The following is an 87,930-nucleotide window of genomic DNA, read 5'->3' as shown; positions in this document are numbered from 1 at the left end:
GCATCGCCGATGGTAGTGTGGGGTTTCCCCATGTGAGAGTAGGTCATCGTCAAGATTAAATTCCGAAACCCCAATTGCGAAAGCAGTTGGGGTTTTGTTTTGGGCGCGAGAAAATGCCCTCAGCTCCTGGTCCTCCCCCCATTAAATAACCTGCCGTTGAGGGAAATCGATGCAAAGTGTTTCTGCATTTTTGGTATGGTGCAGCACATTTTCACAAGGATTGATCTTTATCCGCAGGAGGCGGCGTCGACCTTTTTCAACGAGATGCTGTAGAAATGCCTGAACCGATACCTATCAAAGATCACGAAAAAGAAAATCGCTTGGTCAACAAGCGCTTGCTCGCCTGTGCGCTGTTGGTGATCGGCATCACCTGTGCCCTGGTAGGGCGCATGTATTTCCTGCAGGTGGTGCAGTACGACTATCACTCCACGATTTCCGAAAACAACCGGGTCCACGTACTGCCCATCACGCCGACTCGCGGCTTGATCTATGACCGCAATGGCGTAGTGCTGGCCGACAACCGTCCGAGTTACAACCTGACTATCACCCGCGAGCGCACCACCGATCTCAAGGGCGAGCTGGACGCAATCGTCAATCTGCTGCACCTGCCTGCCGAAGACCGTGCGGTGTTCGATAAGGCGCTCAAGCAGGCTCGTCACCCGTTTGTTCCCGTCACCTTGTTCTATGAGTTGACCGAAGAACAAATCGCCGTGTTGGCCGTCAACGAGTTCCGTCTACCTGGCGTGGACGTCGAGCCCCAATTCGTCCGCCACTACCCACTGGGTGCGCACTTTGCGCACTCTATTGGCTACGTCGGTCGCATTAACGAAAAAGAATCCAAGACCCTCGATTCCGTGGAGTATCGAGGTACCCAATCCATCGGCAAGACCGGGATCGAGCGTTTCTACGAGTCCGAACTGCACGGCCACGTCGGTTACGAAGAGGTCGAGACCAATGCCCAGGGACGCGTATTGCGGGTGCTCAAGCACACTGACCCAATCCCTGGTAAAAACATCGTCCTTAGCCTCGACGTCAAGCTACAGGAAGCCGCCGAAGAGGCCTTGGGCGACCGTCGTGGTTCGGTGGTGGCCCTGGATCCGCAAACCGGTGAAGTACTGGCGATGGTCAGCAAGCCGAGTTTCGACCCTAACCTGTTCGTCACTGGCATCAGCTTCAAAGAATACGCTGCGCTGCACGATTCCATCGACCGCCCACTGTTCAACCGCGTACTGCGTGGGCTCTATGCGCCGGGTTCCACCATCAAGCCGGAAGTGGCCATCGCCGGCCTCGACAGTGGCGTTGTCACCCCGCAAACCCGGGTGTTCGATCCCGGTTACTACCAGCTGCCGGACTTCGATCACAAATACCGCAACTGGAATCACAGCGGCGATGGCTGGGTGGACATGGACGCGGCCATCATGCGTTCCAATGACACTTACTTCTATGACCTGGCCCACAAGCTGGGCATCGACCGCCTACACGACTATCTCGCCGAGTTCGGCCTCGGTCAGAAAGTATCCCTGGACATGTTCGAAGAGTCTGCCGGCCTGATGCCGTCCCAGGCCTGGAAGCGTGCCACCCGTCGCCAGCCATGGTTCCCAGGCGAAACCGTGATCCTCGGTATCGGCCAGGGCTATATGCAGGTGACGCCGCTGCAACTGGCCCAGGCCACCGCATTGATCGCCAACAAGGGTGTTTGGAACCGGCCACATCTGGCCAAGACCATCAATGGCGTCCCACCCGTGGATGAAAACCCGATGCCCAACGTGGTCCTCAAGGATCCGCGTGATTGGGAGCAGGTCAACCACGGCATGCAATTGGTGATGCACGATCCACGCGGCATCGCCCGGGCCGCAGCTCAAGGCGCGCAATACCGGATTGCCGGCAAGAGTGGTACCGCCCAGGTGGTGGCGATCAAGCAGGGTGAGCGCTACAACCGCAACAAGACGTTGGAGCGCCATCGCGATAACGCCTTGTTCGTCGGCTTCGCGCCGGCCGAACATCCAAAAATCGTGATTTCAGTCATGATCGAAAACGGTGAGGCCGGCGGCCGTGTGGCCGGGCCCGTGGTGCGACAGATCATGGACGCTTGGCTGCTCGACCAGGAAGGTCATCTCAAACCGCAATATGCGACACCCGCCAAGGCGCCAGGCGACCCACGCGTCTGACTCAGGCCTTCCATTCGTCCCAGCGCTCAACGCCGTCATAAGCAAGCCAGGGTACCTCATGGGACGTCCAGATATGCGCGGTGGGCCGGGTGCCTGGGTCATCATCCAGCGTCGCCACCCGCACAATCACGTGAGGCTGATGGCCACGTTCGGCGATCAGATGTGAGCCGCAGCGTGAGCAGAAATGCCGGCGTTTGCCCGGTGAAGACTCAAAGGACGACAGCAGCTGTTCACCGTCGGTCCAGCGAAAGTGTTCGCGCATTACCCCGGCCGTGGCGACAAACGCGGCCGCGTGCGCCTTGCGACAGCTTTGGCAATGGCAGTGGCTGATGGGCATGTCCAGGCTGTCCACCTGGTAGCGCACCGCTTTGCACAAGCAACTTCCATTCAATGGGTCAGTCATAACCTATGGCCAGGTCAAGGATGGGGTCATCATCATCGCGCACAACTGAAGGTTGCGCATTGGTCGATGTCGCCTACTGTTCAATGGAGGAGGTGACGCATGCACGTATTAGATCGCATCGAACGAAAAGTCCTGCTCAACGCATCACGCAAGCAGGTTTGGGAGGCACTGACGCAGGCCGAGCAATTTGGTGATTGGTTCGGTATCGCGCTCAAGGGCAAAACCTTTGTTGCCGGGGAAACCCTCGAAGCGCCGATTACCTATCCAGGCTACGAACATGTGGTGTGGAAGGTCAGGATCGAACGCATCCTGCCGCAAACGCTGTTTTCTTTCTGGTGGCACCCTTACGCGGTAGAAGCGGGCGTCGATTACGATGAGGAGACACCGACTCTTGTTGAGTTCACCATTGAGGATCGTGCGCCGGGTATCCTGCTGCGGGTCGTTGAATCTGGTTTTGACAAAGTGCCCGAGGCCCGGCGCCAGAAAGCGTTCAAGATGAACTCCCGTGGTTGGGATGAGCAGATGGGCAATATCGAAGCCTATCTGGGCAAAAAACCAGCCAAGTGATGAGATGCAAAGGGGAAGTTCAGCCCCCATATTTTCAAGCGTTTAGAAATCAATCGTCGCCGACAACTTCGCCACTCGCGGATCACCCTGGCTCAGGAACCCACCTTGGGCCGACTCCCAGTACTTCTGGTTGGCGACGTTCTCCACCGTTGCGCCCACTGTCACCTCGCGCTCATCCAGGGTGAAGGTGTAGCGCGCACCCACGTCGAAGCGGTTCCAGGCCGGCAGGCTCAGGTTGTTGGCTGCATCGGCGTACTGGCCGCCGGTGCGTAGCATGCGGCCGCTGAGGGTCACGCCTTGCAGGCCGGGTACATCCCAATCCACACCGGCGTTGAGCTGGAATGAAGGAACGCCGATGGCACGGTTGCCGTCATTGGCGCCGTTGAGGGTGCCCTTGAGTTCGGTCTTCATCAGCGTCACCCCGCCCAGCAAGCGCAGGCCGCTGACCGGTTCGCCGAAGACGTTCAGCTCGACGCCCTTGTTGATCTGCTCACCTTCACGCACATAGCGCGCCGTGGTGGCGTCGATGGCCTCGGCATAACCTGCGCCGGGCTGCTCGATACGGTAGACGCCCAGTGTCGCGCCATAGGTACCCATGTCCACCTTGACGCCTGCTTCGATCTGCTTGGAGCGCGCGGGCGCATAGGCTTGCCCGCCGCCGATGACCGTCAGTTCGCCTGATTTGAGCGGCGATGTCGGGCCCTGTGCCAGGCCTTCGATGCGGTTGGCGTACAACGACACATGCTCCCATGGCTTGAACACGATGCCGTACACCGGCGTGGTGATCGATTCGTCATAGTTGGCGGTACGGCTGCCGCTCATGTAGTTGTAACTCTGTACCACCATCTGTTGGCGGCGTGCGCCCAGGGTCACCAGCAGGCGGTCATCGAAGAAGCCCAGAGTGTCAGAGACTGCTGCGCTGCGCACGAAAGTCTTGCCGGTGATGGTTGGATCGCTGAAATCGGTGCCCGGCGTGTTACGCGGGCTGTTCAACGTCGGCGGCGCGCCGGTCACCGGGTTGTAGATATTGGTTGGGGTAGACGTTGCTGCGGCGTTGAACACATAGGCATTGCGCGCTTCTGTCCAAATACCGGCCAGGCCGAAGTTGAGTCGGTGACTGATGGCCCCGGTCTGGAATTTGCCGTTCAGGCCGCTCATTGCGCTGCGATTGTTCTCTTCATGGGCGATGGTCGAGCGGCTCGCCAGGGCATTACCGAAATTGTCGCTCAAGGTCACCGACGAGTAGCGCCCCATTTCGCGGCTGTGCTTGGCGCCGGCTGCTGCATAGGCGGTCCAGTTCTCGTTCAGGTCGTACTCGGCGCGCAGCATCCCCAAGGTATCTTCAAGGTTGGTACTGCTCCAGTTCGGCGCATAGTTGGTATCTGCCGAGGGCGCATCCGGCACGTGGGTGATCTTGCCGAGGAATACCGAGTTGCGTCCGCCGTTGATACGTTGCTTCTGATACACAAAATCACCCGACAGGCGCAGCGCATCGCCGCGGTAATCAAGGCCGATGGCAAACAGCTTCGAACGCTGGTTTTCATCGTCAATGCCGGTATCGCCTTCGCGCTGGGACAGGTTGACCCGTGCGCCAAACTGGTTGTCTTCACCGAAACGCTGGCCGATATCCAAGTGCTCGCCAATCCGGCCATCGCTGCTGATGTCGGTGCTGAACCGCCGCAGCGGTACATCATCGGCGCGCTTGGGTTGCAGGTTGACACCGCCGCCGATCCCCGAGCCAGTGGGGGTGACACCGTTGATAAAGGCGTTGGGGCCTTTGAACACTTCTACGCGCTCCAGGGCGCCGGTGGAGATGATCTGGCGCGGCAGGATGCCATACAAGCCGTTATAGGAAATGTCGTCGCCATTCAACGGCAGGCCACGGATCATGAAAGTCTGTGACTGGTTCGCATACCCCGAGGCCTGACGCACGGAAGAGTCATTGAGCAACACGTCGCCGACGGTTTCCGCCTGCTGGTCGCGAATCAGTTTCTCGGTGTAGGAGGACATGCTGAAGGGCACGTCCATGATGTCCTGGTTGCCCAGTACACCCAATTGGCCACCGCGTGCCACCTGGCCACCTGCAAACTCGGGTGGCAATGCGGTGGGCGCGGGCGCTTCGGCATTAATGCTGGTAGCGCCTAGCTCCAGTGCGTTATCCGCACCCGCTGGCGATGCCGCCTGTGCAGCAAAACTCAGGGAACAGCAAAGGGCGAGCAGGGTAGGGCGAAACGGCACAGCGGGAGCGTTACAGATGGGCATGATCGATCCTGACGGCGAACCGTCAACGGTGAGGGAGTGGACAACGATGTTGCGCTTCCTCACTGCGCGAATACGACTCCGGCGCAGATGATAGTAATTACTATTAACAACCTGCAACAAATTTGTGAGATTGCGGTCTGCGTGCGCGTTAACCTGCCGCGTTTGCACGGATGCCGAGTAGAATCTCGCCCTTAACGCAATTCCTGAGGTGCGGTACGGTGGATTTACAGCAGGGTTTTGTTTTGACCCGGCATTGGCGCGACACCCCGGCGGGCACGGAGGTCAGTTTCTGGCTGGCCACCGACCATGGGCCTCGCTGCATTCGCCTGCCCGCGCAGACCTCGGTGGTGTTCATCCCCGAGGCGTACCGCAAGCCGCTCGATTGGCTGCTCAAGGGCGAGCGCGATCTTGAGCTGCGCCCGCTGCAACTGTGCGACTTCCACCATCGCCCGGTCTTGGGCCTTTATGCCCGCCAGCACCGCCAATTGATGGACATCGAAAAGCGCCTGCGCACTGCAGGGGTCGATGTCTACGAAGGTGACGTACGCCCACCCGAGCGTTACATGATGGAGCGCTTTATCACTGCCCCCGTGTGGTTCGGCGGCACGCCCGACGCGAACGGCGCCTTGCTCGACGCGCAGATGAAGCCCGCTCCCGACTACCGTCCGCAATTGAAGCTGGTGTCCCTGGACATCGAGACCACCGCCCAGGGCGATCTGTATTCCATCGCCCTCGAGGGTTGCGGCGAGCGCCAGGTATACATGCTCGGCCCGCCGAACAAACCCGACGCGGTGGACTTCAAGCTCGACTATTGCGACACCCGTACCCAACTGCTTGAACGCCTCAATCAATGGCTGCTCACCTTCGACCCCGACGCGATCATCGGCTGGAATGTGGTGCAGTTCGACCTGCGCGTGCTCCACGAACACGCCCAGCGCCTGAACGTGCCCTTGCTGCTGGGGCGTGGCGGTGAGCCCATGACCTGGCGCGAACACGGCAGTCGCAACCATTACTTCGCCGCGGCGGCGGGACGGCTGATCATCGACGGCATCGAAGCCTTGCGTTCGGCCACCTGGAGCTTCGAATCCTTCAGCCTGGAAAACGTCGCGCAAACCCTGCTCGGCGAAGGCAAAGACATCTCCACGCCCTACCAGCGCATGGACGAAATCAACCGCATGTTCGCCGAGGACAAGCCGGCCCTGGCGCGTTACAACCTCAAGGACTGCGAGCTGGTCACGCGGATTTTCGCGAAGACCGAGCTGCTCAAGTTCCTGCTGGAGCGGGCCAGTGTCACCGGATTGCCTGCTGACCGCAGCGGCGGTTCGGTGGCCGCGTTCACCCACCTGTACATGCCGTTGATGCACCGCCAGGGCTTCGTCGCGCCGAACCTGGGTGACAAACCGCCCCAAGCCAGCCCCGGCGGGTTTGTCATGGACTCACGCCCGGGCCTCTACGAGTCGGTGTTGGTGCTGGACTATAAAAGTCTCTATCCGTCGATCATCCGCAGCTTCCTGATCGACCCCGTGGGCTTGATCGAAGGCCTCAAGTACCCCGACGACAGTGAATCGGTGGAAGGTTTTCGCGGCGCGCGTTTTTCCCGCACCCGTCATTGTTTGCCGTCGATCGTCACCCGCGTTTCCGAGGGCCGCGAAGTGGCTAAGCGCGAACATAACGCGCCGCTGTCCCAAGCCCTGAAGATCATCATGAACGCTTTCTATGGCGTGCTCGGCTCCAGTGGCTGTCGGTTCTTCGACACGCGGCTGGCATCCTCGATCACCCTGCGTGGGCACCAGATCATGCGCCAGACCCGCGAGCTGGTGGAGGCCCAGGGTTACGAAGTGATCTACGGCGACACCGACTCCACCTTCGTCTGGCTCGGCGGCGCCCATTCACCGCAGGACGCCAATCGCATCGGCCTGGCGCTGGTGCAGCACGTCAACGACTGGTGGCGCACCCACCTGAGCAACGAATACGGCCTGCAAAGCGCCTTGGAGCTGCAATACGAAACCCACTTCAGCCGCTTCCTTATGCCGACCATCCGTGGCGCGGAGGAGGGCAGCAAAAAGCGCTACGCCGGTTTGGTCGTGCGCGACGATGGCAGCGAAGAGATGGTGTACAAGGGCCTGGAAACCGTGCGCAGCGACTGGTCGCCCCTGGCCCGGCAATTTCAGCAGGAGCTCTACCAGCGCATCTTCCATCGCCTGCCCCATCAGGATTACATCCGCGACTACGTGCGGCGTACGTTGAGCGGCGAATTCGATGAGCTGCTGATCTACCGCAAGCGCCTGCGCCGGCCTTTGCACGACTACGAGCGCAACGTCCCGCCCCATGTACGTGCCGCGCGCCTGGCCGACGAGTACAACGACCGCCTGGGGCGCCCGCGCCAGTACCAGCGCGGTGGCTGGATCAGCTATGTGATCAGCGTCAACGGCCCGGAGCCGCTGGAAGTACGGCAGGCACCTATCGATTATGACCACTACGTCACCCGTCAATTGCAGCCAGTGGCCGATGCGATCCTGCCGTTTGTGAATGACGATTTCGGCACCCTGGTGGGCGGGCAGATGGGCTTGTTCTAAACTCGATTCGGGATGGCCGCTAGCCAGGCCTGGCTAGCACAAATCAAAATGCTGCGATAAGGAGTAAAGGCCCATGTACACACTCTACGGCACCGACGAGTCCGGTTCCTGCATGATCGAAATTGCCCTGCAGCGTTGCGCGGTGCCGTGGCATCGCGTGGACGCCAGTTCCTGGCAGGAAGGCGAGGGCAGCGACGCGCTCGCGCGCATCAATCCGCTGAAACAGATCCCCACCCTGGTCACTCCCGACGGCCAGGTGCTGACCGAAAGCGCCGCTATCCTGATCCACCTGGGCCTGGAATATCCCGAAGCCGAGCTGCTGGCCGGCAATCGCACGCAGATCTTGCGCGGCCTGCTGTACATCGCCGCCAATTGCTATTCGGCAATCGGCATCATCGACTACCCGCAACGCTGGTTGGGCAACGCGGATGAGGCGCTGCAAGCACAATTGATTGCGGGTACTCGGCGCTATCTGCATCAGGCGTGGGTGGTGTTCGCCGAGCAGTTTGCCGACCAGTTGTTCACGCCCACCGGTGTGCCGAATGCACTGGGTATCATGGCGGCGGCAGTGTCACGTTGGGATGAGGCGCGTGAGGAGCTCGCAAGACTGGCGCCGGGGTTTGCGCAGACCCTGGAACGAGTGGACGCCGACCCTGTTGTCGCGCCCGTTTTTGCCCGGCATTGGCCGCAGTGGAAGGTCTCGTAACCAGAAGAAACAATGGCCCTGGTCAGCCCCCAACCCTTGCGTAGCGGGTGTCCTGACCTACGCTTCTCATGGTGGTGTAGGAATCATCCTTGAATTTGGCTGTCGCAGACATGAAACTCAAGAACCCTGCATGGAATTCAAAGGAGGTGCGCATGCTCATCCGGTCGCTGACCCTGGCTACCTTGATGGCTTTTACGGGGCCGTTGCTGGCCGCTGATGATATCGATCCGCTCAAGCAGGACCTGGGCAAGGCCCGGCCGCTGGTGGTGGTGGAGCTGGATTCCGGCAACGACACCTTGGCGACTATCAGGAAACAGCTGGACGAACCTGCCACCAAGCAGTCCTTTGAAGAGCGCAACATGGTGTTCTATACCGTGAAGTTCGGCAGCATCGGCGCCGAAGGTGAGAAGTTCGCCAAGGAAGCCAAGGACAACAAGAAACTCACGCCACCGGAAACCAACGCACTGATCCGCGCCCTCAAGCTGGGTGCCGGCAGTGGCACCAAGGTGATCCTGATCGGCAAGGACGGTGAGAAGAAACTCGAGAAGACCGTGCCGCCGGACACCCTCGACCTCAAGGAGTTTTTCAGCGCTATCGACCAGATGCCAATGGCCGAGAAAGAAGCGGCTGCGCCGACCGCGCCAGCAGCGCCAGAACCTGCACCTGGCAAGAACGCTCCCAAAACGGGTAAGGCAGCCAAGCAGGCTGCTCCTCAACAGCTGGATGACTGAGTCCGCGCAGGAGCTGGCTTACCAGCTCCTGCGCAGGCAGTTGCAGCGGTGGTTCTACTTCACGCTTTCCATGGTTTGAACCACCCAGCCAATCCCCCTAATACCAGTGCACTCGTCAAGGTACTCAGGCCCAGTTGCCAGCCGTCATTGTGCAGCGGGTGCAATATGACCGCTGCAAAGCCCAATAACACTGCACTCAGCCCCCATTGCAGCGGCCAGCCCAGTTGCCCAAGCAATTGCTGGCGTTGCATCAACAGCAGATTGGTGACGACAACCCCGCCCAACGCCGCCAGTGCAATACCCGGCAGGCCAAAAAAGTACGGCAACAGCAGCAGGAGTATGGCGTTGATCACACTGCCCAGCAGTTCGCACCGCAACGGTAGACGCGTGTCGCCGCCGGCATAGGCGTAGCGGGCAAGCATGGCGTTCCAGGCGCCGAACACCAATGGCGTCGCGAACCAGGCCAGCAGCGCCGGCAGTGGGCCGTCGGCGCTTTGGGCGGGCATCAGCAGATGAATCAGCACGGGGCTGGCGCCGATCAGGCCGAGGGCGGCGGGCAGGCTGAGCAGGGTTGCTGCATCAAGGCCCCGGCGCAGCAGAGCCAGGCGCTGCTGGCCTTGTTCGCCGCTCATCATGCCCAGCAGTACCTGGTTGAGGCTCATCAGGGCGATCAAGGGCAGATTGATCAGTTTGCGCGCCAGGTTGACCCAAGTGACGGCGCCTTCCCCCAGGTAACTGGCGATCAATCGCTCGAGCAATGCCAGGCCCTGGCTGGCGACATTGCTGGCCAGCAATGGCCCGATGCGCCCCAGCAATTCGCGGCCTGCCAGGGCTTCTCCAGTGACCTGCCACGGCCGCCAGCCGAAGGACCAGACCGGCGCCAGCAATGGCAGGCACATCAATACACTGCCGGCAAAAAAGCACATGGCCAGTTCGGCGCTGTCGCTGGCGCTGCCACGGATAAACAGGTACAGCACCGGCGGCAGGTTAAACAATAACGAGCCCAGCCCTGGCAGGACAAAACGTTGGCGTGCCTGCAACGGAATACTGAACAAGGCATGCATCACCAGGCCCGGCGCACAGGCGGCCAGCCAGCGCAAGTTGGCGGCGGCTTCGGCGTGGGCCGCAGCGTCCAGGCCGGGACCGATCAGGCGCACCCAGAGCGGCGCGCCCAGCGCCAGCACGGCAAACAGGCCCAGGCCCACGCCCAGCAGGCGTGGAGACAGGCTGGCCAGCCAGGCTTGCTGGCGTTGTGGGTCGCGTTGTTGATAAAGGGGCAGGGCTGCCGCTGCGAGCAAGCCGGCGGCCAGGGTCATGCGCAGCGCTTCGGGCAAAAACACCGCCACCAGAAACCCGTCGCTGCGACTACCAGCGCCCCAAGCCGCCACCAGCAGCCATTCGCGGGCAAAACCGGCCACCAGCCCGGCGAGGGTCGCCAGGGTCAGCCAGAGGGTGCTGCCGAACATCAATGGAACAGGGTGAACAGGCCCTTGCCACCCACCTTATAGTTCAGATCATGGCAACGTTCACCCATGATTTTGGCACCAGTACCGCCAATGATTTTGTAGGGGGCCACGGCTTTGGCCACTACGGTGTTGGCGCTTATCACCGAACCATGGCCCAGATGGGTGCCGAAACCGATCAAGGCACGGCTGCCGATCCACACGTAGTCGTCGATGTAGATTGACCCGGAAATCGACCAGAACTCCGGCGCCTGCAAATCATGACTGCCAGCGATGATCAGCACGTGAGAGGCAATCGCCACGTGGTTGCCGATCACCAGCCCGGCGCGTGCGTCCACCTGGCAATGCCAGCCGATCACCGAATCGTCACCAACTACCAGATTGTGGATGCCCAGCACTTCGGTGTTACGCCATAGGCTTGAGCCCTTGCCGATCTTCGCACCCCCCAGGCGCAGCCAGGCAATGCGCACATGGTGGCTGGGGATTTTGTTGATCAAGATGTTGTAGGCCATGTCCCAGGCGTTGCGCCAGCGATCCTTGATAGTTGCCCAGTTTTTGCCGTAGCGCGGCAGCAGCTGGCACGGCAGGTCCTGTTTCAGACGGTGGAACAGGCGGCGGGCAACCGGGTGCTCAAGGGCGGGTTCCAGGTCGATGGAGCTGATCCAGAAGCGCTTGTTCTCGCCTTCGCCGTCTTCAAACACCACGTCGTTGGCCAGGCACCAATCCAGCGCTTCTTCCAGGTCGGGCAGGCTTACGCCGAGTTCACCGGCCAGCATAGGGAGGCGGTCGCGCAAATCGGTAGAGTGAATTATCCGGTGCTTCATGGTTGGTCATCCTTTGGCGCAATAACAGGAACAGCGCTGGTAACGGTGGGGCGCAGGCGCACCTGTTGCAGGCTCATGCCCATCAACAGCCAGAACAGTGCGATCAATACAAAGGTGAAACTGAAATAGTGGTCGAAAAGCCCCGTCAGCAGCGCTGCCAACACGCCACAAATGCATCCCAGCCACAGGGCGTTGTCGGCGGTGACCTTGCGCACCTGGCCCAGGGGCCGCACTTCCCGCCACCACAGCACAGTGACGGTGATAAACAACAACATTCCTGGAATACCGACCTTGTAGATGAAGTTCAGCCACAGGTTGGAGATCCCCAACAGGTTGCTGCCGGGTACGGGCGGGTCGATCTTGAAGCCGATCCCCAGGGGGAATTTCGACATGGCGTCGGGGAACCTGGCGTATTCGTCGAAGCGGATTTCGGTACTGGCGTTGGTGGTCGAGAAGATGGTCATCAAGCGCTCCTGCAGCGGCGGATAGAACATCACCAGCGCGATGCCAAACGCCAACCCGATACCGATGATGCGCCCGCTGTTAGGCACGCGCTTGTAGGTCAGCCAGATCAAGACCAGCGCCAGGGCCACGATGGCGCCACGGGAAATGCTCAGCAGCAGGCCGGCGCAACCCAGCACCGCCACCGCCAGGCCCAGCGCCCGACGCCAGCCGCTGCGAGTCCAGCCATAGAACAGCGCCAGGGGAATAAACAGCACCAGCACGCCGCCGGTCAGGTTGGGGTGCACCCAGGGCGAGGCCATGCGCGTGTAGTTGGCGGAGAAAATATCCTTCACCGCTTCCGGGTGGGCATACTTGAGGTCGGTGAGGATATCGATCATCGACATCGCGTTGCGTGTCTTCAGAAACATGAAAATCGACAGCAACAGCATCGCCAGGTTACCCAGCAGCAGGGCGACCACGACCTTGTCGCGGTCGGCGTCGGTGCGTAGCAGCAACGGCACGATAAACAGCAACGACAGGTTCATCAGCCAGCGCACCCAGTTCACCGGTCCATTGCCTTCGGCATGGATGATGACCATGCCCCAGATAAACGGAATGGTGCTGAACAGCATCAGCCACATCAGCGCGCGCTCGGTCGGACGCCACAGTATCAAGCCACGGGTCTTGCCGATAAACGACTGCCAGAACACCCCGACCCAGGTCAGCCCCAGCACCGCTTCACTCACGGTGGTGCGGATCCCCAGTTCCAAAGTGGTGTAGGGAATGCTGGTGGCCAACACGGCGAAGATCAGCAAGCCCCACAGGGGAAAGCGGATCAGGGTCAAGGCCACGCCCATGCCGGCCACGACCAGCAGGACCTTTATCGGCGAAAGGGCCAACAGCAAGCCGCCGAAGACCAGGCCCAGGAGCAGACTAACGAATTTTCCTGGCAGCATTAGCGGTCCAATTCCTTGAGCAAAGTGTCCAGACGCGAGCGATAGGCGGGCTCGGCAAATTGCCGGGCCCAGTCGATTTGCGGTTGCGGGTTTACCGTTGCCTCGGGGGCTGCCAGTTGTCGCATGACGTTTTGCAGTTGCCCGGCATCATGCGGGTCGAAGCGCGGAGCGCTGGGCGGCGCCACTTCGTCGAGGGCGGAGCCGCGTGCTACCGCCACCTGCGTGCCGACACTCAAGGCTTCCACCACCGGCAGGCCAAAGCCCTCGGCATAGGAAGGCTGCCATAGGCATGCGGCATGCCGGTAAAGTGCTTGCAGTTGGCCGTCCGATAAACCGCTGCACCAATGCAGGCCCGGCAGTTCGCCGAGGTCCGCCGGTACATCGCTGGCGTGGCCCACCAGCACCATGTCCGGCACGTCAGGGTTCACCGCACGACAGGCCTGCCACTGGCGCAGGAAAAACACCATGTTCTTGCGCGGCTCCCGGGTGCCCACCACCAACCAGTAACGCGCCGGCAGGCTTACCGGCAGCGGCTCTGGCGCTGCATTCAATTCGGGTACCAGGTTGCTCAGCACCCGGAACTTCGCCCGGGCCCAGGGGAACACCCGGGCGGCTTCGTTGCAGGAAAACTGCGAAGGGCACCACACCCGGTCAGCCTGCCACACCGACCAGGCAATCGAGGCGCCGTCAATCAAGCGATAGGCCAGGGCCTTGAGCCTGGAGCGATGAAAGTTACGGTGGGTCAGCTGAAACAGGTCATGCAGCACCAGCACATAGCGGGTGCCGGCGGGTTTGCGACATAGCGGCAAGCCCATATTGGCCGTGGCGATGTAGAGGTCGATCTGCTGCGCGTGCAAGGCCTTGGGCAAGAACCTGCGCTCGAAACCCAGGCGCACTTGTGGGCGCTGCAGGCCGTCCAGCGGGCTGGCCCAGGTCGGGCAAACGGCGATCTGGCGTTGCGGGTGATCCAGGGGAGCTTCGCTGAACAGCAACACTTCGGTATTGGCCCGTGCGCGCAGGGCGTGCTCCAGGGCCAGGACCTGGCGGGCAATGCCCGACGACGGTGCAACCGTGGCGGGGCGATAGTCCAGGGCTACGCGCATGGTTGAGGCTCCTTGGAGGTGGGCAAGGTGCGGTAGATGTGCTCCAGTTCGTTACCGGCCACCGCCCAGTCGTGATAGCGACGTGCGTAATCGCGTGACGCATCAGCCAGTTGCCGGGCCAGCGACGGTTCATCCAGCAAGCGTACGATGGCGTCGGCCAATGCCTCGGCGCTTTCGCCCGACAGGTAATGGGTCTGTGGCTGTACTGCCAAGCCGGAGACGCCCTGTGCAGTGCTGACCAGCGGCAAGCCGGCGGCCATCGCTTCCAACACCTTGAGCTTGGAGCCGCCGCCGTGGCGCAACGCGGCGACAAACCCGGCACAGCGGCGTTGCAAGGTGCACAGGTCGGGAACGAATCCCAGCCACTCGATACGCTCATCTGGCCAGCGGTTGCGCCAGTGTTCGGGCAAGCCGTAACCGGCAACCGCCAGGCGCGCGTTCGGGCACTGCCGCCAGACCCTGGGGAAAATCTCCTCAAGCAGCCACTGCACGGCGTCCAGGTTTGGCGCGTATTCGTAGTTGCCGACAAACAACAAGCGCTGGCTTTGTGCGTCGGCACTGACCTCGGCAAAGGCGCGGCTGTCGACCCCATTGACCACCACGCTCACCGGCGTCGAGGATAGCGGTCGCATGGCCTGGGCATCCGCCTCGGTCACCGCGATCACATGGGCGGCGGCATCGAACGCCTTGCGCTCCCACTGTCGGCAGCGCCATTGGTCGTATTGCACGAACGGTGCGGCCCACTTGGGGAAGCGGTCGTAAGTGGCGCCGCCGAGGCTTGATTCCAAGTTGTGCTCGGTCAGCACAAACGCGCGCCGGCGCTGCTGCAAGGTACGCATGAACGGCTGCAGGCTGTAGCTGTGTTCCATCTGAATCACGTCCCAGTGTTCGTTCAACAGTTGTGCAAATTGCGCCTGCAACGGTGCGGACAGGCCGTTGACCGTGGTCAACAGCGGCCACGGCGCGAACACGCCAGCGAGCAGGGTCAGCGGGTGTTTCAGTGGCCGGCGCGGCACCACGATCAAGCGCTCGAGCAACGGCTCAAGGGCGGCATGCGCCGCGTCATCGGCCGGCGTCTTCGATTGCGCCAGCAGCGTGATGCGATGCCCGCGCTCACTCAAGGTGCGCAGCAAATGGTACTGCCGGGTCTTGCCGCCGCTGGTGGTCGGCCACGGCAGGTAGGGCACAATCCATAGGATTCTCATGTGTCGCTCTCCATGCCCGGCGCTACCACACCAGTATCTGCAAACTCGGCTTCACCACGGGGCGAATGCCATTGTCGTCACTCAGGGTCTGTCGGGCTCCGGTCAACGGGTCCAGCAGTTCAGCGCGTTTGATCCCAGGCAGGCTGATGCTGCTGCCTTCGGCACTCCAGTACATCAGCAGGTGCTTGCCGTCAGGCCGAGTCCAGGCCACGCTGTAGAAACTTTCCGGTAAGTCCTTGAGCTGCGGCGTGGCGCCGGGTTGAAGAGTGGGGCCGGTGATCTCGAGGAAGCGGGCGAGGGCGGTGTACACCGGTTTCGGCTCGCCGTTGAGGTCCAGCAGGCCGTAATGCTGGTCCCGCGGCGAGGCACGTTCATCGAGGTCGGAGAGGGCGAACAGGAAAATCTTCTGGTAGTCCTGGGACGCCATCAAGGCCAGGCGGCGCAAAGTGTAGTCGGCTTGCCCGTCGATACCGATCAGGTCCTGCATCTCCTTGGGCCCGGCATAGCTGGACCAGCCCCATTCAGTGGCCCATACCTGCTTGATCCCGGCGCCATGCAGCATTGCATTGAGTTGATCGCCGCGCAGCAGCACTTCGTTCTTGCCCGGCTCATCGGTTTCCGGGGTCATCGAATAGGGGTGGTAGGCCGCGACCATGCCCAGGGTTTGCACCCCCAATGCGCCTAGCGCTTCAAACATCAGGCTTTTGCCACGGGGCGGCATCTGGCTGTAGTACGCCATGCCGCCCATGACCTGCAGCTTGCCAGGCGCGGCAATATTCAAGGCCTGGTGACTGGCCAATAACAATTGCCCGTACTCCTTGGCGTTGACTTTGGGGCGCCAGTTGTTCGGCAGGTTCTGTTCGTTCCACACCTGCCAGGCATCAATATTCGGGTAGCGTTTGGCCAGGAGCGCCAGGCGCTTTGCATAGACGTCGGCGTCCCGTGGTCGATATTGATCCTGGAACGGAGCGCCCTTGGGGGCGGTGGTGATAAAGGGCGCCGAGCCCACCAGGTAAAACACCGAGCGGATTTTTTCGGCGCTCAGGGTGCGCTCCAGTTCATCGAAAGTGCTGAGCTGATAACCCTCTTCCTTGGGCTCCAGGCGATCCCAGTGCAGGTCGACCCGCACCCATTGCAATCCCAGCTTCTTATATTGGCTGATCTGCTCGCGGTACTGTTCGGGCTTGAACCACAGAAAGTGCGCATTCACGCCAAGAAAGTCCTTCCATGTCACGCTGCGCTCCGGGGCCAGGTTCACCGGTTGTGCATCGACTTTTTCACTCGACAGCAGGGCGCCACCGACGGCGATTGACAGCACCAGCGGCAGATAACGCCACATCGGGCGAACAGATGAAATCTTCATCGCAACGGCTCCTCACAAGCATCCCGAAAGAGTTCGGCAAAACGTTGGGCCGTGTTGGCCCACTGGCGCTGGCGGCCGATTTCCCCGGCCTGGGCGGCCCATTGCCGGGCCTGTTGCGGGTCGAGGATCAAGCGGTTCAAGGCGTTGCTCAAGGAAGCGATATCGCCCTGCTGATAGGTGATGCCATTGCCGCCGGCCACCTCTTCGGCAAAGGCACGGGCGTTGGAGGTGATCACCCCGCGCCCGCAGGCATTGGCCCACGACAGCGCGCCGCTGGTGCCACGCATCTGCCCCAGGAAACCGAGTTTTTTCGATTCGCGGTAGGGCAGCACCATCACATGGTGCGCCTGGATCGTAGCGGCGATCTGCGCTGATGGCAGGTCCAGTTGCCAGTCCACCACATCTTCCAGGTGCAGCGTGCTGATCTGTTGGCGCAGGCCCTCGAGGTAGTTACCGGCTGGGTCAAAGGTCATTTCCGGGGCGGTGCCGCCGGCCAGGGTCAGGCGTACCTGACCTCGGCATTGAGGATGGGCGGCGAGTGACTGGGCCAGGGCCTGAAGCAGGTCCTCAATGCCCTTGCCGCGATAGATAAAACCGAAATACAACAGACGCAACGGCGCAAGTGGCGGCAAGTCCTGGGGCGCGATGGGCAGGTTGCCGTGGGCAATCACCGCCACTTGCTGCGGGCGCAGACCCATGCGTTGGCGCAGGCAGTCGCCGCCGAGGCGGGTGAGGGTGATCAGGCGGCGCATGCCTTTAGCCAGGCGCCGTTCTTCGTGCAAGGTCAGCGGGTCGGCCAGCAGTGCTGCTGCCTGGGGCAGCGGGTGGGGCAGGCGCTCGAGCAGGCTCAAGGGGAAAAACAGCTTGGCCCGACGCCAGATCAGGCGCTCCGGGTCATGCACCGTGGCGGTCAAAGGCAGGTGCGGTTGCGCCCGGCGCAGATAGTCCAGCGCCTGGAACTCACCGAAGCGCCCACCCCCCAGCTCGGCATGGACCAGGTCCACGCCGCTCCAGTCAAAGGCCTGCAGACGCCGCAATTGTTCAGGCAGGTCCTGGCAGCCCGCGAGGGGGGTCACCACCTCAAGACCCAGTTCGATCAGCGCGCTACGCAAGTGCGCGGCGTAATCGGCGATCCCGGTCTGCTCCGGTGGCAGCGGTGCCAGCAGCGCGATACGCATCAGGCCGCACCGCGCCAGCTGTTGATTCGTGCCAGGACCTTGGCCGGCACTTCAAAGCGGCGGCGGTTGAGGATCATGCCGTCGACTTTGCCAAACGCGGTGGTCAGCAGTGACACAGCATTTTCGATGGTCGGCACTGTGCTGGTGCGAGCTTCGATCACCAGTACGATCTGGTCGGCGCGGCGCAGGATCAGGAAGGCCTGGGGGTTGGACGACAAGGCCGAGGCATCCAGCAACAGCACTTCACCCGGCGTGGGCGCGTTTGCCCCATTGACCGAGACGCGGTGGCCACGCTCTTCCAACAGACGCTTGAGCTGCTCGACGATAAACGTCACGCCCTCGCCATGCCGCGCCGAGGTCAGGCCCAGGGCAAAGCCTTCACTGGCGATGCGCTCCAGGGGCAGCAGGCTGTAGAGGCGATAGAGGCTGGCGGTGACGGCTGCCGGCGTTGCGTCTTGCACGTCGGGGATGCTGCTCCACAGCGGCACATGGAACATCTCCTGCAACCGGGTGCCGTCGTGGATTCGTTGGTCCAGCAGGTACAGCACATAGATGGTCAAGAAGCCCACGGCCACGCCGGCGGGAATGGCGAACAACAGAATCAGCAGGCTCTTGGGAAACACGCGTGACGGGTTCAGGGTGGCGTGTTCGATCAGGGCGATGTTGCTGATCTGGCTGTTGTCCAGTTCGTGGTCGATTCGCGCCTGTTCAAGATTGTCCGAGTACAAGGCGTAGCTTTTTTCGGCGGCGCGCAGTTGTTGGCTCAGCTTGTTGAGTTCCGGCTCATCGGTCATCGCCTTGTCACGCTGGTCGCGCAGCTCGGCGAGGGTCTTGTCGTAGTTCTCGATTTCGCCGGCCAGTTTGCGCTCTTGCAATTGGGCGTCGATCACTTGCTGCTTGATGTTGATCACCAGGCTGTTGGGCGCGGTGTTTTGCGAGCGCTCCAGGCGTGTGGCTTCCTGGGCGCTGAGAGCCTCCATGTCGCGGATGTTCTGCTCGATCTGATTGACCTGCGGCGTGCCCGGCAGGTAGGTGCGCAGCAGGCGTGCTCGCTCCACTTGCAGCGCATTGAGCTGGCGCTTGAGGTCCAGTTGGGTGGGGTTGAGGCTGGTTTCGCGCATCGTCACCACGTCCGCCGGCTGGCTCTTGATCTGCTGGCTGGCGTTGGCCAGGAGGCTGCGAATCCCGGAGATCTGGTTTTGTGCGCTGACCTTGGCGTCGGTGACGCGGTCGATCTGGCTGGTCAGGTTCTTCAGGCGCGCATCGACACTGATCGAATCGATCTGCTTCAGACGGCCTTGCAGTTGGTCCTTCAGGCTTTGGATATTTTCCGCCACCTTGGCGCGCTCGGTTTCATAGAAGGTATGCAGGCTTTTGCGCCCGAGGATCCGCGCACGTTCCTCAAGGTAGGCATTGACCCATTCCTCGACGATTTTTTGCGCCACCGCCGGGTCGTCCCAGGTGAAGGAAATCTCGATCACCGAAGAGCCCGGCTCGTGACCGGCTTTGAAGTTCTTCTCCAGCGAGGTCGCCAGGCGTTCAAGCGGGCTTTGTTTCTCGGCAAGGCCTACGAACTGCAGCACGCTGCGCACGGCATTGATGACTTCGCCAACGCCTTTTTTGACGTAGAACTTGGTGACCTTCCAGAAGCCTTGTGGCGGTTCGGAGGTCATCGCCATATAGCGCTCGGCAACGATATGCACAATGGGCCGGCCCGTGAGCATTTTTTCTTCGTCGACAATCGGGTCGTGCTGGGTGCTCGGGGCAATCAGCGTCTGGCGGTTGGCGGCTTCGATCGGCAACGTGGTGTTGTCCCGCCCTGGCTTGACCAGCAAGCGCGCGTCGGACTCGTAGCGAGCCGGCAGCAGGAAGGCACCCAGCACCGCGACGACAATCGTGGTGATCACTGCCAGTTTGAATTCGCGGCGGTAGATGAAAAACAGCCGCAGCAGGTCGCGAAGAGAGCGGATTTCGATCACAGGATCACTCCATCGAATATGGGGTTTACGAAAGACGGGGACAGTTGGTTCGAGTGATACGAAGCCCGCTTCATAATCCTTGGCCTGCGTTAATGGTTGGGTTGTTGTAGATGGTGTTGCCGCTGTTTTTTACGTCGCTCTTGTTCAGGTCGTAATTCAAGCCAATACCAATCCCCTTGTTGATCGGAAACAGCTTGGTGAAGTACATATCCACGGCCTCCACCGTCGCGCCGATGCCCGACTGCGGCACAAAGATCAAGTCGCCGCGCTGCAACGCCACCCGTGGGTGATTGGCGTTGGTCAACATGCTTTCCAGGCTGATGAAATACGTCCTGTACTTGCCATCCGGGCCGGTGCGCATCAAGGCCACGTTGGAGGCATCCGCCGAGGGCAATACACCACCGGAACTGAGCAGCGCCTGCTCGACGCTGACGTTGCCGGCCAGGTCAAAAAATGCCGGGTTGGGCACCGCACCGCCGATAAACACCTTGTTGCTCGGTGCGCTGGCGATGTTTACCGTCACCGCCGGTTCACGGTAGATGCGCTTGTACTTCTCGGTGATTTCCTTGCCCAGGTCTTCGGGCGTGCGCAAGGCGGCCTTGACCCGGCCAATATTGGGCACCGAGATCACGCCGTCGGGGCGCACCACGAACAGGGTCATATCATCGGCCGCCGCCGGTTCCTGGGCATCACGCACGATCCGCAGCGAGTCGCCGCTCTGGATCAGCACCTGCGGCGGTGGCAGGTCGGCCAGGGTCAGCGCCGCTTGATGGCCGGCCTTGAGCGTATTGTTGTCAGGAAGCGGCACCCGCGCGGGGGTCGAACAACCCGCCAGCCAGATTGAGGCGCTCAAGAGGCTGAACAGGGTAAGACGGGAACGTCGGTTGATAGTCTTCATGACGGCTCAAGTCCAGTAGGTGGAAAACATGCCCAGGCGCCGTTTAAGCGAGTTGGGCAAGTAGCGTTCAAGGTGGCCGAGGCGATAACCCAGCAATTTAAAGGCACTGCGCACCACCACTTCGGGCGCGCGGTGCAGCGCATTGGCCTCGCGCAATGCGCGCAGTTCGGCCAGTACATAACGTTTGCCTTCACCGCCGGCGTCGCCAAACGCCTGGCGAATCCACGGCTCGCGGCCGTAGAACACACCGATATCGAAGTAGCGGCGAAACTCTTCCAGCAAGCGGTAATCGTGGGAGTGATACACCAGCGCGCTGGCGGCGTAGCGCACCTGGTAGCCGGCCAGCAACATGCGTGCGGCGACGTAGGCGTCTTCGCTGCCGATCACATCCTGGGGGAAGCCGCCCACCGCCTGCAGCGCGCTGCGCCGGTACACCGAAAACGAGTCGGAGCTGAAGCAGGTCTTGATCCCCAGGTGCGGTGCATCGGCCAGGCTTTTGCTGCGGCTGCTCGCTGGGTAATTGAAGTGCCGCGACTGGGCGCCCAGCACACCTGCACCGGGGTGCGGCAGTTGCCTGCCATAGGCCACGCCATTGAGCGGCTCCAGTTGCAGCTCGGCGATCAGGTTGGCGAAGGTCTCGGCGGTGGCGGGGATTGCGTCCTGGGTCATGACGATCAACGCGTCGCCACCCACCTGCTCGCTGGCCCAGCGCCGGGTGCCACCGTGATTGAAATCACCGGCATCGATCACTTCCACGCGCGCGCCGAATTCGCGCAAGCGCGCCACGGTGTCATCGCTGGAGGCGCTGTCGACCACCAGCATCTCGTCCGGTTGCAAGGTCTGCATGCGCAGGGCAGGCAGCAAGCGGTCCAGATGGCTGGCCGCATTGCGGGTGGGGATGATCAGGGAGGTACGCATCAGGGTTTCACTTCAACCGGCGCACGGCCGTAGATGTCGTCATAGCGCACGATGTCGTCTTCACCCAGGTACTCACCGCTCTGTACCTCGATCATCACCAGGTCGATGATGCCGGGGTTGGTCAGGCGGTGTTTGTGCCCGGCAGGAATGTAGGTGGACTCGTTCATGTTGAGCAGGATTTCCCGCTCGCCATTGGTGATCATCGCTGCGCCGCTGACCACCACCCAATGCTCGCTGCGGTGATGGTGCATTTGCAGGGACAGCGAGCCTTTGGGCTTGACCACGATGCGCTTGATCTTGAACCGCGTGCTTTCTTCCAGCACCGTGTAGGTGCCCCAGGGGCGGGTGACGGTGCGATGAAGGCTGAACGCCGGGTGATTCTGGCGCTTGAGTTCGGCGACGATATACCGCACATCCTGGCTGCGGTGGGCGTCAGCGATCAGCAGTGCGTCCGGGGTGTCGACGATGATCAGGTCGCGCACGCCCACTGCACCGAGTACGCGCTTGGGCGAATCGATATAGCAGTTATGCACGTCGTGCAAGATGGCCTCGCCATTGATCTGGTTGCCATTGTCGTCACTGGGGGAGAGTTCGCGCAGGGCTTCCCAGGAGCCGATATCGCTCCAGCCAATGTTGCAGGGCACCACCGCGACCTGAGTGGATTTTTCCATAAGGGCCACGTCGATGGAGATATCCGGTGCGGTGCCAAAACCTTCCGGGCTCAGTTCGCGCTGGCGACTGCTGCTGTTTTGCAGGCTCTGGCTGTGCTCCAGTGCGGCCTTGGCTGCGTCCAGGACCTGCGGTGCGTGGCGGGTCAATTCGTCCAGCACAGTGCCAGCCTTGAAGCAGAACATTCCGGCATTCCACAGGTGCTTGCCGCCGTCCAGGTAGCCTTGGGCGGTGGCCTGGTCGGGTTTTTCGACAAAGCGCTGGACCTGGAACCCAGCACCCAGCGGCGCCCCTTGTTCTATATAGCCAAAGCCGGTTTCCGCACGGTCAGGCTGGATACCAAAGGTCACCAGATAACCGGCCTCGGCCAGTGCGCGGGCTTTTTCCACTGCTTGGGCAAAAGCGCTTTCATCGAGGATCAGGTGGTCGGCGGGCATCACCAGCAGCTGCGCGTCAGCGCCGAAATGTTCCTGCACATGCAAGGCGGCCACGGCGATGGCGGCGGCGGTGTTACGGCCAAAGGGCTCCAACAGCAGGTCGAGGGCTAATCGCTGGGTGTTCACCGCGCGGTAGTCGTCAAGGGTGCGAAACAGCAGGTCGCGGTTGGTTACCGTCAGGATGCTGTCCACCCCCGGCAAGTGACTGGCGCGCAGGAAGGTCTTCTGCAACAGGCTCTGGTCGTCACGCATGCGCATGAAGGGCTTGGGCATGTTCTGCCGCGAAACCGGCCACAGCCGCGTGCCCGAACCACCGGAGATGATGCAGGGAATCAAGCCGTTAAGTGGGTTCATCAATAGACTTCCTTGGTGGAAAGAACGGCAGGAATCGTCATGAAAACGATGTACAGATCCAGCCACACCGACCATTTGGCGATGTATTCCAGGTCGTATTCGACCCGCTTCTGGATCTTGAACAGGGTGTCGGTCTCGCCGCGGTAGCCGTTGATCTGCGCCCAGCCGGTGATGCCCGGCTTGACCCGATGGCGCGAGCTGTATTCGCTGACCGCTTGCTCGAACGGAATACCGGCGGCCTTGGTGGCCGTGGCGTGGGGGCGTGGGCCGACCATCGACATATTGCCCAGCAGCACGTTGAACAGTTGTGGCAGCTCATCGATGCTGGTCTTGCGAATGATCCTGCCTACCCGGGTGATGCGTGGGTCCAGGCGCGTGGTCTGGTTCTCGGCGTTGAGGTCGGTCTGCTCGACATACATCGAGCGGAACTTGAACACGCGAATCAGGTTGTCGTTGTAGCCAAAGCGCTTCTGGCGAAACAGCACCGGGCCCTTGGAGTCGAGTTTGATCGCGATAGCGGTCACTAGCATCAGCGGTGACAACAGCAACAGGCCCATGCTGGCCAGCAGCAGGTCTTCGCAACGCTTGATAAAGGGCGACCAGCCGCGCAGTGGCAACTGTGACGTGTTGAACATCAGGATGCCGCCCACATCGGTGATGCGGTTATGGCCATAGCGCAAGGCGGCCATGTCTGGCACCAGCATGACGTTCACCGACATCTGCCGCAGGCGCTTGACCAAGCCATTGATGCGCTGTTCGGCGGCCCAGGGCAGGGTGATCATGACCTGGTTGACCTGTTCGGAGCGGATCAGCTTTTCCAGGTCGCGGGTATTGCCCAGCAAGGGCAGGCGGCTCAATTTCTTGGGAATGCGCTCGGTACGGTCGTCGATAAAGCCGATCAGTCCGGAACGGATATCACTGTTTCGTGACAGGTGTTCAGCCACGTGCACCGCCGTCTCGGTAAAACCCAGGATCACCGTGCGCTGCAAGAACTTGCCGTTCTTCATCAAATGGCGATACAGGCGCAGCATCAATATCCGCTCCACGCCAAACAGCACCAGGCTCATGGAGAACCAGGCCGCCAGGTTGCGTGGGCTCAACTGTGGGAACAGGAGCAGGATCTGGTACATGAACAGCAGGATGCAAAACGCCGAGACCCAGGCCACCAGCATCACGCGAAAACGCAGGCGATTGCTGAACAGATCCTCGGAGTACACCCCCAGGGCCTGGAACAGAATGATGGTCAGCAGCGCAAAGAACACCAGCAGGCCCAGGTAGTGGTTGCGCATGTGCTCGGCGACAGGTTCCGGATAGAACAACAGGATAATTGCCGGCACCACAGCAGTGAGGCCGTGGATCAGTTTTACAAAGACGACAAAAAACTCAACGAAACCGGGGCGAGTCAAAAACAGGCTATCGACCGACGATTTACCGCGCATAGATCAGATCCTCAATACACCACCAGAACGTTCCTGTTCGTTTGCTCATCCATAAGGCAGGTGTGCTTTACAAGTGGTGCAAATCGAACGACTGCTGTCGCTGGGTAATACGTAATGCCTGTTCGTGCGCAGGAATTTACGGGGTGATGGCTAAATAGTGGCTTCCTTGAGGTTCCGTGTCAATGATTTGGCTTTTTTCGCCGTTGCCGTCAATGGCTCTCATAAGGTCCCCATGATATGACGCTTTATTGACATTGGTGGGGGGCTTTCAGAATAATCGAGAATTGATGGTGGCTTTTTGGAGTGTAGGAACAAACATGGGGATTTGCCTGACGGCGAAAAAAAGCTTTCTGACGTTGTAGGAGGGAAAGGGCAAGGCTTTTTAGTAGGAGCGAGCTTGCTCGCGAAAACGTCAACGATAACGCGTGTTTCCTGGATAAACGCGGCGTCTGTGAGGTTTTCGCGAGCAAGTTCGCTCCTACAGGAGGGAATGTGCAGTGCTTAGAAGTTGCCTTTGAGGCTCAGCGTCAGGTTGCGCGGCTCTCCGTAGAGATTGCCCCAACCGGCTGTGCCTACGGTCTGGTAGTAGTTTTTATCAAACAGGTTGTTGCCGTTGAGCGCCACGGTCCAGGTGTCGTCTACCTGATACGCCAGGCGCGCATTCCACAACGCATATCCGGCTTGTTCAAGCTTGATGGTTTGCAGTCGGTAGTTGCTGCTTTGGGCGTTAACCCCTGCACCGACTGTCCATTTCGACAGCGCACCGTCCAACTGATAGTCGCCCCACAACCTGAGCATATGCCGTGGCACGTAGGTGTTGGATACCGCGCCTTCGGCTGTGCTATCGATGTTCTTAAGGTTCTTGGTCTGCGTGTAGGTATAGCCGCCGAACACTTGCAGGCGTTCGAGCAATTCACCACTGAGCTCGGCCTCCACCCCTTGGGCGCGAACTTTGCCTGTGTCGGTGTAGCAGTAGCCGTCGGAGGAGCTGCCGCAACGGGTCTCGAAGTCGGTTTGGGCGGCATTCTTTTCGATTGCGCGGAACACTGCCAGGGAACTGTTCAAGCGCCCGTCAAACCACTCACCCTTGATGCCAAGCTCGTAGTTTTCGCCCATTTTTGGCTTGAGGGCCGAACCGCTGACGGTGGCGTAGGAGCTTTGTGGCTGGAAAATATCGGCGTAGCTGGCGTATACCGAGAGATTGTCATTGAGGTCATAGATCAACGCGCCAAACGGCGTTACCACGCCGGTTTCCTTGGTGCGTGCGTCTTGATCGGCCCACTCGCCCCACGCCAGGTTCAGGGATTTGCGGCGGTTTTCGTACCAACTGACGCGACTGCCGAGGACCAGCATCAGGGGCTCGGCCAGGCGCAGGCGCAAGGTGGCGTAGGCGCCGTATTGCGTGGCGGTCTCGTTGACGGTGCCGCCTCGATACATGTTGGGCCAGAAGGTATCGTCGGCAGGTTCCGGGAAGTGGTGGTTGGGGTTGAAAACGCTTTGGCGCTGGGGCAGGTTGCGGATCGCGTAGACATCGTCCTGGGTGCCACGACTACCGTTGGCGCCGAGGATCAATTCATGTTGCAGGCCAAACGCCTCGAATTGACCGTCGATATAGGCATCCAGGCCGTAGTCCTTGTGATCGTAATCCAGCAGTGCGGCGTAACTGGTGAGCGTAGGCGCCGGGTCGCCATAGTCCACGGTGCTTTCACTGGCGGCATATTTGATATCTTGCAGGTTGCGGCTATGCACGGCGCTGACTTTGAGTTTCCAGTTGTCGTTGAAGTGATGGGTCAGATCGGCGAACAGCGTGGTGCGCTGGCTTTGCCAATCGTTCCAGGCCTGGCCCAGGCAGGTGGAGCGGCTCAGGCCGAGGCTTTTGCCGTCGCGGTAGCGCGGCAGGCCGCTCCAGCACGGCGTGGCGTCGACATCCTCATGGCTGGCACCGAAGCCCAGGGTGGTGTCGGGTGTGACATCCATGTCCAGGGCTGCGTAAAACGCTTGGTCCTGGCGCTTGGCAAGGTCCATGTAGGAACCGCGATTCTGTTGGCTGACCGCCGCGCGGCCACGCACCGTGCCGCTGTCGTTCAACGGGCCGCCGGTGTCGAGTTCGGCGTGGTAGTTATCCCAGGTGCCCGCTGACAGCCCGAGGCTGGTGGTCGGGGTGGCTTGGGGCCGCTTGCGCACGAAGTTCACTGCACCGCTGGCGGTGCCGGCGCCCTTGAGCATACCGGCGGCGCCTTTTAGCACCTCCACCCGGTCATAAATCGCCATGTTCGCGCTGAAACTGTCGGCCTGTATGTAGTCCTTGCCGATGTCCAGCGGCACACCATCGAACTGGTACTGACCGAGCATCTTGAAGCCCCGGGAGTAAAAATACTTGCCGCCCATGGGCGACTCGTAGCTGGTGATCCCTGGCGTGCGCTCCAGCAATTGGTCGATAGTGGTGATGTTCTGGTCATCCATCAGCTTGCGGGTCATCACGCTCACCGATTGCGGGGTGTGTCGCAGGCTTTGTTCACCCTTGCCGATGGTCACCGCACCGGTGGTGTAGGAGCCGCTGCCTTCGGTGGTGGCGCCCAGGCGATCACCTGTGATGGTGGTGGCGCCCAGGTTCAGCGCCGAGCTGTCTTGCTGCTGAGGCAACAGCAACCAAGCGTTCTGGCCCTGGCTTTGAGCCTGCAACCCCTGGCCCTGAAGCAACCGGCTCAGGGCTGATTGTGGGTCCAGGGTACCGTTCAGCCCCGGGCTGTTTTTGCCGGCCACGCTGCCCGCGTCATATGACAGGCTGATACCGGCCTGCCGCGCAAATTGATCAAGGGCGCCGGCCAGAGGGCCAGGGGCAATATCCCAGGCGCGGGCCGGGCGCTCGTTGCCGGGCTCTTGGGCACTTGCGGTATAGGGCAGGGCGCTGGCCGCCACGCTCGCGCCGAGGAGGAGGGCGTTGACGGCGTGTCTGAGAGGTGAACGTTTGGAGGGGAACGCTTGCATGACCGCGGGATGCTCCTTAGGAAAGTGGACAAAACCGGCCTGTTGATCGGCCTTTCCTTACAGGTCGAGCGGCAATGAGAATTCACCTCATTTATTTTCAGTCGGTTAAACCCGAGCGGAGACGGTCACCCAATAACGGCTGCGGTAGGTCACAGCAACCGGCAACGATTGGGCCACCAGTTTGAGTACCTGGTCAGTGTCATCCAGTTGGTAGGTGCCCGAGACCCGCAGCCCGGCCACCGCTTCGCCGCAACGCACCAGCCCGTTGCGGTAACGGCCCAATTCGGCCAGGAAGTCATCCAGGCGCATATTGTGAGCGCTGATCACGCCGTCACTCCAGGCCCAGGGGTCCAGGCCGTTGGCGGGTGAAGGGCGAATGCCGCCGCGGTTGAACAGCACCTGTTCGCCGGGCTTGATCACCCGGCGCGCAGTGGTGTCATGGCTGCCGGAAAATACCGCCACCGCGCCTTGTTGCACGGCCAATAACGTGCCTGCTGACTCTTCGCGCACCAGCAAGCGCGTGCCGAGGGCGCGCAGGTAACCGTCGCGGGTGTGTATCCAGAACGGGCGATTGTCGGCGCCGGTATCGATCAGCAGTTCACCCTGATGCAGGTTCACCAGCCGGCTTTCGGCGCTCAGCGCGATATCGAAGGCGCTGGCGCTGTTGAGCTGGACTTTGCTGCCATCGCCCAATGCCACCCAGCGCCGCTCACCGGTGGCAGTGCGGTAGTCGGCCATAAGCGCGGGCAGGGGGGTGTAGTCGCGACCCAGCCAGGCGAGGCCGGAGGCGCCGGCAAACAACCCCAGCACCTTCAAGCCTTCACGCCGACTGATGCGTTGGCGCGCGCCATCCAGTGCATGGCGACTGACATGCGCCGGTAGTTGCTTGAAATCGTCATCCATGGCCGCTACCCGCTGCCAGGCCTGCTGATGTGCTGCGCTGCGCTGCAACCACTGCTCAAAGGCCGCGGTGCTGGCGTCGTCGGCGACGTTGAAACGCAGCTTGATCATCCACTGGATGGCTTGGTCCACCAGGCGCGGGTCAGAGTTCGGCATAGCGCAACCGATAACAGGCGTGCAGCGCCTTGGACAGGTCACGTTCCACCGTGGCCCTGGATACGCCCAGGCGCAGGGCGATTTGCGGGCAGGTCAGGCCGTCCAGTTGCGCCAACAGGAACGCCTCGCGCACCCGCGGCTTGAGCTGATCGAGCAAACGGTCGATCCGCTCCAGGCTGTCGAGGATCAGCAAGCGGGTTTCTTCGCTCGGCACCTCGACTTGGGGGAAGTGCGCCAGGCTTTCCAGATAGGCGCGTTCCAGCTCGCGACGCCGGTATTGGTCGATCATCAAGCTGCGCGCAATGCTACTTAAATAGGCCCGCGGCTGCTGCAAGGTCTGGTGCTTGCGTGCGTTGAGCAGGCGCACAAAGGTTTCCTGCGCCAGATCGGCGGCGTGTTCACGGCAGCCGGTGCGCCGGCTCAACCAGCCGCGCAGCCAGGAATGGTGGGCCTGGTAAAGCTGGCCGATGGCGGCAGGGTCCAGAGGGTGATCGCTCGACATGGTCATCCCGGCGCAGCAAACTTAATTGATAATGTTTCGCATTCTAGACGTTGATCGTGGCATTCAGCAATCACCTGGTTTTCTGCGCAAGCAATGTATCCAGCACAATTTTTTGTGTGCCCTGTACTCGCCGATTAATCTGGGCTTTTCCCGGCGGACGGTTCACCCATGATCAGCCTCGTCACTCTTGCGGTTTTTTCCGGCGCTGTTTTGCTGTTGCTGCTATCACCGGGGCCAAATATGGCGTTTGTGATCAGCCATGGTGTGACCCATGGCTGGCGCGGAGGCTGTGCGTCGGCCCTGGGCATCGCTGTGGCAGACCTGTTGCTGACGGCGTTGACCGTCATGGGGGTGACGGCGTTGGTCGCCAGTTGGCCGCCAGCGTTTGACTTGATTCGTTACGCCGGTGTGATCTACCTGTTGTGGCTGGTGTTCAAGACCTTGCAGACGCGCTCCGGGCCGGACACTGCGCACGTCGACCGCGTGGCCCTGGGCCGGGTATTTCTACAGGCCATGCTCAACAGTTTGCTCAACCCCAAGGCGCTGTTGTTTTTCATGGTGTTCCTGCCACAGTTTGTGCAACCGGAGGCTGGGCCCATCGCCGTTCAATTAATGGTGCTGGGTGGCGTGCTGACGCTGATTGCAGGCGTGTTTCACGCGCTGCTGGGGATGTTTGGCGGTGCGCTCAGTCGCTTCTTCGCCAAGCGCTCAAAAAGCGCCTGGCTGCAGAAGTGGGGTTTGGCGGCAGTGTTGATGGCGTTGGCTGTGCGTTTGGCGGTGATGTCTCGTCCTGCCTGAAGACACGCTGGACGCCAAGCAAGCTTTTTTGTGGTGAGGGAGCTTGCTCCCTCGCCACGGATGAACATTCAACCCAACCGCGCAGCCGCTCGGGTCACAATCTCCCCACGCACTCTGCGTGACTCTACCGTGCGCTTGTTGGCTTCCTCCAGCACATGCCTGGGCGCAGTCTCCGGGCTGCCTGAGTCGAACGGCGGCGCCGGCGCATATTCGATCTGCAACTGCACCAGTTGCGCCGCCGCTTCGCTATACAACTCGGCCGCCAGGGTCAACGCAAAGTCGATTCCCGCCGTGATCCCTCCGCCCGTAAACAGGTTGCCGTCACGCACCACACGTTCCTGCACGGGGATGGCGCCGAGCGGCGCGAGCAGGTCGTGGTAAGCCCAGTGGGTGGTGGCCTTGCGACCGCGCAGCAAACCCGCCGCCCCTAATACCAGCGAGCCGGTGCATACCGAGGTTATGTAACGTGCGGTCTGCGCCTGTGTGTTCAGGAAGTCCAGGGTTTGCGGGTCTTCCATCAACGCGCCCACGCCTGCACCGCCGGGCACGCACACCACGTCCAGCGTCGGGCAGTCGGCATAGGTCATGGTCGGCGTGAATACCAGGCCGGTACTTGAGGTGATCGGCGCCAGGTCTTTCCACACCAGGTGCAGCTTCACGTCGGGTAGTGAACCCAGCACGTCATAGGGGCCGGTAAGGTCCAGTTGCTGGATACCGGGGAATAACAGAAAGCCGATGTGCAAAGTCATTAATCAAGCTCCGATAAAGGGGTGGACGACCTCACTGTAGGAGCCTAGGCTTTGGCGCATACGCCATTGAGCCCACTAATCACGCCAATCATGCCCAGAATCATTCATGTACTCGCCTTCGAGAATGTCCAGGTGCTGGATGTGACCGGACCCCTGCAGGTGTTCGCGTCCGCCAATGACCTGGCACGCCAGCGTGGCTTGGCGTTGCCTTACGCGGTGAGTGTGATCACCGCCCAGGCTGAACCGGTAATGACCTCTGCCGGTCTGGCGCTGCTGGCCGAACCGCTGCCCGCCAACGACACGCCTTGCGACACCCTGGTGATTGCCGGTGGCTGGGGCGTGTATGGCGCTGCCGAAGACCCGGCGCTGGTGCAATGGGTGCGGGAAAAGGCCCGCCACACACGGCGCATGGCTTCGGTGTGCACCGGAGCTTTTCTGCTGGCAGCCAGTGGCTTGCTCGACGGTTGCCGGGTGGCCACGCACTGGACGCGCTGTGAAGAACTGGCGCGCAAGTTTCCCGCGCTGACGGTGGAGGCCAATCCGATTTTCATCCAGCAAGGCGCAGTGTGGACGTCGGCCGGTGTGACCGCCGGGATCGACCTGTGCCTGGCCCTGTTGGAAGAGGATCTGGGGCGTGCCTTTGCCCTGGAAGTAGCGCGTCACCTGGTGGTGTTCCTCAAGCGCCCGGGCGGGCAGGCGCAATTCAGCGTGACGCTGGCCCTGCAAAAGAGCGACAGCCGCTTTGCCGAATTGCACGCCTGGATCGCCGAGCACCTGACACTGGATCTGAACATCGCCACCCTGGCGGCGCAGGCCGGCATGAGTGAGCGTAGTTTTGTGCGTCACTACCGAGCCGAAACCGGCCAAACCCCGGCGCGCGCTGTTGAGCTGATCCGTATCGAAAGCGCACGCCGACAGTTGGCAGACAGCACCACCTCGATCAAACGCATTGCCCTGCAATGCGGCTTTGGCTGTGAAGAGACATTGCGCCGCAGCTTCCTGCGCGCCCTGTCGGTGACGCCCCAGGCTTATCGGGAGCGTTTTTCAGCGCTGCAGTAATTCCAGCAAGGCATCCAGCGTGACCTTGGGCGCTTCCTGGAAAACATTGTGGCCCACGCCGGGCAATACGTGCCGTCGATAAAAACCGCTGAATTGCTCCACATCCTCATCCTCTTGAGAGGGCGGGCCAACGCCATCGTCGGCACCGCACAATGAGATGCTCGGCACCGAGATCGCCGGTTGCGGCACCAATGCCTGCTCGATGAATTCCAGCGCGGGGTCACCCGGTGCATACATGAATCGATGGCGATAGGAGTGAATCACCACCGCGACAAAATCCGGGTTATCAAACGATGGCGCGGTGTTGGCGTACAGGCTTGGCCCTTCACGCCAGGTCGGTGACCAGAGCCGCCATAACAACTCGCAGAGTTCACGGCGGTTGGCGGTCAAACCGTCGACCCCGCGCTGGGTGTGAAAGTAATACTGGTACCACAAACGATGCTCAGTTTCCGCAGCCCGAGGCGTGAGCGACTTGGCGATGTCCTGGATGTTATAGCCATCGCCGGTCACCAGGCCGCGTACCCGTTCCGGCCACAGCGCCGCGACAATGCACGCGGCGCGCCCACCCCAGTCAAAGCCTGCGAGAGTAGCCCAGGGGATCGCCAGAGCATCCATGAAATCCAGCAGGTCCTTGGCCAGCGCCGCCTGCTGGCCGGAGCGCATGACCTGGGCGTTGATAAACCGCGTCGGGCCATAACCGCGCAGATATGGCACCAACACCCGATAACCCCGCTCGGCCAATACCGGCGCGATCTCGTCGTAGCCGCGTGGGTCGTAGGGGAAGCCATGAAGCAGAATCACCGGCTCGCCCTCGACAGGCCCGTGGGTCTCGTAAGCCACATCCAACATAGAGGTGCGCACGTACAGCAATGGGGCAGGGGGGGTCAGGGTTGCCATACAGTCTTCTCCCCGCTGAGCTTGCGGTCTAGAAACGTCGCCGCACTGATCAACGCCAAATGGCTTAGAGCCTGGGGCGTATTGCCCAGGTGCCGGGCCTGGCTGTCGAATTCTTCGGCGTATAACCCCAGGGGGTTGGCGTAACGCAGCAACTGTTCAAATTCCAGATGGGCTTTTTCCACTTGGCCGGCGCGGGCCAGGCATTCGACGTACCAGAATGAGCAAGCGGCAAACGCGCCCTCGGTGCCTTGCAGCCCATCGATCTGGCTGTCGTCGTTGCGATAACGGTAGACCATGCCGTCGCGCACCAGGCTTTTCTGGATCGCTTCCAGTGTCGACAGCCAGCGCGGGTCGGTCGCCGCTACAAAGCGCACCAGCGGCATCAACAGCATCGAACCGTCCAGCGCGGTGCTGCCGGTATGTTGCACAAAATGCCCGCGCTCCTCTTTCCAGAAGTTGCTCCAGATGTCGGCGTAGATCGCCTGGCGCGTCTGATCCCAGCGGGCGAACGGTGCCGGCAGTGAACGTTTGGACGCCAGGCGAATGGCGCGATCCACGGCCACCCAACACATCAGGCGCGAATGCAGGAAGTGGTGCTGCTCGCCGCGCATTTCCCAGATGCCCACGTCTTTGCGGTTCCAGATCTCACACACTTGGTCGACCACTTCCACCGTGTGTTTCCAGCCTTCGTGGGAGATGGCTTCGCCGTATTTGTTGACCAGATACACCGCGTCCATCAGTTCGCCGTAAATATCCAGTTGGATCTGGTCAAACGCTTCATTGCCCACGCGCACCGGTTGGGCGCCGCCATGGCCGCTCAGATGGTCAAGTGTGGTTTCCGGCAGTTCCTGGCGACCGTCGATGCCGTAGAGGATGTTGATCTTGGTCGGCTGCCCGCAGCAGTCGCTGACCCGGCCTTTGAGCCAACGCATGTAGGCATTGGCCTCTTCGACAAAACCCAGGCGCATGAACGCGTAGACGGTGAACGAGGCGTCGCGGATCCAGGTGTAGCGGTAATCCCAATTGCGTTCGCCGCCGGGGGTTTCCGGCAGGCCGAAGGTAGCGGCGGCGATGATTGCGCCGTGCTTGCGCGAGGTCAAAAGCTTCAACGCCAAGGCCGAGCGGTTGACCATTTCACGCCAGCGCCCACGGTAATTGGACTGGGAGATCCAGCCACGCCAGTACTTCAGGGTACGCTCCAGGTACAGGTCGGTGCAGTCATTGACCACACGCGGATCGTCCTGGCCACCGAGCACGAATTCGGCGCCTTCGTCCTGGGCCAGAGTGAAACTGGTGACGGCTGCATGTTCTTCGAGGGTCAGCGGGTGGCTGCCCACCAGGCGCAGGCCGGGCTGATCGTCGGCGCTGAACAGCACGCCGCTATCGTCGGCTGTGGCGCGAGTCTTGGCACGCGCGTAGTCGTGGCGCACGGCGCAGCGCAGGTGCAGGGTGGCTTGGCCGCTGACCACCCGTACCCGGCGAATCAGCAAAGGCAGCTCGTCGACCTCTTCGCTGACCGCCAGCAGGTCGGTGACTTCTACCACCGCCGCGTCGCTGAGCCAGCGGGTTTGCAGCACGTTGGTGTCGGGCAGGTAGATCTGTTCGCGGCGGGCGTTGGGCAAGTCCGGGGTGAGCTGGAACGTTCCGGCCTCGGGCGTATCGAGCAGCGCGCAGAAGATCGACGGGCTGTCGAATTCGGGCCAACAGAAAAAGTCGATGGTGCCCCGGTCGTTCACCAGTGCTGCGCTACGCATGTCGCCGATGATGCCGTGAGCGTCGATGGCGCTTTGGGGTTCGCTTTTCAAATCAACCATTGCCATTAAACTCCGGATAAAGACTCATGCCACCATCGATAAACAGCGTACTGCCGACGACATAATCAGACGCGTCGCTGGCCAGCCATACCACCGCATTGGCCACGTCTTGCACATCACCGACACGGCCATAAGGGATCAATTTGAGTAACTCTTTCTCCGCAGCGCCTTCGGTGGCGGCACGGTTGATCGCCGTACGAATAGCGCCGGGCGCAATACCATTGATGCGGATACGTTGCTCGCTGACTTCCTGGGCGAGGGTGCGCATCAGCATCTCCACACCGCCCTTGGACGCCGCATAATTCACATGCCCGGCCCAGGGGATGAGTTGATGCACCGAGCTCATATGGATGATTTTACCGGCGGCGCGGGACACGCCTTCGCGAATACCTTGACGATTGAAAATACGCACGGCCGCACGGGCACAAAGGAATTGCCCGGTGAGGTTGACGCCGATCACGGTGTTCCAGTCCTCAAGGGTCATGTCGACCAGGTTGGCGTCTTTTTGCAAGCCGGAGTTGGCCACCAGGATATCCAGGTGGCCGAAGGCGTCGAGCGTCTGGGCGAACAGGCGTTCGACGTCAGCTTCCTTGGACACATCGCCACCGATGGCAAGCGCCCGGCCACCGGCGGCATTGATCTGTGCGGCGAGGGCCTCGGCCGGTGCCGCCTGGGAATTGTAGTTGAGCACCACCGCCGCACCCGCTGCGGCCAGGGCTTTGGCGGCACCGGCGCCAATGCCGGAGCTGGCGCCGGTGACCAGGGCCACTTGTTGCTGCAAGGAAATCTGCATCGCCCACCCACTGTGATTATGAGAGTCCTTTCAGCTGACTGACGACGAGCAGTGGAAGTTCACCGTTTGGCTCATATGCCCAGTCCATGGGCAACAACGGTATGCGCGCCGATACATACCCGTCGGCTGACCCTGGCAGCGCTGTCAAACCGGGACAGGTGCTGGAACAGGGGATCGGCCAGGTAGGCATCAATGGCCGAGTCCGGAGCATGGGGGCTGGGAGGAGGCCCTGCGCGGGCGGCGGCCGGCCGATGAATGATTTGCCCGTCGACCATGCCGATTTCGACCGCAGCCCTACCGGCCACCAGGTTCACAAACGTGTGCATGTCATAGAGCAGGATGCCGTTTTGAAGTGACCACATGTCCATGCTTCCGACATTGTGCAAGCCTACCGGGATGATGCGCTCGCATTCGGCCGGTGTGAGCCCGTTGCCGATCAGCACCGCCCGAGCCTTCTCATCGTTGCGGGCAACCAGCACCAGGTTTTCCAACTGTCGGACCAGGTTACCCAACCCACTTGCCGGCTCCCGGAGCAGGCTGAGCCATCCCAGTAGACCGCTATGGGAGCGCTTCTTGAGGTGTTTGAGCTGAACGCCATAAACCTGGCCGTGCAGGTTGTCCCGGATGAAAAAATCGACATCCACTTCCACGGCACTGTCTTTTGTATGGTGTTGCAGCAGTTCGAAATCGAGCACTTCAATATGGGCGCAACGTTTGAGCCGGTTCAACAGGTAGGCCTTCTGTGCATCAGAGGTGGCCTTGCCGTGCCAATTGGCACCGAGCTTTATTTCTGCAAGTTTTTCGGCTGTCTCGATGGCGCCACTCGCCAGGTTGCGCGTTCCCAGGATCAGTCCGCCTCCAGAGAAATCGAACAGCCGGTCAACCACGGGGAGTTGCGCTTGAATCTGACAGACAAGTTCGTAGACCGGCGTGATGCCCTTCTGCGCGGCGTGGCGATGATCGAAGGGTGGGGTTCCAGGGTGCTGTGCCCCATGCACCGCGTGAATGATCATCAGCAGCAAGGGTTCGAGTTGATCGAATAATAATCCGGCCACGGGACCGTAGTCTGGCGGCAGTCGCCAATGCTGGGGAAATATAGTCAATGCCGATACGCTGGCGTTTGGCAGTTGGTTTCGTCGAGCCGGGTCGGCGGCCACGATGGCAAGGCTCTGGATGGCCAGGGAGGCAGACGCAAGAGATGCCTGCTCCAGGGCTGAACCAAACCACACTCGTCGAAGGTGCATGCGCATGGCGTCCGAGGACGGCGTGATGCTGCAACGGCCGGTCTCATCAAGGGTTGCCCTGGCGATACCCAGTATGACCAGCGCCAGTAGCTCAGAAAGCCAAACGCATTGGCACGTCAGGCTAACAGTGTCATGCGAGGATGGGGCACCCTTGGCTTCGCATGGCATGGTCGAGAGTACGGTTTCAAACAGCTGCAGATCGAGCAGCCGCGCAATATCGGTCAGGGTGCCGTCGGGTAAAGGTCCCGTGTCGACGGTGGTGTGTATCTGGGTTTGCTGCAGATGCGCCTCGCGGGATTTCCACAGTGCGCTCGTGCCGGTGAGTGGCAGCTTGGGTGCCAGCAGCGCCTGTATCTGGCACAGCTGTTCGACCAATGTCTGCACGCCCGGGCATTCATCCGTCAGGGAACTGATGAGTTTTCGATTGGATTCGCTCAAACAGAACTTGTGCGGGTAAGTGCTGACGTTGCAGGCAAGGCGTAAGGCGTGGTGGCAGCGGGTATCGATAAAAGGCGTGTGCATAGGTGTAGCGCTCGGCCGGAAGGTGAATGTTATCGTATGGTGCTTAGAATAAAGGGAATGGAGAGGGCGCGATGGAATGTATATGCCGACAGGCACCGCACGCATGAACAAAATACTCATAGGTCTATCAGCGGTTTTGTCACTGGCTCAAACGTCGGGGGCCTTGGCAGAAAACATTAATGGCAAGACGCTCTACCTCCAAAGATGCGCGGTGTGTCATGGGCCCGATATCAGAGCGACCGGGCCATTGGCTAAAAAAAGCAATCCGCCAACGCCTGACCTTACCACCACAGCTTTCAAGCAGCGGCTCAAGGATTATCCGGGAGTTATCGTGTCGTCGATCATCCTTCGTCCCAATGGCGACCTGATCCCAAGAACGTTGCGGGAGAACGGTGTAAAGATAGCGCCGCATGCCTGGAGCATTAAGGATCTGCGCGACCTGCATCAATATATGAGTGCGGTTATTTCAAAAAAATAAGTGCTCTCGGGAACAGAAGTGGCGCAGGCGATCAGCAGCAATTGCCCTGCTTAATAGGAAGCATTACTATTCACGCCCCGCCTACCCAGTGCATCCGCGATGACCCCTCAGCCGCCCCGCAGAACAGGCTTTTTCGAGCACTACGAAGAGTTGATCGGAACCTGGACGCGCCGCCTGAGAAACCGCCAGCAAGCCGAAGATCTGGCCCATGACACCTTTGTGCGTGTGCTTGAGTCCCGCGCCAGCGAGGTAGTACAACCGCGCGCCTACCTGCATCAAACCGCACGCAATATTGCGGTGGACGCCTACCGCCGCGAAGACCGCCGCGCGGCGCTGACGCTTCAAGTCATTGATCACAGCTTGCCCCATGGTGGTGATCCGGAGCATTACATGCACGCGATCCAGTTGGCCGATTCCATCGAGCGGGCCTTGGCGGAGCTGCCGCTCAACTGTCGCAGGATTTTCATCTGGCAGAAAATCGAGGGCCTGACCCAGCAGGAAATCGCCGAGCGCCTGGGGCTGTCTAAAAACATGGTGGAAAAGTATATGATCCGCACCCTGCGGCATCTGCGTGATCGTCTGGATGCGATGGCGCCATGACCCGCTTTGAATCAGGATCTTGCTCGATGGATAACCGTGTCCGTGATGAGGCCGCGCAATGGTTTGTACGCCTGCAGGACGGCCCATTGAATGCCGAGGAGCGGCAACGTTTCGATGCCTGGCGGGCGCGGGCGCCTGAGCACCAGTATGAATTCGATGTGCTGCAAGGGCTGTGGGGCGCCACCGATCTGCTGCCCAGGGCCCGCTTGCAGGCCTTGGGCGATACGCCGGTCGAGCCTCCCAGGCGCCGTGCGGTATTGCACTATGCCGTTGCCGCCAGTGTGGTCGCCATTGCAGTGGGCCTGGGTTTAGTCAGCGGGGTGGGCCAGTCAAAGCCTTACAGTGCAGAGTTCAGCACCCGATTGGGCGAGCATCGCCAGGTAGCCTTGCCCGATGGCTCGGTGATGGACCTCAACAGCCGCAGCGTGGCCGCGGTTCGCTATGAAAAGGGCCTGCGGAACGTGGAACTCAAGCAGGGCGAGGCGATGTTCAGTGTCGAGCATGACGCCGGGCGCCCGTTCGTCGTGGTCGCCGGGTCAGGTCAGGTAACGGTTACCGGCACGCGTTTTGATGTGCGCCGAGATGAAGACCAGACCCGCGTGGCGGTCGAGGCCGGTACGGTCAAGGTGCAGGGGCGCATATCGGATCAGACAGTGACGCTCACCGCCGGCCGTGGCACCCATGTCGATACCCAAGGCCAAGTGGCAGCGGCCTACGCGGTGAACCCTGAAGAACTGACAGCGTGGCGTACCGGCAAACTGGTGTTCAACAACGCCACCTTGGGCGAGGTGGCCCGGGAAGTGTCGCGCTACCGTGAGCAACCGCTGCGTGTCAGTACGGCAGCGGTGGGCAACCTGCGCCTGACCAGCGTATTCAAATCCAGTGACACCGACGCCTTGCTCAAAGCCTTGCCGCACATCCTCCCCGTGGCCTTGCGCACCTTGCCGGACGGCAGTCAGGAAATTATTTCACGCTGACATTCAGGTTTTTTTCGAGTTCTTCGTCTTCTCCTGCAACTGCAACCGCAACTGGTTTGCATTAACAGCCGCACACTCTTGCGATCACAGGACTAGGTTCGACGTGAAAAAACTCGCCATCCACAATAATAAAATCTCTCGCTGGGCTCCCCTGGCCCTGGCCATTGCGGTCAGCACCGCGCTGCCTGCCACGTATGCGGCCGATGGCATACATATCCGCGCCCAGTCACTGGGTGCTGCGCTCAGCCAACTGGGCCAGCAGACTTCGCTGCAAGTGTTCTTCAGCCCCGACATGGTGGCCGACAAGCAAGCCCCAGCGGTGGATGGCAACCTCTCGCCCGAACAAGCCCTGCGCCAACTGCTGCAGGGCAGTGGGCTGGATTACCAGATCGACGCCGGCTCCGTGACCCTGCGCCCGGTGAGTAACGGCACCGGTGAAGCGGGTTCACCGTTGGAGCTGGGAGTCACCGATATCAAGGTGGTGGGCGACTGGCTCGGCGATGCTGATGCCGCCGTGGTGCAAAACCATCCGGGTGCGCGTACCGTGGTGCGCCGCGAAGCCATGGTGGAGCAGGGCGCGATGAACGTCGGTGATGTGCTGCGACGTATACCAGGCGTGCAGGTGCAGGAAGCCAACGGCACCGGCGGCAGCGATATTTCCCTCAACGTCGGTGTACGCGGCTTGACCTCACGGCTGTCGCCGCGCTCCACCGTGCTGATCGACGGCGTACCGGCGGCCTTCGCCCCGTACGGCCAGCCGCAACTGTCGATGGCACCGATTTCTGCCGGTAACCTGGAAAGCATCGACGTTGTCCGCGGGGCCGGCTCCGTACGTTATGGGCCACAGAACGTGGGGGGCGTGATCAACTTCGTGACCCGCGCAATTCCGGAGAAATTCTCCGGTGAGGTCGGCACTACCCTGCAGACCTCCGCCCATGGTGGCTGGAAGCATGTGGAGAACGCCTTTATTGGCGGCACGGCAGACAACGGCATCGGCGCCGCATTGCTGTACTCCGGGGTCAACGGCAACGGCTATCGCAACAGCAATAACTCCAACGATATCGACGACGTGATCTTCAAGACCCATTGGGCGCCGACCGATCAAGACGACTTCTCGCTGAACTTCCACTACTACGACGCCAGCGCCGACATGCCCGGCGGCCTGACCCAGCAGCAATTCGACGCCAACCCGTATCAGTCGGTGCGCGACTGGGACAACTTCAGCGGTCGCCGCAAGGACGTGTCCTTCAAGTACATCCGCCAGATCGATGATCGCACCCAGGCCGAAGTGCTGACCTACTATTCCGACAGCTTCCGTGGCAGCAACATCGCCAACCGTGATTTGAAAACCCTCAGTTCCTACCCGCGCACCTACTACACCTTTGGTATCGAGCCGCGGGTGTCCCATGTGTTTGACCTGGGCCCGAGCACCCAGGAAGTCAGCGTTGGCTACCGTTACCTCAAGGAAGGCATGCACGAGCAAGCCACCAGCCTGAACCTGGTCAACAACGTGCCGACGCCGGGCGGGCAGAGCGATGGCCATGTCTATCAGGACCGCACCGGTGGCACCGAAGCCAACGCCTTCTACATCGACAACAAAATCGATATTGGCAAATGGACCATCACTCCGGGCATCCGCTTTGAAGATATCCGCACCCAATGGCATGACCGCCCCGTCGTGGCCCTGAACGGCAAGCGTACCGAGGAAAAACGCCGCGAGATCCACAACAACGAGCCCTTGCCGGCCCTGAGCGTGATGTATCACGTCTCCGATGCCTGGAAACTGTTTGCCAATTACGAAACCTCCTTCGGCAGCCTGCAGTATTTCCAGCTGGGCCAGGGCGGCACCGGCAACCAGACCGCCAATGGCCTTAACCCGGAAAAAGCCAAGACCTACGAGATCGGAACGCGCTACAACGACAGCGTCTGGGGCGGCGAAGTGACACTGTTCTACATCGACTTCTCGGATGAGCTGCAATACGTCAGCAACGATGTAGGCTGGACTAACCTCGGCGCCACCAAGCACGCCGGTGTCGAAGCCTCGGCCCACTACGACCTGTCCAATCTCGACCCGCGCCTTGACGGGCTGACGGCTAACGCCGGCTTTACCTATACCAAGGCCACCTCCGAAGGTGATGTACCGTTCAAGGGCCGCGACCTGCCCCTGTACTCCCGTGAAGTGGCGACGCTGGGCCTGCGCTACGACGTCAACCACTGGACCCATAACCTCGATGTCTATGCGCAATCCAAGCAGCGTGCACCAGGTACCGGCACCACCTACATTACCCAGGGCACCGACGATGGCCAATATGGCGACATCCCAGGTTATGTCTCCGTCAACCTGCGCAGCGGCTATGACTTTGGCGCGCAATTGTCGAACCTCAAGCTGGGCGTGGGTGTAAAAAACGTCTTTGACCAGCAGCATTACACGCGCTCCAGCGACAACAACGCCGGGATATACCTGGGTGAGCCGCGTACGTTCTTCGTCCAGGCAAGCGTCGGGTTCTGATATTCAGTTGATAGGAAAAATCGCAACCCACGGGTTGCGATTTTTTTTTGCTCGGGCACGCCGCCGCTTTGCCTGGGGGCAGCAGCTAAAAGACCATTGCCTGCTCGATCTGTTTCCTACACTCGCACAGCATATATTGTTGCTGGCACAGGAACTGATTCCGACAAAAAGCCACACATGGGAAAGCTGATGGGCTTCGACACTAAGTTGGAGCGACAAGCTGAAAATCGCGCCCACTGTAATGGAGAAACGCATGTCGGTACCGATGTTGGATCCATCCCCCGTCTCTACCTCATCAACCTCTGATCCTTCGCAGGCCACTGCCAAGCCCGAGGTCAAGAACACTCGTGAAGCGCCTGCTGCGCCTTCTTTCAAAGGTCAGAGTTCCGCCAACGTAAATTTTCAATCCGGGGAAAGTAAGGCCGGTCCAGTGTTCGGCAACCATCAGGCGGCCACCACTGGCGCAGATGTGTCAGGCAGCCACCATCACCATCATCACGCTCCTGCAATGCAGGATTTCCTGAGCCAGTTCAAGCAATGGATGAACCAATGGTTTTCCGGACATCGGCCGCCTCCGTATCCAGGCTGCGGCGGTCCACCACCAAGGCCGAACCCAGGTTGCAGCAATCCGCCGCCGAGGCCGAATCCCGGGGCGAGCAACCCGCCACCGCGACCAGACCCTACCGGCGGAGAAAGGCCCTATCCGGTCGCGCCTGGCAGGCCAGATCCGCAATACTCGCTGAAGAACAATGAAGAGTTGGCAGCGCAATTGCGCGACAGTTTCCATGCTTTCAGGGACCCCAGGAATCCAGGGTATATCAGTGTTGACAGCATCCTTGCGATGGCGAGAAGAGGGTGGTCGCCTAACCCCGCCATGCGGGAGAACATTCGCTTGGCCAATGAGCTGCTGCGGCGTCCGGAACTGATGGCGGCGCTTGACCGACAAGCGTCTACCGGTGCATTGGATAATCTCATCGACTTTCAGAATGTGATCGCGGTCATCAAGGGCGAAAACTACTTCAAGTACAAGTCTGACAAGGAGTTGGCCGCTGAAATGCTCGAGCATTTTGACGAATTGAAGGGCTGGCCCTGGGGGCCAGGCCTTAGAATCCACGACCTGAAAAAGCTCGCCCGCCAACCTTTCACAGGCGACGCTGAAAAGGACCACCTTATCCAGTTGGCCCAGGCAGTGATCCAGCGAGGTAATCTGCTCAAACTGATGGACGACCTTGCCAGTAAAGACGGGGACGGAAAGATCAATTGGAGAGCATTGGTCCTATTGTCCAAGTGACCAACCTACAGGCGCTGCACGGCGAATGCGGCGCCTGACTCAATTGTTCGAGGAACGGATTACACTCATTTGCCACATAGCTGATATCTACAGTAGTGATTCACCCGCCGCTTTTCAGATTCCGAGTGAGGGCAAACTCATGACTTCAACCTCGTTTAACTCCCCCCCATCCCAGCGCCTTGAACTCTTGCACAGCACCCAGGACGCGAAACTTGCGGTATCAGAGGAGGGCGCAGCAACGCGAGGCCTGCACACCCCTGCAAAGGAACATGCGGCCCAAGCCCTGCGCATGAAGGCTTTTGCCGGTCAGCGACAATTCCAGGCGCCCGTTTCGGATGACTTTTCCAGGGGCATGCTTGCGGACGGACAGACCCCCGAAGATGGTGCCGGATCGATAAAAAATGTCGGGCTGATTCACACCCTCGCGGGCTGGTGGCGCAGACGCAAGTTGGGTTGAGCATCGCTGGTTGCGGTTTTACATATTGTTATTGGTATTCGTTGTCCGTAAGGAACTGCCGGGTTCATCCAACCACACATGATGTGCTTGTCCGAGTGGAATTCATTCGTTGATTTTGGTCATCACCGAGCCGATCACCAAGCGGATATGCATCTCAAAGAGTTGGAGAAAACCCATGTCAATCGATGGTGTACTACCTCCCGGGCGGTCTCACGCCCCTGGTGGACCGGCCCCGCAACCCATGGCGCCACCACCGGTCGACAGCGCTGGAGCCTGGAGTGAAACGCCCTCCGTGCCTGCGGCTGTTGGGCCTCGCAAGCCCTTCCTGCTGCGCGAAACATTGTCTGTCCTGCGTCATCGAAACTTGCAGAACTTCCCCCCGCAGCGGGCGCAGTTTTCCCTGCCGGGCCCCAACTCCACGGACAAGCAATTGGCGAGTGCCCTGGAGAAAGCCTTCGGGTTGCTGCACTCGTATATGAATGACGGGCGCTTGACCTGGTTGTCATTGCAGCGGATCGCCGCTGAGCCCACCGGAAAAAACGAGGAGTTGGACGGCGCGATTCAGGTCGTCCGGGAAATTCTCGAGCGCCCGCGACTAAGCGATGCGATCTTCGGTCGTGACGGTGATATCACGCGAGATAGTCTCAGGGCGGCGGCCCAGGCGTTGCAGGGCAACAGCTCCCCAAGCGCCTTCAGCCAGGATCCCTTTCATGCCCAGGGCAATGCTGATGTGGTTGAGGCGCTGCAAGGGCAGTTTGAGCACTTGAGAGATAAAACCAAGGATCGGACCTTTCTTTTCGAACAGCACCAGTACGTCGACATCGCAAAACTCAGGGAAGTTTTGCAGGATCCGTATGAGGTTGATCAACAGGGCAACCCGGTGCTGGACCCGTCCACCGGGATGCCCAGGTCCAAGTACAGCGAAATGTGCGTCTACACGATGAAGAACATTTTTGAGCGGCCGGGTCTGCTACCTGCGCTGAAGCATGCGAATACTCCACGCCTGTTTGGCCCGCCGCATGTAGAAGACCACCTGTGCAACAAAAACCTCGAACGTTGGCAGGAGCAGCACAAAGCTCGCAAAGCGCGTTGAGCCGTGACCTACACCTTGAGGATTCTGCCGCTGATAGCGACTGCCGCCAGCAATACCGCAATCAGCACGAAAGCGGTACTCAAACTGCTGCCATGGGCGATAAAGCCGATCATGGCGGGGCCGGCGAGAATACCGGCGTAACCCAGGGTGGTGATGGCCGGCACTGCAATATGTTCAGGCATGACTTTTTGTCTACCGACGGCGGTGTACAGCACCGGCACGATATTCGAACACCCGGCACCCACCAATGCGTACCCGAGCAACGCTGTTTCCCAAGCCGGCAATAATGTCGCCAGGAGTAAGCCGGCACACGCCAGCGCGCCACCGATCACGATCACTAGCGTGGCGCCCAGGCGTCGGACAATGGCATCACCGGTCAGGCGCCCAGCGGTCATGGTCAAGGCAAATGCCGCGTAGCCAAGACCGGCGTAGGCCTCATCCAGGCCACGCTCAGCACTCAGGAATACCGCACTCCAATCCAGCACGGCACCTTCAGCCAGGAACACGATAAAACACAAGCAGCCGATAAACAGCACCACTCCGTGGGGCACTGCAAATGCAGGACCTGAGCTTTCACTGCCATACGGCAACAGGTGCGGCGCGGCCTTGAACAGCGCAACTGCCATGATAATGACCACCACCAGGGTCGCCTGCAGGGGCGACAGGCCCAGCCCCAGCAAACCGGAAACTCCTGCCGCGCCGACAATGCCACCCAGGCTGAAGAGGCCATGAAACCCTGACATCATGGTCTTGCCACTGGCGCGCTCAACGATGACGGCTTGCAGATTCACGGTGGAGTCCACGGTGCCCAGGCCCGCACCAAACAGGAATAACCCGGCGATCAGTAACGGGATCGAACTGACAGTGGCCAACATCGGCAGGGCCAGGCAGATCATCAGCGTCCCGGCGGTAAGCACGCGCCGGCAACCGTAGCGAGACGCCAGCGCACCCGCCGCCGGCATTGCGATGATCGAACCCACCCCCAGGCACAACAGCAATAGACCAAGCGTGCCTTCGTTCAGGTTCGCGCGCGCCTTGGCATACGGCACCAAGGGCGCCCACGCGGCAATACCAAAACCGGCGATAAAAAAAGCGATACGGGTGGACATTTGTTCCAACCGCCCGGGAACCACGGGGGCTGGAGTAGGAATGGCAGTCATGAAAAATCCTTGGTTTTGCGTTCAGCGAACGATGTCCGGCGTGACATCCTTGCACATCAGGCCTTTTCGAGCGAGTAGGGTTCCCTTCGCGTGCGGGGTAAAAAATGCGGATTGATAGCATTATTTTACGAACACGGAACGCGTTGACGCTTGAAAACCACACTGAAGTTATCGTGCCTGTAAGGGGTGACCTGAAGGTGTGTAATCCTTGTGAGGGTGGTTGAGCCTCAGGTTTCTTGCGGTGGATTACCACCTTTGAGCCCACTTCCCACACATCGAGCGATCTGTAATACGCTGCTGTCGCGCTAAGCAGGTATCAGAGCGGACGAACCGATGAAAAATTCAAGGCGGGCGTGGTCATGACCCGGTTTTACGATGCGCGCGGCAATATTTATGGCGTGGTCAGCCCTTCCTATTTATGCAGCCGGGGAATTGAGGTGCCCGACAACGCCGGCACGGCTGCAAGCACGCGCAAGGCGTGGGCCGCGTCAGCTGTTGCGTCCGAATGTAGCTGGGGTTCATTGCCACGTGCGAAGGATGCCAAGGCGTACCGTTGCGACGGTTTGCTGGTGGGGCCTTTCCAGGCCCGGCCACCGTTTGATTTACTGATCATCAATACCGACGGCTCCCTGGCCGAACGCAGTGGCAATGGCCTGACTATCTTCGCCCAAGCGTTGACTGACCAAGGCATGATGACCCAGGGCAGCGAATTGCGCGTGTATCACGACAAGCCCGATGCGGTATCGCCCGTGGTGACTTATATCGAGCCTGCACTCTACGAACAGATACGTGGTTTCTGGCTGACCTTGGGTCGCCCCGAGTTCGGGCCGCTGGCAGTAGGGGCAATTGGCGTGGGTACGGTGGCAGCGGGGCGACATGAGTTCAGCCATGTGGCAGCCCTGGCCGCGATTGACCCTCAATGGTGGCGCAGTCAGTTTGTGCGGGTGGGCAACCCCCATTGCGTAACGTTACTGGAGCAGGCGTGCGCCTTGCCAGCTAACGATACGATGCATCAGCCAGGGTTGTTCAACCGTTTACAGAGCATCGCCTTTGCCCCTCCGGCAGGTAGTGGCCAACCCTGTGTCGGTGGGGTCAACCTGCAGTGGGCCGCTCGGGACTCCGGCAAGCGCGTCATTGCCCGTGTATTTGAGCGAGGTGAAGGGCCTACCGCGTCTTCGGGCACCAGCGCCTGCGCCGTGGCTTGTGCCGCGTGGCGAGCGGGTTGGGTGGAGGCTGGAGACGTCGCCGTGGTAATGCCGGGTGGTACGGCTCCAGTGCATGTGCAGGCGGAGGCTGGGAACCTGTTGAGTGTCAGTCTGTTTGGGGCCGCCCGACTGATAACCTGAACCTGTGAAAACCCCGGACGGCTTAATCCGGTGTCAGCTGTTTCCTGAATTGTTAGCTGTTAAAACTGTAAGTCAAAGTAAGAAGTTTCTTGATATTAGCGAGCCTTGTTTTACAGCGTGTCGCATTTTTTAAAAGACACTTCCAATCTCGACGTACGAAACTTCTCTTTTATTTTTTAACATCCGAAACGTTGCCGAAATCGCTAAGCTTTAACGTGTTCAGGTGCTTTTTTCGCAAGCCATTGAGGGTTGGCGTGGAAGAGTATTTCAATCGAAAAAGTTGATGGCGGGTAACAAAGGATGGTTCACGCGTTTTCTTCCTCACGTTTTAAATTGTTGCTTCCAGGTATTAATACGGACTTCCAGGTTTTGTCCTTCAAAGGTCACGAAGCCCTCGACCAGCCGTACTTCATTCACATGCAATTGATCAGCGAAGACCCTTCCATTGACCTGGAAGCCTTGCTTCGTCAACCCGCCTATCTGGACTTCGGCGAGGGGGATACGGGCCTGCATGGGCAGGTCTACGCCATCGGCCGGGATGACCAGGGCGTACGGTTCACCCGTTATCACCTGACGCTGGCCCCCCGCCTTGCATGGCTTGCCCATCGCCGCAACCAGCGGGTTTTCCAGCAGCGCAACGTGCCGCAGATTATTGCGACGATCCTTGAGCACCACGGCATTCTCGCCGATACCTATACCTTCGAGCTCGGGCCGGTGGTGTATCCCCCGCGGACATTCTGCGTGCAGTACATGGAGTCCGACCTGCACTTCATCCAGCGACTGTGTGAAGAGGAGGGTATTCACTTCCATTTTCGCCATAGTACGGACAATCATCTGCTGGTGTTTGGTGATGACCAGACAGTATTTCGAAGGTTACCGGTGCAGCGTTATTGTTCATCGCCTGATCCGGCGCTCGAGGCCCGCGTAGTCCAGCGTTTCGACCGGCGCCTGCAAACCCGCAGTCAACGCAGCGTACGCCGTGATTTCGACTTTGAGCATCCTTCGCTACACCTGCAAGCCCAGGCCGGAGCCACGGATCCTTTGGAAGACTATGGCTCCCCCGCTGGGTTCACCAGCCGTGAACGAGGTGCTCAACTGGCGCGCCGCGGCCTGGAGCGCCATCAGCGTGATCGTCATCGAGTATTGGGCAAGAGCGATCAACCGGCGTTATGCAGTGGTCACTTTCTCGAGTTGTGCGATCACCCCGATCCAGTCTGCAACGACTTGTGGCTACTGACTTCGGTACGTCATGAGGGCTACCAACCGCAGGTTTTGGAGGAGGCCGCATTTGGAGTCGACAGGTTTCAAGGCTATCGCAACCGCTTCACCGCGACACCTTGGAGCGCAGTGCATCGACCGCCGCTCAAGCACCCCAAGTCGACGATCAGTGGCAGCCAAACCGCGACGGTGACCGGGCCTGCGGGTGAGGATATCCATTGCGATGCCTATGGCCGTGTGAAGGTGCGCTTTCATTGGGATCGTCGGGACAAACCTGACGATACCAGCAGCTGTTGGCTGCGGGTGGCGTCCGGTTGGGCGGGGGATGGGTTTGGCGCCATGGTCATTCCACGGGTGGGCATGGAAGTGCTCGTGAGCTTCCTGGAGGGCGACCCCGACCAACCCCTGGTCAGCGGTTGCCTGCCCAATGCGCTACACCTGCCCGCCTACCCCTTGCCGCAGCACAAGACGCGCAGCGTTCTGCGTAGCCGCAGTTCTCCCCACGGAGCAGGGGCCAACGAGTTGCACCTTGAAGACAGGCGCGGCGAAGAACTGATCTACCTGCGCGCACAACGCGACCTGGAACAACAGGTGGGCCGTGACAGCCGCCTGGAAGTCGCCGGGCAGAGGCATGAAATCATCCGAGGGATGAGCACGCTCCGGCTGGAAAGCGAGGAGCATCGCCACGTCGACGGTGATCGCAAGGTAACGCTCAAGGCGCATGACTACCTCGACGTGCAGGGCGATAGCCTGACCCGAGTTGGCCAGACCCTGGTGATCGAAGCCGGCCAGCAGATTCATCTCCAGGCCGGTGCCAGCCTGGTAATCGATGCGGGTGCGCAACTGAGCCTTAAGGCGGGCGGAGAGCACCTGGTGATTCAAGCCGGGAGTATTTTCAGCAGCCGCACCATCAGCCTTGGTGGCACACCGTCGGCAACCCATCCGGTGGGCCCTGTGCGGGTTGACGCGCCAATATCTGCGGTGCAAGGCGTCATCATGGACTTGGCCAAGCAACTGGGCGCGGATTTTTGCCCCCTGTGCGAAGGCTGCCGAGAAGGCGGCTGCGATATCGTGGGGAGGGCGGCTTGATGGACAGCTTGCCCAATCGATGGATGGCTCAACAGCGGCAGAGAGGGTACGCGCTGTGCCTGATGCTGGAGGGCCATAACACGGCTCGCCAACCTCTGTTGGCAGGGCGCGGCCCATTGCACTATTGCGAACTCTACAGCGAGACCGATGCGGCGCAATTGGCGAGCTCAGGCCCGCTCATAGTGTTGCTGGAGCAGATGCAGGAACCTGCATTGGTCGAGCTGCTGCAACACCCCGAGTCGAATTGGGGGTGGATGGGTAGTTTGCCTGCTGCCGATTTGGACGATGTGACACGACATTGGCGCGCGCGATTGCTGCTGGGGCCCAAGGGCCAGCAGGTGCTTTATCGAATTCACGACAACCGCACCCTAGGGCGTGCCTTGGCCCATTTATCTAAAGCGCATTGGCCGGACTACCTCGGGCCGCTCATCAGCGTGTGCTATTGGCACGCAGGCCGTTGGTGCCAGGCCGAGAACCCCGCACCAGGCGACTATCCGGTACCCGACCCGTCACCTTGGCTGGGTGCACCCAATCCCCAGGCCGAAGCCATCCTGCACGCCAATATCCTGCGCTACCTGTTGGCCGAGCACAGCGAAGACCTGGCTGCATTGGTTGAGTTTCAAGACCCGAGGATCTGGCTGGCCCAGGTACTGGAGCAGGCACGCACCTGGCAATGGCACACGCCTGAGCAGTTGGAGTTTTTGGTGGTGCGTCGGTTGGAAGAGGCGACCCGCAGCAGCATTGTCCATTGGCAACCGAGGGTAGGCGAGGCGCCAGGGGCGCATTTTGAACGGGTGGTGGAGCAGTGGCGCAGGGAGGAAGGGAAGGGTGAATAGATGGATGAAAGTGGGGTTGCTTGTGGTCGGGGTCGTAGGGTTTTCGGGGTGTACGGGGAAGGGGGTAGAGCATTTTACGTTGGAGGTGGATTTGCCGCCGCAGTTTGAACTTAAAACGGCGGCTAATTATCGACCTGCAACGGGTGAAACCTGTGTCTTGCCGAGACGCCGGGGCAAGAGACCGGAGCGGAAAGTCTTTTTTACAGACTACAAACCTGTCGCGAGCAGGGTGAGTTATGAGTTACCGCTGACTGAAACGGTAGAAGGGTGCCCGTTGGTACTGCGTAGTTTGGAGTTTGATTTCTATGCGAAATGGGGAAAGCGGAGTACGGATGTGGGTGGTAACTTTGCAAGTATTTCCATTCAAGATCGTGTGGAAGGTGAGTTGCCAGAGGCGGGCACACAGAAAGTACTTGGGCAATGTAGATGGCATTTTCGGACGGTGGGGCCGTTGCATGCAATCAGGAAACTACTGATCTGCAATTCACTGGATTCAATGGGGGCATTGCGAATGTCGCGGGTGGGGGGCGTTGCGCAACGGTCGCAGTTAGCTGGGAAAAAGCTGAGGCTGGTGCTATCTGTCAGCAAGGATGAGTTGCCTGCGTTTGATGACAGATGGATAGCTGTCCCGGGTGGGTGGAAACGTTGCAGAGGGAAGAGTTTCGAGGACCTATATGGGTATTGCACAGATAACGCCACGGAATTTAAACCCATAAAAATGCCGGACGGGCGCATATGTGATATCTACCCAACATGCCAATAACAAGGATGAAGTCATGAAGTTGGACGGATGGAAGCAAGCTTATTTTGATGAACAAATGCCTGCTTGCGCATTACAAGGACACTGGGCAAGTTTTCGTTTGGTCGATGAAACGTGCAGTGGAAAGGCTTATGGCGGGCTTCCATACACGCTCCATGACAGTTCAGGGCGCCAATACATCGGTAGATTGAATAGTGATGGGTTCGCCCAGCTGCGAGATTTTTACCGAGGCCCTGTTGTTTTGATATTGGATAGTTTGTACACCGGAACTGAGGAACCTTATTACCTGCTTAGAACTCGCCAAACATACAAGCTACCCATTACAGAGCTTCAAATTCGCGCCGAGCGAACATTTTTTTCCGGGAATGACGGTAAGCGTGTTGAGCGAGATCCTGCGAATCATCAAGGGCATAGGTTTTATCAAGTTGAAGTCAGGGATTTAGTCCGCCATAACGCTCACTTACCGCCGTTGGCTTCGTCAGCTCACCGTCCCAAGCGGCATGCATTAAAGATGATGGCCGAACTCGGCTTCGGTCCACCTCAGCCATTGTTGTCAGGAGTCGTATTGTTCCCTAATCAACATTCTGTACTTGAGGTACGACCGTTGCGAGCCCTACGGCCATTGCTATCCACTGTCGACCAGTTGTGCGCTTTGAACCTGTACCAACTGGCTCTAATATCTGCCGTCAGTTACCTCGATTTTGGTCAGCAGCCCTCTGAGTGTCCAGTTGATCAGGTCATCTTCCCGCTGGTCCCCAGCATTGGACATTTATTTTCCGAGCAGCTCTCGATCTGCGAGGAAGCCTGGCAAATCGATCCGAAGCAAACGCAGCGTTTCTATCCGCTCTATGAAGAAGTCCCATACTCCCAGCGTTTCGAAATCCTGCCTTTCGATCCTGACTTATATCCCCAAAATCGCCCGGAACTAAAGGACAAGCAGGAACACCCTGCACGCCTGCATTTTTTCGATGACGAAAAATTTGGCACTGATACCCAGGCGTTCATCACTCACCACGACGAGGTCATCCTGATTTCCGTGCGAGGAACCGTCAGCGGTGCTGATGCGCTACGTGACGCAGACGCCCATCAAGTGGCTTTCGTCGACGGCGTTGGTAAAGTCCACGAGGGCTTCTACCAGGCTTACCGTGCTATGCGTGATTTCGTATTGCAATACCTTGACCAATTCCACATTGGCCAGCGTATTGTGATTTGCGGCCACAGCCTTGGCGGCGCTATTGCAACACTGTTGGCCGAAGGGCTGCGCCGAACCCCGGATGCTAACTACAACATTCTCCTCTACACCTACGGCGCCCCTCGCGCCGCCGACTCCGAGTTCATCGCCGGCGCCTCATCCCTGGTCCATCACCGCATCGTCAACCACAACGACCCCGTCCCCAGCGTTCCGGCGCGTTGGATGAACACCACCGCCAAACTCTGGATCCCCGGGGCCATCACATTATTCAGTGCCCCTGCACCCGGAGGCCTATTGTTCGCCGCCGGGCTGATACGTGTGGGCGGCAACCCCTATCAACATCACGGTGAGCAACATCACTTCATGCCGATCACGCTCCCGGACGGCACCCATTCTTCGGTGCTATGGAAACCTGGCTGTGAGTCCATCCAGGAGGCGGGCTGTCATCGCGCATTGCAACTCCAGGGCGATATGCCCGACCGTGACAATCTGCTGCGGCAGCTTTTTCAGGCCGGCCAACACTTCATGACCGCCAGCTACATCCCCGCAGCCTGGGCCACACTGCGACGCTGGCAGCAAGCCCTGGATCGCCAAGGCCCCCTGGTGACCTTGAGGGAGTTTGAGCTGCTCGACCGCGCCCTCGAAGATATGCGCGAGCAACTGAGAGCCAAACGGCGAGAACTTGCCCGCCAGCGTCCAGCCAATGATCGCAGCTATGAACCTACCGATGCCTTGAACGCCGAGATCGACCGCTTGCACACCAGCCGCGAGCGCCTGGCAACCCTGCGCTGGCGTCGCCTTGAAGCTCGCGACGTCTACGGCAGTCAAGCACAGTCTGCGCAACTGCAATCGAGCCTCAAACGTTGGTTCAGTCACGCTGAAAACCGCGAGCTTGCTCAATTTGCCAGCATTCCGCCGCCTGCACACCATGATCAGGGAAAAGCGCAAACGCTGGACATCGACTCAATCGTCTAGCCAGCCGGGTTATATAAAAAATCCACCTGCGCCGGCTGTCGTTTCATCAGCACCTTGCCGTTGCGGATCGAGTACAGCGGCAGGCCCTGGCTGCGAACGACCTCATAGTCGCTGTCGGCGGACAGGATCAGCAGGTTGGCGGGGCGACCGGCCTGCAGCCCATATCGGTCGCCCAGGGCCATGGCCTTGGCACTGTTGTCGGTCACCAGGTCGAGGGCGTTTTGCAGGTTACGGTAGCCGAGCATATGGCAGATGTGCAGGCCGGCTTCCAGGACCCGCAAGATGTTGCCGTTGCCCAGGGGGTACCAGGGGTCAACGATGGAGTCCTGGCCGAAGCACACGTTCATGCCGGCCTCAAGCAGTTCGTTGACACGGGTGACACCCCGGCGTTTCGGGAAGCTGTCGAAGCGACCTTGCAGATGGATGCTTTCAGTGGGGCAGGAGACAAAGCTGATGCCTGAATGCCCCAGCAAACGGAACAGTTTGGCGCAGTAAGCGTTGTCGTAGGAGCCCATGGCCGTGGTGTGGCTGGCGGTGACCCGCGCGCCCATGTCGCGGCTGCGGGCTTCCTCGGCGAGGACTTCGAGGAAGCGTGAGTGCGGGTCGTCGGTTTCGTCACAGTGCACGTCCACCAGGCAGCCCGTGCGTTCGGCAAGGTCCATGAGGAATTTCACTGAACTGACCCCTTGGTCGCGGGTGTATTCGAAGTGGGGGATACCGCCGATCACGTCGGCGCCCAGGCGAACGGCCTCTTCCATTAGTTCGCGGCCATTGCGGAACGACTCGATGCCCTCCTGGGGGAAGGCGACGATTTGCAGGTCGACCAGGTGCGCGCTTTCTTCGCGCACCTCCAGCAGGGCCTTGAGTGCCGTGAGGTCCGGGTCGGTGACGTCGACATGGGTGCGCACATGCTGGATGCCGTGGGCGGCGAGGGCCTGGATGGTTTTTTTGGCGCGGGTCTTGGTGTCTTCCAGGGTAATAGTGGCCTTGCGCTCACCCCAGCACTCGATGCCTTCAAACAGCGTGCCGCTCATATTCCAGCGCGGTTCCCCGGCGGTGAGGGTGGCGTCGAGGTGGATATGGGGTTCTACGAAGGGCGGTATGACCAGGTTACCGGCGGCGTCCAGGTCGCCGCTCGTGAGTGTCGGGATCCCGGTTTGCGCAGTAATGCTGGCGATCCGGCCGTGTTCCAGGTGCAGATCATGCAGGCCTTCACGGTTGCGCAGGCGGGCATTGATGATGTGCATGGTCAAGTTCCTCTTGGCTAAAAACAATCAGGCAGACAGCCGCCGGATCCTCAGGGCGATACCGATGTCCAGGCGGTCATGGCGCGTAGTATGGCGCTGAGCAGCATATAGGTCAGCGACGCGGCAACGATCCCCACCAGTGGTGCGACCCAAGGCGAGTTGAACGCCAGTACGGTGCCCACCCCATAGGCTACCAAACCGGGCCAGTTGAACGCCGGAAGGCGAGCAACCGCCAGGCGTGGGTATTGGCCGCGATAGCGATAGAAGAAATCCGCCATGATCACTCCACCAATCGGCGGGACGACCGTGCCCAGCAGGATCAGGTACGGCACCAGCATTTCGTACATGCCGAGCAAAGCGAGCAGGGTGCCGATCACCGCACCGGCCAGGGTCACGGTCTTGCGGCGTCGGGTGCGCAGCAGGTTGCAGCCGGCGACGGCAAAATTGTAGATGGTATTGTCCTGGGTACTCCAAATGTTAAGCAGCAACATGGCCATCGCCGCCATGGCGAAACCCTGCAGCAGCAAGACTTCCACCACATCCGGTTGCTGATAGACGATGGCGCCATAAGCGCCGATCAGCACCATCAGGCCATTGCCGATAAAAAAACCGATCAGGCTAGCCAGCACCGCGACCTTGGCCGAGCGTGAAAAGCGCGTCCAGTTGGTGGCTTGGGTCGCACCGCTGACAAAGGTGCCGAACACCAGGGTGATAGCCGTGGATAAGTCCAATTCACCGGTTGGCACCACCGCCAGCAGGCCATCCAGGCCGCCGACTTTCACGGTCGCCACCCACATCGACAGAACCAGCAATATGCCCATGGCCGGCACGGCGATATAGGACAGGATTTCCAGCCCGCGATACCCCACGTAGGCCGTGGCGCAGAACAGCAAGCCAAACACCACCATCAACCCCAGCACGCTGCCCTGGCTCAATTCGAAATACTTGCCCAATACCACGGCCGCCGTGGCAGTACCCCAGGCATACCAGCCAATCTGAGTAAAACCCAGGATCAAGTCACTGAGCTTGCTGCCGACTTCGCCAAAGCAGAAACGCCCCATCAACACCGAGTTCAAGCCGCTCTTGAAGGCGATGTAACCCAGACCTGCGGCGTAGATACCCAGCAACAGGTTACCCAGGGCCACGACGCCGAGCATCTCGGTGAAACTGAACGCTACCCCAAGCTTGCCGCCGGCAAACATGGTAGCGGTAAAAAACGTGAAGCCCAGCAGCACCATGGCCGTGGATGCCAGGCCCTTGCGCGCATGCAAGGGGACTTCGCTGAGGGGGTAATCGTTGCCTGGTTCCTGCTGCGTCATGTGGGTTGCTCCCTGAGTGAGTGACGCAGGCCTGTTGCAGCGTGCGTGCCAAGTCAGAGGCAGTGATGCGCCCAGTTTGTGCAGCGTATTTATAGTCAAACCAGCAAGTGTCGCAGAGAAGGTCATGCCAGAGTTGCCGATCAAGCGCGAAAACGGTGCAGCAAGTGACACAAGTTGGATCTGTTAAATCGCCTGTAGAAATTTGCTCATGTACACCCGGCGCAGACCGTTTTCCACGGCCCGATGGGTTTGTGCATACCCTCGACGAGCGTATAGCGCGATGTTCTCGGTCATGGCCTCATTGGTGTACAGGTAGATGTGCGTGTACCCAGAGTCGGCTGCTTGTTGCTCGGCGAAATCCATCAGCACGCGCCCTAGCCCCAGGCCTTGGGCATCCGGTGCCACGGCCAGGTTATCCAACAGCAGGCCAGTGTCGGTATCGAGCAGGATGATAAAGCCTTGGACCTGCCCCGCATGGTCCAACACATGTACGCCACCGGCTTCGATCCGCTGGCGATAGTCTTCCAGCATCGGCGCGGGTTTGCGGCCGATGCGCAAGACGTAAGGTGAGTAAGCGGCCTGGGCGATGGCCTCAATGGCAGCAAGATCCTGGACAGTGGCGGGGCGCATCATTGCAATGAGCTTCTCTGAAAGATTCCACCGACGCTTCGAAAAAACCACCCGCAGGTGGTTTTCCGACACGCGATCGCTTACTCGCCGCGATAGATGCAGCCGCTGGTGCAGGTCTCATGGATGCGGATCGCACTGAGTTCCGGCAGCAGGGGCTTCAATTCATTCCAGATCCACTTGGCCAGCACTTCGCTGGTGGGGTTTTCCAGGCCGGGGATGTCATTGAGGTAGTTGTGGTCGAGGCGTTCGTAGAGCGGCTTGAAAATCGCCTTGATCTCCGAAAAGTCGCGAATCCAGCCGGTATGGGGATCCAGGTCGCCGCTCAGGTGGATCGCAACCTTGAACGAATGCCCATGCAGGCGCCCGCATTTGTGGCCCTCCGGCACGTGGGGCAGGCGATGGGCGGATTCGAATGTAAATTCCTTGAAGATTTCCACAGTGTTTTCAGCTCGGTCAGGTGTCTGGCAGTTGGCGAGTTTAACAGCTTGATCAGCCCCTGCGCACACCGCTCCTTCCGTCAGAGGGCAAGCAGTCGGTCGCCCAGCGCGCTGTTGTCCGCCAAGGCCAAAAACTCATCCCCTAGTCGCCGGCTCTCGCTCATCGCGGTTTGCCAGTACTTGTTGCGGCTCGGGTCATCACCCATGAAGCGCTTGAAATCACTGCGGTCCGGCAGTTTGCCGTAGGGCAGGCGTGCCAGGTAGTCCCTGGAGGGCGCCAGCAGCAACACATCCTGCAAGCCTTGCGGGTTGCTGCGTCGCCATGGCAGGCCCTTGTCAAACCAGCCCGGGATGACCCGGTCAGTGAAGTGCGGGTACAGCACAATGTCATCGCCGTGGTAGGGCAGGTCGAGGTGATAGTCGAGCAGGCCACCGTCGCGATAGGTGCCGGCACCGGCGCCGGGCAGGTCGCGCACGCCTTGCATGACCATGGGGATCGAGCCGGACGCAAGCAGCGCCTGGCGCAGGTTGCCCAACTCCAGGCTGAGGAAGCGCGATGGGAAATCGTGCAGGGGATGCACCGGCGGTGCCTGGCGCGGGTCATGGATGATCAGCCGTTCGAAATGCCGCGACAGCCGTGCGCGGCCCCGCAAGTTATCCGCGATCACCGAGGACAGGCCCAGCCCCAGCCGCCCACGGTGGTCGTCGGCGAGCAGGCCGTGGCTCTTGACCACCATGATGTTCAGGCGATAGTCGGGATTGTCCAGTATGCATGCATCGCGGCCAGCCAGCAGCTCATCGAGCATGCGTTGGCAGCTCTGGCTGACGCCGGCCATGGTCACGCCTTTGGCGAAGCGCTGTTCGTTATACAGGCGGCCCAGGTCCAGCAAGCCTTGCACAGGGTCGGGCAGGCAGGCGCTGGCGAACCGCCAGGAACCGATGGACGCGCCGATCAGCGCACGCTCGCGCGGCACGCGGGGTAGCCAGTCACCAAACAGCGCCAGGTCCAGGCCCTGGATGCCCAAGGCCTTGGGGCCGCCAGCCGCACCGGGGAGAATGCCGACGTCGGCAGGCGCAAGACCCTGCTCGCGAATGCGGGCGAAGGCGCGTTTGCCGGCCTTGAGGGTCAAGGCAGGGAACTTGATATGGATGGCTGTCATACCGGTCTCTGATTGGGCGAACGGGGCATTATAGAAAATATTGCAGACGGTGGGAGAAACGGCTTGCGCGCAATTGCCATGGTGGCAATTCAGTTTCAGTTAAGTTGCAACAGGTAGGGTGACCGGCGTAGGAAAACATCCTGTAACGGAGACTTATCATGACGCGCCTCACTGTTCTGGGCGCCGCCGCTATCATCATGGTTACGGCGGCCCAGGCCGCAGCCGTGGACCCGGACAAGCCACTGAGCGTCCCCGCCACTGTTACTATTGTCGCCTTTGACCAATTGGACGCCACAGCCCTGGCGCTGCACCCTGGCTCGACGCTGCTGGGCACCGACCTGGATGAGGAATACGGCAAGTACGTCTATGAAGTCGAACTGGAAGATCGCAACGGCATTGAATGGGACGTTGAACTGGACGCGCTCAACGGGCAGGTTCTCAAGAATCATCAGGATACGTAATGAAGGTAAATTTACGCGGCGGCAGTCGAGTGGCGCTGGTGCTCATGGTTTTCTGCTCCGGCCTGGCGGCCCGCGACCTCAATCAGGACGAGGCCTTGGCGCTGCGCCAGCAGGGAGTGATCCTGCCGCTGGAGCAACTGTTGCAGCAGGCCATGGCGCGGTACCCAGACTCGCGGCTGCTGGAGGCCGAGTTGGAAAAGAAACACGGCCAATATGCCTACGAGGTGGAACTGGTGACCACCGAAGGCGTGGTGCGTGAGATCAAACTGGACGCCACCAACGGTGACCTGATCAAAGATGAGGAAGACTGATGCGCCTGCTCCTGGTGGAAGACAACGTGCCCCTGGCTGACGAGTTGCTGGCCGGTTTGCAGCGCCAAGGCTATGCAGTCGACTGGCTTGCCGATGGCCGCGACGCTGCGTATCAAGGTCGTAGCGAACCCTATGACTTGATCATCCTCGACCTGGGCCTGCCCGGTTTGCCCGGGCTTGATGTGCTTGCGCAATGGCGCGCCGCTGCGCTGGCCATCCCGGTATTGATCCTCACCGCCCGCGATTCCTGGGCCGAGCGTATCGAAGGGCTCAAGGCCGGCGCCGATGATTACCTGAGCAAACCCTTTCACCCCGAAGAACTCTACCTGCGCATCCAGGCCCTGTTGCGACGCTCCCACGGCCACGCCAACCAGCCCACCCTGCAGGCCGCAGGCCTGCATCTGGATGAAGCGCGCCAGTGTGTGCTGCGCGATGGTGCCGAGATCCAGCTGACGGCGGCCGAGTTTCGCTTGCTGCGCTACTTCATGCTGCACCCCGAACAGATCCTGTCGAAAAGCCATCTGGCCGAGCATTTGTATGATGGCGAGACCGAGCGAGACTCCAATGTGCTGGAGGTGCACGTCAATCATCTACGCCGCAAGTTGGGGCGCAGTGTGATCGAAACCCGGCGCGGCCAGGGCTACCGGTTTGGCGCCGCCCCGGCATGAAGTCGATCCAGCGGCGTTTGAGCCTGGGCCTGATCAGCGTGATGGTGGGCGTTGGCGTAGTGCTGGCACAAACCAGCCTGTGGCTGTTCGAGGCCGGTTTGCAGCGTTACCTGGAAGCGGGTTTGCGCAATGACAGTGAGAACCTGCTGGTGGCGTTGGTGCGTGGGCCAAACGGCGTACAGCTGGATGAGCAACGCCTGTCACCGGCCTATCAGCGACCGTTCTCCGGGCATTATTTCCGGATCGACTTTGCCGATGTCCACTGGCGTTCCCGTTCACTCTGGGATCAGGAACTACCCCGCCTGCCCGAGGCGGGGCTCAAGGGCAACCTGCAACTGGGCCCGGAAGGCCAGCAATTGCTGGTGTTGCGTTCGGACTACAAGCGCTTCGGCCTGCCGATTTCCATCAGCGTGGCCCAGGATTACACACCCGTGCGGGAAAGTTTTCGCCTGATGCGCCAGATTGGCCTGGTGATGGGGCTGGCGGCGCTGCTGCTGGTGCTGGTCCTGCAGCGGGTCACGGTGCGCCGCGCCCTGCGCCCGCTGGAGACGGCGCGCAACCAGATCGCCCAACTGCAACAGGGCAAGCGCTCGCAGCTCGACACCCAGGTGCCATTGGAGTTGGAACCATTGGTGGCGCAGATCAACCATTTGCTGGCGCACACCGAAGACAGTCTCAAACGTTCCCGCAATGCGCTCGGCAATCTGGGGCATGCGCTGAAAACCCCAATGGCGGTATTGCTGAGCGCGGCCTCCAGTGAGGCGCTCAAGGATCATCCGCAGTTGAGCCAGCTATTGCGCGACCAACTGGAGCAAATCCAGCAACGCCTCAATCGCGAGCTCAACCGCGCACGGCTGGCTGGCGAAACCCTGCCGGGTGCTTTGTTTGATTGCGAAAAAGAACTGCCCGTCCTGCTGGCGACCTTGAACATGATCCATGGCGACCATCTTGACCTCAGCTATCACGTTTCGCCGGGCCTGCAATTGCCCTGGGACCGCGAGGACTTGCTGGAACTGCTTGGTAATTTGCTGGACAACGCCTGTAAGTGGGCGGATGCCGATATTCGGCTGAGCGTCAGCGAAACCCAGCAAGGCTACCTGTTGGTGGTGGAGGACGACGGTCCCGGTATTCCAGAGGCCCAGCGTAACCAGGTCTTGGGTCGCGGCGCGCGACTGGACGAGCAAATTGACGGACATGGCCTGGGGTTGGGGATCGTGCGGGACATCGTCGAGGTGTGGGGCGGGACGTTGCAGTTACAGGAGAGTGAGCTGGGTGGGTTGAAGGCACTGGTCGAGTTACCCAAGCGTTAATGCCCGGCTAAATCTCTAAAAGTATGGGGCTTGCTTCCGTGGCGGCCTGACAGTCAACGGCTGCCCAACTGAGGTGTCGCGATCCAAATGTGGGAGGGGGCTTGCCCCCGATGAGGGCGTGTCAGTAAATACATCTGGGGCTGACCCAACGCCATCGGGGGCAAGCCCCCTCCCACAGTAGATCTCCATTAGGCTTACACCCTGAACTGATCCATCAACCCCTGTTGTTGATTCGCCAGGCTGTTCAACGCCTGGCTGACCCGCGCCGATTCATTGGCCTGCTCCGATAATGACTCGGTCACATCGCGAATGGTCGCCACATTGTTGTTGATCTCCTCGGCCACCGCGCTTTGCTCTTCGGCGGCGCTGGCGATCTGCAGGTTCATGTCGCTGATCACCGTGACCGCGTCGCCAATCTGGCGCAAGGCCGTTACCGCTTGGCCGACCTGTTCGACGCTGCCTTGGGCCTGGCGATAGCTGTTGCCCATGGAGCCGACCACGTCGGTGGTGCCGCTTTGCAGTTGCTCGATCACCAGGCGGGTTTCTTCCACCGATTCCTGGGTGCGCCGCGCCAGGTTGCGCACCTCGTCGGCGACCACGGCAAAGCCCCGACCGGCTTCACCGGCACGGGCGGCCTCGATGGCGGCGTTGAGCGCCAGCAGGTTGGTCTGTTCGGCGATGCCGCGAATCACTTCGAGCACCGAGCCGATTTTCTCGCTGTTGGCGGCCAGGCCTTCTACCTGGGTCATGGCGGTGCTCATGTCGGCGGCGAGGTCGCCAATGTTGGCGGTGGTGCGGTCGATCACGGTCAAGCCTTCGCGTGTGGCCTGGTCGGCGTCGCGAGCAGCCTGGGCAGCTTGGGCGGCGCTGCGGGCAACGTCCTGAGCGGTGGCGCTCATTTCGTGGGAAGCTGTCGCCACCTGATCCACCTGGCGGTACTGCTGCTCCATGCCAGCACTGGTTTGCGTGGCAATCGCGGCGGACTGGTCGGCGGTGCCACGGGCATCCTGCACCGAGCGTTTGACCTCGGCAATGATCGGTTGCAGCTTGTCGAGGAAGCGGTTGAACCAGCCGGCCAACTGGCCCAGTTCATCCTGCTTGTCATAGGCCAGGCGCCGGGTCAGGTCACCTTCGCCGCTGGCGATATCTTCAAGCATGTGTGCGACGCCGAGGATCGGCCGGGTCACGCTGCGCGCCATCAGCCACACCAGTATCAGGCCTACCACAGCGGCCAGCAGGCCCAGGCCAAGCTCCAGCAGGGTGCCTTTGGCATTGTCAGCGTCCAGCTGGGTTTTCAACGCCTCGGCGGGCGCCACCAGGACTTTTTCCGGTACATCCAGCAACACGCCCCACGGCTTGCCCCCAGGGATCGGCGCAAAGGGCGCCAGCACCTTGAGCTGATGACCGGCACGCAGGCTGTGGGTTTGAGTACTGCTGGCCAAGGCGCTGACCAACTGCTCACCGCTGGCCGTATCAACCTGAGCCAGGCGCTGGCTGAGCTTACTGGCATCCGGGCTATAGCCTGCAAGCAAACCGGTCGGGCTGAGGATGCTGACCTGGGTCTGGCCGTCGTACAGCTTCTGACTGGCCTGTTGGCTCACGGCCTGCAGGCTGTTGAGGTTGATGTCCACCGACAGTGAGGCGATGACTTTACCATTGACCATCAGCGGGAACACGATGCTGGTCATCAGCACCTTCTGGCCGTCGATCACATAAAAGTAGGGTTCGATCACACACGGCTTGAGCGTGGTGCGCGGGCAGGTGAACCAGGCATTGGCTTTTTCGCCACTGGGGCTGACGGACGTGTCGGTCATGTCGCTTTCGGGCAGCGCCATCGAAGTGATCTTGCCCGGCGTCGGCTGCGACCAGTACAAGGCGAATCGGCCTTTGTCATTACTGCCCAGTTCTGCCTGGTTGGCGAACAACTCGTCCTTGCCGTCCAGCGCATTGGCTTCGAACACCAGGGACAAACCCAGCAGGTCGGGGTTGGCTTGCAGCGCGGCCTTGACCTGGCGGGTCAGGTCCTCACGGGTGTCGAAGGCATCGAGAAAGCGTTTCTCTGCCTGCTCGCGCAGAAACAGTACCTGGCGGGAAAAGCCGTGACCGTACTGGTAGGCATCCATGAACTGCTGGCGAATGCCCAGCGCCTGTACTTCACCTTGGGCTTCGATGCGCGCCTGGGCGGCTTCGTCCAGCATCTGCATGCTGGAGGCCTTGACCTGCTCCGAGCTCTGCGCCATGCGATACAGCGACAGACCCACCAGCAGGGTCACGATCCCCAGCAGGCACAGGCCCGCGAGCAGGGTGATTTTCCATTGAATGGAGAGCTGCCTGAGCGACATCGGGACATCCTTACCTGAAAGCACATGGAAATAGCTTATCGGCCGGTGCGCGTAGTTCTTTATTCAAACGATCAATTTAAACCTCAAAAACGGCGCCGCTTTTTGACATGCGCGCCTGGCTGCTGCAAAGTGCGCGCCCTCTAATAAGACCTCTTTCAAGCCTGCACGCCGGCAGCTGTTCCCATGGGCCGTGCGCGGGCATGCCTGTCTTTTTTGTTTTTGCTTGAGGTAACCATGATTAACGCAGTCATCGCCGCGGTCGGCACCATGCTGGTACTCAGCCTGTCCCGCGTGCATGTGGTCATCGCCATTATTGTTGGCGCCCTGGTGGGCGGCTTGACGGGTGGCCTGGGGATCGACGCCACGCTCAAAGCCTTCAACGGCGGTTTAGGTGGCGGCGCAACCGTGGCTTTGTCCTACGCATTGCTAGGCGCTTTCGCGGTGGCAATTGCCAAGTCCGGCTTGGCCCACGCGCTGGCGGACAAAGCCTTGCTGCTGGTTGATCGCCAGGAAGCCAGCGGTGGCAGCCACGTCAAATGGTTGTTGATTGGCCTGTTATGGGTGGTGGCGATTGCTTCGCAGAACATCCTGCCGATCCATATTGCGTTTATCCCGTTGCTGGTGCCGCCGCTGCTGTATGTGCTGACCAAGCTGCAACTGGACCGCCGCCTGATTGCCTGCGTGATGACGTTCGGCCTGATCACGCCATACATGTTCCTGCCGGTGGGTTTCGGCAATATTTTCCTCAACCAGATCCTGCTGGCCAACGTAGCCAAGAGCGGGGTGGATATCAGCCAGGTCAACGTCACCCACGCCATGGGCCTGCCGGCACTGGGCATGGTGGTCGGCCTGCTGGTGGCAGTGTTTATCAGCTACCGCAAGAAGCGCGTGTATGACCTGGAAAAAATCGAGCGCGTCGAGCAAGTGGCGGTGCAGTACAACCCGCTGACCCTGCTGGTGGCCGGCCTGGCGATTGCCTCGGCGTTCATCATCCAGCTGTGGCTGGACTCGATGATCATCGGCGCCCTGGCCGGATTCCTGATCTTCTCGGTATCGGGCATTGTGCGCTGGCGCGACACCGATGACCTCTTCACCGAAGGCATGAAGATGATGGCGATGATCGGTTTCATCATGATCGCCTCGTCGGGCTTTGCCGAAGTGCTCAAGGCTACCGGTGACGTGCGCTCGTTGGTGGAAGCCTCGGCGGCGTTCATCGGCCATAGTCGTGGGGTAGGGGCGTTGCTGATGCTGCTGGTGGGGCTGCTGGTGACCATGGGCATCGGCTCGTCATTTTCCACGGTGCCGATCCTTGCGGCGATTTTCGTGCCGTTGTGCGTACAACTGGGCTTCAGCCCGTTGGCAATCGTGTGCATCGTAGGCACCGCCGGCGCATTGGGCGATGCCGGCTCGCCCGCGTCGGACTCCACCCTCGGCCCCACCTCTGGCCTGAACATCGACGGCCAGCACCACCATATCTGGGACACCGTGGTGCCGACCTTCCTGCACTACAACATACCGCTTCTGGCTTTTGGGTGGCTGGCCGCTATGACGCTCTGATGAATTCTCTGTAGGAGCGATCTTGCTCGCGAAAAACGCCAACGATAATGCGAACAACCTGAAACCCCGCAGAGTTCTCAGGTGCTTCGCGAGCAAGCTCGCTCCTACAGAAATCACTCACCTGGCCGTTAACCTCTCAAGTCGCCACTAATAAGAGAGAAAAGCCATGCGTCTGAGTTTGAAGGCCAAAGTCCTGGCCCTTGCCGTAGTGCCGGTGTTGTTGTTTGCCGTGGTCATCAGCCTGACTACCGTCTGGATTCTCCAGGGCCAGGCGCGCAACGAAGTGGATGAAACCCGCCAGCGCTTGCTCAACGACGCCAAGGCCACGCTGCAAGGTTACGTCGAAGTGGCCATGACCACCATCAAGCCGCTTTACGATGCGGCAGCCCCCGGCGACACCGCGGCGCGGGCGCAGGTGGTCAAGTTGCTCTCCAATACCAGCTACGGCAAGGACGGCTATTTCTTCGGCTACGACTCCGAGACCATCCGCCTGTTCAAGGGCAACAGCCCGGACGGCGTGGGCAAAAGCTTCAAGGACAACCGCGACCCCAACGGCGTCTACGTCAACCGCGACCTGGTCAAGGTCGGCAAGGATGGCACCCACTACCTGCAATACAGCTCGACCCAGCCCGGCCAGACCGAACTGGTGCCCAAGCTCGGCTATACCGAATACCTGCCCAAGTGGGACATGGTCATCGGTACTTCGGTGAACCTGGACGGTATCGAGGCCCAGGTGGCGGTGGTCGAGGCCAAGGTCGAGAAACGCATGGAAGGCGTGCTGCTGAGCATCCTCGGCGTCGCCGTGGTGGTACTCCTTGTGATTGCCGCGGTGGGCATGCTCGTGGCCAATACCATCCTGCGTCCGCTCAACCTGATGAAGGCCAACCTCGACGACATCGCGGCTGGCGAAGGCGACCTCACTCGGCGCCTGGCGATTACCAGCCAGGATGAGCTGGGCGACCTGGCCGGTGCGTTCAACCGCTTTGTCGATAAAATCCATGGGTTGGTGCGCCAGATCACCGAAATGACCGCCCAGCTCACCGGGCTGGTCGGCCAGGTATCTGACCAGGCCCAGCGCTCCGAGCAAGCCATGGAGCGCCAGCGTCACGAGACCGATCAGGTGGCCACGGCGATCAACCAAATGTCGTCCGCTGCCCATGAAGTGGCGCGCAGCGCCCAAGGCGCCGCTGTCGCCGCGCAACAGACCGACGCTGAAGGCCAGGCCGCCAAACGTGTGGTGGACGGCAGCATCGCGCAGATCCATGCGCTGGTGAACGATATCCGCAGCAGTGGCGTGTCCCTGGACAGCCTGCAGCAGGATGTGTCGTCGATTGTCAGTGTGCTCAGCGTGATCCGCTCCATCGCCGAACAAACCAACTTGCTGGCGCTCAATGCTGCCATTGAAGCCGCACGGGCCGGGGAGGCCGGGCGCGGGTTTGCCGTGGTCGCCGATGAAGTACGCGCCCTGGCCAGCCGCACCCAGACCAGTACCCAGGAAATCCAGGGCATGATCGACCGTCTGCAAAAAGGCACCGAGGCTGCCGTGGACGCAATGCGCCGCTCCAGCGATGCCGGCGATGGCACCTCGGCCCAGGCCAACCAGGCCGGGGCGTCCCTGGACACCATGGCCCAGTTGATTGGCACCATCAATTCGATGAATGCACAGATCGCCAGTGCCGCCGAAGAGCAAACCGCTGTGGCCGAAGAGATCAACCGCAGCGTGCATCAGATTGCCGTGGCAGTGGACAGCGTGGCGGATGAAACCCAACTGGGTGCCCAGACCTCCCGCAGCTTGGCGGATCTGGGCCAGCGCCTGGGTAAGTTGGTTGGTCAGTTCAGGATCTGATCGTTCACAGGTCGCGCATCAGCAGGCCAAAATGCAGGTCCATCTCGGCCGGCAAGGGCACATACACGGTGTGCCCGTCCCCCGGTGCCACCTCAATGGCTTCATCCTTGGCGTTGCGCAAGGTGGCCAGGTCAAAGTGAAAGTTGCCGGCCGGCGTCATTAATTCCAAGTGATCGCCAACGGCAAAACGATTCTTCACCTTGACCTCTGCCAACTCGCCACGACGCTCGCCGGTCAGCTCACCGACAAACTGCTGTCGCTCGGACACCGAGCTGCCGTTCTGGTAGTTCTGGTATTCATCATGCACATGACGGCGCAGGAAACCTTCGGTGTAGCCGCGCTGGGCCAGGGACTCCAGATTGGTCATCAAGCTGCGATCAAAGGTGCGCCCGGCCACCGCGTCATCGATGGCCTGGCGGTACACCTGGGTGGTGCGTGCGCAATAGAAGTGGGATTTGGTGCGGCCTTCGATCTTTAACGAGTGCACGCCCATCTGCGCCAGGCGCTCCACATGCTGCACGGCGCGCAAGTCCTTGGCGTTCATGATGTAGGTGCCATGTTCGTCTTCGAAGGCAGGCATTGACTCATCGGGACGATTGGCTTCCTGCAGCAGGAACATCTGGTCGGTGGGCGCGCCGATTCCCAGCGTCGGCTGATATTGCTGGAGGATGTCGCCGGTCGCGTTCTCCACCGCGGGCGTGGCCTGGTACTTCCAGCGGCAGGCGTTGGTGCAGGTGCCTTGGTTGGCGTCGCGCTTGTTCATGTAGCCCGACAGCAGGCAACGTCCGGAATAGGCCATGCACAAGGCGCCATGTACGAACACCTCCAGCTCCATGGCCGGTACGTGCTGGCGGATTTCATCGATCTCTTCCAGGGACAGCTCCCGCGACAGGATCACTCGGCAAATCCCTTGTTGTTGCCAGAACTCCACGCTGGCCCAGTTCACCGTATTGGCCTGCACCGACAGGTGAATCGGCATCTGCTCAAAGTGCTGGCGCACCAGCATGATCAGCCCGGGGTCGGACATGATCAGCGCATCCGGGCCCATGGCGATCACGGGCGCCAGGTCCTTGAGGAAGGTCTTGAGCTTGGCGTTGTGCGGCGCGATGTTGACCACCACGTAGAAGCGCTTGCCCTGGTCATGGGCTTCCTGGATACCCAGGGCCAGGTTGGCGTGGTCGAACTCGTTGTTGCGCACCCGCAGGCTGTAGCGCGGCTGGCCGGCATAGACCGCATCGGCGCCGTAGGCGAAGGCGTAGCGCATATTCTTCAGTGTGCCGGCAGGAGCGAGCAGTTCGGGGGCAATGATAGGTGGCATGGGTGTCGGTCGCAAAAAGCCGCGAGGGTAGTACAGGGGCGGGCGCGGTTCATTGATCCAAGTCTAAACAAGGCGATCTATGCTTGTTCAATAAACAAGGGCACTCCCACGTTTCGCCGCGGACTAAGCAACAGGGCCGACACCGGCCCTCTGCTTTTTTGACATGGATCGGACATGAATCAAACCAACCTGCAATTCAAGACCCTGTTGTTGCTGCTGGCCCTGGTGACCATCGCTTTTATCTGGATATTGCTGCCGTTCTACGGCGCGGTGTTCTGGGCAGTAATCCTCGGCATCATCTTTGCACCCATGCAACGCCGCCTGCAGCAGCGGTTCGGCTGGAACCGCAACCTGACCTCCCTGACCACCTTGTTGGTGTGCCTGGTGATCGCGATTTTGCCGGTGATCATTACCAGTGCGTTGCTGGTGCAAGAGGGGGCCACGCTGTACAAAAACGTTGAGAGTGGCAAGCTGGATGTGGCCGGTTATATCGAGCAATTCAAGCATTTCCTGCCGCCATACTTCCAACACCTGCTCGACCGCTTCGGCATGGGCAACCTGGAAGGGCTGCGGGAAAAAGTGGTCAAGGGGGCGATGCAAGGCAGTCAGTTCTTTGCCTCCCAGGCGTTCAGCTTCGGCCAGGGTACGTTTGATTTCCTGGTGAGCTTTTTCATCATGTTGTACCTGCTGTTTTTCCTGCTGCGCGACGGCCCGGAGCTGGTACGCAAGGTGCGCACGGCGGTGCCGCTGGCCGAGCCGCAAAAGCGTCGCCTGCAGCTCAAGTTCAACCGGGTGGTGCGCGCCACGGTCAAGGGCAACGTGCTGGTGGCCGTGACCCAAGGCGCATTGGGTGGCTTTATATTCTGGTTCCTGGATATTCCCAGTGCATTGCTCTGGGCGGTATTGATGGCGTTTCTGTCCCTGCTGCCAGCGGTGGGCGCAGGGATTGTCTGGGGCCCGGTGGCGGTTTACTTCCTGCTCAGCGGCTCGATCTGGCAGGGCGTGGTGCTGGGGCTTTTCGGTGTCTTCGTAATTGGCCTGGTGGACAACGTGCTGCGTCCGATCCTGGTGGGCAAGGACACCAAGATGCCGGACTACCTGATCCTGATCTCGACCTTGGGTGGCCTGTCGGTGTTCGGCCTCAACGGCTTCGTCATCGGGCCACTGGTGGCGGCGTTGTTCATGTCGTGCTGGGCGTTGTTCGTCGAAACCAAGCCACGGGTCAAATTGCCGTTGCCCTAGGCTTGAAGCCTGAAGTTGGCTACTCGTTGGCGCTGTGTCTCGGCGTCGGACAATGAAGTGAGCGGGCCGCTGATCGGCTCGCCATCGCGGACCACGTACCAACAGGCGAGCAGGCCAAGCTTACGTAAAGGGGCTGGGACGGCGCTGCCGATGACAGACATGATTTGAACAGTGGGCATAAGTACCTCCAATCGTTATGGAGGTCACCTTACGGTGCGCTGGCACCGGGGAAAAATCACCTGGCTCGATAGTCGACATCGACGCCAGGCGTTAATCCACCACCTGGTCGAGCATGCTCACTACTTCGTGCTCACTGAGCAGCCCTTTGCGCACCAGGTTTTCGGCCAGCAATGCGAGGAACTTCGCACTGCGGTGGCCCTCAAGGTGCTTGAGTTCGGTCAGGGCACTGTAGACCTTGCTGGACGTGCAGAGACCGGCGGTGCGATGCGGATTTTGCGTGGGCATGGCAATCGTCCTTAATTGTTATTGGGTGGACTGGATCGATAGTGAGACTGGTTTATGACGCAACCATGACAGTGCACGCCTGGGCCGATCAAGAGGATATTGCGCCTTTATAATGTGGGATAGACGCTTGGGCATTGTTCTCACAGCGACATTCGCAAAATAAATCCGGACTTTCCAGGCAAAAAAAGGCCCCGCTCAGGAGCGAGGCCCATTCAAGTTACTTAATTCAAACCTACCAACCGCGGCCGTAGTAGCCGTGTGGGTGGCCGTAGTAGCCGCGAGGCGGACCATAATAGCCGCGTGGAGGGCCGTAATAGACCGGGGCCGGGCGGTAATAAACCTGCTGTTGTACATACACCGGCGGTGGTGGCGCGTAATAGACTGGTGGTGCAGCGGCATACACCGGCTGCGGCTGGACGTACACCGGTTGTTGCACATAGACCTCACGAGGCTGGCTGGCAACGACGGAGCCAACTACCGCTGCGCCAACAAGTGCGCCCAACACTGCCGGGCCACCCCAACCACCACCGTGGGCGGAGGCTTGGCCGGCCATCGCAAGTGCACCGATCAGCAAGGCGATTCTGGGGATTTTACGAATCATGGTCATTCCTCGGTTAGCCCCTGCGCTTGTGGTCTGCAATCAATAGACTCAAGGATTGTCGCGGGGATACTTTTAAGACAACGGGTTTCAAAAAAACAGCACTTCCATTAGGTAAAGGTTGTGTAAGGTCTGTACCGATTTGCTTACTTCAAGGAGTTACCCATGCAGATGCACCCCAACAAGGACACCCAGCTGTGCATGTCACTGTCGGCGCGACCCGGGAACTTTGGCCTGCGTTTTCATAACCACTTGTATGAACAACTGGGTTTGAATTTCTACTATAAGGCCTTCAGCAGCCAGGACCTGCCCGGCGCGATCGGTGGTATCCGCGCCTTGGGCGTGCGTGGTTGCGGAGTATCGATGCCGTTCAAGGAGGCCGCCATTGCCTTAGTGGACGAACTTGACGATTCAGTTCAAGCCATTGATTCGCTCAATACCATCGTCAACACCAATGGCCACCTCAAGGCCTATAACACGGACTACATTGCCATCGAGCAATTGCTGAAAAAGCACGCCGTGCCGACTGACTCCACGTTCGCCCTGCGCGGTAGTGGTGGCATGGCCAAGGCAGTTGCCAGTGCCTTGCGTGATGGCGGCTATGCCCGCGGCGTGATCGTGGCGCGCAATGAAGCGGCGGGCCAGGCATTGGCGCGCAACCTTGGGTATGAATGGCAGGCGGACCTGGGCGACTTGCGCCCGCAGATGCTGATCAATGTGACGCCCATCGGCATGACAGGTGGGGCCGAGGCGGATGCATTGGCGTTTGAGGCCGACGCGATTGATCAGGCGGAAACTGTCTTCGATGTAGTGGCGATTCCAGCTGAAACACCCCTAATCGAGCGTGGGCGCGCCAAGGGCAAGCGGGTGATTACCGGGCTCGAGGTGATTGCAATCCAGGCGCTGGAGCAGTTTGTGTTGTACACCGGTGTGCGCCCGACGCAGGAGCAATTTCAGGCGGCGGTAGCCTTCGCCCGCAATTGAAGGCCGCTGTAGCGCTGATGTGGGAGGGGCCCCCCGATGACGGTGTATCAGCCCCAGATGCACTTATTGAACGCCTTCATCGGGGCATAGTGATCTACACAACTTCTGGTGTGGCGCTGTACCTGTGGGAGGGGGCTTGCCCCCGATGGCGGCCTTAGGGTCGACCAGGATCTTGGATCAGACCGAGTACATATCCATTGCTGCGGTAACGGCTGCTATGGGTTCCGCCCTTACGGCGCCTAAGATCAACAGCAGATCAAGATCAAGAGCGACTCGCTGCGCATCGTGGTTACCGGCTACACAGTTGTGTAGACACCCATGCTCATCGGGGGGCAAGTCGAATCGTCGCACCACCCCTCCCACATTTTTTACTGTGTCAGGCCTGTTCCAGTTGTGCCAGGCGTTCTTCCAATGCTGCAATCCGGGCTTCCAGTTCTTCGATACGTTCCAATGGGACTGAACTGCCAGGCCCACGCTCCACCGGAGCTCCCCGCGCCGTGAGTATCGCCTCGATGTCCGCCGGGTCTCCCAACGCATGGGTATACCGGTCTTCCCGCTGTCCCGCCTGACGCGGCACCAGCAATGCCAACCCCCGCGCTATCAGACGTTCCAACTGATGCACGACCTGCTCGGCATCCTCGAAATCATGCATGCGCCCGCTGCGGGTCAGCAGCTCATTGACCGTCTGCGGCCCACGCAGGAACAACAGCCCGGTCAAGATCACCTGGGCCGGCACCAGTTCCAGGGCCTTGTCCACACGGTGTTCCCAGCGGTCGGCGCGGCTGCCCATCACCAGGCGGGTAAAGCCTTGGCCTTCCAGCGCACGCAGGCTCTGGCCGACCTGACCTTGGCTGAGGTTCATCACCGGTTCGCGGCTGGTCTTCTGGTTGCAGGCCAGCACCAGGGCGTTGAGGGTCAGTGGGTAGGTTTCCGGGTTGGTTGCCTGTTTCTCGATCAGGCAGCCCAGGACGCGGATTTCCGTGCTGTTCAGGCGCGGCTCAGGGGTGTCGGTGTCGTGCTCGGCGGTCATCGCGCTTTCCCTATGCAGTGAAGGTCACCAGCGTAATCCTCAAAAAATAAAAGACAAGCGCCGGGCATGGCTATAATCGCCGCTGGTTCCAACCCTGCCATTACCGTGAGACTGCCATGACTATTTCCCTGTACGCCGCTTCTATCCCGGTCTTCAAGCAAATGCTCACCGCCCTGAGCGGTGTGTTGACCAAGGCCGAAGCCCACGCCACCGCCAGGAACATCGAGCCGAACGCCTTGCTGCAAGCACGTCTGTTCCCTGACATGTTCCAACTGGTACGCCAGGTGCAAATCGCCGTCGACTTTGCCAAAGGCGTTTCCGCCCGCCTGGCCGAGATCGAAGTACCCAAATATGAAGACAGCGAAGTCACCTTCGCCGACCTGCAAGCGCTGATCGCCAAGGTCCTGGCGTTCGTCGACACCATCAAACCCGAGCAGATCGATGGCAAGGAAGGTATCGAGATCGTCACCCGCCCTGGTACTCCGAAGGAGAAGCGCTTCAGCGGCCAGTCCTATCTGTTGACCTACGGCCTGCCGCAGTTCTTCTTCCACGTCACCACTGCTTACGCCTTGCTGCGTCATAACGGTGTGGAAGTGGGCAAGCGCGATTACATGGGCGCGTTCTAAGCCGCCACAAAAAAGCCCGGGAGCGTTCTTCAACGAACCATCCCGGGCTTTTTCATTGCTGGCTTTTAAGCCGGCTGTTCTTCCTTGCCCAGACACGCCGCCGCAGTAAACAGCACATCGGTCGACGAGTTGAGTGCAGTTTCCGCCGAATCCTGCAGTACACCGATGATGAAACCGACGGCCACTACCTGCATGGCGATTTCACTTGGAATGCCGAACAGGCTGCACGCCAGTGGAATCAGCAGCAGCGAACCACCCGCCACCCCCGATGCACCGCAGGCACACACCGCGGCAACCACGCTGAGCAGCACGGCTGTAGGCAGGTCCACGGCGATCCCGAGGGTGTGCACGGCCGCCAGGGTCAGTACGGTGATGGTGATCGCGGCACCGGCCATATTGATGGTGGCGCCGAGTGGGATCGATACCGAGTAGGTGTCTTCATGCAGGCCCAGGCGTTTGCTCAGCGCCAGGTTGACCGGAATGTTCGCCGCCGAACTGCGGGTGAAAAATGCGGTGATGCCGCTTTCACGCAGGCACATCAGCACCAACGGGTAAGGGTTGCGGCGTAGCTTCCAGAACACGATGGCAGGGTTGATCACCAGCGCCACGAATAGCATGCAGCCGATCAGCACCACCAGCAGATGGGCATAGCCGAGCAGGGCGCCAAAGCCAGAGGTGGCCAGGGTCGAGGCCACCAGGCCAAAGATGCCCAGCGGGGCGAAGCGGATCACCACGCGCACGATCAGGGTCACGCCGTTGGACAGGTCGTCCAGTACCGTGCGGGTGGTTTCGCCGGCATGACGAATGGCGATGCCCATGCCGATGGCCCAGGCAAGGATGCCGATGAAGTTGGCGTTCATCAGCGCGCTGATCGGGTTATCCACCACGCTGAGCAGCAGGCTTTGCAACACTTCGCCAATACCGCCGGGAGCGCTCACGGTGGCGTCATGGGTGGCGAGGACCAGGGAAGAGGGGAACAAGGTGCTGGCCACCACTGCAACCACGGCAGCAGCAAAGGTGCCGAGCAAATACAGGAACAGGATCGGGCGGATATGGGTTTCCTGGCCGTGTTTATGGTTGGCGATCGAGGCCATTACCAGTACAAACACCAGGATCGGCGCGACCGCTTTCAGCGCTGTGACAAACACCTTGCCGATAAAACCGGTGGCGCGGGCAGCCTCGGGAAACAGCAAGGCCAGCACGATCCCGGCGATCAGGCCGATGACGATTTGGGTGACCAGGCTGACGCGCATTAGACGTTGCAACAGGGAAGGGGCAGCAGTCATAAAGAGTTGTCTCTAGTTTTTTTAGTTGGGTACAGCATTGCAGGCAGAAAGTACTGTAGGAAGTAGTCGCGAAGTCTAACATGCTGTACGAAGCGTCTTGTTCGCTGCGGCATTCAGTCACCCGCGTCCGTCGAACTTGTCCAAACCCGGACATATCCTGTTAATATTCACCCCTCTCATCTTTCCTCTCCGTCAGCGGGCCCTCAGGGCTGTCGTTGATGTCGTCGTTTCTGGAGTTTTCATGTTGTTCCCTATCCTGCTGCTGTCGGCTGCCGGTTTTACCGTGCTGACCACAGAATTCATCATCGTCGGCCTGTTGCCGTCGATTGCCCGGGACCTGAATGTCAGTGTGTCCCAGGCTGGGCTGCTGGTGACGCTGTTTGCATTTACCGTGGCGGCGTTCGGTCCCTTTCTGACCGCGTACTGCGCACGATTCCAGCGCAAGCGCCTGTTTATCAGCATCCTGATCATGTTCGCGGTGGCCAATACCGTGGCGGCATTGGCGCCCAATATCTGGATAATGTCCCTGGCCCGTTTGATTCCTGCCTTGGGGCTGCCGGTGTTCTGGGCCTTGGCTAGCGAAACGGCGGTAGATATCGTCGGCCCGGAGTTCGCCGGGCGTGCGATTGAAAAAATCGGCTTCGGCATCGTCTGCGCCACGGTGTTCGGCATTCCGGTGGGTACGCTGATTTCCGATATGTTCGGCTGGCGCAGTGCGTTCGCCGTGCTCGCGGTGATTGCCCTGGCCAAGGCGTTGCTGCTGTTTATCTACTTGCCGGTTACCCGGGCGAAGAACGAGCAGGTCACCTTGCGCTCACAATTCAAGATCCTGCGCAGCCCGGTGATGCAGGGGCATATCCTGTTGTCGATCCTGGTGTTCAGCGGCATGTTCACCGCTTATACCTACCTGGCGGATATCCTTGAGCGCCTGGCCGGGTTCGACGGTACGCTGGTGGGTTGGTGCCTGATGGGCTTTGGCGCAGTCGGGCTGATCGGCAACTCTCTGGGCGGGCGCGCCGTGGATCGTCACCCGTTGATCGCATCCATGGTGTTCTGCGGGTTCATGATCGCGGGCATGGTGGCAGTGGTGCCGGCGATTCATTCGACTATAGGCCTGGCGGCAGCGATGGCGGTGTGGGGCGTAACCCAGGCGGCGATGTTCCTGGTCAGCCATGTGCGGCTGATGAAGGCCGCGCCCCATGCGCCGGCGTTTGCCGCATCGCTGAATATCGCCGGCGCCAACCTCGGCATCGGTCTGGGCGCAATGGTCGGTGGGCATGTCATCGATACCTTGGGCCTGGGCAGCCTGGGGTTTGCCGCTTCGGGCTTCATCCTGGTGTCGATCCTGCTGGCACTGTGGCTGATGATGGCCAAGCAATCGGTCGCCCCCAGCACCTGATAGATCAGGGCAGGGCGGTAAACAACTCCCGTCGGGCACCTTCGGTAATCGCCACGATGCCAGGGTGCTTGACCTTGCGCTCCACCGAAATCGCATAGAACGACTCGGTCACCGCATCGGTCTGGCCGATCAGGGCCACGCCGTATTGGCGTACCACCTCGTCGGCGATCACGCTGGGGGCAATAAAGATCCCACTGCCGGATTGCCCGAACGCTTGCATCAGCGCACTGTCATCGAACTCGCCGATGATCCGGGGCTGAACCTGCTGCTCGGCAAACCAGCGCTGCAAACGGCTGCGCACCACCGTCTCCGCTCCCGGGATCAATAGCGGCGCGCCCTGCAAACACTGTGGGAAATCACCGCCATATTGGTCAGCCAACGCCTGGGTGGCGAAAAAACTGATACCGCATTCCCCCAGCTTCTGGCTGTAGCCCTTGATGTCCAGATGCGTGGGCATGGGACTGTCGGAAATCACCAGGTCCAGGCGCTGGATCGCCAGGTCGGCCAATAAACGTTCCAGTTTATCTTCACGGCAGGTGATGCGGATCGGTTCGCTCAGCTCCATGGTTGGTGCGATCAACCGGTAGACAATGGACTTGGGTACCACATCCGCCACCCCGACCCGGAACGGAATCTGTTGTTCATCGGGCTGGGCTCGCAGCATCGCCTCCAGTTCATTGCCGGTCTGGAACATCTGCTCGGCGTAGGGCAGGGCCTGGCGCCCGGCTTCGGTCAGCTCAAGCTGGCGCCCTACACGCTGGAACAGCGCAATGCCGAAGGTGTGTTCCAGCAGGCTGATCTGCCCGCTGATGGTCTGGGGCGTAAGGTTCAACTGCTCGCAGGCGCGCACGATGCTGCCGGTCTTGGCTACCACCCAGAAGTAATGCAGCTGTCGATAATTGAGCATGACGGTCTACACTTCGTAAAAACCGAAGTATGCGCGAGAAAAATACGAATTTTCCTGAACTGTTTGCCTGCATAGAATGCCTCGCTATCGCGGGGCCACTATTTGGACCCAATGGTTCTAACGAGGAATACACCATGAAACTCAATTCCCTGGGCGCGGCGTCGTTGCTTGCGCTTTCATTGGTAATGATCAGTGGTTGTGATCAGGTCGAGAAAAGCGCGCAACAGGTGTTGGGCAAGGCCACCGAATCGGCCAAGCAGGCCATCGACGACACCCACAAGGCCGCCGAACAGGCATTGAGCGAAGCGACCCAGGGCTTGATCAGTCCTGAGAAGCAGGAAAAAGACGCTGAAAACGACGCTGAATCCGACACCCAAGAAACCTAATTTCCCAGCACCACCACGTCAGGACTGACCTATGGATTACCTTTTACAACTGGCCGCCAGCCCCACCGCCTGGGTGGCCCTGGCCACCTTGATCGTCATGGAAATCGTGCTGGGCATCGATAACCTGATCTTCATCTCGATCCTCACCAACAAATTGCCCGAGAAGCATCGGGCCAAAGCGCGACGCATCGGTATCAGCATGGCGTTGATCCTGCGCCTGGGCCTGTTGAGCACCATCGCCTTCATCGTGCAGCTGACGGCGCCGGTATTCGAAGTGTTCGGCCAGGCGTTTTCGTGGAAAGACATGATCCTGATCGCCGGTGGCCTGTTCCTGGTCTGGAAGGCAACCACCGAGATCCATCACAGCATGGACCCGGAACCCGAAGAGAAGGCCACCGTCAGCAACGGTGTGACCATCGGCTTTGCCGCGGCCATCGGCCAGATCCTGATGCTCGACCTGGTGTTCTCCATCGACAGCATCATCACCGCCGTGGGCATGACCGAGCACTTGCCGATCATGATCATCGCCGTGGTGGTCTCGGTGATTGTGATGCTGGTGGCGGCCGAACCTTTGGCCAAGTTCATCAATAACAACCCGACGGTGGTGATGCTCGCCCTGGGCTTCCTGATCATGATCGGCATGACGCTGATCGCTGAAGGCTTCGGCGCCCATGTACCTAAAGGCTACGTGTATGCGGCCATGGCGTTCTCGGCGGCGATCGAATGTCTGAACATCGCCCGGCGTAACCGGCACGCACGATTGCTTGCTGCCCGGCAGTAACGCTTGACCTCAAAAGCCAGCCGCGTTCATTAGAGCGCGGTTGGCTTTTGGCTATCTGGTAGAATTCTCCTACACGATAGTCAGAGGTTTTCCATGAGCGATCAGATTCGACTTACGCAGTACAGCCATGGTGCGGGTTGCGGTTGCAAGATCTCGCCCCAGGTGTTGGAAGTGATTCTGGCCGGTAGCGGCGCACAAAACCTCGATCCCAACCTCTGGGTGGGCAACGCCTCACGCGATGATGCGGCGGTATACGCCATCGACGACGAGCGCGGCGTGGTATCCACCACCGATTTTTTCATGCCGATCGTCGACGACCCCTTCGACTTCGGTCGCATCGCCGCCACCAATGCCATCAGCGACATCTACGCCATGGGCGGCGACCCCTTGATGGCCATCGCCATTCTCGGCTGGCCGGTCAATGTGCTGGCGCCCGAGATTGCCCGCGAAGTAATCCGTGGTGGTCGCGCTGTATGCGACGCTGCGGGCATTCCATTGGCGGGTGGGCATTCGATCGATGCGCCGGAACCGATCTTCGGCCTGGCCGTGACCGGCATCGTGCAAAAACGCCATATGAAGCGTAACGACACCGCCACTGCCGGCTGCCGCCTGTACCTGACCAAACCCTTGGGCATCGGCATCCTCACCACCGCCGAAAAGAAGGGCAAGTTGCGCGAGGCCGATATCGGCCTGGCCCGTGACTGGATGTGCACCCTCAACAAACCCGGCAGCCGCTTTGGCAAGTTGGCGGGTGTGATGGCCATGACCGACGTCACCGGTTTCGGCCTGCTTGGCCACTTGGTGGAAATGGCCGACGGTAGCGGCCTGACGGCCCGCATTGAATATGCAAAAGTCCCACGCTTGCCTGGGGTTGAGTACTACCTGGACCAAGGCTGCGTACCCGGTGGTACCTTGCGCAACTTCGACAGCTACGCCAGCAAGCTCGGCCGTGTGCAGGAGTTGCACAAGCGCGTGCTGTGCGACCCGCAGACCAGCGGTGGCCTGCTGATCGCTGTCACTCCAGAAGGCGACGCCGAGTTCCACGCGGTAGCCGCCGAGCTCGGCCTGGCCCTTGAGCCTATCGGCGAGTTGTTTGAGCGACAGAGCAACGCGGTAGAGGTGGTTTGATGGCGGCTGACATCACCGATTACCGCGACATCTTCCTCAACGACCGGCCGATGATGGATACCCGCGCACCGGTCGAGTTCAACAAGGGTGCCTTCCCAGGGGTGCTTAACCTGCCGCTGATGACCGATGATGAGCGTCAGCGGGTCGGTACCTGTTACAAGCAGCAGGGCCAGCAAGCGGCCATTGTACTGGGGCATGAGCTGGTGTCCGGGGCGACGAAGGCCAAGCGCATCGAGCAGTGGGCGCACTTTGCCCAGGCCAATCCCGACGGCTACCTGTACTGCTTCCGTGGCGGGCTGCGTTCGCAGATCGTGCAGCAATGGTTGAAAACCGAAGCAGGCATTGACTATCCCCGCGTGGGTGGTGGCTACAAGGCCATGCGTGCTTTTCTGCTGGAGACCCTGGAGCAGGCGACCAGCCAGTGTGATTTCGTGCTGCTTGGCGGCATGACCGGCACTGGCAAAACCGAAGTGCTTGGCCAACTGCGCAACGCCCTGGACCTGGAAGGCCATGCCAATCATCGTGGTTCCAGCTTCGGCAAGCGCGCCACGTCGCAACCGTCGAATATCGACTTTGAGAACCGCCTGGCGGTGGACTTGTTGAAGAAACGTGCACGCGGCATCGAGCAGTTTGTGGTCGAGGATGAGAGCCGCATGATCGGCAGTTGCGCCTTGCCCTTGCCGTTGCACAAGAGCATGCAGACATTTTCGATGGTGTGGCTGGAAGACAGCGTCGAGGGCCGCGTCGAGCGCATCCTGGGTGATTACGTGGTGAACCTTTGCGCCGAGTTCATCGAGATGTTTGGTGAAACCGGCCAGGCGTTATTCGCCGAGCGCCTGACCCAGAGCCTGGCCAATATCCACAAGCGTCTGGGCGGTGAGCGTTTCCAACGGTTGCAGGCCGTCTTGCAGGACGCTCTGGCGGAGCAGGCGCGAACTGGCGCCGTGGATCTGCACCGGGTGTGGATTGAAGGATTGCTGCGCGAATACTACGACCCGATGTACGCGTTCCAGCGTGAAAAGAAAGGCGCACGGATCGAGTTCGTCGGCGAGCAGGCAGCAGTGGTGGAGTATTTGCGTGAGCGCAGCGGACGACGAGGTTGATAAGTGAATTTCAAGGGCCTCTTCGCGAGCAAGCCCGCTCCCACATGTTGATTGGTGAACACGGTCAAAATGTGGGAGGGGGCTTGCCCCCGATGGCGGCCTGACGGCCGACCAGAATGTTGAATCAGACCGAGTACATATCCGTTATTTGGGCAACGGCCACTTATGGTTCCGCTTTTACAGCGGGTCACTTTGAAAAGCGCAAAGTAACCAAACGCTCTTGCCCCACCACTCGGCACCTCGCCCAGGCTCGGTGTGCCCGTATCCCTGTCGAATTCCGGCCAGCGTGGTTTAACGGGGCGCCTAAGATCAAGATCAGAAGCAGATCAAGATCAAGATCAAGATCAAGAGCGGCTCGCTTCGCATCGTGGTTACTGACGGTCGCTACGTCAGAGTTGTGTGGATACCCATGCCCCAACAGGGCCCTCAGCCTTAGCGCATCCCTAAAGAATCACCGCCCCAATCAACCCACACACCACCCCCACCAGCATGGTCAACCCGGCCACCGTCACCAGCACCCTCGCATCGAAATCCTTGCGCAGCATCAACAGCGACGGCAGGCTCACGCTTGGCAGGGTCATCAGCAACGCCACGGCCGGGCCGGTGCCCATGCCCAGGGTCATCATGGTTTGTACGATGGGAATCTCTGCCGCCGTAGGAATCACGAACAGTGTGCCGACAATCGCCAGCGGCACCAGCCATACCAGGCTGTCGGTCATCGCCCCGTCTACATGGGGGAACAGCCACACCCGTGCCGCGCCGAGGATCAGTACCGCCAGGATGTACACCGGGATGGTGCTCCAGAACAACTGCCATAGGGTGCGCAGCCAGCGCACCAGGAACGGTTGCGATTCCACGGTACTGACTTCGGCGACGGCTTCCAGCGCCGCCTCCGGTACCTGCTCCGGGCGCGCAATACGCTGCGCCACCAGGGATACCCCGACCACCAGCACAATCCCCGCCACCAGCCGCAGCGCGGTGAAGTCCCAGCCCAATACAAAGCCCATGAACACCAGGGTGGCCGGGTTCAACACCGGGTTGGCAATCCAGAACGCCAGCGCCGCGCCGACCGACACTTGCTGGCGCCGCATGCCTGCCGCCACCGGGGCTGCACAGCAACTGCACATCATCCCCGGCAGGGCAAACAACCCGCCGCGCAGGGTCGAGCCCAGGCCGGCACGGCCGAACAGGCGCAGCAGCCAGTCTCGGGGGATCAGCACCTGCAGCAACGAACCGAGGATCACCGCCAGTACGGCGGCTTTCCAGATCGCCAGGAAATACACCTGGGCATAGGCCAGCGCCGCCGCCAGGGGCGAGCTTTGCTGGTCATTGAGGATCGAGGCGCCGATGCTGTGGTTGTCGGCTGCTACAAACGCCTTGAGGTAGTAGGGCGACCATTTCACGTAGTAGAGGCCGATGCAGGCCACCAGGAGAAACAGCGCTGGTTTCCACCAGAACGACCAGCCCCGGCGGGGCTGGGTGGAAGCGAGGTTGGACATGGAGAGAATCCGCAGGTGAGTCAATAGCCGGGCATCATACGCCCCTGCGGCCCAAGCTTCAGATATCTGCACTGACCTGGGTCGGATCCGGACAGCTTTCCTCGCCGTTGTTCAGCCCCTGCTTATAGTTGCGGCTGAGCAGCGAGGCCTTGCCGTTGTGCCAGGTCAGTGTCAGCACGTACAGCGAGTCGTAGTCATTGCCGGACCAGTCTTCGGTGATGGTGTGCTTTTCGCCGACGGCTTCGCTGGCGACCTTGTTGATCAGTTCCGGCAGGTAACCGTGGGACCAGGCGGTATAGATCGTCGCGTTGTGATACTTGTCTTCGACCAGTTCGTCGGCGAGGGCGCTGGTGTCATTTGCCGAAAACTTGATATTCACCGGCAGGCCGAGCTTGATGGCGCTGGGGCTGATGGTCATCAGCGGGCGAATGTAGCTATAGGAATTATCCAGCTCGCCTTCCTCGACATTGCGCGTCGGGTTGGCCGCAAACACGTAGTTGGCCTTGCCGAATTTTTCCGGCAGCACCGTGGCCAGGTTCATGGCGCGGTTCAGGCCCTGGCAATTGAGCTGGCCCAGACCGCCGGCCGGTTTTTCGCCGTGGCGCAGGAATACCAGGGTTTGCACGCCGTCCACGGGTTGCGCACGGCTTTCACGGGCATCGAGGACGGTGACGATGGCCGCGCTGACCAGCAGCAGCGGTAACATCATGTATGAATAACGTTTGAGTCGTTGCACGAGGCGCAGAGGCTTGATCTTCATTATAGGTTCGAGTCTTCATGCGTCGGATTAAGGCGGACAAGCCCGGCCCCAGCGACGCTTCAAGCGTCCTGCGGTGTTCCCTGTCGATATAGCAAGGTGCCTCCTTTCACCCTTCGGGCGCACTTAAGAGTGCATTCAGGCGCTTTGGTTCGCCACTCGGGATGCTAACCGGGGAATGTTGCGCAACGATGACCCATGCACGACAACGGGTGGATGACTATCATGAGGCTTTTCCGTCCAGGGGTTCTTCAATGAATGCACTTGCCGCTTTCCCGATCAACAGTAAATGGCCCGCCCAGCATCCGGAACGTTTGCAGCTGTATTCGTTACCCACGCCCAACGGCGTCAAGGTGTCGATCATGCTCGAAGAACTGGGCCTGCCCTATGAGGCGCACAAGGTCAGTTTCGACACCCACGACCAGCTGTCCCCCGAGTTCCTGTCCCTGAACCCCAACAACAAGATCCCCGCGATCATCGACCCCAATGGCCCGGGTGGGCAGCCGCTGGCGTTGTTCGAGTCTGGTGCGATCCTGATCTACCTGGCGGAAAAAACCAGCCAGTTGCTCTCCGAAGACCCGGCCACCCGCTATGAAACCCTGCAATGGTTGATGTTCCAGATGGGCGGGATCGGCCCGATGTTTGGCCAGCTAGGCTTCTTCAACAAGTTCGCCGGCAAGGCTTATGAAGACAAGCGCCCGCGGGACCGCTACGCCGCCGAATCCCGGCGCTTGCTGCAAGTATTGGAAAAACGCCTGTTGGGCCGCACCTGGATCATGGGTGACGACTACAGCATCGCCGACATCGCCACCTTCCCCTGGATCCGCAACCTGATCGGCTTTTATGAGTCCGGCGACCTGGTGGGCATTGCCGATTTCCCTAACGTACTGCGCGCGCTGGACGGCTTTGTTGCACGTCCGGCGGTGATCCGTGGCCTGAACATTCCGAGCTGACGCATGCAGACTTTCGATTTCAAACAACTGGACGTCTTCAGCGAAGTGCCTCTCAAGGGCAACCCGCTTGCCGTGGTGCTCGGCGCCGACAGCCTTACCGACCAGCAAATGGCCGACTTCGCCAATTGGACCAACCTCAGCGAAACCACGTTTTTACTGACGCCTCGCGATCCGCGGGCCGATTACCGGGTAAGAATCTTCACCACCCTCAAGGAGCTGCCATTCGCCGGGCATCCCACGTTGGGCAGTTGTTACGCGTGGCTGCAGGCCGGTGGCGTGCCGCGTGGGGAAGAGATTATCCAAGAGTGCGAAATCGGCTTGGTGCGTATCCGCCGCCAAGGTAACGAGTTGGCATTTATCGCACCGCCGTTGTTGCGTGCCGGGCCATTGGAGGCGCCGTTGCTGGAGCGCGTGCGGCTGGCCTTGGGCCTGGCGCCCGAGGCCATTGTGCGCAGCCAGTGGGTCGACAATGGGGCGGGTTGGCTGGCGGTGATGCTGGCTGATCGTGAGGCGGTGCTGGGCCTGCGACCTGACTATTCGCAACTGCAAGATCTCGCCGTGGGAGTGATCGCCCCCTGTGACCCGGCACGTGACGCAATAGACGCACACTTTGAAGTGCGTGCCTTTGTCGCCGGCGACGGCGCCCCTGAAGACCCGGCCACCGGCAGCCTGAATGCCGGTGTGGCGCAATGGCTGTTGGCCGAGGGCCTGGCGCCCAACCGCTACGTGGTCAGCCAAGGCACGGCCATGGGGCGGGCGGGGCGTATTCACATCGAGCGCCAGGGGGATGAAGTTTGGGTAGGTGGCGCCGTGGCAGTGTGCATCGCAGGGCGACTACAGCTCTAGATCAATGAATTGTTACGTGCCTGGCAATACACTATTGGTCCCTTGGCATTTGTGTTGCCGGGACTTGGGGGCATAAGCTTTGGCCCCAAAGATTTCAGCCATTTTTTCAGGAAAGCCATGACCAGTCAGTTCCCCCAAGCCCGCCCACGCCGCCTGCGCCGTTCCCCGGAGCTGCGTGGCTTGTTCCAGGAAAGCGAATTCACCCTTAACGATTTGGTGTTGCCGATTTTCGTCGAAGAAGAAATCGACGACTTCGTGCCGATCACCAGCATGCCGGGCGTGCTGCGTATCCCGGAGAAGAAACTGGCCGGCGAGATCGAGCGTTACGCCCGTGCCGGCATCAAGTCGGTGATGACCTTCGGCGTATCCCACCACCTCGACGCCAACGGCAGCGATACCTGGAAAGAGCGCGGCCTGGTTTCGCGCATGTCCTCGATCATCAAGGACGCAGTGCCGGAAATGATTGTGATGTCCGACACCTGCTTCTGCGAATACACCGACCATGGCCATTGCGGCGTGATGCACGGTGCCCATGTCGACAACGACGCAACCCTGGTCAACCTCGGCAAACAAGCCGTGGCCGCTGCCCGCGCCGGCGCCGACGTGATCGCTCCGTCCGCCGCCATGGACGGCCAGGTCCAGGCCATCCGCCGCGCCCTCGATGACGCCGGTTTCACCCACATCCCGATCATGGCCTACTCGACCAAATTCGCCTCGGCTCTTTACGGCCCATTCCGCGAAGCGGGCGGCAGCGCCCTCAAGGGTGACCGCAAAAGCTACCAGATGAACCCGATGAACCGCCGCGAAGCCGTGCGCGAATCGCTGCTCGACGAACAGGAAGGTGCCGACGCACTGATGGTCAAGCCAGCCGGTGCCTACCTCGACATCATCCGCGACATCCGCGAGGCTTCACGCCTGCCAGTGGCGGCGTATCAGGTGAGCGGTGAGTACGCGATGATCAAATTTGGCGCACAGGCCGGGGCGATTGATGAGGACCGGGTGGTGCGCGAGACCTTGGGGTCGATCAAGCGGGCGGGGGCGGATTTGATCTTTACGTATTTTGCGATGGATTTGGCGTTGGCGGGGATTTAAGGGCGGCGTTTTACCCTGTGGCAAAGGAGTTTATTTGTCGCAGGGGAATTCGTTAAGTCTGCACCGATTCAGCCCAGCGCTGGCAGAAATCATGCTGCTCTTGTATATCGTTGGTGAGGTCGTTTTCCTCGTGAGCGAATATATGCACAACTTCCCCGTCTGGTTGCCCCATTGCCAGCTCGTAAGCAATAAGTCCATTCGACATATGTGAAGACATACCTGACGTGTGGACGTTGATTTTTGCGCCTTTGCACAGAAAGACTGTATCTTTCATATCCGCTCTCAATACACCGAAGCAATCGTACAGATCCATTGCTGTATAGGTTTTTTTTGTCCCATTACGTAGCAAAAGATAAAGGGTGGGCTTGCCTCCTTCGTATTCGATCACAGCACTGTCACGTATACCATTTTTGATGATAGTGATTTCACGTGATTTCATGGGTATTTCCTATTAGGGTTCAATATCGTGTATCCCTTGAAGGTGCCGTCTTCATTGACTGGGGATGCACCTAAAATATCCTTCGTATCTATTCGTCCTGGAATTGCTATTTCTAATTCATTCTTATGTTTGGAACGCATGCCCAACTCCTTGTTTACGTCTATTCCAGGGATTTTTCTCAATGTGTAAAGAAAGCCTTCTTCGAAGCCAAAATTTGAAGCGAACTCCAACGCTTGTCTCCTTGAGATCGAAGTGGGGACGAAATTGCTAGGAGGGCTGGCATTATTCAACGTGTGTAGGAAAATGTCTGTGCTTGCTCCTCTACTTTCAAATCCATTTTCAAAGATTTCATCGGGTTCTCTTAAATCTCCGCGATATAGATATTCTCTTTTTTTATCTGCGCCAGGCAGCGAAGGAGCCCCCTCATTCACCTTTGCCTGTTCTTGAGAGGTTTCCGTATTTTGATGCGGCTTACATTCCTCCGCGCCTGGACACCTACTTAAGCCTAGCGGATCCACCCACCCTGTTGGATTGGGCACGTATCGGTAGGCATTGACCCCACCCGCCAACTTCACCGGATCCGGCGTCAGGTAGCGACCAATATCCGGATTGTAGTAGCGATGGCGGTTGTAGTGCAGCCCGCTTTCCTGATCGAAATACTGCCCTTGGAAACGCAGTGGATTGTCGATCTTGCCTACGTCGAGTCGGGCGATCTGGCCGTAGGCGCGGTAGTGGGCGGACCAGACGATTTCGCCTTCGTGCGTGGTGAGTTCCTGCGGTGTGCCGAGGTGGTCGAGTTGGTAGTGGTAGGGCGTTGTGGCTTGTGGCCCGAAGCCTTCCAGTAGCGCCAGTGGACGAAAGCTGTTCGGTTCGTAGATGTAGCTGCGATGACAATCCGCATGGTGCTCGGCAATCAGCTTGTCGCCTTGCCAGAAAAACTCGGTGGTCTTGCCATCTACGGTCTTGCTGATACGCCGCCCAAACGGGTCATAGCGATAACTGGCGGTTTCGCCATTGGGCTTCGTCACGCTGATCAGCCGGTGCTGGCAGTCGTAGCGGTATTCAGTGACGAGCTGATGGCCCTTGCCGCGTCGTTCGCGGATGAGGTTGCCGAAGGCGTCGTAGTCGTAGTGACGGTCGCCCTGGATCACCAGGCGGTTCGCCGCGACGATGTCCGGGCCGGGGCGGTCTTGCATGAGCAGGTTGCCCGCCGGGTTGTGGGCGAAGCGCTCCTGCACGTCTTGGGAGTGGTCGGCGCGGGTCAGGCGGGCGAGGGGGTCGTAGTGGTAGCGGTGTTCGCCTTTGCGCGTGTCGAGCAGGCGGGTGAGGTTGCCGGATTTGTCGTAGTCGTACTGGCGCTGGTAGCGGTGGTTTTGTTGTTGGGTGATGGCGTGGGCGTGCAGACGATTCTGGTCGTCGTAGTGGTAGTGGCTGAGCAGCTGGCCTTGTTGGCGTTGGTGTTCACGACCGGCACGGAACAGGTGCGAGGTGAGCACTTCGCCATTGAGCTCGACGGTGGCGAGGTGGCCGCCTTTGTCGTGGTTGNTTTTTCAGCTGGCCGCAGGCGTCGTAGCCGTAGCGCAAGGTGCCCCAGCCTTGGTGTTCGGCGGTGAGGCGGTTTTGCCGGTCGTATTCGTAGGCCAGGGCCCAATGGCCGTCTTCGACGCTGAGGAGGTTGCCTTGGCGGTCGTAGGCATAATCAACCAGGCTGTCATCGGGCAGGGTTTTTCGGACGAGGCGTCCGGCGTGGTCGCGCTCGTAGCGGGTAATGAGCTGACTGCCGTCGTCGCCGTATTCGGTCTTTTCCTGCAGGTTGCCGTTGAGGTCGTAGACGTAGGCGGTGCGCTGGCCGTCGAAGCCGGTTTCCTGTTGGAGCAGGCCGTTGGGGTGGTAGGCGAGCTGGTAGGTTTCGCCGACTTCGTTTTCGATCTCGGTGAGCAGTAAGCGAACGTTGTCGTAGCGATATTTGACCTGGGTGCCGTCGGCATTGATGCGGCGGCTGATCAGGTGCAGGCCGCCTTCGTATTCGTAGCGGGTGACGTGGCCGAGTTCATCGCGCTCGGCGATGATTTTTCCGTAGGGGTTGTAGCCCGTAGGGGTTGTAGCTCAATTCCCGGCAAGCGCCGCCGGGCTGGGACAGTTTCAGTAGACGTCCTACGGCGTCCCATTGATACTGGGTCAGCGCCCCGTGTTCATCCTCACGGGCAACCTGCCGCCCTAGATCGTCATAGCGATAGCGCTTGATCCCGCCAGTGGGCAATTGCTCCTCAAGCAACTGCCCACGCTCATTCCACACCAGCCGATGACAGCTGTGATTGGGATACCAAACCCCGGTTAGTTGCCCACGTTTGTTGTAGCTGTAGTCCGTGACCTGCCCGTCAGGATCGGTCCTGCGCGTAACATCGCCCTGGCTATTACGCTCATATTTCCAGACCGCCTCGCCACGCCTGACTACGCGTACGAAACCATTGTCATGCTCGTAGGACGTCGGCTCGTCATCCCCCGGAAACAGCGCCACCAAGCGTCCGGCTTCGTCGTACTGATAGGCCGTCACCGCACCCAGCGGATCCTGCTCGACGGTCAGTCGACCCTTGTCATCGTAGGATTTGAAATGCTGGGCGCCGTCCGGATCGATGCGCTGCACCAGGCGTGCACGCTGATCGTGGACATACACTTCCTGGCTACCATCAGCGTTATGCACGGTGACACGGCCGTCATCCGCCCAGGCATACCGCGTGTCCATCTGCGAAAAACTCG

At 60.2% G+C, this 87,930-nt stretch carries 75 protein-coding genes and 4 pseudogenes; 37 read left to right on the top strand and 42 right to left on the bottom strand.

All coding sequences use genetic code 11. From position 1 onward, the window contains the following. The first annotated feature begins 275 nt into the window (after positions 1 to 275). Complete coding sequence (gene mrdA / locus ASD70_RS08070; protein ID WP_043050970.1) at positions 276 to 2,168, top strand: penicillin-binding protein 2; 1,893 nt, start codon at positions 276 to 278, stop codon at positions 2,166 to 2,168. Position 2,169: 1 nt separating this feature from the next. Here mrdA and ASD70_RS08065 read toward each other — a convergent pair whose 3' ends face one another. Continuing rightward, on the bottom strand, positions 2,170 to 2,571 hold the full coding sequence (locus tag ASD70_RS08065) for a GFA family protein (RefSeq protein WP_056846136.1): 402 nt from the start codon (positions 2,569 to 2,571) through the stop codon (positions 2,170 to 2,172). Positions 2,572 to 2,670: 99 nt separating this feature from the next. Here ASD70_RS08065 and ASD70_RS08060 point away from each other — a divergent pair, with 99 nt between their 5' ends. Further along, positions 2,671 to 3,138, top strand: coding sequence for an SRPBCC family protein (locus tag ASD70_RS08060; protein WP_056846135.1), 468 nt, complete (start codon positions 2,671 to 2,673; stop codon positions 3,136 to 3,138). A gap of 42 nt (positions 3,139 to 3,180) precedes the next feature. Here the strand turns inward: ASD70_RS08060 and ASD70_RS08055 are convergent, their stop codons facing one another. Next, positions 3,181 to 5,400: a TonB-dependent receptor gene (locus ASD70_RS08055; protein ID WP_056846134.1), complete on the bottom strand. Its 2,220-nt coding sequence runs from the start codon at positions 5,398 to 5,400 to the stop codon at positions 3,181 to 3,183. Positions 5,401 to 5,618: 218 nt separating this feature from the next. On the opposite strand from ASD70_RS08055, the gene ASD70_RS08050 reads away from it, so the two are divergent. The 3 genes from ASD70_RS08050 (at position 5,619) to ASD70_RS08040 (ending at position 9,413) form a co-directional block, all read left to right on the top strand. Further along, positions 5,619 to 7,976: a DNA polymerase II gene (locus tag ASD70_RS08050; RefSeq protein ID WP_056846133.1), complete on the top strand. Its 2,358-nt coding sequence runs from the start codon at positions 5,619 to 5,621 to the stop codon at positions 7,974 to 7,976. A 73-nt stretch (positions 7,977 to 8,049) separates the two neighbouring features. Next, positions 8,050 to 8,682 carry a glutathione S-transferase N-terminal domain-containing protein gene (locus tag ASD70_RS08045; protein ID WP_046069002.1) on the top strand — a complete coding sequence of 211 codons (633 nt, stop codon included), beginning with the start codon at positions 8,050 to 8,052 and terminating at the stop codon, positions 8,680 to 8,682. Between the two features lie 152 nt (positions 8,683 to 8,834). Next, on the top strand, positions 8,835 to 9,413 hold the full coding sequence (locus ASD70_RS08040) for a DUF4174 domain-containing protein (protein WP_046069001.1): 579 nt from the start codon (positions 8,835 to 8,837) through the stop codon (positions 9,411 to 9,413). Positions 9,414 to 9,472: 59 nt separating this feature from the next. Here the strand turns inward: ASD70_RS08040 and ASD70_RS08035 are convergent, their stop codons facing one another. The 15 genes from ASD70_RS08035 to ASD70_RS07965 form a co-directional block, all read right to left on the bottom strand. Beyond that, entirely contained in the window at positions 9,473 to 10,879 is a 1,407-nt protein-coding gene (locus ASD70_RS08035) for a lipid II flippase MurJ (protein ID WP_056846132.1), read from the bottom strand. Then, entirely contained in the window at positions 10,879 to 11,700 is an 822-nt protein-coding gene (locus ASD70_RS08030; RefSeq protein ID WP_056846131.1) for an acyltransferase, read from the bottom strand. The genes ASD70_RS08035 and ASD70_RS08030 overlap by 1 nt, the downstream gene beginning before the upstream one ends. Then, the gene (locus ASD70_RS08025; protein WP_046068998.1) at positions 11,697 to 13,100 is read right to left on the bottom strand and encodes an O-antigen ligase family protein; all 1,404 of its coding nucleotides are present in this window, start codon (positions 13,098 to 13,100) and stop codon (positions 11,697 to 11,699) included. The genes ASD70_RS08030 and ASD70_RS08025 overlap by 4 nt, the downstream gene beginning before the upstream one ends. Then, a complete protein-coding gene (locus tag ASD70_RS08020; protein ID WP_056846130.1) occupies positions 13,100 to 14,203 on the bottom strand; it encodes a glycosyltransferase family 4 protein in 1,104 nt (367 codons plus the stop codon). Before ASD70_RS08020 ends, ASD70_RS08025 begins: the two co-directional genes overlap by 1 nt. Next, entirely contained in the window at positions 14,194 to 15,408 is a 1,215-nt protein-coding gene (locus ASD70_RS08015) for a glycosyltransferase family 4 protein (RefSeq protein ID WP_056846129.1), read from the bottom strand. Before ASD70_RS08015 ends, ASD70_RS08020 begins: the two co-directional genes overlap by 10 nt. 22 nt (positions 15,409 to 15,430) lie before the next feature. Beyond that, complete coding sequence (locus ASD70_RS08010) at positions 15,431 to 16,771, bottom strand: hypothetical protein (RefSeq protein ID WP_056846128.1); 1,341 nt, start codon at positions 16,769 to 16,771, stop codon at positions 15,431 to 15,433. Further along, positions 16,768 to 17,949, bottom strand: a complete 1,182-nt coding sequence (locus tag ASD70_RS08005) for a glycosyltransferase (protein ID WP_056846127.1) — start codon at positions 17,947 to 17,949, stop codon at positions 16,768 to 16,770. Before ASD70_RS08005 ends, ASD70_RS08010 begins: the two co-directional genes overlap by 4 nt. Further along, entirely contained in the window at positions 17,949 to 19,928 is a 1,980-nt protein-coding gene (locus tag ASD70_RS08000) for a GumC family protein (RefSeq protein ID WP_056846126.1), read from the bottom strand. The genes ASD70_RS08005 and ASD70_RS08000 overlap by 1 nt, the downstream gene beginning before the upstream one ends. 70 nt (positions 19,929 to 19,998) lie before the next feature. Then, positions 19,999 to 20,826 (bottom strand): polysaccharide biosynthesis/export family protein, encoded by an 828-nt coding sequence (locus ASD70_RS07995; RefSeq protein ID WP_046068992.1) that lies wholly within the window; start codon positions 20,824 to 20,826, stop codon positions 19,999 to 20,001. A 6-nt stretch (positions 20,827 to 20,832) separates the two neighbouring features. Then, positions 20,833 to 21,744: a glycosyltransferase family 2 protein gene (locus tag ASD70_RS07990; protein WP_056846125.1), complete on the bottom strand. Its 912-nt coding sequence runs from the start codon at positions 21,742 to 21,744 to the stop codon at positions 20,833 to 20,835. After that, positions 21,744 to 23,204, bottom strand: a complete 1,461-nt coding sequence (locus ASD70_RS07985) for a mannose-1-phosphate guanylyltransferase/mannose-6-phosphate isomerase (RefSeq protein WP_056846124.1) — start codon at positions 23,202 to 23,204, stop codon at positions 21,744 to 21,746. The genes ASD70_RS07990 and ASD70_RS07985 overlap by 1 nt, the downstream gene beginning before the upstream one ends. Continuing rightward, positions 23,204 to 24,643, bottom strand: a complete 1,440-nt coding sequence (locus ASD70_RS07980) for an undecaprenyl-phosphate glucose phosphotransferase (protein ID WP_056846123.1) — start codon at positions 24,641 to 24,643, stop codon at positions 23,204 to 23,206. The genes ASD70_RS07985 and ASD70_RS07980 overlap by 1 nt, the downstream gene beginning before the upstream one ends. 501 nt (positions 24,644 to 25,144) lie before the next feature. Continuing rightward, on the bottom strand, positions 25,145 to 27,631 hold the full coding sequence (locus tag ASD70_RS07975; RefSeq protein WP_056846122.1) for a TonB-dependent siderophore receptor: 2,487 nt from the start codon (positions 27,629 to 27,631) through the stop codon (positions 25,145 to 25,147). A gap of 105 nt (positions 27,632 to 27,736) precedes the next feature. After that, positions 27,737 to 28,687, bottom strand: a complete 951-nt coding sequence (locus ASD70_RS07970; RefSeq protein ID WP_056846121.1) for a FecR domain-containing protein — start codon at positions 28,685 to 28,687, stop codon at positions 27,737 to 27,739. Beyond that, on the bottom strand, positions 28,674 to 29,189 hold the full coding sequence (locus ASD70_RS07965) for a sigma-70 family RNA polymerase sigma factor (protein ID WP_046072525.1): 516 nt from the start codon (positions 29,187 to 29,189) through the stop codon (positions 28,674 to 28,676). The genes ASD70_RS07970 and ASD70_RS07965 overlap by 14 nt, the downstream gene beginning before the upstream one ends. A 168-nt stretch (positions 29,190 to 29,357) precedes the next feature. On the opposite strand from ASD70_RS07965, the gene ASD70_RS07960 reads away from it, so the two are divergent. Then, positions 29,358 to 29,987, top strand: coding sequence for a LysE family translocator (locus ASD70_RS07960; protein ID WP_046068986.1), 630 nt, complete (start codon positions 29,358 to 29,360; stop codon positions 29,985 to 29,987). 68 nt (positions 29,988 to 30,055) lie between these two features. On the opposite strand, the gene inhA is transcribed toward ASD70_RS07960, so the two are convergent. Next, positions 30,056 to 30,736: an isonitrile hydratase gene (inhA, locus tag ASD70_RS07955; protein ID WP_056846120.1), complete on the bottom strand. Its 681-nt coding sequence runs from the start codon at positions 30,734 to 30,736 to the stop codon at positions 30,056 to 30,058. Positions 30,737 to 30,826: 90 nt separating this feature from the next. On the opposite strand from inhA, the gene ASD70_RS07950 reads away from it, so the two are divergent. Further along, positions 30,827 to 31,795, top strand: coding sequence for a GlxA family transcriptional regulator (locus tag ASD70_RS07950; protein ID WP_046068984.1), 969 nt, complete (start codon positions 30,827 to 30,829; stop codon positions 31,793 to 31,795). On the opposite strand, the gene ASD70_RS07945 is transcribed toward ASD70_RS07950, so the two are convergent. From ASD70_RS07945 to ASD70_RS07930, 4 genes are all read right to left on the bottom strand, one after another. Further along, complete coding sequence (locus tag ASD70_RS07945; protein ID WP_056846119.1) at positions 31,781 to 32,692, bottom strand: alpha/beta fold hydrolase; 912 nt, start codon at positions 32,690 to 32,692, stop codon at positions 31,781 to 31,783. The genes ASD70_RS07950 and ASD70_RS07945 overlap by 15 nt on opposite strands. Beyond that, positions 32,680 to 34,506 (bottom strand): glycoside hydrolase family 15 protein, encoded by a 1,827-nt coding sequence (locus ASD70_RS07940; RefSeq protein ID WP_056846118.1) that lies wholly within the window; start codon positions 34,504 to 34,506, stop codon positions 32,680 to 32,682. The genes ASD70_RS07945 and ASD70_RS07940 overlap by 13 nt, the downstream gene beginning before the upstream one ends. Further along, positions 34,499 to 35,299, bottom strand: coding sequence for a glucose 1-dehydrogenase (locus ASD70_RS07935; RefSeq protein WP_046068981.1), 801 nt, complete (start codon positions 35,297 to 35,299; stop codon positions 34,499 to 34,501). The genes ASD70_RS07940 and ASD70_RS07935 overlap by 8 nt, the downstream gene beginning before the upstream one ends. Positions 35,300 to 35,370: 71 nt before the next feature. Beyond that, complete coding sequence (locus ASD70_RS07930; RefSeq protein ID WP_056846117.1) at positions 35,371 to 37,065, bottom strand: hypothetical protein; 1,695 nt, start codon at positions 37,063 to 37,065, stop codon at positions 35,371 to 35,373. A 103-nt stretch (positions 37,066 to 37,168) separates the two neighbouring features. On the opposite strand from ASD70_RS07930, the gene ASD70_RS07925 reads away from it, so the two are divergent. The 7 genes from ASD70_RS07925 (at position 37,169) to ASD70_RS07890 (ending at position 44,470) form a co-directional block, all read left to right on the top strand. After that, positions 37,169 to 37,543 (top strand): c-type cytochrome, encoded by a 375-nt coding sequence (locus ASD70_RS07925; RefSeq protein WP_046072524.1) that lies wholly within the window; start codon positions 37,169 to 37,171, stop codon positions 37,541 to 37,543. 99 nt (positions 37,544 to 37,642) lie between these two features. Further along, positions 37,643 to 38,143 carry a sigma-70 family RNA polymerase sigma factor gene (locus ASD70_RS07920; protein ID WP_046068979.1) on the top strand — a complete coding sequence of 167 codons (501 nt, stop codon included), beginning with the start codon at positions 37,643 to 37,645 and terminating at the stop codon, positions 38,141 to 38,143. A gap of 26 nt (positions 38,144 to 38,169) precedes the next feature. After that, positions 38,170 to 39,120 (top strand): FecR family protein, encoded by a 951-nt coding sequence (locus ASD70_RS07915; RefSeq protein ID WP_046068978.1) that lies wholly within the window; start codon positions 38,170 to 38,172, stop codon positions 39,118 to 39,120. Positions 39,121 to 39,223: 103 nt separating this feature from the next. Beyond that, entirely contained in the window at positions 39,224 to 41,629 is a 2,406-nt protein-coding gene (locus ASD70_RS07910) for a TonB-dependent siderophore receptor (protein ID WP_046068977.1), read from the top strand. Positions 41,630 to 41,882: 253 nt separating this feature from the next. After that, complete coding sequence (locus ASD70_RS29120; RefSeq protein WP_177342314.1) at positions 41,883 to 42,920, top strand: type III secretion effector protein; 1,038 nt, start codon at positions 41,883 to 41,885, stop codon at positions 42,918 to 42,920. A 25-nt stretch (positions 42,921 to 42,945) separates the two neighbouring features. Continuing rightward, positions 42,946 to 43,377: a type III secretion protein gene (locus ASD70_RS29340; RefSeq protein WP_235577300.1), complete on the top strand. Its 432-nt coding sequence runs from the start codon at positions 42,946 to 42,948 to the stop codon at positions 43,375 to 43,377. A 241-nt stretch (positions 43,378 to 43,618) separates the two neighbouring features. Further along, the gene (locus ASD70_RS07890; protein ID WP_236708695.1) at positions 43,619 to 44,470 is read left to right on the top strand and encodes a type III secretion protein; all 852 of its coding nucleotides are present in this window, start codon (positions 43,619 to 43,621) and stop codon (positions 44,468 to 44,470) included. A gap of 8 nt (positions 44,471 to 44,478) precedes the next feature. Here ASD70_RS07890 and ASD70_RS07885 read toward each other — a convergent pair whose 3' ends face one another. Further along, positions 44,479 to 45,630 carry an MFS transporter gene (locus tag ASD70_RS07885; RefSeq protein ID WP_046068975.1) on the bottom strand — a complete coding sequence of 384 codons (1,152 nt, stop codon included), beginning with the start codon at positions 45,628 to 45,630 and terminating at the stop codon, positions 44,479 to 44,481. A 359-nt stretch (positions 45,631 to 45,989) separates the two neighbouring features. On the opposite strand from ASD70_RS07885, the gene ASD70_RS07880 reads away from it, so the two are divergent. The 5 genes from ASD70_RS07880 (at position 45,990) to ASD70_RS07860 (ending at position 53,046) form a co-directional block, all read left to right on the top strand. Then, positions 45,990 to 46,976 (top strand): diaminopimelate epimerase, encoded by a 987-nt coding sequence (locus ASD70_RS07880; RefSeq protein ID WP_056846116.1) that lies wholly within the window; start codon positions 45,990 to 45,992, stop codon positions 46,974 to 46,976. Positions 46,977 to 47,276: 300 nt separating this feature from the next. After that, positions 47,277 to 49,283, top strand: coding sequence for a type VI secretion system tip protein TssI/VgrG (gene tssI, locus ASD70_RS07875; RefSeq protein WP_056846115.1), 2,007 nt, complete (start codon positions 47,277 to 47,279; stop codon positions 49,281 to 49,283). Then, positions 49,283 to 50,119 (top strand): DUF4123 domain-containing protein, encoded by an 837-nt coding sequence (locus ASD70_RS07870; protein ID WP_056846114.1) that lies wholly within the window; start codon positions 49,283 to 49,285, stop codon positions 50,117 to 50,119. The genes tssI and ASD70_RS07870 overlap by 1 nt, the downstream gene beginning before the upstream one ends. A gap of 4 nt (positions 50,120 to 50,123) precedes the next feature. After that, on the top strand, positions 50,124 to 50,882 hold the full coding sequence (locus ASD70_RS29335; RefSeq protein ID WP_056846113.1) for a hypothetical protein: 759 nt from the start codon (positions 50,124 to 50,126) through the stop codon (positions 50,880 to 50,882). A 13-nt stretch (positions 50,883 to 50,895) separates the two neighbouring features. Beyond that, the gene (locus ASD70_RS07860; protein ID WP_056846112.1) at positions 50,896 to 53,046 is read left to right on the top strand and encodes a lipase family protein; all 2,151 of its coding nucleotides are present in this window, start codon (positions 50,896 to 50,898) and stop codon (positions 53,044 to 53,046) included. Here ASD70_RS07860 and codA read toward each other — a convergent pair. The 5 genes from codA to ASD70_RS07835 all read right to left on the bottom strand — a co-directional run bounded on the left by codA (position 53,043) and on the right by ASD70_RS07835 (position 57,839). Continuing rightward, positions 53,043 to 54,293, bottom strand: a complete 1,251-nt coding sequence (gene codA, locus ASD70_RS07855) for a cytosine deaminase (RefSeq protein ID WP_056846111.1) — start codon at positions 54,291 to 54,293, stop codon at positions 53,043 to 53,045. The two genes, ASD70_RS07860 and codA, sit on opposite strands and share 4 nt — an antisense overlap. 50 nt (positions 54,294 to 54,343) lie before the next feature. Then, positions 54,344 to 55,612, bottom strand: coding sequence for a cytosine permease (gene codB, locus ASD70_RS07850; RefSeq protein WP_056846110.1), 1,269 nt, complete (start codon positions 55,610 to 55,612; stop codon positions 54,344 to 54,346). Between the two features lie 183 nt (positions 55,613 to 55,795). Next, a complete protein-coding gene (locus tag ASD70_RS07845; RefSeq protein WP_056846109.1) occupies positions 55,796 to 56,245 on the bottom strand; it encodes a GNAT family N-acetyltransferase in 450 nt (149 codons plus the stop codon). 77 nt (positions 56,246 to 56,322) lie between these two features. Further along, positions 56,323 to 56,679 carry a 6-carboxytetrahydropterin synthase QueD gene (gene queD, locus ASD70_RS07840; protein WP_003190259.1) on the bottom strand — a complete coding sequence of 119 codons (357 nt, stop codon included), beginning with the start codon at positions 56,677 to 56,679 and terminating at the stop codon, positions 56,323 to 56,325. Between the two features lie 80 nt (positions 56,680 to 56,759). Further along, positions 56,760 to 57,839, bottom strand: a complete 1,080-nt coding sequence (locus ASD70_RS07835; RefSeq protein ID WP_056846108.1) for a hypothetical protein — start codon at positions 57,837 to 57,839, stop codon at positions 56,760 to 56,762. 158 nt (positions 57,840 to 57,997) lie between these two features. Between ASD70_RS07835 and ASD70_RS07830 the strand changes: the two genes are divergently transcribed. The 4 genes from ASD70_RS07830 to ASD70_RS07815 are packed head-to-tail and all read left to right on the top strand — an operon-like array spanning position 57,998 to position 60,589. Then, a complete protein-coding gene (locus ASD70_RS07830; protein ID WP_046071950.1) occupies positions 57,998 to 58,300 on the top strand; it encodes a PepSY domain-containing protein in 303 nt (100 codons plus the stop codon). After that, on the top strand, positions 58,300 to 58,611 hold the full coding sequence (locus ASD70_RS07825; protein ID WP_046071951.1) for a PepSY domain-containing protein: 312 nt from the start codon (positions 58,300 to 58,302) through the stop codon (positions 58,609 to 58,611). Before ASD70_RS07830 ends, ASD70_RS07825 begins: the two co-directional genes overlap by 1 nt. Next, complete coding sequence (locus ASD70_RS07820; RefSeq protein WP_056846107.1) at positions 58,611 to 59,279, top strand: response regulator transcription factor; 669 nt, start codon at positions 58,611 to 58,613, stop codon at positions 59,277 to 59,279. The genes ASD70_RS07825 and ASD70_RS07820 overlap by 1 nt, the downstream gene beginning before the upstream one ends. Then, a complete protein-coding gene (locus tag ASD70_RS07815) occupies positions 59,276 to 60,589 on the top strand; it encodes a sensor histidine kinase (protein ID WP_046071953.1) in 1,314 nt (437 codons plus the stop codon). The genes ASD70_RS07820 and ASD70_RS07815 overlap by 4 nt, the downstream gene beginning before the upstream one ends. A gap of 194 nt (positions 60,590 to 60,783) precedes the next feature. Here ASD70_RS07815 and ASD70_RS29955 read toward each other — a convergent pair whose 3' ends face one another. Then, positions 60,784 to 61,539: a methyl-accepting chemotaxis protein gene (locus ASD70_RS29955; RefSeq protein ID WP_370881255.1), complete on the bottom strand. Its 756-nt coding sequence runs from the start codon at positions 61,537 to 61,539 to the stop codon at positions 60,784 to 60,786. A 102-nt stretch (positions 61,540 to 61,641) separates the two neighbouring features. Beyond that, positions 61,642 to 61,788, bottom strand: a pseudogene (locus ASD70_RS29950) (HAMP domain-containing protein); the annotation flags it as partial. A 1,380-nt stretch (positions 61,789 to 63,168) separates the two neighbouring features. On the opposite strand from ASD70_RS29950, the gene ASD70_RS07805 reads away from it, so the two are divergent. The 3 genes and pseudogenes from ASD70_RS07805 (at position 63,169) to ASD70_RS29940 (ending at position 66,334) form a co-directional block, all read left to right on the top strand. Further along, the gene (locus ASD70_RS07805; RefSeq protein ID WP_161793259.1) at positions 63,169 to 64,488 is read left to right on the top strand and encodes a Na+/H+ antiporter family protein; all 1,320 of its coding nucleotides are present in this window, start codon (positions 63,169 to 63,171) and stop codon (positions 64,486 to 64,488) included. A gap of 166 nt (positions 64,489 to 64,654) precedes the next feature. After that, positions 64,655 to 65,476 (top strand): annotated as a pseudogene (locus tag ASD70_RS29945) (cache domain-containing protein); the annotation flags it as partial. 36 nt (positions 65,477 to 65,512) lie between these two features. Then, a complete protein-coding gene (locus tag ASD70_RS29940) occupies positions 65,513 to 66,334 on the top strand; it encodes a methyl-accepting chemotaxis protein (RefSeq protein WP_442965900.1) in 822 nt (273 codons plus the stop codon). Between the two features lie 4 nt (positions 66,335 to 66,338). Here the strand turns inward: ASD70_RS29940 and trhP are convergent, their stop codons facing one another. Beyond that, entirely contained in the window at positions 66,339 to 67,652 is a 1,314-nt protein-coding gene (gene trhP, locus ASD70_RS07795) for a prephenate-dependent tRNA uridine(34) hydroxylase TrhP (RefSeq protein ID WP_056846105.1), read from the bottom strand. A 174-nt stretch (positions 67,653 to 67,826) separates the two neighbouring features. On the opposite strand from trhP, the gene ASD70_RS07790 reads away from it, so the two are divergent. After that, positions 67,827 to 68,894: an AI-2E family transporter gene (locus tag ASD70_RS07790; protein ID WP_046071957.1), complete on the top strand. Its 1,068-nt coding sequence runs from the start codon at positions 67,827 to 67,829 to the stop codon at positions 68,892 to 68,894. On the opposite strand, the gene ASD70_RS07785 is transcribed toward ASD70_RS07790, so the two are convergent. From ASD70_RS07785 to ASD70_RS07775, 3 genes are all read right to left on the bottom strand, one after another. After that, positions 68,891 to 69,073 (bottom strand): hypothetical protein, encoded by a 183-nt coding sequence (locus ASD70_RS07785; RefSeq protein WP_043051642.1) that lies wholly within the window; start codon positions 69,071 to 69,073, stop codon positions 68,891 to 68,893. The two genes, ASD70_RS07790 and ASD70_RS07785, sit on opposite strands and share 4 nt — an antisense overlap. A 91-nt stretch (positions 69,074 to 69,164) precedes the next feature. Continuing rightward, entirely contained in the window at positions 69,165 to 69,359 is a 195-nt protein-coding gene (locus tag ASD70_RS07780; protein ID WP_046071958.1) for a hypothetical protein, read from the bottom strand. A gap of 232 nt (positions 69,360 to 69,591) precedes the next feature. Next, positions 69,592 to 69,966, bottom strand: a complete 375-nt coding sequence (locus ASD70_RS07775) for a hypothetical protein (protein WP_046071959.1) — start codon at positions 69,964 to 69,966, stop codon at positions 69,592 to 69,594. Between the two features lie 156 nt (positions 69,967 to 70,122). Here ASD70_RS07775 and ASD70_RS07770 point away from each other — a divergent pair, with 156 nt between their 5' ends. After that, entirely contained in the window at positions 70,123 to 70,941 is an 819-nt protein-coding gene (locus tag ASD70_RS07770; protein ID WP_056846104.1) for a shikimate 5-dehydrogenase, read from the top strand. A gap of 376 nt (positions 70,942 to 71,317) precedes the next feature. Here ASD70_RS07770 and ASD70_RS07765 read toward each other — a convergent pair whose 3' ends face one another. Then, positions 71,318 to 71,971 carry a YceH family protein gene (locus ASD70_RS07765; protein WP_046071960.1) on the bottom strand — a complete coding sequence of 218 codons (654 nt, stop codon included), beginning with the start codon at positions 71,969 to 71,971 and terminating at the stop codon, positions 71,318 to 71,320. 116 nt (positions 71,972 to 72,087) lie between these two features. Here ASD70_RS07765 and ASD70_RS07760 point away from each other — a divergent pair, with 116 nt between their 5' ends. Continuing rightward, positions 72,088 to 72,597 (top strand): DUF1993 domain-containing protein, encoded by a 510-nt coding sequence (locus ASD70_RS07760; protein ID WP_046071961.1) that lies wholly within the window; start codon positions 72,088 to 72,090, stop codon positions 72,595 to 72,597. Positions 72,598 to 72,662: 65 nt separating this feature from the next. On the opposite strand, the gene sstT is transcribed toward ASD70_RS07760, so the two are convergent. After that, the gene (gene sstT, locus ASD70_RS07755) at positions 72,663 to 73,883 is read right to left on the bottom strand and encodes a serine/threonine transporter SstT (RefSeq protein ID WP_056846103.1); all 1,221 of its coding nucleotides are present in this window, start codon (positions 73,881 to 73,883) and stop codon (positions 72,663 to 72,665) included. 241 nt (positions 73,884 to 74,124) lie between these two features. On the opposite strand from sstT, the gene ASD70_RS07750 reads away from it, so the two are divergent. Then, entirely contained in the window at positions 74,125 to 75,282 is a 1,158-nt protein-coding gene (locus tag ASD70_RS07750) for an MFS transporter (protein ID WP_056846102.1), read from the top strand. A 4-nt stretch (positions 75,283 to 75,286) separates the two neighbouring features. Here the strand turns inward: ASD70_RS07750 and nhaR are convergent, their stop codons facing one another. Then, positions 75,287 to 76,189 carry a transcriptional activator NhaR gene (gene nhaR / locus ASD70_RS07745; protein ID WP_046071964.1) on the bottom strand — a complete coding sequence of 301 codons (903 nt, stop codon included), beginning with the start codon at positions 76,187 to 76,189 and terminating at the stop codon, positions 75,287 to 75,289. A 134-nt stretch (positions 76,190 to 76,323) separates the two neighbouring features. On the opposite strand from nhaR, the gene ASD70_RS07740 reads away from it, so the two are divergent. The 4 genes from ASD70_RS07740 (at position 76,324) to mnmH (ending at position 79,587) form a co-directional block, all read left to right on the top strand. After that, a complete protein-coding gene (locus tag ASD70_RS07740; protein WP_046071965.1) occupies positions 76,324 to 76,575 on the top strand; it encodes a hypothetical protein in 252 nt (83 codons plus the stop codon). 31 nt (positions 76,576 to 76,606) lie between these two features. Continuing rightward, positions 76,607 to 77,356 (top strand): TerC family protein, encoded by a 750-nt coding sequence (locus tag ASD70_RS07735; protein ID WP_034119028.1) that lies wholly within the window; start codon positions 76,607 to 76,609, stop codon positions 77,354 to 77,356. A gap of 93 nt (positions 77,357 to 77,449) precedes the next feature. Beyond that, positions 77,450 to 78,484, top strand: coding sequence for a selenide, water dikinase SelD (gene selD / locus ASD70_RS07730; RefSeq protein ID WP_046071966.1), 1,035 nt, complete (start codon positions 77,450 to 77,452; stop codon positions 78,482 to 78,484). Beyond that, positions 78,484 to 79,587: a tRNA 2-selenouridine(34) synthase MnmH gene (gene mnmH, locus ASD70_RS07725; protein ID WP_046071967.1), complete on the top strand. Its 1,104-nt coding sequence runs from the start codon at positions 78,484 to 78,486 to the stop codon at positions 79,585 to 79,587. The genes selD and mnmH overlap by 1 nt, the downstream gene beginning before the upstream one ends. Before the next feature lie 443 nt (positions 79,588 to 80,030). Here mnmH and ASD70_RS07720 read toward each other — a convergent pair whose 3' ends face one another. Next, positions 80,031 to 81,086 (bottom strand): permease, encoded by a 1,056-nt coding sequence (locus tag ASD70_RS07720; protein WP_056846101.1) that lies wholly within the window; start codon positions 81,084 to 81,086, stop codon positions 80,031 to 80,033. A gap of 58 nt (positions 81,087 to 81,144) precedes the next feature. Continuing rightward, positions 81,145 to 81,846, bottom strand: coding sequence for a hypothetical protein (locus ASD70_RS07715; RefSeq protein ID WP_046071969.1), 702 nt, complete (start codon positions 81,844 to 81,846; stop codon positions 81,145 to 81,147). A 251-nt stretch (positions 81,847 to 82,097) separates the two neighbouring features. Here ASD70_RS07715 and ASD70_RS07710 point away from each other — a divergent pair, with 251 nt between their 5' ends. From ASD70_RS07710 to hemB, 3 genes are all read left to right on the top strand, one after another. Beyond that, positions 82,098 to 82,796, top strand: a complete 699-nt coding sequence (locus tag ASD70_RS07710; RefSeq protein WP_046071970.1) for a glutathione S-transferase N-terminal domain-containing protein — start codon at positions 82,098 to 82,100, stop codon at positions 82,794 to 82,796. 3 nt (positions 82,797 to 82,799) lie between these two features. Beyond that, positions 82,800 to 83,642, top strand: a complete 843-nt coding sequence (locus tag ASD70_RS07705) for a PhzF family phenazine biosynthesis protein (RefSeq protein WP_046071971.1) — start codon at positions 82,800 to 82,802, stop codon at positions 83,640 to 83,642. A 117-nt stretch (positions 83,643 to 83,759) separates the two neighbouring features. Next, positions 83,760 to 84,734 carry a porphobilinogen synthase gene (gene hemB / locus ASD70_RS07700; protein WP_049709018.1) on the top strand — a complete coding sequence of 325 codons (975 nt, stop codon included), beginning with the start codon at positions 83,760 to 83,762 and terminating at the stop codon, positions 84,732 to 84,734. A 52-nt stretch (positions 84,735 to 84,786) separates the two neighbouring features. On the opposite strand, the gene ASD70_RS07695 is transcribed toward hemB, so the two are convergent. From ASD70_RS07695 to ASD70_RS29330, 3 genes and pseudogenes are all read right to left on the bottom strand, one after another. Beyond that, positions 84,787 to 85,173 carry a hypothetical protein gene (locus ASD70_RS07695; RefSeq protein WP_056846100.1) on the bottom strand — a complete coding sequence of 129 codons (387 nt, stop codon included), beginning with the start codon at positions 85,171 to 85,173 and terminating at the stop codon, positions 84,787 to 84,789. Then, positions 85,170 to 86,718: pseudogene (locus tag ASD70_RS07690) on the bottom strand (RHS repeat-associated core domain-containing protein); the annotation flags it as partial. The pseudogene ASD70_RS07690 and the gene ASD70_RS07695, both read right to left, overlap by 4 nt. Before the next feature lies 1 nt (position 86,719). Next, positions 86,720 to 87,930, bottom strand: a pseudogene (locus tag ASD70_RS29330) (type IV secretion protein Rhs); the annotation flags it as partial.

The organism is Pseudomonas sp. Root569 (assembly GCF_001427465.1).
Classification (GTDB): Bacteria; Pseudomonadota; Gammaproteobacteria; order Pseudomonadales; family Pseudomonadaceae; genus Aquipseudomonas; species Aquipseudomonas synxantha.
Note: the sequence above shows the minus strand (reverse complement) of the source record. Positions and strands in the feature narration are given on the sequence as shown.

Coding starts and splice junctions, on each gene's coding strand:
- mrdA (WP_043050970.1), top strand. CDS start 276: ATGCCTGAACCGATACCTATCAAAGATCACGAAAAAGAAAATCGCTTG.
- ASD70_RS08065 (WP_056846136.1), bottom strand. CDS start 2,571: ATGACTGACCCATTGAATGGAAGTTGCTTGTGCAAAGCGGTGCGCTAC.
- ASD70_RS08060 (WP_056846135.1), top strand. CDS start 2,671: ATGCACGTATTAGATCGCATCGAACGAAAAGTCCTGCTCAACGCATCA.
- ASD70_RS08055 (WP_056846134.1), bottom strand. CDS start 5,400: ATGCCCATCTGTAACGCTCCCGCTGTGCCGTTTCGCCCTACCCTGCTC.
- ASD70_RS08045 (WP_046069002.1), top strand. CDS start 8,050: ATGTACACACTCTACGGCACCGACGAGTCCGGTTCCTGCATGATCGAA.
- ASD70_RS08040 (WP_046069001.1), top strand. CDS start 8,835: ATGCTCATCCGGTCGCTGACCCTGGCTACCTTGATGGCTTTTACGGGG.
- ASD70_RS08035 (WP_056846132.1), bottom strand. CDS start 10,879: ATGTTCGGCAGCACCCTCTGGCTGACCCTGGCGACCCTCGCCGGGCTG.
- ASD70_RS08030 (WP_056846131.1), bottom strand. CDS start 11,700: ATGAAGCACCGGATAATTCACTCTACCGATTTGCGCGACCGCCTCCCT.
- ASD70_RS08025 (WP_046068998.1), bottom strand. CDS start 13,100: ATGCTGCCAGGAAAATTCGTTAGTCTGCTCCTGGGCCTGGTCTTCGGC.
- ASD70_RS08020 (WP_056846130.1), bottom strand. CDS start 14,203: ATGCGCGTAGCCCTGGACTATCGCCCCGCCACGGTTGCACCGTCGTCG.
- ASD70_RS08015 (WP_056846129.1), bottom strand. CDS start 15,408: ATGAGAATCCTATGGATTGTGCCCTACCTGCCGTGGCCGACCACCAGC.
- ASD70_RS08010 (WP_056846128.1), bottom strand. CDS start 16,771: ATGAAGATTTCATCTGTTCGCCCGATGTGGCGTTATCTGCCGCTGGTG.
- ASD70_RS08005 (WP_056846127.1), bottom strand. CDS start 17,949: ATGCGTATCGCGCTGCTGGCACCGCTGCCACCGGAGCAGACCGGGATC.
- ASD70_RS07995 (WP_046068992.1), bottom strand. CDS start 20,826: ATGAAGACTATCAACCGACGTTCCCGTCTTACCCTGTTCAGCCTCTTG.
- ASD70_RS07990 (WP_056846125.1), bottom strand. CDS start 21,744: ATGCGTACCTCCCTGATCATCCCCACCCGCAATGCGGCCAGCCATCTG.
- ASD70_RS07985 (WP_056846124.1), bottom strand. CDS start 23,204: ATGAACCCACTTAACGGCTTGATTCCCTGCATCATCTCCGGTGGTTCG.
- ASD70_RS07980 (WP_056846123.1), bottom strand. CDS start 24,643: ATGCGCGGTAAATCGTCGGTCGATAGCCTGTTTTTGACTCGCCCCGGT.
- ASD70_RS07975 (WP_056846122.1), bottom strand. CDS start 27,631: ATGCAAGCGTTCCCCTCCAAACGTTCACCTCTCAGACACGCCGTCAAC.
- ASD70_RS07970 (WP_056846121.1), bottom strand. CDS start 28,687: ATGCCGAACTCTGACCCGCGCCTGGTGGACCAAGCCATCCAGTGGATG.
- ASD70_RS07965 (WP_046072525.1), bottom strand. CDS start 29,189: ATGTCGAGCGATCACCCTCTGGACCCTGCCGCCATCGGCCAGCTTTAC.
- ASD70_RS07960 (WP_046068986.1), top strand. CDS start 29,358: ATGATCAGCCTCGTCACTCTTGCGGTTTTTTCCGGCGCTGTTTTGCTG.
- inhA (WP_056846120.1), bottom strand. CDS start 30,736: ATGACTTTGCACATCGGCTTTCTGTTATTCCCCGGTATCCAGCAACTG.
- ASD70_RS07950 (WP_046068984.1), top strand. CDS start 30,827: ATGCCCAGAATCATTCATGTACTCGCCTTCGAGAATGTCCAGGTGCTG.
- ASD70_RS07945 (WP_056846119.1), bottom strand. CDS start 32,692: ATGGCAACCCTGACCCCCCCTGCCCCATTGCTGTACGTGCGCACCTCT.
- ASD70_RS07940 (WP_056846118.1), bottom strand. CDS start 34,506: ATGGTTGATTTGAAAAGCGAACCCCAAAGCGCCATCGACGCTCACGGC.
- ASD70_RS07935 (WP_046068981.1), bottom strand. CDS start 35,299: ATGCAGATTTCCTTGCAGCAACAAGTGGCCCTGGTCACCGGCGCCAGC.
- ASD70_RS07930 (WP_056846117.1), bottom strand. CDS start 37,065: ATGCACACGCCTTTTATCGATACCCGCTGCCACCACGCCTTACGCCTT.
- ASD70_RS07925 (WP_046072524.1), top strand. CDS start 37,169: ATGAACAAAATACTCATAGGTCTATCAGCGGTTTTGTCACTGGCTCAA.
- ASD70_RS07920 (WP_046068979.1), top strand. CDS start 37,643: ATGACCCCTCAGCCGCCCCGCAGAACAGGCTTTTTCGAGCACTACGAA.
- ASD70_RS07915 (WP_046068978.1), top strand. CDS start 38,170: ATGGATAACCGTGTCCGTGATGAGGCCGCGCAATGGTTTGTACGCCTG.
- ASD70_RS29120 (WP_177342314.1), top strand. CDS start 41,883: ATGTCGGTACCGATGTTGGATCCATCCCCCGTCTCTACCTCATCAACC.
- ASD70_RS29340 (WP_235577300.1), top strand. CDS start 42,946: ATGCGGCGCCTGACTCAATTGTTCGAGGAACGGATTACACTCATTTGC.
- ASD70_RS07890 (WP_236708695.1), top strand. CDS start 43,619: ATGGCGCCACCACCGGTCGACAGCGCTGGAGCCTGGAGTGAAACGCCC.
- ASD70_RS07885 (WP_046068975.1), bottom strand. CDS start 45,630: ATGACTGCCATTCCTACTCCAGCCCCCGTGGTTCCCGGGCGGTTGGAA.
- ASD70_RS07880 (WP_056846116.1), top strand. CDS start 45,990: ATGACCCGGTTTTACGATGCGCGCGGCAATATTTATGGCGTGGTCAGC.
- tssI (WP_056846115.1), top strand. CDS start 47,277: ATGGTTCACGCGTTTTCTTCCTCACGTTTTAAATTGTTGCTTCCAGGT.
- ASD70_RS07870 (WP_056846114.1), top strand. CDS start 49,283: ATGGACAGCTTGCCCAATCGATGGATGGCTCAACAGCGGCAGAGAGGG.
- ASD70_RS29335 (WP_056846113.1), top strand. CDS start 50,124: ATGAAAGTGGGGTTGCTTGTGGTCGGGGTCGTAGGGTTTTCGGGGTGT.
- ASD70_RS07860 (WP_056846112.1), top strand. CDS start 50,896: ATGAAGTTGGACGGATGGAAGCAAGCTTATTTTGATGAACAAATGCCT.
- codA (WP_056846111.1), bottom strand. CDS start 54,293: ATGCACATCATCAATGCCCGCCTGCGCAACCGTGAAGGCCTGCATGAT.
- codB (WP_056846110.1), bottom strand. CDS start 55,612: ATGACGCAGCAGGAACCAGGCAACGATTACCCCCTCAGCGAAGTCCCC.
- ASD70_RS07845 (WP_056846109.1), bottom strand. CDS start 56,245: ATGATGCGCCCCGCCACTGTCCAGGATCTTGCTGCCATTGAGGCCATC.
- ASD70_RS07835 (WP_056846108.1), bottom strand. CDS start 57,839: ATGACAGCCATCCATATCAAGTTCCCTGCCTTGACCCTCAAGGCCGGC.
- ASD70_RS07830 (WP_046071950.1), top strand. CDS start 57,998: ATGACGCGCCTCACTGTTCTGGGCGCCGCCGCTATCATCATGGTTACG.
- ASD70_RS07825 (WP_046071951.1), top strand. CDS start 58,300: ATGAAGGTAAATTTACGCGGCGGCAGTCGAGTGGCGCTGGTGCTCATG.
- ASD70_RS07820 (WP_056846107.1), top strand. CDS start 58,611: ATGCGCCTGCTCCTGGTGGAAGACAACGTGCCCCTGGCTGACGAGTTG.
- ASD70_RS07815 (WP_046071953.1), top strand. CDS start 59,276: ATGAAGTCGATCCAGCGGCGTTTGAGCCTGGGCCTGATCAGCGTGATG.
- ASD70_RS29955 (WP_370881255.1), bottom strand. CDS start 61,539: ATGGAGCAGCAGTACCGCCAGGTGGATCAGGTGGCGACAGCTTCCCAC.
- ASD70_RS29940 (WP_442965900.1), top strand. CDS start 65,513: ATGACCGCCCAGCTCACCGGGCTGGTCGGCCAGGTATCTGACCAGGCC.
- trhP (WP_056846105.1), bottom strand. CDS start 67,652: ATGCCACCTATCATTGCCCCCGAACTGCTCGCTCCTGCCGGCACACTG.
- ASD70_RS07790 (WP_046071957.1), top strand. CDS start 67,827: ATGAATCAAACCAACCTGCAATTCAAGACCCTGTTGTTGCTGCTGGCC.
- ASD70_RS07785 (WP_043051642.1), bottom strand. CDS start 69,073: ATGCCCACTGTTCAAATCATGTCTGTCATCGGCAGCGCCGTCCCAGCC.
- ASD70_RS07780 (WP_046071958.1), bottom strand. CDS start 69,359: ATGCCCACGCAAAATCCGCATCGCACCGCCGGTCTCTGCACGTCCAGC.
- ASD70_RS07775 (WP_046071959.1), bottom strand. CDS start 69,966: ATGACCATGATTCGTAAAATCCCCAGAATCGCCTTGCTGATCGGTGCA.
- ASD70_RS07770 (WP_056846104.1), top strand. CDS start 70,123: ATGCAGATGCACCCCAACAAGGACACCCAGCTGTGCATGTCACTGTCG.
- ASD70_RS07765 (WP_046071960.1), bottom strand. CDS start 71,971: ATGACCGCCGAGCACGACACCGACACCCCTGAGCCGCGCCTGAACAGC.
- ASD70_RS07760 (WP_046071961.1), top strand. CDS start 72,088: ATGACTATTTCCCTGTACGCCGCTTCTATCCCGGTCTTCAAGCAAATG.
- sstT (WP_056846103.1), bottom strand. CDS start 73,883: ATGACTGCTGCCCCTTCCCTGTTGCAACGTCTAATGCGCGTCAGCCTG.
- ASD70_RS07750 (WP_056846102.1), top strand. CDS start 74,125: ATGTTGTTCCCTATCCTGCTGCTGTCGGCTGCCGGTTTTACCGTGCTG.
- nhaR (WP_046071964.1), bottom strand. CDS start 76,189: ATGCTCAATTATCGACAGCTGCATTACTTCTGGGTGGTAGCCAAGACC.
- ASD70_RS07740 (WP_046071965.1), top strand. CDS start 76,324: ATGAAACTCAATTCCCTGGGCGCGGCGTCGTTGCTTGCGCTTTCATTG.
- ASD70_RS07735 (WP_034119028.1), top strand. CDS start 76,607: ATGGATTACCTTTTACAACTGGCCGCCAGCCCCACCGCCTGGGTGGCC.
- selD (WP_046071966.1), top strand. CDS start 77,450: ATGAGCGATCAGATTCGACTTACGCAGTACAGCCATGGTGCGGGTTGC.
- mnmH (WP_046071967.1), top strand. CDS start 78,484: ATGGCGGCTGACATCACCGATTACCGCGACATCTTCCTCAACGACCGG.
- ASD70_RS07720 (WP_056846101.1), bottom strand. CDS start 81,086: ATGTCCAACCTCGCTTCCACCCAGCCCCGCCGGGGCTGGTCGTTCTGG.
- ASD70_RS07715 (WP_046071969.1), bottom strand. CDS start 81,846: ATGAAGATCAAGCCTCTGCGCCTCGTGCAACGACTCAAACGTTATTCA.
- ASD70_RS07710 (WP_046071970.1), top strand. CDS start 82,098: ATGAATGCACTTGCCGCTTTCCCGATCAACAGTAAATGGCCCGCCCAG.
- ASD70_RS07705 (WP_046071971.1), top strand. CDS start 82,800: ATGCAGACTTTCGATTTCAAACAACTGGACGTCTTCAGCGAAGTGCCT.
- hemB (WP_049709018.1), top strand. CDS start 83,760: ATGACCAGTCAGTTCCCCCAAGCCCGCCCACGCCGCCTGCGCCGTTCC.
- ASD70_RS07695 (WP_056846100.1), bottom strand. CDS start 85,173: ATGAAATCACGTGAAATCACTATCATCAAAAATGGTATACGTGACAGT.